We start from the raw sequence: 115,343 nt of genomic DNA on the forward strand, positions 1-115,343 counted from the left end.
ATGTCCTTAACGGTTACCCCCGACCCCAGAAGAGAAGAAAAAGGCTCGCGCATGACTCACGCCCCAGATCCCGCGGATCCCACAAAATTCGCCACCATCTGGCACGGCCTCGTCGACGCGTGGATCGAGGGCGACGGCACCCAGTTCCCGCCGCTTTCCGCCTCCTCCCGCAGCGTGCTCCGTCAGATCCAGCCCGTCCTCTTCATCAACGGGATCGCCGTGATGACCACGCCAAATGAATGGTCCAAGGGGGTCGTGGAGGGCGCACTCGCCGAGCCGATCGAACGGGTTCTCGGGGACATCCTGCAATCCCCAGTCACCCTCAGCCTCTCCATCCGGGAAGCCGAGCCGGAGGACACAGCCCAGCCGACCAACACCAACACCGTCCCGGGCGCAGCCGAACAACAGGCCCCCGCCGGCCATTCCGCGGTCCACACGCCAGCACGATCCACCCCAGCTGCTCATTCGACAACAGCGCCCGCGCCGGCAACCCCCACAGCAGCAGAGGCGCGAGCACCACAATCCACGGCGCCATCCCAGCCCTCTGCACCCGCGGAATCCCCACAGCACGACCCGAAGCAGGACGAGCACACCCGCATCCTCGCCGCCGAGCGCCTAGCCCAGCAGCACCAGGGCGTCAACCAGCCAGAATCCCGCAACGAGGCCTTCGTGCCGGCCGAGGCGTCGTCGTCCCCAACCGCGGACACGGACGAGGGCGACCGGGACTCGGACACCTTGCTGAATAAGAAGTACACCTTCGAAAGCTTCGTCATCGGCGGCTCCAACCAGTTCGCGCACGCCGCCTGCCGCGCCGTCGCCGAAGCCCCAGCTCGCGCTTATAATCCGCTGTTCATCTGGGGCGAATCCGGGCTCGGCAAAACCCACCTGCTGCACGCCATCGGCCACTATGCCAAGGAGCTGCAGCCGGACATGCGCGTGCGCTACGTCTCCAGTGAAGAACTAACCAATGACTTCATTAACTCCATCGCCAACGACCGCCGCGAGGAGTTCAAGCGCGAATACCGCAACCTGGACATGCTGATCGTGGACGATATCCAGTTCCTGCAGGGCAAGGAATCCACGCAGGAGGAGTTCTTCCACACCTTCAACGCACTGCACCAGGCGAATAAGCAGATCGTGCTCTCCTCCGACCGTCCGCCGCGGCAGCTGACCACGCTGGAGGACCGCCTGCGCACGCGTTTCGAGGGCGGGTTGATTACGGACGTCCAAACCCCGGACCTGGAAACCCGCATGGCGATTCTGTCCCGGAAGGCGGCCGCGGAGGGCACCACGCTGCCGGAGGATGTGCTCGAGCTGATCGCGAGCCGGTACGAGACCTCCATCCGCGAGCTGGAGGGCGCGCTGATCCGCGTGACGGCATATTGCTCCCTGGGTAAGGAGCCAATCACGAAGCAGGCTGCGGAGATCGCGCTGCGGGACATCATGCCGGTCGACGATGTGCAGATGACCCCGCAGGTCATCATCGATGTGGTGTCCTCTTATTTCGACCTGACCGTCGATGAGCTGGTGGGGAAGGGGCGCACGAAGCGTTTCGTGCAGGCGCGCCAGATCGCGATGTATCTGTGCCGTGAGCTGACAGATCTTTCGCTGCCGAAGCTGGGGCAAGCCTTTGGCGGCCGCGACCACACGACGGTCATGCACGCGGAGCGGCGCATTCGGGAGCAGTTGACGGAGGATCGCGTCACCTTTAACGAGGTCCAGGAGCTGACGCAGCGCGCGAAGGCCGCGGCGCGGGGTTAGTCCTTCTTTCTCGAGCTTTCTTCGGGGAGTTCCGCAGGTTTCGGGACGTCAACGCGTTCGTTGGGGTTTCTGCGGGCGTTTTGTGGGGCGGTTCCCGCGGCAGGGGCTTGAAGTTAAGGACGTCCGCGCGCGGCGACGGCGCCCGGTTTTCTTGAAATTTGGGGCTTTCACACCGAATTGTGTTTGGGGGCGGAAACGCAAATTTTTGGGGGTGACGGTGAGAGCTCGGGGGATCGTCGTCCACAGTTGTGCACAGTTATCCACAGCGTTCGGTGGATAACTCACCCGGAATGTGGATAAAAATAGGTCTGTGACCATGATTTTCCGGAGTTATCCACATGTCCACAGGGTTTTCCACAAGCGTAATTACAAGTTTGTGTTTTCGGGTGGATCAAGTTGGGGTTCAAGGTTGAAGCTCGTGACCTGGGGTTTCTGTGGATAACTACCCAGATCTTGGGAAACCGCAGGTGGATGGGCTGTGGATAACTCGCGAATGACAAAAGTTATCCACAATTGGGCACAGTTATCCACAGAGTCGTCCACCCGAACCCCACACCCCGATTCGGCCCCCGGCGTGGGTAAATGACATGTTTTCCACAGTTTTCACACCCCCTACTAACACTGCTGAACTTCCCAATTGGCAAAGAGAGAAGAAATTGGTGGTGTGCATAGTCCCGGTCTGCCCGGCGAAGCCGTGCCAAGCCGCGAAGGGGAGCGAATAACAAGCAAGCGCACTTTCTTCGGCCGTGTCCGGTGCGTCGGCTAGTCTTGAGACTCGAAGAAAAAGACAAAGTTTTGAAGCACGTTCAAGGCGATGAACGTTGACCGGAGGGACAGCTCAGCATGGAGCAAGAAAATGTGAGTTTCTCGGTTGCGAAGGATGATTTCGCATCTGCACTGGCATGGGTCGCCCGTGCGCTGCCCACGAAGCCAACCCAGCCGATCCTGCGTGGCGTGATGATCCTCGCGGATGACGATGGCCTGGAGCTGTCGGGCTTCGACCGGGAAGTCTCCACCCGCGTGCGCGTGAATGCCAATGTTGACGAACCAGGCCGCATCCTCGTGGCCGGTAAGTTGGCATCCGACATCGTCGGCGCACTTCCGGGTAAGGAAATCACCATGGAGTACTCCGGCTCCACGGTCCTGGTTCGCAGCAGCAGCTCCCGCTTCGAACTTCCCGCGATGACCATCGAGGATTACCCAGTCCTGCCGGACATGCCGGCCGTGACCGGCACCATCGACCCGAATCTCTTCACCGAGGCCATCAGCCAGGTAGCGATCGCAGCGGGTAAGGACGACACCCTCCCGATGCTCACCGGTATCCGCATGGAGATCGAGGGCGAAAATGTGGTTCTCGCAGCAACCGACCGCTTCCGCCTGGCTGTTCGTAGCTTCCAGTGGAACCCGGCGTCCGCCGACGCTAAGGCTGAGCTGCTGATCCCGGCCCGCACGCTGGCGGACACCGCCCGCACCCTGGATCACAGCCTCAACGATCCGATCGAGATCGCCATCGGTTCAGGGGAGGACATCGGTGCGGACGGCCTGCTCGGCATCGTCACCGATGCCCGCCGCACGACCACCCGCCTGCTGGATGCGGACTTCCCGAAGTTCCGCCCGCTGCTGCCGGCCCGCCACAACGCGATGGCCTCCGTGGAGATCGCACCGCTGCTGGACGCGATCCGCCGTGTCTCCCTGGTCGCGGAGCGTAATTCCCAGATCCGGATGCACTTCGAGGAGTCCACGCTGACCCTTTCCGCCGGCGGCTCCGATGTTGGTCAGGCCGAGGAAGTCCTGAACTGCGCCTACCACGGCGAGCCGCTGACCATCGCCTTCAACCCGGCGTACCTCAAGGACGGCCTGAGCGCGATCCACACCGAGCGCGTGGTCTTCGGATTCACCCAGCCTTCCCGCCCCGCGATCCTCATTCCTGCCCCGGCCGAGCTGCCGGAGGCCGAGGAGGACGGCACCTTCCCGGACCCGGAGACCAACTTCAAGTACCTGCTCATGCCGGTGCGCCTGCCGGGCTAAAGCCCGCGCGAACCCTCGGCATAGAGTGGAAACATGTTTGTCCGCAGCCTAGAACTCCACGACTTCCGGTCGTGGCGGGAACTCTCGCTGCAGCTGGACCCGGGTGTCACGGTGTTCTCCGGGCCCAACGGGCACGGCAAGACCAACATCGTCGAGGCCCTGGGCTACCTGGCCCACCTGGGCTCCCACCGGGTCAACACCGATTCCGCGCTGGTCCGGGAAGGCCAACAGATCGCCCGGGTCTCTGCCACGGCGGTGAACCACAACCGGGAGCTCACAGCTCATATCGCGATCCGTGGCCACGGATCCAACCGTGCCCACATCAACCGCACGCAGCTGGCCACCACCAGCGAGCTGCTGGGCATCGTCCGCACCACCCTGTTCTCCCCGGAGGACCTCGCCCTGGTGCGCGGCGAACCGGAGCAGCGCCGCAAGTTCCTCGACGAGATCATGGTCGCCCGCTACCCGCGGCTGGCGGCGGTGAAGGCGGATTACGATAAGTCCCTGCGCCAGCGCAACGCTCTGCTGCGCAATAACGCCTACGCCCTGCGTATCGCCCCCGAAAACGACGCGGAACGCCTTTCTGCCCTCGCCACCCTGGACGTCTGGGATGCCCAGCTGGCCGCGTTGGGCGGGCAGATCATGTCCGCGCGGGTGCAGATCGCCCATGACCTCGCACCACACGTTGCGCAGACCTACGCCCGGCTCGCCCCGGAGTCCCGGCCCGCGCACATGGCGTACACCTCGACCGTGGACGCGGACCTGGCCCAGGTTGGTGTGCTGTTGGGGGAGGCGGAGCTCGAGCGCGACCCAGCAGCCGAGCTGGCGTTGCTCTCTCCGGAGGTCGCGGAGGCCACGTTGCTGCAGGCCTACGCCCGCAAGCGCACCCAGGAGGTGGACCGCGGCACCACGCTGATCGGCCCGCACCGCGACGACCTCGTGCTCATGCTGGGCACCCAGCCCGCCAAGGGTTTTGCCTCTCACGGGGAATCCTGGTCCTTCGCCCTGGCGCTGAGGCTCGGCGCGTTCTTCATGCAGCGCGAGGATGGCGTGGAACCGGTGGTCATCTTGGATGACGTTTTCGCGGAGCTGGATTCCTCCCGACGTCAACAGCTCGTCGGGCTGCTCACCGAAGCCGAGCAGGTGCTCATCACCGCGGCCGTGGGTGAAGATATTCCCGCTGAGCTGCGGGATATCGCCACGTTCCATGATGTTCGCGCGGTGCATGTCACCGAGGAAGGCCAGCAGCGGCGGATCTCCGTGATCGACGAGACCATCCCCCGCGATAGCGTCCCGGAGCAGGCCGAGGAGCACGCCGCTGAACCCAGCGAAGCGAAGCGAGCCGTCGGAGAGCCAGGTGAGACGGGGGAAAACTTCGAGCACTTCGAGCCGGCCGCCGATGAGGGTGAGGGCCCGGGGTCGGCGGCCTCCACCGGCGGTGAGCAGGCGTGACGGAACACCAGCCACGCGAGCAGCAGTCGCGTGAGAATTCCAACCGCGAGGAGCAGTTCCTCGACCCCGTCGCCCAAGCACTGGAAGCCATCAAAAAAAGCCGGCGGCAAGCCCGCGACCGGCAAAAACGCCGATCTTCCCCGCATGGCTCGCAGGAACGGCTGGAACCGGGGCCGCCGGGGCACGCTCGCGGAACCCGCCACAGACTCCGGCAGCACCGGCAACACAGCGCGCACCAGCTCTGGCGTCCAGCGCATCAAAACCCGCATGGACGGCCGCGCCGACCGCAGCTACCGCGACCCCGGCAGCTTCTCCGCCCTGCTCAGCCGCGAAATCCGGCGCCAGGGTTGGGAGGAAAACGTCGGTGTGCGCCGCCTCATGCAGGACTGGGAGCACCTCGTCGGCCCCACGATCGCCGCACACACCCGGCCGGTGAAATTCGACGAGAAAAACAAGTTCCTCCACGTCCAGAGCGACTCCACACCCTGGGCGACCCAACTTCGCCTTATCCAGGCGACCATCCTGTCGAAAATCGCCCAGGAGTTGGGGCCGGACGTCGTCGTCGAACTCAAGATTCACAACCCGGACTACGGGCCGCGACAGACCGGCCGCCTCCGCGTCCAAGGGCGGGGCAAACGCGATGATTACGGCTGAGTGCCACGGCGTGACCCGCAGCTCGCCCAGGCTGCCGGAAACTGTATTTTCGCAGGAAAAGCCGGTAGACTGGTGGAGTTAATTAGTGGCACACGAAGGAGTTTTACCCACCGTGGGTGCACCAGAACCGCAGAACACGCCAGCTCCGCACGAGCACAAGCCGGGTGACTACGACGCATCGTCGATCACCATCCTCGAGGGCCTCGAGGCAGTCCGGAAGCGCCCGGGCATGTACATCGGCTCCACGGGAGAGCGTGGCCTCCACCACCTCATCTGGGAGGTCGTGGACAACTCCGTGGACGAGGCGATGGCGGGCTACGCCAAGAAGGTCTCCGTCACGCTGAAGGAGGACGGCTCCGTCGAGGTTTCCGACGACGGCCGTGGCATCCCGGTGGAGATGCACCCTTCCGGCGCCCCGACCGTACAGGTCGTCATGACGCAGCTGCACGCCGGCGGTAAGTTCGACTCCGATTCTTACGCAGTCTCCGGTGGTCTGCACGGTGTTGGTATTTCCGTGGTCAACGCCCTGTCCACCCGCGTGGAAACCCGCATCGTTCGCGATGGCTTCGAGTGGTACCAGGAGTTCGTCAACGCGGTGCCGCAGGAGCTCGTGCAGGGCAAGAAGAAGCGCGGTTCCGGCACCACCCAGCGGTTCTGGCCGGACCCGGAGATCTTCGAGACCGTGGAGTTCAACTTCGACACGGTCGCCAAGCGCCTGCAGGAAATGGCATTCCTGAATAAGGGCCTGACCATCACCCTCACCGACGAGCGCCCGGAGGCCATCGAGGCCGAGGACCCGGAGGAGCAGCTCGAGGACCTCACCGAGCAGGCTGAGGCGCCGAAGTCCGCTGAGGAGCGCCAGGCGGAGGAAGAGGCCAAGAAGAAGAAGGGCCCGCGCACCAAGACGTACCACTACCCGGAGGGTCTGAAGGACTACGTCGCGTTCATCAACCGCAAGAAGCAGCCGATCCACCCGACGATCGTCAGCTTCGACGCCAAGGGCGAGGACCACGAGGTCGAGGTCGCGCTGCAGTGGAACGACGGCTACCAGCAGTCCGTCCATACCTTCGCGAACACGATCAACACCTTCGAGGGCGGTACCCACGAGGAGGGCTTCCGCGCCGCGATGACCTCCCTGATCAACCGTTACGCGCGTGATCAGAAGCTGCTGAAGGAGAAGGACTCCAACCTCACCGGCGACGACGTCCGTGAGGGTCTGGCTGCCGTCATTTCCGTCCGCGTCGGTGACCCGCAGTTCGAGGGCCAGACGAAGACGAAGCTGGGCAACACCGAGATCCGCGGTTTCGTGCAGCGCGCGATCAATGAACACCTTTCCGACTGGCTGGATGCCAACCCGGCTGAGGCTAAGGTCATCGTGCAGAAGGCTGTGGCCTCCGCGCACGCTCGCCAGGCGGCTCGTAAGGCGCGTGACCTGGTGCGCCGCAAGTCTGCCTCCGATATGGGCGGGCTGCCAGGCAAGCTGGCCGACTGCCGTTCCAAGGATCCGATCAAGTCCGAGCTTTACGTGGTGGAGGGTGACTCCGCAGGTGGCTCCGCGAAGTCCGGCCGCGATTCGATGTACCAGGCCATCCTGCCCCTGCGCGGCAAGATCCTGAACGTCGAGAAGGCCCGCATGGACCGCGTTCTGAAGAACGCCGAGGTGCAGGCAATCATCACCGCGCTGGGCACCGGCATTCACGATGAGTTCGACATCAACAAGCTGCGCTATCACAAGATCGTGCTGATGGCCGACGCCGACGTGGACGGCCAGCACATCGCAACGCTGCTGCTCACTCTGCTGTTCCGCCTGATGCGTCCGCTCGTCGAGGGCGGCTATGTGTACCTCGCCCAGCCGCCGCTGTACAAGCTGAAGTGGGGCAAGGGCGAGCCGGGTTACGCGTTCTCAGACCGGGAGCGCGATGAGCAGCTGAAAAAGGGCCTGGAAGAGGGCCGCAAGATCGACACGGATGATGGCATCCAGCGCTACAAGGGTCTCGGCGAGATGAACCCGAAGGAGCTGTGGGAGACCACGATGGATCCCACCACCCGCACGCTGCGCCAGGTGTCCCTGGAGGACGCGGAGGCTGCTGACGAGCTGTTCAGCATCCTGATGGGTGACGACGTTGTCGCCCGCCGTAGCTTCATCACCCGCAACGCGCGCGACGTCCGTTTCCTGGACGTCTAGGGTTCGGGTTTAAGGCTGGGGGAGGTCGACGTCGACGTCAGCGTTGGCGCCCGCGTGGGGTGGTCGGTGAGGGGCGGTGCTGGGTGAGGGGGCCAGCGCCGACCGGTGACCCAAGATTAGGCCCCTAATCTTGGGTCCAGTGGGGGTGAATCCAAGATTATTGGGTGAAACTTGGGTCTTAGCGCTATCGAAAGCCCTTTTTAAAGCTCTTTGCTAGGCGAGGGGCGCTTCTAAAGAGCTCGCGGCCTCAGCCCAAAGCATTATCTTGATATAGCCAAATGTGTTCGTGGGCACACATATCATGTGACGGGTGAGTGAAAATAACGTAGTTTCCGTCGAGGATGTGCACCGTCAGTGGGTTCACGTGCAGATGGCGGACGGCAGCACCACGGCCGTGCGCATCTTCACCCCACCGCTAGCCGGCGGCGAAGGCCCAGCTAGCCCGGCTCCGGCAGCAGCCCAGGCAGGCGCCGAGAACGGCACCGCAGCCGAACCCCGCACCGCTGCGGAGAGCGGCCATGATGGGAAGAAACCCCTGGTCATCCTGTGGCCGGGCTTCGGTGTCGGCGCCCGCTATTACGAGCCGATCGCCAAGGAGCTCGCCACCCGCGGCTGGATCGTCGCCATCGGCGAGTTGCACGGCCAGGGCGAATCCACCGCCGCCGCTAGCCGCACCCAGGACTGGGGCTATCACGATCTGGCGAGCTCCGATTTCCCGCGCACCATCCGCGCGGTCAAGCGCCGCTTGGAGCTGGGGGAGAAGTACCCGACCATCATGCTGACCCACTCGATGGGTGGGCAGATGGCTGCAGTGTTCCTGGCGCGCCCGGAGGCTAAGGAGCTCAACGTCCTGGGCTACATGGGGGTTGGTACCGGCACCCCGTATTACCGGGGTTTCACCGGACGCACCCGCATCGAGCTCAGGCTCGGCTCCCTGTTGATGAGCGCGATTGTGCTGGCCCGCGGCTACCAGCCGGAGGGCCTGTTGGATATCGCAAATTACGGCCGGCAGGCGCGCAACCACATCCTGGAATGGACCAAGCTCGCGCAGCGCAATAGCTTTAAAAACCTGCACGGCCAGGACATGGACTATGTCGCGGCGATGGCGGAGACGCAGACGAATATCCTGCTCACCCGCTTCTCCAATGACGATGACTGCCCCCTCGACTCCGCGAAGAACCTCGCCCTGCTCTTCCCGCAGGGCTGCGTTGCGGTGGAGGAGTATCCCGCGGAGGTGGAGCAGCTCGGCCACAATCGCTGGGCGCGCCAGCCGCAGGTCGTGGCCGACCGGTTCGAGCGCTGGGCCGCCACGGTCGAGGCCTAGGCCTTCAGGGCGGCGTTATGTGTGGGGCGCTGCCCTAACTGAGCCCATGAGCCCGGGCCCTTAGGCCTCAAAGTTTGTGGCGGGGCCTTAGGACTCACCGCCCGTTTCGGGGCCTTAGCCCTCCTCCGGTGTGGACACCGCCGGGTTCGCGAGCGTGGCGTTGTGCCCCATCAGCACGGCCGGGCCCTCCAGCACCACGCCTGGTCGCATGTGCTTCTTCAGCTCCTCGGTTGCCGGCAGGCAGGCCGTGAGCGCGAAGCCACGGGCATTCGGCGTGTCCTGCACGACGAAGAACTGCTTGCCAGTGAGCTCATTGGTCGCGCCCCGAATCCCAGCGACGGTGATCCGCACGTGGTTCCACGGGTTAATCGCGTCGGTGTCACCGTCGAAGAAGGCCTGGGCAGCTGGGGAGATCAGCCGCGGCTTCGTGATGACACCGTCCTCGCGCACATGCTCCGGATGGGCCTGCCGCCAGGCTGCCTCGCTGGGGTAGAGGTGCATCTTGCCGCCACCCAGCGCTGCGGTGAGGCAGAAGTTCACCAGCGGGATCATGCCGTCCTCGTCGGCGTTCGTGGCGACCTTGCCTTCCTTGACGACCTCTGGCCCGGAGACCTTCGAATAGGAGAAGAAATCATCAACGGCACAGGTCACGCGGGCGGCGATCTCCCCTTCGGTGTTGACTACGTCCACGAGCGCGACCGTCGGGGTGATCAGACCCACCCGCGCGGCCGTGGTATCGGGGTGCATGAGGGAGACCGCGACGGTGGAGTTGTTCTCCCCCATGAAACGGATCATTCGCGCACCGGAGGGATCGATGTACGGGGAGATCATCTTGAAGCCGTGCGCATTCGCAAGCCCCTGGTTCTGCTCCTCGAAGGACCGGTGGATCATCTGGTCCAGTGGCTCCCCATAGAAGCCGAGGGCTGCGAATTCCGCCTGTGGGGTTGGGAGAATGTTCTGAGCCATGCTGTTCGCCTGCACTTTGCCTTTCCTGTTCTGGCTGGGCTTTTTAAGCCGGCGCTTTCTTCTCCCTCCATTCTGGCAGAGGCTGGGGCGGATTGTTTCACGTGAAACATTCGGGTGGCCGACGGGGCGACGTCCTCGACAAGAATGCCCCTCACGGATGTCGAGTTCGATAGGGACGACGTCCGTCCCGGTTACGGTCGCCCGAGAACCGACCTACCCGATGCGGTAGCGCTGGACGTCGACGAACTCCCGCTTCGCCTCCCCGGAAATTCCGCCCTCGGCGATGATCCGGCTTAAAAATTCGGCGCTGAGCTTCGGTGTGCGGGTCTGCGTGGCGTAGTCGTTGTGGACAAGGCCGAAGCGTTGCGCCTCGCCGTCCGCCCACTCCCAGTTATCCACGAAGCACCAGTGGTAATAGCGCTCAAACGGCAGGTCAGATGCGCTAATTGCGGCCAGATGGTCGTAGATGAAGCGGCAGCGGAAGTTCTCCAGACTCGTCGGGCTGCCGTTATCGCAGGTGCCGTTCTCCGTGACCCAGATTGGCGCGGGGTAGCGCTCGTGCATCCAGCCGGCGCACTCGATGAGGCCCTGCGGGTAGATCTCCCAACCGAGGTCATTGACCGGCTTGCCGGGCAGCGTGCCGTCCTCGAAGCCCGCGGACGCCGTGCGCGAGTAGTAATTCAGCCCCAGGTAGTCGTAGTACTTGCCCGGCGAGATATCGGAAGGCTGGCGGCCCAGCACGCCCCGGAACTTCCCGCCCAGCATCGCGTGGCTCAGCTCGTCCTGGAAGAGGAAGGCGCTGGACCGAGAGGCCAGCCGGTGCAACGGATTACGCTCCTGAGCAGGCACGAAGGAGCGCATGTGGTGCGCGAAGCCGACCCGCGCGCCCGACTGAATCCCATGGATCAGGCGGTATGCCCGGCAGTGCGCGATCGCCATGTTCCGCATCACCTTCAGCGCCAGCCGGTAGGACTTCTTCGCCGGCGGTGCCTCGTGGAAGAGGAAGCCGGAGGTGGCGTACACATTCGGCTCGTTAATGGTGACCCAGTCCGTGACCAGGTCGGATAGCCCCTTGACCACGTGGCCCACGAAGCGCAGCCAGTGGGCGATATTCTCCGGCTTCTCCCATTCGCCGAGCCGCTGGAACCACAGCGGATTATTGAAGTGGTGCAGGGTCACCAGCGGTACCATCCCGCGCTCCTTGACCAGCGCGATTTCCTCCCGGTAGCGGTCCATCGCGGCGGTGTCCCACTGCCCGGGCGCGGGCTCGATGCGGGACCATTCGATGCCCATCCGGTAGGTCTTGAGCCCCAGGGAACCCATGAGCTCGGTGTCCTCCCGCCACCGGTTCCAGTGGTCGTTGGCGCGCAGCGGGCTGGTGCCGTCGGCGATGGTGCCGGGGTATTGAGCCCACTCGTACCAGTTGTTGTTCCGGTCGCCGCCCTCGATCTGTAGGGAGGACGTCGCCGTCCCGATCATCAGCTTGCCCAGCGGTAGGAAGGTGGTGGGGGAGGAAGGCATCGTTTTCTCCTTCGGTTGTGGGTTGTTTTGTTCAGCGGTCGCGCGGAAAGTTTTGCGCTTAGCGGGTGGATTGGATCTTTAGGACGAGGACGCCTCCGGCCAGGCACATCGCACCTGCCAGGAGATAGAGCCCCGTGTAGCCCCCGAGCAGGCTGAGAGCGATCGCTGCGATGGAAGGGGCCAGCGTGTTCGGCAGCAGGACGGCGAGGTTCATCAGGCCCATGTGGGTAGCGCGCTCCTGCTCGGTGGGGAGCACGGCGTTGACGAGGGCCTGGTCGATAGCTTGGTACACACCCCAGCTGAGCCCCAGGATCACGGCACCGACCACGACCACGGTGAAGGAGCTGGTGAAGGCCAGCACCGCGCAGGCGCCGGCCACCCCGGCGGCGGAGAAGAGGATGAAGGGCTTGCGGGCGCCGAGCTTGTCGGAGAACCAGCCAGACCACAGGGCGGTGGCGACCACGCAGCCGGCGAACACAGCCGTGAGTATCAGCACACCGAGCTCGGGGTCGTGGAAGCCGATGCGGTCGCGCAGGTAGTAGAGCAGGAAGAATAGCGCGATGGCCTGGGCCAGCATCAGCAGTAGGCGGGTGATGAACATCCAGTAGAAGTCCGGGGCGTCCTTCGGGTTGGGGACGACGCGCCGGGCGCCCGTGAGGCCCGTGGGTGCCGTTTCTGTGGCACCGGCTTTCGGCTGTTCAGATGCGTGTTCAGCGCCGTGTGCGGGGCTGGCCGCCGGGCTTGTGTCCGGGCCCGCTACCGGGTCGGCGGAGCCCGCCAGCCAGGGGAGTGGTTCCCGGTCGCGGATGAGGAAGGGCACCGCCGTCGCTAGCAGCACGGCGATGACCGCGGCATAGGCCCAGGGGCGGGGGAGCGCGACGGAGAGTGCCGTACCGAGCACGATGCCCAGGGTGTAGGTCATACCCATCACGCCGGAGACGGTGCCGAACTGCCGCTCGGTGACCTGGTCGGGGACGATGGACTGCGTTGGCGTCACCGCGAGAGCGATGGCGAATTGGAAGACCATCCACGCCGCCAACAACAGGCCGTAACCCAGGCTGCGGGAATCCCCCGGAAGCGTTGCGGTCCATCCCGCGACACCGAGTGCTACCGAGGCGATCGTGATGCCCGCGATGATCCACGGGGTGCGGCGGCCCAGCGAGGAGCGCGTCCGGTCGGAGAAAATCCCCGCGAGCGGGGAGGCGAGCAGGCTGACAAGCCCGCCGGCCGTCATTAGTAGCGCGAGCTGGCGTTCCTTATCGTCCGGGAACCACACGAGGATCTGGGCGGAGAGCAGAAGATTCGTCGGGGCTGCCCATGCGATGTTCTGGCCGAGGTACATCAGGCCAAAGCGTGAGATCCATCCCCGGGAGACTTCTTGCTTGGGGCTTTGCACAACAGTCACGGGGAAAATCATAGTTTTCTCGGCAAACGTTTTTGGGTTTTTAAGAATCCCCGCCACTGGTCCGTGCGCTCAAAAACTGTGCGCTGACGTGGTAGAATGGTTGGGTCTATTCCAAGTAGAAAGGTTCACCAACTCCAGTGAGCGACGATACTAACGGTGGAGATAACCTGTTCGACCGCATCGAACCGATCGACTTGCAGAAGGAGATGCAGAACAGCTACATCGATTACGCCATGAGCGTGATCGTGGGCCGTGCCCTCCCGGAGGTTCGGGACGGCATGAAGCCGGTTCACCGGCGCATTCTCTACGCCATGTTCGACAACGGCCACCGGCCGGAACGCGGATACGTCAAGTCCGCGAAGCCAGTGGCAGAGACCATGGGTAACTACCACCCACACGGTGACTCCGCGATCTACGACACCCTCGTGCGCATGGCTCAGCCGTGGTCGATGCGCTACCCGCTCGTCGACGGGCAGGGTAACTTCGGCTCCCGCGGTAACGACGGTGCTGCAGCAATGCGTTACACCGAGTGCCGCCTTACCCCGCTGGCGATGGAGATGGTCCGCGACATCCGCGAGGACACTGTCGTCTTCCAGCCGAACTACGACGGCAAGACCTCCGAGCCGACCGTCCTGCCCTCCCGCGTCCCGAACCTGCTGATGAACGGTTCCGGCGGCATCGCCGTCGGCATGGCGACCAATATCCCGCCGCACAACCTCAACGAGCTCGCGGACGCCATCTACTGGCTCCTGGAGAACCCGGAGGCCGAGGAAGCAGAGGCCCTCGAGGCCTGCATGGGCTTCGTGAAGGGCCCGGACTTCCCGACCGCCGGCCTCATCGTCGGCGAGAAGGGCATCGACGACGCCTACCGCACCGGCCGCGGCTCCATCCGCATGCGCGGCAAGGCCGAGATCGAGGAAGAGGGCTCCCGTCAGGTCATCGTCATCACCGAGCTGCCGTACCAGGTCAACCCCGATAACCTGGTCAGCTCCATCGCCGAGCAGGTCCGCGACGGCAAGCTCAAGGGCATCTCCAAGATCGACGACGAATCCTCCGACCGCGTCGGCCTGCGCATCGTCGTCACCCTGAAGCGCGATGCCGTGCCGCGCGTGGTGCTGAACAACCTCTACAAGCACTCGCAGCTGCAGACCAGCTTCGGTGCGAACATGCTGTCCATCGTCGACGGCGTGCCACGCACCCTCCGCCTGGACCAGATGCTCTCGCTGTACGTCAAGCACCAGATCGACGTCATCGTCCGACGTACCCAGTTCCGCCTCCGCAAGGCCGAGGAAGACGCTCACATCCTGCGCGGCCTGGTTAAGGCACTGGACGCATTGGACGAGGTCATCGCCCTGATCCGCAACTCCGCGACCGTGGATATCGCGCGCGAGGGCCTGATGGACCTGCTGACCGTCGACGAGATCCAGGCCAACGCCATCCTCGCGATGCAGCTGCGCCGCCTGGCAGCCCTCGAGCGCCAGAAGATCATCGACCAGCTGGCCGAGCTCGAGCGCATCATCGCCGACCTCGAGGACATCCTCGCCAAGCCGGAGCGCCAGCGCGCCATCGTCCGCGACGAGCTCGCCGAGATCGTCGAGAAGTACGGCGACGAGCGCCGCACCCAGATCGTCTCCGCCACCGGCGACGTCTCCGAAGAGGACCTCATCGCCCGCGAGAACGTCGTCGTGACCATCACCTCGACCGGCTACGCGAAGCGCACGAAGGTGGACAGCTACCGCAACCAGCGACGCGGCGGCAAGGGTGTGCGCGGTGCCGAGCTGCGACAGGACGACGTCGTCCGTCACTTCTTCGTCTGCTCCACGCACGACACCGTCCTGTTCTTCACGAACATGGGCCGGATGTACCGCCTGAAGACCTACGAGCTGCCGGAAGCGACCCGCACCGCACGCGGCCAGCACGTCGCCAACCTGCTGGAATTCCAGCCGGGCGAGCAGATCGCACAGGTCATCCAGATCCAGTCCTTCGAGGACGCCCCGTACCTGGTGCTCGCCACCGCGCAGGGCCGTGTGAAGAAGTCCCGCCTCACGGACTACGCCACCACCCGTTCCTCCGGCCTGATCGCCATCAACCTCAACGAGGGCGACAAGCTGATCGGCGCGCAGCTGTGCTCCGCCGAGGACGACCTGCTGCTGGTCTCCGAGGAAGGCCAGGCCATGCGCTTCACCGCCGACGACGAGACGCTGCGCCCAATGGGCCGTGCCACCGCCGGCGTGTACGGCATGCGCTTCCGCGGTGAGGACCAGCTGCTGGCCATGACGGTCGTGCAGGAGGACTCCGCGCTGTTCGTCGCCACCTCCGGTGGTTACGGCAAGCGCACCCCGATGGAGGAGTACCCGGCGAAGGGCCGTGGCGGCCTGGGCGTTGTGGCCTTCAAGTACCAGAAGTCCCGCGGCAAGCTGATCGGCGCGCTGACGGTCACCGAGGATGACGAGATCCTCGCGATGACCAGCGCCGGTGGCGTGATCCGCACCGAGGTCAACCAGATCCGCGAGACCGGCCGCTCCACCATGGGCGTGCGCCTGGTCGACCTGGATAAGGGCGTTGAGCTCGTCGCCGTCGACCGCAACGTCGAGGAAGAGGCGGAAGAAGAGGTCGCCCAGGTCGAGTCGAAGCCGAAGGACGCTAAGAAGTGACCCCCGAGGGCACTGAGAAAGTGACCTCGGAGGCTAGCGACCAGGCGGCTGACGCGGTCGAGAAGGAGACGGCACCGGCCAAGGGCGCCGCCGGGGCCGAGAAGACGGCAACCGAGGCTTCGGTGACCGGAAAGGCGGCGTCTGAGAAGGCGACGTCCTGGAAGGCGCGGGCGCCGCGCGGACGGGAGCTGACGCTGACGGCCATCGACGTGCGCTCCGCCGGTCGGCTCGGCCTGGCGGCGGGCTGCGTCACCTTCGCGGTGTGGGTGCTGGCCTGGATGCTCCTGTGGCTCGTGCTGGCGGTAGCCGGCGTGTGGGGCCGCATGAACTCCCTGCTGGCGGACATCGCGGGCTTCGGCGGGATCTCCGGCTGGGGCGTGCTGGGCGCGGTGGCGCTCGTCGGCATCCTGGAGTTTTTCGTCGTCTGGGGCATCGTGCCGCTGGCTGCGCTGGTGTACAACGCGGCGGCGGATGTCCTCGGCGGGCTGAAGGTGCGCGTCGCGGATCCGGAGGACGCGGCGACGGAGATGCCGGACAACGTGGCCGCGCCGGAGACGTCGACAACGTCGGAAGAGGCCTAGCTCAAGGCCCTGCATTCTGGCGGAAGAAAACTTAATAAAACAGGGGCTGACCAGGCGATTTGGTTTATATCGCATCGCATGGATACACTAGTCCCTGTTCGAAGGGCCTATAGCTCAGGCGGTTAGAGCGCATCGCTGATAACGATGAGGTCGGTGGTTCGAGTCCACCTAGGCCCACCATTCGAACACACTTCGAATGAAGTTCGGGGCATTAGCTCAATTGGTAGAGCATCTGCTTTGCAAGCAGAAGGTCAGGAGTTCGATTCTCCTATGCTCCACGAAACAGCAGGTCAGAGGGTGTTTTCACCCCCTGGCCTGTTTTCGTTTTTGGTGTTTGTCCTGCTCAAGGACAGATTCCTTATGGCACGACACCCCCGCCCGTCGTGACTGTCCGACGGCGGACAGGGGTAGTTATGGCACGGTTATGGCACGGAATTCTTGGGGATCCACCCGGAAACTGCCCAGCGGACGGATCCAGGCTCGATACCTTGGACCAGACGGAAAGACCTACAAGGCACCCAACACGTTCCCAGACGAGCTCTCTGCTCTGGCATGGCTTGGGGATGTGCGTAAGACCATCGATCTTGGCTCCTGGGAGCCGCCGCAACTGAAGAAGATGAAGGTCGCTGTTCCCACGGTTGGCGAAGCGGTAGAACACTGGTTGTCAATGATGAAGGCCGGCGTGCGTGACTCCACGTACGCCACGTACTCAGCGATTGTCACCAACCGCGTGTTGAACGATGAAGCCCTATGCGCGGTCCCCGTGGACCGGCTCACGGTTGCAATGGTGGGGGAGTGGTGGGAGCGCACCGTCACCCGGTGGCCGGACACAGCACCCCGGAACCGCTCTGCGTACCAGAAGCTTGGCGCTGCGATAGCGCTGGCGGTGGAGTACGGCCACATTGACCACAACGTTGTTAACCTTCGGGCTGCGCGCCGGCAGGTGAAGCCGAAGGCCAAAGAATTGCCGGCCACCGCTGACATGCTCTCGATCCTGAACACGGTCCCGCACCGGTTCAGGTTGGTCACGGTGCTGTGCCTGTTCCACGGTCTGCGTCTCGGAGAAGCCCTGGGGATCCGGGGAGCGAACATCTCCCCGGATTGTGACACGATCACGGTGGAGGGCAACCTAGTCCGCGTCCAGGACGAAGACGGACGTTCCACGATGGTCCACCATGAGCCGAAGACACAGGCCGGCTACAGGACGGTCCCCGTGCTCACCGAGTTCATCCACGTCGTCCGGGAACACGTGGACACCTACAGGCCCGGTGCGGGCTGTTACGCCACCACAACGGCCACTGGGGAGCCTGTGATGGATACGGAGTACCGAAACGTCTTCCACGCGGCTCAGGACCGCGCAGGGATCACTGCGCGGATTACTCCCCACTACGGGCGTAACTGGTTGATTACCCGGCTCGCAGAAGCCGGGGCTACCCCGAAGGAGATTGGTCGCGTCCTCGGTCAAGAGGACGTTTCCACCATCGTTGGCGTCTACATGCGGGTGCGGGAGTCCCGCCCCGCTGAGCTCATGAACAGGATCTCGACTACGAAGCCCACCGGTCCATCGTCCGGTGGTGCTGTGAAGTAATCGCCGTAGGCGGATTCATGACGTGGATAGGCGCGCCGGGTTATCGCCGGCGCTCCTGATTCACTACAGGCATCACTAGGGTGCCGTGTCGCTGCCTCTCCGGCCAGCTCCACACAGTAGTTCTGGCAGGTTCGACGGAACCGTGCTTAGGCCGGTTCCACCACTTTCAGACCGACCACCGATAAGAGTGGTCGGGCTTGGTGCCCTCCCGCTTCCTGTTCGATCCCCAGGGCCCGTAAGAGGCCCCTGGGTATCTCACAACCGCCGAAGATGATCGTCCCCCGTGGACCATGAAGGCCACGGGGAACTCTCTGCTGTCTCTGTTCGGATCACGGGGCACAGACGGTGCCCCTAATCCTCACTGAGCCGAAGGGAGGGGGACGAAGTCCCCCGATGAAGAAGGTTGTAATTTTGGGGTGAATTACGATAGTAAGAGGGGGTACATTGCAACAATACACCCCATCTGACCTGGGGAAACGTCCTGGTTTGTAATGCTTGTATCGCTGTTGCGTTACAAAACTCTCACGTACTTCCCCTTATCCCGGTCCCACCCGATGTCCTTCATGCGGTTGAGCTTGGTGCGCACTGTGCCATGGGCCAGGTCCACACCCGGTTGTTGTGCAATCCACTGGCACGCCTCGACCTGAGTCTTGCGACCCGGCGCGGATAGTGCGGCCTCGACCAACGCCTTGTTCTGGTTAGTGGTCTTGGTGGATCGCTGACGCTGTTTCTCGTCGGCCTCTTCGTCCAACTCGATGTAACCGTCTTCACCTCGGCGGCACTGGATGGGGTCCACGCAGGCGTTGTTGGAATCCAGTTCAAGCACGCGCTTGGGATTGCGGATGTCACCGGGGGCGAACAAGTGGACCCTCGCGCGCGGCAACTGGGTGGCGGCTGCGTTGCCCATTGGCCTCTTGATCTTCCTGCCCTCAAACCTTGAATCCGTGCCGTGTCCGACGAGGATACGAGCCACTCCGGGCCCGAACCTGCCCAATCGTCCCCACAGGTCAACCCATGGTTCTCGACGGTTGGAATCCCCGTCTAGTTCCGCCGTGGCATGATCCAGAATAACCGCGTCGATACCTTCTAGTTTGACGTATTCGTACAGATCTTCCCAATCAGCGGCGGAAAGTTTGCCCAACTTTTGCATGATGAACACGTTGTCCGTGTTCGTCTTGAGCTTGGCGACACGCTCTTGGTACTCAAGTCCTCCGTCCGAATCGTTGGCGATCAGCAACACCTTCAAACCGCTGGTGTACGGCTTGATCCCCAGCACATCGCGGCCATCGACAAGGCTGGCTGTTATCTGCGATATCAGGAATGACTTACCCGCCATGGACTCGCCGTATACAAACGTATCGGTGGTTGAGACCATCCCGGGGATCAACCACTTATCTTCTTCCTGAACCGGCCCGCGCTCTTCCAGTGTGGTCACAGATTCGATCCCCAGTTCCCACATGAGGAAAGACTGTTCTTCCTCTGGAGTGAGGGTGTATTCTCCAACTTCCTGTGTCACTGGCTCACCTCCGTGTCCTGGCGGACGTACACAATCAGCTCTCCACGGTCGCTGTCCGACCACTCTGTGATCGCCGGTGCCAGCGGGTTGCCTTGCGCGTCCACTCCTGCGTGACCATGAGCCAGACCGACGTAGTTTTTCACGGGTTGAAGCTCTTCCGGTGCGTTCAGGTATACGTTAACCGCGCGCCGGGTGTTCTTGTATCGGTTCCACTCGTGGGAGCATGGGACGATGTTTTTCATGACGTGACCGGCTGAACCCTTGAGTGACAGTGGCTCGATGTGGTCGATCTCCCTGCTGTTTGGGTGCCCCGGCTCTCTCAGCAGGGGTGTGCCGGTGTAGAAGCACGTCCACGGGTCGATGCCGTTCTTCTTCCAGTGCTTGAGTTGCTTCTCCGGCTTAATGTTGAAGGCGCGGCGACCAGCCGCCCGAGCTCTCTTCAGACCGTTGTCCAAAGGCCCCTGAAGACCATCGTGCTTGTGATACCACGCCCGGGAACTGAGTCGGTGGCAGTCTCGGCAGTGGCCGGCCTTCCCTTCTGCACCGTTGCTGTCGTTGCCGAAGTCTGTGGATAGCGTCTTGATTTCGTCGCACCGGTTGCACCGGCGCTTGTCTACCAGCGCGAGACGGGCGCGCTCTTCTCGGAATTCCTTGTCTACCTGGGCCATTCGGCCTCCTTCTCTCTCGATCTTGTGTTTTTCTCCTTGGTGGTGCTACAGTGGCGTTTAACTCATTTCTGCACATCCTTCCTTTGTTGTGCCTCGAATCGGGTACACGTCTCCTGCGGCGAGTCTGGACAGTCCACTGTTCAGTTTTCAAACAACGCCGGCCAGTAGACCGCTTTGTCTAGTGCTTAGTTGTCAGGCCAAGCCTTTTCAGAGTACCAGATTTTTCCTCGTTGTCAACAGCGGGGAACTTTCGTACCCCCAAAAGGGGGTGTTTTGTGTTTCTGGGCCAAGAATGACGAACGGCCCAGGGAATCCTCCTGAGCCGGCAAGGGGACGGAGCCCTCGTCTACTTCTTGTACGTCATGCGCGCGTATGACTCGAAGAGGAGTTCCTGGCGCTGGCGCTCGGTGGTCAGCTTGCGGGGAGCGCCGAAGGCGCGATCCACCTCACGGTCAAGAGCATCGTGTGCCCTTAGCAAGACGGGATCCATTGCTAGCGGGTTGTAATGGTCTGCGAGAGAGCGTTCTGGGTGAAGGGCTCGGGCGTCTAGAACGCGTTGACCCGCCTTGATAATCGTCTCTCGCTGTCTCTCGGTCAGCTCGGGAACCGGGAAGGTGTTCCAAACGAGGGTGTTAGAGAAAATCAAATCCGACTTGAGGCGTCCTCCGACTGCTCTCAACCAGGTAATGAACATGGACGAAGAGACAAGTCCGAAGAATAATCCCTGCGGGTCAACCGCCGTATAGACCTTCTCTCGGGCGATTACCTCTGGCTCTAGATGTTGAACAGCGAAGTATCGGCGGCTCTCGGAGACTACACGGGGTATTCCAATGTATGGATCAGTTGGGCGCGGTACGGGCTGATCTTCATCAAGTGGGGAGTTGTTCGGCGCTTGTATGCGTCACCGCTTTGAGTGGAGTTCTCCCGGAACTTCCGACACGCTTCTATGCGCTCAGTCAGCACTGGAGACTTCGAGAGGTCTGCCGGATGGAGATCCTCAAGCCACAAGCACCAGCGATAAAGTCCCCTGACCAGCTCTCGACCCATACGGAACGGTTGAACATACTTGGCGGCAACTGGGTCTGCCATTACCGTCTCGTACTCGTCCACCTCAATAATTAGGTTGCCCCCGTCAGCTGGCTTCGACCCTTGGGCAGCAAGAGGGAGCTCCGCTGAAATCGGCTTCATGGACTTGGAGACCAGGATATTTGGGCCGTCGATCAAGTATGCGTTGATTCCCTTGACGACCTCTTGGGGAACAGGATCGCTGTTTGGGGTCGGGTAATCCCATAGCCGCTGTTTTGCTGCACGATCCTTCGTGAACCCAACGATGACGCAGTGAACGGCAGCCTTTCCAGGTGCTTCCGAGTCCCACGCGAAGGTCCGGTGGGCAAACTTGATCCGCCAGCCTTCGCGCTGGATTGGCCTAAATAGGGCGGGAACGGGCTGTCCCTGGGTGATCGAATTGGGGGTAACGAAAGCAAACTCTCCGGCTCGGTCGGAGAGCACCCGCAACGTCATGGCGTGCCAAGCGGTCAGGTAGTCGAGATAGCCGTCGTAGTCTGCGCCCCACGCCCGCCGCATGTCGGCGGTCTGCTCCTTCGTCTTGGAGTACTGACCAATGAATGGAGGGTTACCGAAGATGAAGGTCTGACCCTTCGTTGCGGGTAATTCCTCGGACCAGTCCAGGGCTAGGGCGTTGTCATGGACGATGTGAGCCGTAATTTCAATCGGAAGACGGTCGGGCGCTGCTCCGATAGCGTCTGCAAGTTCGAGGTTGGCTTGGTGATCGACAAGGAACATGGCCGTCTCTGCGATCTTCGCCGGCCCCCAGTTCAGCTCGAACCCGTAGAACTGTCCGATGCTGAGCTTCTGTTCCCACGACACGTCCAGAGACATTCCTGCTTCGCCTTCGCGTTCACGGATTGCCACGATCACAGCGGTTTCGATCTTCCGGAGCTCTCGGTAAGCGACAACAAGGAAGTTGCCGCAGCCACAGGCGGGATCGCAGAAGACCATATCCGCCAGTGAGCCCCGGAATTCCCGGGGTTTTTCCCCCGGCGTTGACTTCGCCTGAATCAGGCGTTTGGCTTCGTCCCGCAGTTCGTCCAGGAACAGCGGCTCGAGAGTCTTTAGAATGTTCTTCTCTGACGTGTAGTGCTCACCGTCTGCTCGGCGGGCTTCCTTGGACTTCACCAGCTGGAACATGGAGCCGAAGACAGCCGGAGAGATACGTGACCAGTGGAAGCGGCACGCGTCTAGGAGGGCTTCGCGCATGTCGTGGTCGAAGAACTCAAGAGGAAGTGAGTCAGCGAAGATGGATCCGTTCACGTACGGGAACTTCGCGAAGTGGTCTGGCACCCTTCGGCGGTGATTCTCCGGGGTGTTCAACACCTCGAACAGTGAGTTGAGCTGGGATCCAAGGTTGTCGGCGTTAGTGTGGTTGAGCACGAATCGGTAGAACAGATCCTCTTCCCACAGGCCAGCATCGTCACCGTAGAGAAGGAAGAGTAGGCGGGTCAGGTACATAGAGGACCGCTGAGTTGCTTCGTCCTCATCCTCTGGATCCGTGGGGGCTTCGTCGCCGGTGGCTTCGTCCACATCGTCACCGGCCATCGCCGTGAACAACTTTGCCATGAGACGGGAAGCTTCAATCGATGCTTCCCGTTCTTCCTGTTTGGTGATCGTCTCGTAGCCTGCTAGGAACCTGAATTGATCAAGATAGTGCCGATTTCATCGATCGTGAAGGTCTCAGCCCAACCTTCGTCCCCAAGCCGGGTGAGGCGGATATTCTCGAAGTCGGACACGATCACATACTTCGGCCACTCGTGCTGGCCGATGGATCCACCGGCGAGGTAGTCCAAGGCTTGTTTGTGGGCTACGTCCAAGTTGCGGCCAAGGGATTTGGCTTCGCCCAGGACGACACCGGACCAGAACAGATCAATCCAGCCGGACCGTCCGGTGGATGCTCGAACAGCGTCACGCTCGAAGAGGTCGATACGCTCCGGGATGATCCCGAAGCAGCGGAACAGATCGGACCAGAACTGCTGGGCTGCTGACTTCTCAGTTGCCTCCTTAGCACTTTCTTTCCAACCGTCGATTCTCTTGCGCCACGCGTGAGAGAAGTCGTCTAGGTTCGCTTTGATGGTTGAGCGCGCGATCGGCGCGGAAACGATGGACACCGGTGGACCCCTTTTTCTTGACAGACATTTTCAATCGTATCCAGCACACCGGATAAGCGAGGACTATGTCCGCGTGTTCGTTCTCATCGACCTTGAAACCTGTACAAAAGATGGCACCCGTAATCACGATCGATGTGGTACGCGGGGGTGGGGGTATACCCCCTGGGGTAGGTCTCACCTTCCAACTGAGTGTCGTTTGTCAGGATAGGATTGCTACCGGTGGTTAGCTGGTCTGATCTGTTTGGAAAACAAACGAAATGGAACAGTCACCTCATGGCGCGCCGGGTAGCTAGCTGCCTGCCCGACATTGCTCTGTGCCGTGACGGTACCCTGAATTCCTTTTGCGCTGTGCTCCTGCTGGCCCTAGCAGGGGTAGGTTAGGTGGAGTGGGAAGCTCTCAAGATGGTGGGCCAATCTCAGAACGGAACGGAATCTTCCTCGTGAAACTTGTCTAGGACGTAGTGACACCACAGAAGCGCCGTTGACAAAGCTAGTTGCGCCTGCCCATCGCTGGCGAAACGGGTACCTGGCATACCGTGGCCCTCGTCGGTATCCTCTCGGCGCATCTCAGATGCACCGTCCACGAGCTTGTTCAATGCTTTGCGTACTAGGGCAAGGCCTTCGGCGATCTTTCCGGAACCGTTATCGGTAGTGATGCCCACGATTGCCATGGCCCGACTACACCGAGTTGTCGCGTTCATCCTCCTGACTTCATTCTCGGAGAGACCACGTTCCTTGAGGATAGCGCCGGCTGTGGCTTCCATAAGATCTTTGGAAAAGCCGATAACCTCTAGATTGTCCTTGTCGTTTGTGAGAGCCCGGTTGATCTTCTTGATCTTTGCGTAGATGCCGTCGGTGGTAGACAATCCCTCAAGGTTCAGTTCATCTAGCGGGATAGCATTGGTTTGGGAGATGGTCCGAGGGTCGTCTTGGAACTCGAAGCCGTCTTCTTTGCAGGCAACGCGAATGTCATCCAAGATCTGGTCGAAGTCGTGCGCATCGTCGAATCGGTCGCATGTGGCTGATCTGACAAATTGCGATAGAGCACGAAGTCCCCACGATGCTTGTTCTTGGTTTGACCAATCCACGCTCCGCGACAGGGTGGAGCAAATATCCCAAGAACTGTACAGATTTGGGTTGTCCCGAATCGGCGCGGGGTCTGGGTATTCCGGATGGACGAACCCGAACCGTGCCCAGCTCATGTACGCATCAATCGGGGCGACGTAGGAAGCCATGCCAAGCACGGCCCCACGGACGTTTCGACTCACCAAGTCCATTTTCTTGTTTGTTCCCATCCTGTTCACTTTTTCACCTTGCAGCAGTCTAACGCTCATCCCAGGACAATCGGTGCAGAGAAATGTCATTATGGGGTACACCCAGTGCGACAGATGTGTCGCAAAAATGGCGAGACCGAGCCTATTGGCAACAGCAAACTACTGCGCCGTAACTGTCCCGCTGGGGTGCCCCTGTATGGCACTGACTCGACGAGGCCGCGAACGAGCAGCCTCTTGAGAAGGCGAAAGGCAGCGGCAGCGAACCTGGATCGGTTCAGATCTGCGAGATGGATGCGCTCATCGGTTCGCCGCGTTGCTCGAGGTTCCGGCTGCGTCCGCAACGGAGTGGGCGAGGTGCTCTGCCAGCGCGGCGCGCAGTTCGGGCGGAAGGGGGGCGGCTCCGACGGATTCGCTAAGCCAGAGTCCGTCGGCGGCAAGGTACGCGACCATCTTCTGCAGCGCCCGAGGGTCAGTCGGGTCAATCTCGGCAGGGTCGGGTATCCATCGGGAGATGACCCTTCTCCACGGCTTGTTGAGCTCGCTGTCGGTGCTCGCCTCGAGCATGAGCAGCAGCTCGGGGCCAGTGGCGCTGCGAGCGCTCACGCGGGCGTAGGCGGCGACGCGCTCGTCCTGCGTTGCCTCGTCTGGGTCCTTGCCCAGGACGTTGATCATCTCGTGGTCCCAGCGCTCGGCAAGATGCTCGTGCAGCGCGAGCACCAGGGCGTCCTTCGAGGGGAAGTGGTAGAGCAGCCCACCTTTGGTGAGTCCGGAGGCGGCGGCCACCGATTCGTACGTGACGGCCGTGACGCCGTCGGTTTCGACAACGTGGAGGGCGGCTTGGAGGATGGAGTCTCGTTTGCTGGTCCGCATGAGCGGTCCTTTCGTGGTCAGTGCTCGGAGTGCAGCTGCGACTGCGTGCCAGGCAGGTACCGACGCAGCAGCACTCCCGTGATGACAGCGGCCGCTGTCAGGACGCCGGCAACGACTAGCATCACGACGAGGTACGCGGAGTCGAAGGCCGTGGAGGCCGCCTGAATGATGGCGGCGTCTCCCTGCGCCGCCTCCAGTGCCTCAGCGATACCGTCACCAGCCGCCGCCGGTGCGCCGTTGGGGAGGACAACACTGGCGGTATAGATGGCCGTGAGCAGGCTTCCGAGCACGGACACGGCGATGAGGCTGCCGAACTCGTAGGAGACCTCTTCGAGGGAAGCGGCCATGCCTGCACGGCGCACCGGCACGTTCCCGATGATGGCGGTGGAGGCGACCGACATGGCAGCTCCGAGACCGGCACCCGTCACCAGAAGGCCGAGAACCAGCACGCCGAAGGATGATTGGAACCCGACTACCGTCACCACGACGCCGCCGGTGGCGACGGCGAGACCACCGGTGATCAGCGCGAGCAGCCCGACACGGTGCAAGAAGGCACCACCCAGGAGCGCTGTCGGCAACGAGCCCACGGCAATCACGGCAACCAAAAGCCCAGCCTCCAGCGGACTGAAGCCGACGACCTGCTGGAACCGTTGCGTGGTGACAAGCTGGATGCCACCGATGGCGAACATCGCGAACGCCGCGGCGAGCACGCCAGCACTGAACGCCGGGTTGAGGAAGATGGAGAACTCCAGCAGCGGATTCTCCAGGCGCCGCTGACGGCGCACGAAGAGCCAGAACCCGATGGCAGCAACGAGCAGCGCAACAACAATGGTCGCGACAGACGGGGGCGCGTGGCCGATCTCCTTGATGGCCACCACCGTTCCGACGAGCCCGATCATCACCAGTATCGAAGACACGGCATCCCAGCGCTTCGAAGGATCCGAGTCATTGGCCGGGCGGATCAACCAGGTAGCAACCAGCGCCAGCGCCACTACGGGCACGTTCACCAGGAACACCGAGCCCCACCAGAAGAACTCGAGCAGCGTGCCGCCGAGAATCGGACCGAGAGCGAACCCGACGACCGACAGGCTGCCCCAGATCGCGATCGCAAAATTCCGCTCGCGCTCGACCGTGAAGTACGTGCGGATCAGTGCCAGGGTTGCCGGCATCATCGCTGCCGCACCGACAGCGAGCACAGCGCGTGCACCGATCAGCACCTCGGGCGACGGCGCCAACGCTGCGAGCAGGGACGCCAACCCGAAGATCACCAGGCCGACGACGAACATCTGCGTGTGGCCGATGCGATCACCGAGGGTCCCGCTACCGAGCAGCAGGCCCGCCATCACCAGGGGATAGGCGTTGATGATCCACAGGCTCTGGGTGCTTGATGCCTCAAGGTCCTCGGTCAGTGTCGGCAATGCCGTGTACAGGATCGAGTTGTCGAGGGTGATCAGTAGGACCCCCGCTCCGACAGTCACCAGCAGCGACCAGCGTCGCCGTTTCGTCATCGTGGACATGCGCGTCTCCTTAATCGTGAACAACGTAAGTGTACCGGATGGATGGTGTAGTTATGTCTACTGCGAGAGAGATCCGCGTCACTCCCTGTTCACGGCGCCTAAGGCCAGTGACTACGAGCGTGGCGCTCATTTGGGTACACCCTAGGTGGACACTCCTGCACGCCTCCGAAGCATGTCCAAATAGGGTGCTCAGGGCCATTGTCGGACAAGTGTCTACTAGGGTCATAGAATCTATTTAGACATTTGCCAACCAGTGGACAGGACAAACGCCATGCGCTTCGGATACCAGCGAGTCAGCACCATCGACCAAAACACTGAACGACAGCTCGACGGTGTGGCCGTCGATCGTATGTACACCGACAAGGCCAGTGGCAAGGATGCTAATCGTCCTGAACTTGTACGTTTGCTCGATAACGTGCGTGAGGGGGACACCATCGTTGTTCACTCGATGGATCGCCTGGCGAGAAATCTTGAGGATCTGCGCCGGGTGGTTCGTGAGCTTACGGCCAAGGGCGTTGCCGTGGAGTTTCACAAGGAAAATCTGAAGTTCACGGGTGAAGATTCTCCGATGAACACGCTCTTGCTCTCGATGCTTGGTGCCGTGGCTGAGTTTGAGCGCTCCATGATCCTTGAACGTCAAAGGGAGGGGATCGCGATTGCCAAGGCCAAGGGCAAGTACAAGGGCCGTAAGGCGGCGCTGTCCGGCGAGCAGGCCACTGAGCTCAAGGCAATGCGTCAGGCCGGCAAATCCGTTACCGCCATTGCCAAGCATTTCGGCATCAGTCGACAGACGGTTTACAACTACAGCTAGCTCGCTGTCTCGGTGTACCTGTCTTTGAGGTAGATCTTGTGCCCGGAAGGGGCTGGTAAAATGCGTTTCGGGGCGAAATGAGCTTCGTCCTCTTGGCGGGCCGGTACCGCCGGTTTTCAGCGTTACGACAGAACCAAGAAGGGATTCGCAATGAGCACCGAATGGCACAGGGTTGAGGGAATCGGCTGGCTCACCTTGGGTGACTACGGAAGAATCAACCCGCGAGAGTGGGGCTCGGGGATTGACCGACATGTGTTCACCGCAGAGCATCCCCGGGGCGGCCTTTACCTAGTTGAAGGCGAATCCACCCCTGGAACCTTCACCTTCGAGTTTGACGAGCGGTACGTCCTGCTCGGAGGTCCGGAAGGCCCGAATCTGGAAATCGAGATTAGTGCGCTAGAGCGCGGACAGTACGGGGTTCGGTACCGCGAGTACGAGACGCCCGCGAGAAACACCGCGTGGTCAGGCGAGTAGCACGAAAACGAGGAACAAGACCTTCGCCCTTATCGGGCGGGGGTCTTTTCGTTGCTAGCGCGGGTGGGCATCTATGGCACGTATATGGCACGCGGAGAGTGTACAGTGTCGTCGCATGAGCTCGATGCTCACCAGATGACGTCTCTACCTGCGTGGATGCTCCATCTGCTTTGCAAGCAGAAGGTCAGGAGTTCGATTCTCCTATGCTCCACAACACGAACCCCAGGTCGCAAGGCCTGGGGTTCCTTTGCGTCTGGGAAATGTGGGGCCTTGCTGTCACACTAACTGGCTGATTTCTTTGGGGAGTCCGCCCGCTTCGGCTTTTCCGGACATATTATGAGCGCATGGTTAGGGCAACGAAAGTTCTTCTCGATGGATACGGCGTCCCCGAGTCACTCCGTTGGCACCAGGGGGCCCTCTATTTCGTGGACATGGCAACCGGCACTCTTCACCGCTGGACTAAATCAGGTGGGGAAGAAGTCTTGGGCGAAATCCCCGGTCGCGCGGGCGGCCTGGGCTTTCTGCCCAACGGTGACATGCTCATCGTCTCCATGGACCAGCACGTCATCTGGCGGCGCAGCACCGACGGCGAGCTGACACAACACGCAGATATCAGTGCTTACTGCGGTGGCCACGCCAACGACATGATGGTCACGCCCGATGGATACGCCTACGTGGGCAACTTCGGTTTTGATTACCACGCCTTCCACCGGGAGAACGCGAACTCCCACCTGTACAAACCACCGGGACCGCCCTCGACGCGAGTGGTGTGCATCGCCCCGGACGGCACGATTGCAGGAACCGGCCCGGACATGCTCTTCCCCAATGGAACGGTGCAACTGCCTGGCGGCTCCGTCGTTGTCGCCGAGACCCTGCGCTTGCAGTTGACCGAATGCGATGTTGACGATGGCGGCGTGCTGGTCAACCCGCGGCCGTACGCCAAGCTCATGCCCGAATTCCTGTGGAAGCAGCTCAACTCCGGTTCACCGCTGGGCACCATCGTCCGCACGGCCGCCGGCGTGCTGGAAAACCCGCACATCGCCAACGCCCTGCCCATCTCGCTGGCCCCCGATGGGATTGCGTTGGATAGTGACGGTCGGTCAATCTGGATTGCCAATGCCACGCGTGCGGAGGTTGTGCTCGTAAAGCCCGGCGGGCATGTCGTGGAGCGCATCCGCACCGGCAACAAGACGCTCGACGTGGAGCTGGGCGGCGATAACGGACGCACATTGTTCTGCGCCACCACGATTAACGATGACCCTACGATCGGTGGCCCCGCGCGCAAAGGTTGCATCGAGATCATCGACCTAGAGGGGGCATAAGCATGAGTGTCGTCCTGATCACCGGCGCCGGCCGCGGCATCGGCGCAGCAACCGCTCGCGCAGCAGCCCAGGCTGGCTACGACGTCGCCGTCACGGACATCAACGGCGACGCCGCCCGCTCCGTTGCTGAAGAACTACCCAGGAACGTCCGCGCCATCGGTGTGGACCACGACGTCCGCGACGAAGAAGCGTGGTCCACGGTCTTCCGGGAGGTGGAACGCCAGCTCGGCCCGGTGGACATCCTGGTGAACAACGCCGGGATGATCCACACCGGCTGGGCACGTGACCTCACAAATGATCAACACCGGCAGATGGTGGACGTAAATTTCTTTGGCCCCATGTACGGCACGCTGAAAGCTATGCGGTACATGAAGGACCGCGGCGGGCACATCGTGACTGTGTGCTCCATGACGAGCTTCCTTCCCTTGCCCGGCTACTCCTCCTATGGCGCGACCAAGCATGCGTTGCGCGCATTCATCAACACCGTCGCCATCGAGGAGCGCGCGAGCCGCGTGGCGTTCACGCTCGTGCACCCGCCCGGAGTGCGGACTGAGATGCTGGAACAGGAGAAGCGTGACCCTTCGGCGGTCGCGGCTTTCGCCGAGAAGTCCGTGGGCCCGGAAGTGATCGCCGAGACCATCGTCCGGTCCTTCAAGAAGCGCCCGCTGTTCGGCAGGCCAGCGGAGATCGTGTTCCCCGCGCTCGGCGGTCGCTTCCAGCGCTGGGTGGGGGCGCAGGCCGGCCTCATGCGCCTGGCGATGCCCTTTGTTCTCGCCAGTGGGCGGCGGGCGCTGCGGAAAGGGTGAGGGAAAAGGACGGTGACGCGGCACCGTAGCGGCATCATCAGGGAATTATCAGGGGATTTGGATACGCGCAGGTGAGAGGCCTGCATGGGTAACAGCGGGCAGGGTGAAAAGCCAAATTTCCGCGAATTCGCTTGACGGGCGGGGGTGCGTCGTCGGTACGTTGGCGAACTCGTAACCACATCATTACCGAAAGACGAAGGAGCGAATACTTTATGCGCAAGTCCGTCAAGACCAACCTGACCCGCCTCGCAATGGCAGCCGGCGTGATCGCAGCACCGGCACTGGTTGCACCGACGGCAAACGCAGCATCTGTCGACCAGTGGGATCAGGTCGCAGCATGTGAGTCCGGCGGCGATTGGCACATCAACACGGGCAACGGCTACTACGGTGGCCTGCAGTTCTCGGCCCAGACCTGGGCGGGCTTCGGTGGCACGCAGTACGCACCGACCGCTGACCAGGCCACGAAGGAGCAGCAGATCGAGATTGCTGAGAAGGTTCTGGCCGGCCAGGGCGCTGGCGCATGGCCGAACTGCGGCGGCCCGGTTGCCTAAGGGGGCTCCGCGCGCCCCGCGGGAATTAGCTCCCGCGGATCCGGCAATAGCGGTCCGGCAATAGTACGGCCGGGGTTTTGCTGTACCTGCCTGTACCGGCCGGAGGGCGCGTTAAAAACAAGGTCTAACCCCTCCAGTGAGCAGGATTACAGCCTGGAAAATCAAGAAATTTCCGGTGCTTGACCTGCGAATTCGCTGGTGACGTGAAACTAAAACTCGCATTGACTTTTAAAATCTTTTCCAAACCGTTATTATCGTTTGTGCCGGGTTGATGTCTGCCCAACCGCATATCCTCCAACCCCCCTGATGAGGATGGTTGGGATGTGACTCCCCGGAAGTAAAGCCATCGAGCACCCCCCCCCCGCTCGATGGTTTTGCGCTTTCTACCTCAATTTTTCAGGCCAGCGGTGAGGGGTTAAGTAAAGAAAAGTGTGTCTTTTCCGGGCGTGTTGCGGTTATTTGATCCAGCCTTTTTGGATGCCGAGGTTGTGTTGGTAGCTGGTGTCGATGGCGGTGTCGTATTCTGCTGGTGCACCGATGTCATTGGTAGTGGCTGTGGTGTTGTGGGTGATCAGGTCTGTTGCTGTGGAAAGTGCGTCTTGACCCCATCGTTGGTCCCTGGCGATCTTGACCGGATCGTCAGGGACTTCTGTATGTAGATACAGCCACCAATCCATCACTGTGCGTTGATGCGGTAGTGATAGTCCGCGGTGTCTGCGGGCTAGTTCTTTTATGGGGGCGTTGATGCCACCTTCGAGGCTGTTTGTTGTTGCTGCAAGGTTGTCGGGGTCGATGGTTGTTGGTGGGGGTTGCAGGTAGGTAAACAGCAGGTCTCTGCGGTGCAGAGATAGCAATGATTGATAGGCCGCTCGGACGCGTTGGTGGGTGTAGACCTTGGTGTAGGCGCCGGTAACGGGGTCTTTGATGGTGGTTTTCTCGTTCATCCATTCCCGGTAGGTGTGGTCGAATTCGTGCAGGTGGGCGACCCATGTGGATGCTTGGTCAAGGTCGGTGATGCGAGTGAGTTTCAGGGCTAGGCGGTAGAGGGTTTTGCCGGCATCGGTGCGGGGGTTGCTGGTGGTGTGGCGGCGGACTGTTCGTTGGGCGTGGACGAGGCAGCGTTGGATGCGTGTTGTTGGCCAGCAGTGGTGGATGGCTGATTGGGCACCTTGTCCGCCGTCTGTGACTGCGATTAGTGGTGCGGCAATGGGGCGTAGGAGTTCGGTGTAGGCGGCGGTGGTTTCGTGTCTGGCCCAGGTCCAGTTGATGACGTGGGTTTTACTGGCTGCGATCAGGAGGCATCCGGACTTTAGATAGGTCGCGTCGAGGAAGATTTGGTCATGGATGCGGAATGAGTCGATGGTGGGTGTGGGGATGATCCACCAGCACCATCGGAATCGGTGGTGCATGGTTTGCCTGGTTACGCCATGGTGTGCGGCGAAGGTGGTTAGAGATTGGGTGCCGGTGGCCCATTGGATGAACAAAGCCATGGTGGCGGTGTTTTTGTTGTGGGTTTGGATGTTGCGGGTAAAGGAGTGTCCGCAGTGGGTGCAGCGCCAACGGGTGGTTGATTTGCTGGTGGTGCCGTTTTTCTTTGTGTTGTTGCCGCATAGTGGGCAGCTGGGGCGGTTGGTGGTCATCCTTTAATCCAACCGGTGTGCGGTTAGCACAAATGTGGCCGGAGGTGCGGGATGGTGTGGGTAATAGCTTTCGGGGAGCTATTCTTTGGTGATTTGTGGTGTGTGGTCTGGGGTTATGGTGGCATGCGGACACACTTTTCTTTACTTAACCCGCGGTGAGCCACGCCCACAGCGCCATCTAGCATGGATGGCACAAGAGTTGAGAAAACTTTCGGCACCACCCTTAAGCCAGGAAGTGAAAGATTGTCCGCTGCACTGATCACCGCCCATGTCCTTGCCATCCTCGTTGGCATCACCATTGGGCTCTTCGGCGGCGGCGGGGCAATCCTCATGGTGCCGATCCTCAGCTATATCGCAGGCTGGCCCACCCAGGACTCCATCACCGGCTCCCTGTTCATCGTCGGGCTCACCAGCCTGTTCTCAACGTTCCTGCACGCCCGGCCGACCAAGGAACAGCGGGAACGGGGACATAAAAAAGGAAACGTCCGGTGGGGGACGGGCGTCGTCTTCGGTGGGCTGGCGATGCTGGGCGCCTTCGCGGGTGGGCAACTGACCGCCTTGCTACCCGGCATCGTCGTCATGACGATCTTCGCGATCGTGATGATCGCCTCCGGCATCGGCATGGTCCGCGGCAGGAAGCCATCCGCACCCGCGCCGCCGAGCGCCACGGACGGGAAAGCGACCCCAAGCAGCGTAGGAACCGCAGCGAGCCTGCCACTAACCCGGGCGCAGAAGGTGAAGATCGTCCTCGCCGCCCTCGGCATCGGCGTGATCTCCGGGCTGGTCGGAGCGGGCGGCGGCTTCCTCGTCGTCCCGGCACTCGCCTTGCTCGTGGGCTTTACGATGCCTGCCGCGGTGGGTACCTCGCTGTTGGTTGTGGCGATGCAGTCGGCCTCGGGGTTCCTCTCCCACATCCTTCACGTGGACGTCGACTGGCAGGCGCTCGGCAGCCTCACCGGGCTCGCGATGGCCGGTACGATCCTTGGCACGCTGCTGGGCTCCCACATCCCTGCGGCGAAGTTGAAGCGCGCCTTCGGGGTCTTTGTGCTGCTGATGGCGGCAGTGGTGCTCGCGCAGGAGTACCTGCTCGCCTAGGCTCACGCCTCCTGGTTGGGGCGTTTCGGGCGTTGACTAAGCTGTTTGGGGCTGCCGGCAGGCGCTGGTGAGAACCAGCCACCGGCCACCAACCCCGAGACGAGCGAAGGAGAGCCACGCGAGATGACCGAACCCACTGGCGCACCCGCAGGGCGTGCACAGCGCGCCGCCCGCCCCAGCATGTTGATCGCCCTGCTGGGGATCTTCTTTGTCGGGCTGAATCTGCGCCCGGCGATCATTTCCGTGGCCTTCGTGATCCCCGATATCCGTAGTGATCTCGCGCTCGGAGCCACCGCGGCGGGTCTGTTGACGACCGTTCCGCTGCTCGCGTTCGTCCTTCTTTCCATGCGCGCCCCAGGGTGGGGACGTCGGTTCGGGCTGGCCCGCACCATCCTGGCGGCCCTTGTGATCCTGATGGTGGGGTTCGCGATCCGCCTGGTGCCTAGCGCTACTGCGCTTTTCATCGGCATGGCCGTGGTGGGCGTGGCGATCACGATCGGCAATGTGCTGTTGCCGGCGTTTATTAAGGAGCGCTACCCGGATAAGGGCGGCATCCTCATGGGCGTGTACACCGTGAGCTTGTACGCGGGTCCGGCCTTGGCCAGTGGGCTGACGCTGCCGATCGCCCGGGCCACGGGCTCTTGGCGGATCGCGTTGCTGAGCTGGGGGATCCTCGCGGTGATTGCGCTGCCGCTGTGGCTGCCGCAGGTTGGTCGCGTGAAGCTGCGTCCGGGCACCCCGGCGGCGACGGTGCAGCTCACGGAGAATGGCGGGGCGTCCGGCGCTGCGGAGGGTGCCAGCGCAGGGGAGGAGCCTGCCGATGCCTCCAATGCAGCCTCCGGCGTGGCATCTAGTGCGAAGGCGGCCCCACCGGCGATCGCGATGAGCAGCATGCTGCGCTCCCCGTTGGCGTGGGCGGTGAGCGTGTACTTCGCGGTGCTCTCCGTGCTCTTCTACACGGTTAACGCGTGGCTGCCGACGATGTTCCTGGAGCAGGGACGCGGGGAGAATGCGGGCGGCGAGATGCTCACCGTCGTGAACCTCGTGGCCATCCCGTGCGCCCTGGCGGTGAGCATTTTTGTGCACCGCACCCGCAGCCAGGTGTGGGCGACCTCCATCGGCTCGGTGGGCCTGGGCGTGGGCCTGGCGGGCATGTACTTCGCGCCAGCGCACCTGGGCATGGCTTTCGCGGTGCTCTTCGGTATCGGGCACGGCACTGCCACGGGTATCGCGTTCTCCCTGGCGATGCTGCGCACCCGCACGGTGGCGGGCACGGCGGGGCTGGGCGCGCTCAGCCAGACCGCGGGCTACACCTGCTCCGCGATCGGCCCGGTTGGCGCGGGCGCGTTGCACGACGTGCTCTCCGGCGGGGGAGTGGCCCAGCCGTGGTCCATCGTCATGGCTGGCCTGGTGGCCCTGGTGGTGCTGCAGTTCCTCGCCGGCCTGTGGGCAGGCCGCGACCGGTACCTGGAGGATGCGCTAGACAACTAGCGCGCCGGGCAGCTGGCGCGCCGGGCTAGCTTTCCTTCGGCCCGAGCACTTCCTCCAGTACCTCCTGCACGACCTTCATCGCGCTCAGTGCCGCCGGTGCCCCGCAGTACCCAGCGGTGTGCAGCACGGCCTCGGTGATCTCCTCGCGGGTCAACCCATTGCGCAGGCCGCCCCGGACGTGCCCGCGCAGCTCACCGGTGGCCCGCAGTGCGACGAGCATGCCGATATTCAGCAGGCTGCGATCCCGCTTCTCCAGGCCGGGCCGGTTCCAGATGGAGCCCCAGACGGTCGCGGAGATGTGCTTCTGCAGCTCCTCGCCGTCCTTCCCCGCGTTGCGCTCCAGCGCGGCGTCCACGAAATCATCGCCCATCACCGCGCGGCGCATCTCGATGCCGGCGTCGTAAGCGGTGTCCATTGCCTCCGCCAGGGACTCGTTTTTCTTCGTCTCTTCCGTCATGCTCTCGCCTTCCGTGTGGTGTTGTGGTTGTGGTGCTGTGGTTTTTAGCGACGCCGCCCGCCTCAAGCAGGCGCTAACCCCAGCTTAGAACCCGGTGCAGACACTCCCCGCGCAACGGCACGATGATCGTCTCGACGTGCTTGGTGATCACCTGCGTGATCGTGTCCTGCTCGTCGGTGACGGGTCAGTCCATCTGCAGAACGGTGCGCAGCTCTGCGAACAGTTCCGGGCGGACCTGGTGGGTGACCGTCCGACCAACTCGCACCTTCTCTAGCAAGCCGGCTTCAGTCAATCGTTTGAGGTGGTGAGACACAGTTGGCTGACTCAGCCCAGACCTCTCTGTTAGTTCCCCGACACTGACCGGTCCACACCCCTCGGCCGCCAACCTCGACAGCAGCCGCAGGCGGGCAGGGTCGGCCAGCACCTTGAACAAGGTGGCATAACGCTCGGCCTGTTGCTCGGTCAGGGGGCCAGAACCGAGTGAGCAACAGGAGGCAAGATCAGTGAGTGGAAGGATCTGCGGGAGGGTCATAATAGCCATCCTATATTGACGGTCATCTATATGAAGATTACTTTTAGTATCGATGACCATCAATATGTAAAAGGGGTCGTATGACTGTTTCCCATCGCCCGCGCATGTCCTTTTTAGACCGCTTCCTGCCGGTGTGGATCCTTCTGGCCATGGCTGTTGGGCTACTCCTGGGCCGGACGTTCCCCGGTATTAGTGACGCTCTGGGCGCCCTGGAGGTCGGCGGGATATCCCTGCCGATCGCCCTTGGTTTGCTGGTGATGATGTACCCGCCGCTAGCGAAAGTCCGTTACGACAAGACCCGGGAGATCGTCGCCGATAAACGCCTGATGGGCGTTTCCCTCGTCCTTAATTGGCTGGTCGGGCCAGCTTTCATGTTTACTCTGGCCTGGATTTTCCTGCCGGATCAGCCGGAGTTGCGCACGGGGCTGATCATTGTCGGCCTGGCTCGGTGCATCGCGATGGTGCTCGTCTGGTCGGACCTGTCGTGTGGTGATCGGGAGGCCACGGCCGTGCTGGTGGCCATCAACTCGGTGTTCCAGGTTATTATGTTCAGCGTTCTTGGTTGGTTCTACCTCCAGATCCTGCCCTCCTGGCTGGGGCTGGCGACCACCTCGGCTGAGTTTTCCTTCTGGTCCATCGCCACCTCCGTGCTCGTCTTCCTCGGCATCCCGCTGTTGGCCGGAGTGCTCTCTCGACTCATCGGTGAGAAGACCAAGGGGCGTGCCTGGTACGAGGACACCTTCTTGCCTGCAATATCCCCGCTGGCGTTGCTCGGGCTGCTGTATACCATCGTTCTCCTGTTTTCCCTGCAAGGCGAGCAAATCACCTCCCAACCGTGGACCGTGGCTCGTCTAGCGGTGCCACTGCTGATCTACTTCGTGGGCATGTTCGCCCTCGCGCTGGCTGTCACGAAGATGTCGGGGATGAACTACGCGCAGTCGGCGTCGGTGTCGTTCACGGCCGCAGGAAATAACTTCGAGCTGGCCATCGCCGTGGCCGTCGGTACCTTCGGGGCGAACTCCGCACAGGCGCTGGCCGGCACCATCGGGCCGCTGATCGAGGTCCCGGTGCTCGTCGGCCTGGTCTACGTCATGCTGTGGTTGGGGCCGAAACTCTTCCCCCAGGATCCGACTCTGCCCGCATCCCCCACATCGTCTTCACAGACTGCTGTATCCGAGAAGGAGAATGCCATCTCATGAGTACCCGTCCGAGAGTTCTGTTTGTCTGCGTCAGCAACGGCGGCAAGTCCCAGATGGCCGCAGCCCTGGCCGCTCAGCACGCTGGCGACCGGGTCGAGATCCACTCTGCCGGCACGACACCGGGCACAGAACTCAACGCCCAGTCCGTGGAGGCGATTAGTGAGATCGGGGCCGACATGTCCGGCGGAACCCCGAAGGGGATCGACCCGCAGCTACTGCGGGAGGTCGACCGCACCGTCATTCTCGGCGAGGATGCCCAGTTGGAGCTACCTGAGGATGCTCACGGTACGTGCGAGCGGTGGGGGATCGACGAGCCGTCCCAGCGGGGCATCGAGGGCATCGAGCGGATGCGCCTGATCCGCGATGATATCGACGCTCGGGTACGCAAGCTTCTCGATGAGTTGCTCGAGAATTAACTGCCCACCTCATAGCGGTTGAGATGCCGTGGTTTTTTAATGACGTCAGCCGGCCCAGGCAGGCGCTGAGCCCAGCTTAGAATCCGGTGCAGACACGCCCCGGACGGGCGCAGGACATCGTGCGGGCCAGCGCCGGGAGAGTGTGTCGTTGGTGCAGGACTGTTCGAATAGGCGGCCCGTGTCTGGTGCGTTGTCTATGGTGAGAGCGTGACTTCTCCAACTGCACTTCGCCTGGACCGGGCGACCATGCGTCAGAACCTCGACCGCTTCAAGCTGCGATGGCGGGAACGCCTCGACGGCTGGGGCAACGACGACGAGGGCGGACTTGAGCGCAAGTACGCGCAGAGCTACTGGACCGAGCTTTTCGAATGCTTCGGCGTGACCGCCTCCCGCATGGACCTGTTCGAGCAGGACGCCCGGCGAGCGAGCACCGGCAAGGCCGGCTATATTGACCTGTTTTGGCCGGGTGTGGTGATCGGGGAGGCGAAGAAGCCGGGGGTCGATCTCCAGGTCGCGGTGGATCAGGCACGCGACTACCTGCTCGGCGGCACGATTACGCCGTCCGAGCAGCCCCGTTACATCCTCGCCAGCGACTTCGAGCGCCACCGTTTGGTGCGGCTCGGCTCGGCAGAGCAGCGCTTCGACATTGAGTTCCCGCTCGCGGAGGTCACCGAGCACGTCGATGAGCTGAAGTTCCTCGCCGGTTACGAGGAGACCCTCACGCGGGAGGAGCAGCAGGAGGCCTCGATCCAGGCATCACGCCTGATGGCCGACCTGTTCACCGCAATGGTCGGCGACGAGGTCGACGAGGAAGTCGGCGATGAGGCCCCGACCAACCCTGAGGACGAAGACGCCGCCGTCCAGGTGACGTCGATGTATCTGACCCGTCTGCTGTTCCTGCTGTTCGCCGAGGACTCCGGGGTCATTGAGCAGGATCTCTTCTATCGCTTCGTTCTGGAGCACACCACCAGCGAGAACTTGGGAAGCCAGCTTGGTGCGTTGTTTGAGGTGCTGAATACCCCGGAGGCTCAGCGCCGCCGGGTGCCGGATTCCATGGCGCGTTTTCCGTACATCAACGGGGCGATCTTCGCGGAGACGATGCCCACGCAGTTCTTCACCCCCGAGATGCGCGATGCGCTGCTGAATGCGTGCCGGTTCCGGTGGACGAACATCAGCCCTGCCTTGTTCGGGTCGATGTTCCAGCTGGTGAAGTCGAAGGAGGCTCGCCGGGATGACGGTGAGCACTACACCTCCGAGAAGAACATCCTGAAGACCATTGGTCCGCTGTTTTTGGACGAGCTGCGCGCTGAAGCCGACCGGCTGATCGCGGCGAAGTCCACGCCGGTGGCGAAGTTGCGGGCGTTCCGCGACAGTTTAGCCGACATGGTGTTCTGCGACCCGGCCTGCGGTAGTGGCAACTTCCTCATCGTGGCTTATCGCGAGCTGCGCAAGATCGAGACGGACGTGATTGTCGCCATCCGTGAGCGCGAGGGCACGACGGATCTGGCGCTCGATATTTCTTGGGAGCAGAAGCTATCCATCGGGCAGTTCTATGGCATTGAGTTGAACTGGTGGCCGGCCCGTATTGCGGAGACCGCGATGTTCCTGGTTGATCACCAGGCCAACCGGGAGCTGGCCGACCGGGTGGGGCTGGCACCGGATCGCCTGCCGATCTCGATTACAGCGCACATTGAGCATGCGAACGCACTGGCCGTGGACTGGCTGGAGATCCTCCCCGAGGCCGCCGGGATGACCTATATCTTCGGCAACCCACCGTTTATCGGCCAGTACACGAAGACCAGCGAGCAGACCGAGGACATGCGCCGTGTGTGGGGCAATGACTACGACGGCTACTTGGACTACGTCACCGGCTGGCACGCCCAGGCCAAAAACTTGCTGGCCGAGCGCCGGGGCGAATTCGCCTATGTGACCACGAACTCGATCACCCAGGGTCAGCCGGTACCCGCGCTGTTTGGCCCACTGCAGCGCGAGGGTTGGCGGATCAAGTTCGCTCACCGCACCTTCGCCTGGGACTCCGAAGCCCCAGGCAAGGCGGCCGTGCACTGTGTGATCGTTGGATTCACCAAGAACCGCGCCGTTAAGCAGCGGCTGTGGGACTACCCTGAAATCCGCGGGGGGGGGGGGTAGAGCAAAGAATCGAGAAGGGGATCAATGCCTACCTCATCGATGGTGCAAATGTGCTCGTGAAGAAGCGATCGAAACCACTTGCCGATATTCCACCTGCTCGGTTTGGCACCAAGCCAGCGGATGGTGGAAATCTCATCGTGGAAGTCGATGAATACGCAGAGGTAGCAGCCGATCCGGTCGCAGCGAAATACCTGCGCCCTTTTCGTGGTTCGAGAGAACTTGTGCGAGGTCTTGACCGCTGGTGTCTCTGGATGGGTGACGAAGATTTTGACCCCTCTGATATCACTAGGTCACATGTCTTGAAGCAACGCGTCACCGACTGCAAGAGGTTTCGCGAGCAAAGTTCTCCTAGCGGTGACGCTTTCAAACTAAAAGGCATCCCACATCTCATGCGGTCCAACAAAGACCGTCCGGTAGTAGATCACTTGCTGATCCCCTCAGTAGTAAGCGAAACTCGTCCGTACTTCACTGCACAGCAGGTCACCGGGAGGGTGTCAGGAAGTTTGTGTGTGAGGCTCTGATCGAGAAGGAGTGTCACCGATAATGACTACTGTGTCACCGAAGAAAGGCCATGACCCGGCGAGGGTCAACGAGATCAGCGAGAAGCTGATGGAAAATCCTGAGCTGGCTAGCCTGATCAGCGAGCTGTCGACCTCCGCTGATGATGCCAGCGAGCTGGTCAAAGGCCTGCTGCAGGCATCAATCAACGCTGGTCTGCAGGCGGAGATGGATGCGCATTTGGGCTATAGCCACTCCGACCGCAAGTCCAAAGCCCAGGTTGAACCCGTGCACGGCGGCAATCACCGCAACGGGTCGTACACCAAGACCGTCAATTCTGGCTACGGCGCGGTGGAAGTGACCGTGCCCAGGGATCGTGCCGGCACGTTTACTCCGAAGATGGTGCCCAAGGGCGCACGGCGGCTCACAGAGCTCGACGACATGATCGTCTCGCTATACGCCGGTGGGATGACAGTGCGCGATATTCAGCATCACCTCGCGACCACGCTCGGGGTGGATATGAGCCCGGATACGATCAGCACGATCACCGATGCGGTGTTAGACGAGGTCATGATCTGGCAAAACCGCCAGCTCGACGAGTTTTACCCGGTGATCTTCCTCGACGCGCTACGCGTGAAAATCCGTGACGGTCACCGCGTGGTCAATAAGGCCTGCTACATGGCGGTTGGTGTCGACATGGACGGCATCAAGCACATCCTGGGATTGTGGATTGCCGATAATGAAGGCGCTGCATTCTGGGCATCGGTGTGCGCGGATCTGGCCAACCGTGGCGTCCAGGACGTGTTCATCGTGTGCTGCGACGGGCTGAAAGGCTTGCCGGAAGCTGTCGAGGCAACCTGGCCGAATTCCATGGTGCAAACCTGCATTGTGCACCTGATTCGGGCTTCGAACCGGTGGGTGTCGCATCAGGACCGCAAATCTGTCTCCCGTGCGCTACGTGAGGTCTACACGGCCGCCAACGAGGACACCGCACGTGCCAGCCTGGACGCGTTCCAGGCCAGTGAACTGGGCCAGAGATACCCGCAATCGGTCAAAGTCTGGCGCGACGCCTGGGACCGGTTCGTGCCGTTTTTACAGTTCCCGCCAGCGGCCCGCCGGGTGCTCTACACCACGAATTCGATCGAATCGCTCAACGCTGAACTGCGTAAAGCTACCCGTAACCGCGGGCAATTCCCGAACGACACCGCGGCGCTGAAAACGCTGTGGCTGATGATCTGCAACATCGAAGACAAGCGCGCTGCCCAGCGAGCGAAAAAAGCGAAGCGCGACATCGAATGCAATGGCTATATTGAAGGGGCGAAAGCCACCGGGTGGAAACAAGCCATCAACCAACTAGCTGTGGCATACCCCGACCGATTCGCGGACTACTTGTAAACCAAGCCCCCGCACACAAACAATCGGACACTCTCGTCACCGGTGACGTAATCGCGAGCAATCTTGCGTTTACAGTGAGCGATCCATCGGGTCTTTCTTTCGCGTTAATTTCTTCCTCAATGTTCATCACGTGGCAACGCACTGTAGGTGGGCGCATGAAGTCTGATCTTCGGTTTGCGAACACGCTGACGTGGAACACCTTCCCCGTTCCGGAGCTTGATGCGAAGGCGCGACAGCGCATCGTCGACGCGGGCAAGAAGGTTCTGGAAGCACGGGCGCTGTACCCAGAGCGTTCCTTGGCGGAGCACTATAACCCGCTGGCGATGGCACCCGAGCTGCTAAACGCCCACGATGATCTTGACCGTGAGGTCGATAAAGCATTCGGGGCGCCACGGAAACTCACGACAGAGCGCCAGCGTCAAGAGCTACTGTTCGCAAACTACGACGCTCTCACGGATAAGCCCTAGGAAAGCACGGTTTTTTGGTGTCTGACCGAGGGTAAATCTGGGGTTAAGGGTCAAAAAGTGTGTCCGGAATCGCGGATTTTCACGGATTGACCTGTAGGTTTCCGGAAAGTATATGCTCCGGAAGCATATATCTAGCCCCCGACGGGAAATCCTCGGTGTGGCAGCCGTGATGTGCTATGCGCGGCGTGGTGTGGTGTCGCAATGTCGAAGAACCAACCACGCTGCCACTGCGGCGGTGAAATGAAACGCAACGGCACCACCAGCAAAGGCACCACCAGATGGCGCTGCAAACAATGCGGCGCCTCCAGCGTCAAACGTCGAAACGACATCACCAACGCGGCAGTGTTCACCCAGTTCATCGAGCATTGCACCACCGCAATATCACTCGACGACCTAGCCAAACGAAACGGTGTTAGCCGCGCCACCATGAAGCGGCGCTTCAAGTGGTGCTGGCTCGTTGATGTGCCTGACCCCACCGCCGGCCACCACAAGCGGATCTACGACCAGGTATTTCTCGATGGCACCTACACCGCCGGTGGCTGCCTGATCGTCGCGGCGACCATCGACCACGTGATCGCCTGGCACTGGTGCAAACACGAAACCACCCGCGACTACCAACTGCTGCTTGAACGCATCGAAGCCCCACTCATCGCCGTCATCGACGGCGGCCAAGGCGCATACAGCGCAATCAAAAAGTGCTGGCCGACTACGAAAATTCAACGCTGCCTCGTCCACGCCCAACGCGTGGTCCGCCGCTACACCACCACCAACCCACGCACCGATGCCGGGCGCACCATCTACCGACTTGCGCTGAAACTGACCCGGATCACCACACTGGATGAAGCCGCCGCGTGGGGTGTGCAACTGCACGAGTTTTCAACGATCTACCGGGAATGGATGAACGAGAAAACCATGATCAAAGACCCCAAAACAGGTGCATGGACCCGCGTGTGGACCCACCACAACGTGCGCAAGGCCTACAACAGCCTCAACCATCTTTGGCGGTCCGAGATGCTGTTTGTCTACCTCAACCCGCCAGCAGGAGTCCTTGCGCCCGAGCGGATCAAATCCACCACCAACAGCTTAGAAGGCGGCATCAACGCCCAGCTCAAACTGCTCGCCAGAACCCACCGCGGCAGATCAGGCGAACGACAACGCCGCATGCTGGATTGGTGGCTCTACTTAAAAACGGAACTGCCTGACGATCCAGTACGAATCGCCAGGCAGTCCGACTGGGGCCAGGGCCAACTCGCCAAAGTATCCACCCTGACCCAACACGAGAACCAAGCCGACCACGAAACAGGACGCCCAGCCCTCTACGACAACGCTATCGACACCGACTACACCCACTCAATCGGCATTCAAAAAGGCCAAATCTAACCCCCGCGACACGCCGAGCCAGACACACATTTTGACCCTTAACCCTAAATCTGCGCACGGTGGTGTCTGACCGAGGGTAAATCTGCGCACGACCGATGGTGAATATGCGCAGACTGAACAGGAAAACCCGAACTTTTCGCGAGAGCGTCTTTTTCGGGCATACACTGCCGTTATGCTCCTTAATATCCCCCATAAAATTCAGTAACCCCGGCGATATGCGTCTAAAACGCAGGGATCTCTCCAGGGCTTTCATACACAACCGTAGCATTTGTTCCCATGGATTCCAACAACAATCTAACGAGCGATCTCGACAAGTGGTTCTCGCCTGCGCGGATGAGCACCTATGCCCACCACCCGGACCCTGAAGCTCTCTATCTCTGGAATACTCATGTCACCAAGGCTTTCCTGGAGGACCTCCAGCATGTCGAGGTGCTGCTACGAAACTGCGTAGACACCGCAGTCGCTCCGCGCTACGGGGCCAGGTGGTACACCAACCCGGCCATCCCGTTCGTAACACCGGCCAAGAGGGCCATCAGGAAAGCAGAACAACGTGCACGTACACGAAGAGAACCAACCCCACCGCCGGGGCGGGTCATCGCCGAACTCAGCTTCGATTTTTGGGCCTACCTGTTCACCAAGACCTACGCCTCGACCCTCTGGCCGCTGGTTCGTAAAGCTTTGATCGGCACACCGACACCTATTACTGACGGAAGCAAGCCTGGTGTCTTCGTCCCCAATCTCAACGAATTCAGATGTGAAGTCGATGTGGTCTACAAACTGCGTAATCGGTGTGCCCATCATGAGCCGATCATCAGACAGAACCGGCAGGACGAAAACGAAGATTTCGATCGAGCACAGCTAGCCATAGAGAAGTTGTCTACCTGGATTGACCCCTCTGCGGCGCAATGGATAGCCACCAACTCCAGACTCCCCGAATTACGGACTAGCAGGCCGTAGCTCAAGGTATGGGTTCACCATCGCGGGGAATGAGGCTGTGTTCGTAGGTTTGTGTCTGAACCCTGGTCCGACTCTGTCAGACCATGTGCAGGGCGCAGACCCGCAGGCCTGCGCTCAGAGAGCCTCGAATCCTTAAGGCAGGGACTCGACGAACTCCGGCAGCCAGTCAGTGATCATGCGGCCGGTGAGGAACGGAGTCTCCTCGGAGACGTACTTGCGGGCCTCGGTGTAACGCATCGTGCGCATCAGATCCACGACCTCAGCAACATCCGGCGCCTCGAAGGCGAGCATCCACTCGTAGTCGCCCAGGCCGAAAGACGATCACTGCGAACCAGAGCTTCCGTCAATGCGAGACCGTTTGACGATGGCGAGCCGCCTGCGCCGCTACGTCCTTGCAGCAAGGACCGAACCAGTACAGGAACGCCTCTCGGAGGTGATGGCAGTGCTACAGCTCACGAACGCTAAGCGCTGGCAACCATGGGGCGCAGAGTTGGAGAAAAGGCCTCGCAACGCTGTCAAGATCGCAAAAGTGACTATGCCAATACGGGGTTATCCAAACTTAAAAAGCAAACGGAAGCGTTCAGCGCAAAGAAGGTCTGTGGCCTACCAAAATTCGGCGTATTTCGACGAAGCCTACTCCCCGACAGATACTTACCCACACTGTCCGGGAAGACGCGTAGGAGCTTAATGTGTCCGGCAGGACAGCCCAGAGAACTGACTAAGGCAGGAATTCAGCCCCTACAGGGCAACGCTGGAAAAGAGTGACAGGACGTAAGCCATATACGGTTCCTCTTCCCCTTGTGGACGGCAATTCCCATCTTCCCCGATATCTACCCGCCATGGAACTCCTGGTTGGGGTTGCTCGAAAAAAGAGAAACGCCATAAGCAATAGGCGATGAGGTCGGATTTGCCTGGGCCAGGCCATCAATTCCCGGCTGTAGACGGAGACCCCGATTTTTGGGTTGAGGTCTTCCATAGCGCGTTTTGCCACGAGCAGTATGCCGCCGGTGCCGGCGGCCGGAGAGTAGACGGTGCGGGCCGGGACCTGGCCGTAGAAGCCGTGGCCGTCGCAGGAGAGCAAAACATCGACCATGAGACGACTGGTATCACGCGGAATGTCGAACCCAACGGCGACCTGCCAGTTTTCCGAAGATGAGCGGTACATCAGGTCCTCGGACAGATGCGCCAAGGCGTGGTGTCTCTTTCGGCGCTCAAGTATTAGCTAGCAGGGGCTCTGGGCGGGCTAGGCGCAGCAGGTTTAGCTATCCCGAACCGCCTTTGCCCTCTATTTTGCTTAACGTGCAGGACATGGGGTGGCAGGTTTCGAACTAAACGACGATCACGGGTGGAGAGGGAAAGTGTTCCCGAATTGCCGTAAAATATTCATAATTGGAATTACGGTGAAATTAACCCTTGGCTAACAGGTTTCAACCATCCCGACAGGATGTAGACCCTGCGCTAAAGGAGGGCGTTGATTTTCTCCCACAGGATCTTTTCGAGCTCACCCTCAATAGCAACGAGCTCTTTGTGGAGTTCTTTGAGGGAATCGCCTCTCCAGGTAAGAACCTTAAAATCGTCGGCGCCCTTCTTGGGATTCCTTTTTATGGTAATGGGGTCGTCGAACTGGATGGTATCCACAGGCAGCCCAAGTAGTTCATATGTTTCCGTATCCGTTGTCTCGCTCTGGAAACCGTGCGCTATCTCGTTGCGGAGATCAATTGCGGTTTTCAACCTCTCTAAGAGGGGCTCGGGAACATGGGGCTTGAGGGCTTCCTGCAGTTGAGTTCCTGAGCGTGTCCATGCTTTATCGATTGGTGGATCGAATGGACCAGATTCTGAGACTGCAACGATCTGTCCCGCAGCGTGTTCTGCCGCGGCTGCCTGAGAGATAACCAGGCCAATTTGGCGTAGATGCTCGTCACTCAGTATCTCCGAGCTGCCCCGGAATTTCACTAAACCCGTTTGGCGAACGATTTTCTCGGATATCGCTTTTAGCACGCAGTGCGCCTGCTCGCGCTTGTTTAGAGGATCACCGAGCTGGTCAGCGTATGAGTAGAAAAGGACTTTTAGTGTGTCTGGATCATCAGGAAGGTTTTGGGAAAATTTATCTCGGGTCATGGAATGTGTCCCCTGGCATTAGCGATGGAAAAAATTTCAAAAACTAGTCTGGGTGGTCAATACAACTTTTCGGTTTTTCGCGATGAAATTGGCTTACCCAGCCCTTAACCGAATTCAACATGTTTAACGAGCGGCGCAGAGAGTAGCCGTTCCGTGGGCGCTAGTATATCCTAAAGAATATACGAAATGAGGCACTCCGGGTTTACAGGAAAAGCTGTTGCTCTAGGGCTGGATTATGGTCAAAGGGACAGGTCTGTCGCTACCGCTTGATCTCAATGCACACCAGCACGTTGTCACGGCTTCGTAGAGTTCGTTTCGCGAGCGCATCTAGCATAAAGCTCGGTTAGAACATACCGATCTAAGGAACAAGGCTAGGTTCAGTAACCTGACTGCTAAGCATGGATAACCAGTATCGTTACTGGGCAGCGTTCCCGGTGTAATCGCTAAGAGTATTAGGCACTCGGGGTCTCGCGCTCATCAGGAAGAAAGAATGACGTAACGAGCGCGATGGTTTGGAAACCTATAAAGAAGAATATTGCCCACGCTCCATCCTTCAGTCCTTCATCGAAGATGAGGGGAAGTACGGCTAAAGCGAGTGTAGCCACGATGGATAGTCTCAAAAAGTTCTTTGGCGAGATGCGCTTACCGCCGCGGCTAAACCTGACGAGGGCATAGTTGATTGCTATGAGCACAAAAGAAAAATGAATCCGAGCACAATCCCGGGAAAAGCTGTCATTGTTGTCCAACCTCAAATTTCAATCTAAGCCCTGCTGCGTCCACTAACGCCGGTTATGGATTTCTAGAAACACCAACGCCCCCACAACTCCACGTGGAAGGTATGGGGGCGATTCGCTTGCGCAGGCCAAAGGCCTGCGCTCAGAGAGCCTCGAATCCTTAAGGCAGGGACTCGACGAACTCCGGCAGCCAGTCAGTGATCATGCGGCCAGTGAGGAACGGGGTCTCCTCAGAGACGTACTTGCGGGCCTCGGTGTAACGCATCGTGCGCATCAGGTCCACGACCTCAGCAACGTCCGGCGCCTCAAAGGCGAGCATCCACTCGTAATCGCCCAGACCGAAGGACGGAATCGTGTTCGCGCGGACGCGGTTGTACTTGCGGGCCTCCACACCGTGGTCGACCAGCATCTTGCGGCGCGGGGCGTCGTCCATGAGGTACCACTCCGGGGTACGGACGAAGGGGTACAGGCAGATCCACTCCTTCGGCTCCGGGTCCACCATGAAGTCCGGGACGTGGGACTTGTTGAACTCCGCTGGGCGGTGCAGTGCAGCGTTCGTGCGATAAGGGACAGCCGCCTTACCCAGCAGCGTCTCGCGGCGGAAGGCGCGGTAGAAGGCCTGCAGATCCTCCAGCTTCTCGCCGTGGATCCAGAACATGATGTCCGCCTCCGGGCGCATGCCGGTGAGGTCATACACGCCACGCACGGTCACGCTGGAATCCTTGTACGAATCCAGGAACTTCTGGAAGTCCTCAGCAACCGCCGCGCGATCCTCGCCGAGCACGCCGGCCTTGATCTCAAACGCCGACCACATGGCGTACTGGATCGTGTTGTTCAGCTTCTCGAAATCGATCTTCTTCGACATATCCGAGGCTGCCACCTTTCTCATCGTCACTTAATCCGCAGGTCATTCTACCTGCACGAAGTGCCGAGAACCACGACGGCAGCCTGTGCAACAACTGGAGAACAACTGCCGTCAGGCTGCCACCGTGGCCCATCACGCGCGCCGGGGTGACCCCGGCCACAGTCAGTGTTTAGGCGTTCACCTGCTTGGCCTGCGCCTGCACCGTGTTGATGCGCGCACCCAGGCGCACCATCAGCAGCACCAGGGATACGGCCAGCAGGATGTGGCCGATACCCGCCATGCCGGAGATCCCAGCATCCATGCCCTTGCTCAGTTCCGGGGTCTCCTCCAGCGGGCTACCGGCCAAGACCTGCAGCCAGCCGCGGACAGTCATCATCACCAGGGTGATCACCAGGCCGATGTTGTAGAGGTAGAAGAACCACGTGAACTGCTTCGACCCAGCCAGCGTGTAGAGCTTATCCAGGGCCAGCACCACCAGCGGGACGATGAAGCCCAGCACCAGCAGGTGCGTGTGCAGCGTGCTCAGCTGCGTGGCGTTATCGACCGGGAACTCCTTGAATTTGGTGACCTCCCGGTAGAACACGCCGCTGAGCATGCCGATCACGAGGTAAATGAAAGCGGTCGTAAACAGGGTCTTCTGCGCGTTCTTCATTGCGCTCATCCTTTTCTTTTCTGGTTTCTTGTTCTTCTTGTGGTGTCGTTTTTTAGTTATGGACGTCGCCCCGGCTGGCCTTGGAGACCATGAAGGCCGCCAGGAAGCCGATGACCAAGGCCGCGATCGCGGAGACCAAGGCCCAGCGTGTGCCGCTGGCAAAGGCCGCAACCACGGGGTCCAGCACCTGCCCCGGTACGCCCTGGCCACGCATGGCGGGGATCGCGGAGCCCGCCGAGGAGCGGGCGGCATCCGCCAGCTGGGCGGTGGTTCCGGTCAGGTCCCGGGAGTGGAACGCCATCCCGGCAGAGAGCATCGCGCCCGCCATCGCCGCGCCCAACGCCGATCCGAGCTGGCGGACCGTGGACTGGGTGGCCGAGCCCTGGCCGGACTGCTCCACCGGAACGTCCTTCAACACCAGGCTCGTCAGCTGCGCGGATGCCAGGCCCAGGCCCACCCCGTAGATCACGAGGGCAACGACGATCAGCCACAGTGGGCGGTCCGGGGCCTGCTCCGCGGTCAGCTGCAGAACACCGAAGACCTCCAGGCCCAGGCCCAGCAGCACGGTGCCGCTCGCGCCGATCCACGCCGCGAGGTGCCGGGCCAGCGCCCCGCTGAGGAAAGCGCCCGCCGCCATCGCCGCGAGCACCAGCCCATCTTCGGACCCTGAATGATCGCAAAGACCAGCAGACCGAAACCGATCGCGGAGAGCAGGAAACCGGCGACGTCGTGCCCCGCATCCGACCGGCCCTTCGTGTTCGGCACCAGCTTCAACGCCAACACGAAAAGCAGCACGCCGATCGGCACGTTGACCCAGAAGATCCACCGCCAGCCCGCGTACTCAGTCAGCAGGCCACCAGCCAACGGGCCCACCGCCGCGGCACCGGCCATGACCGCACCCCACACACCGAAGGCCGCCGCCCGGTCATCCCCCTGGAACAGGGAATTCACGCTGGACAGGGTGGACGGCAGAATCGCCGCCCCACCCACGCCCTGGACCACGCGGGCCACGATCAGCACCCCGGCCGAACCCGCCAGACCGGCGATCACCGAACCGAGAACGAACAGCGCCACACCGGCCAGGAACAACGTCCGCCGCCCCTTGGCATCCCCCAACTTGCCCGCGGTGAGCAGCAAGGCGGCGAAAACCACCGAATACAGGCTCGTCACCCACTGGGCACCCGCCAGATCCAGGTCCAGGGCCCCGATGATCGCCGGCATGGACACCCCGACGATCGTCCCGTCCAGCACGATCAGCGCCAGACCACACGCCAAAACCCCCAGCGCAGCCCACTTTTTCGGAGCATGCGATTGCGCCGAACCAGCTGCCGCCAGTGCGCTCTGCGTGCTTACTGCTCCACGGTTTTCCCTCATACTTAGAAAGCCTATGAACCCGCCCCGAAAAGCACATCAGCCGAAAGGTTGAACTTTCAATCAGCTGAAACACAAAACAGGTGCCGGTTGAGTGAAAGAAACTCGCTACTCTGGAAAACATGAATCTCCCACTAGACAACGTTGACCCCAAGGGGCTCGTCGAATACTCCGTCGTGTTCTCCGACCGCTCCCTGAACCACATGTCCGCGAAGTTCGTGGACGCCATGCAGGACATGCTCGGCATCCTGCGCGGCACCTACAACGCCCACTCCGCGGCCATCATCCCAGGTGGCGGCTCCTTCGCCATGGAGTCCGTGGCCCGCCAATTCGCGAATGGCGCCAAGACCCTCGTCCTGCGCAACGGCTTCTTCAGCTACCGCTGGACCCAGATCATCGAAACCGGCAAGATCACCGACCAGCACAAGGTCCTCAAGGCCAAGCAGGTCTCCACCGAGGCAGGCGCGCCCACCTTCGAGCCGATGGATATTAAGGACGCCACCGCCGCCATCGCCGAATACGAACCAGACGTGGTCTTTGCTCCCCACGTGGAGACCGCCTCCGGCATCCTCATCAGCGATGACTACATCACGCAGCTCGCCGAAGCGACGCACAAGGTCGGCGGCGTCTTCGTCCTCGACTGCGTGGCCAGCGGCACCCTGTGGGTGGACATGAAGAAGACGGGCGTGGACGTCCTGATTTCCGCGCCGCAGAAGGGCTGGTCCGGTAGCCCGGCAGCCGGCTACGTGATGTTCAGCGAGAACGGCCGCAAGGCGATGGAAAACACCCAGACCAGCAGCTTCGCGATGGATCTGAAGAAGTGGACCGCCATCGCCGACGGCTACGTGGATGGCGGCGCCGGCTACCACGCCACCATGGCCACCGACACCCTGCTGCACAACCTGGAGCTCATGAAGGAAGCCCAGGAGGTCGGCCTGGAGACCCTGCGCGCCAAGCAGGAAGAGCTGGGTGGCAAGGTCCGCGAGCTCTTCGCCGAGCGCGGCTACGCCTCGGTCGCCGCGCCGGACTGCGAGGCACCGTCCGTCGTGGTGGTCCACGCCAAGGACCCGCAGAAGAACTACGTCGCGGCCTTCAAGGAGGCCGGTCTGCAGATCGCGGGTGGGGTGCCGCTGATGATCGACGAGCCAGAGGGCCTGGCTACCTTCCGCATTGGCCTGTTCGGCCTCGACAAGTGGGCGGACGTCGACGCTGCGGTGCAGCGCCTGGCCGACGCGCTGGATAAGATCGAGTAAGAGAGCAACGTTAGTGCCCGAAGGGACCGTACCGCGCGCCGACGCAGATGCACCGGCCGTGGGGCGCGAGGTGGCCGTGGCCACCGCCCTTGGGCCTGGATGAACGTGGAGTAGACATGACGCACGCTGATGACAAGAGCGAGCACCCCGGCACCCCAGAGGACATTCTGCAGCTCGTCGAGGACTGGGGGCAGTCCTTCAAGATCCTTTCGGATCCGACGCGCTTTCGCCTGCTGCTGACCCTGCACTACCAGGGCCCGGCCCAGATGACGATGACGGAGCTGGCCAACGAGTGCGAACTCCGGCCCGCCACCGCCTCCGCAGCGTTGCGCTACATGTCCAACGCCGGCATCCTCACGGTGGAACGCGACGGCCGGCAGATGCTGTACTCCCTGGTCGACGACCGGATCCACCAGCTGCTGCACTACGTGGGCCGCAATAAGGATATGCACCGCCACGACTAGGCGGTGCTGGGGGTGCGTGGCTGCTACTGGGGTGATCTGGGCAGTGAGGGGGACCGGGAGCGCTATGCGCTTTCGGTGATCCGGGCGCCTAGCGCCTCCAGCAGGGCGCTGGCTTTGACCAGGATTTCCTGCCACTCCGCCTCGGGGTCGGAGTCCGCGACGATCGCCCCGCCCACCCCGAAGCTGGATTCGCGGCCATCGTCGATGAGCGTGCGAATCGTGATGGACAGATCCGCCTCGCCAGTGGGGGAGAGCCACCCAATCGCACCGGAGTACAGCCCGCGTGCAGTACCTTCCAGATCCTCGAGCAGCTCCATCGAGCGGACCTTCGGAGCACCCGTCATCGACCCGCCCGGGAAGCACGCCGCGAGGCAATCCACAGCATCCGCTCCAGTACCGCCATCCAGCTCGCCGGTGATCGTGCTGACCAGCTGGTGGACGTGGCTATAGCTCTCGACCGCGAACAGCTCCGGCACCCGCACGCTGCCCGGCCGACAGATCTTCGCCAGGTCGTTGCGGAGCAGGTCGACGATCATGAGGTTCTCCGCCCGGTCCTTCTCACTGTTCTGCAGTTCACGACGGTGCCGTTCGTCCTCAGTACCGGTGCCGCGCGGCCGGGTGCCCTTGATGGGCTTGGCCTCGACGAAGAGCGGGCCGGGGGCGGAGCCGGTGGGCGCGTTCGTGGGTGTACTGGTGCTCGTCGCTGCGCTGGTGGGTGTGCCTGGAGAGGACACAGCGGCTCGGCGGATACGCAGGAAGCGCTCCGGGGACGCCGAAAGCACATGGAGACCCGGTGCGCCAGCCTGCGTGGCGACGGTGCGCGACCTGGGGTTGACCGCAACAGGCGAGGGGGAGGCTGTGCCAGGATCCGTTGCCGGCGCAGCGCCGAGGCCGGGGAACTGCAGATAAGCGCCGTAGGGGACGGGGCTCGTGTTGCGCAACTGCTGATACGCGCCCCACGGGTCGGCCAGCGCTGGGCCGCGGGCGGTCGTGGTCAGGCATAGCTCGTAGCTATCCCCGGCCGCGATGTGCTCCTGGCAGGCCAGCACATTGGCCAGATACTGCTCGTGGCCGTGATCCAGCCGGTACTCGGTGGGTGCGCTGGCCGCTCGGTTCGTCACGATCGGCGCTGCGTCCGGGGCGTTGGAATCCTCGGCGTCCGCGGGGAAAAGCTCCCGCAGACCAGTGCCGAAACGGTCTTCGAGCTGCCGGAACCACGCCTCAGCCGGGCTGGCGTCCGGCGTGGGGCTCGTGACGGGGGTGGGAGACGTGAGAGGTTCGTCCCCTGGTGCGCCGCCGGGCCCGCCCGATGCCCCCGTTGGTTCCAGGGCCAGTGCGATCACCGCGCCATCGTGCGGGGAGAAGACCAGCCCCCGGTCCGCGAACAGAAGGGCGGCGTCCGGGTGACTGCGGTGGCGCAGAGGTGCGGCCCCGCCGTTCCCGGCACCGAGCTCAGCCACTGCCCCCTGCGCGGGTACAGCCGCATGCTTGGCGCCGAGCCCTGCCCCGCGCCGGGTGGCGCTGGCGAGCACGTCGGGGGAGAGGTTCTTCAACTCATAGCCGAAGGCGCCCACCCAGCCGAGCGCGAAGCCGCCCGTGAGTTGCGCCGGGAAGTCCTCCGGCACGTGGATGCGCCGCAATTGCCCTCGCAGCGCGTCATAGAAGGCGGCAGCATCCCCGGCGTCCGCACCTGCGGCCCCTACACCCGCAGCAGCGTCGCCGGCATCGGCGCAGGCGCTGCGCCCCGGGACGCGGTAAGCCACCGCGAAACCGGGACCAGCGGCCGCGCTGGCGTCGTCCCCAACCTCGGGAACTGGGCTGTGAACGGTGCCGTCAACAGCTCCGCGAACAGCGGCGCGGGCGGAAGAGAAAGCGAGAAAAGACCGCGCCGTATCGCCCTGAAACGCCGAACCAGAATCCAGAAAAACGGCATCCGCAGCCTCCCCGCCCTGGTGGCGGAGCGCGGCGAATGCCGTATTCGCGGCCCGGCGGAAAGCCCCCTGGCACGCGGAAACGCCGCGACCAGCGGAAATCGGGAAGATCCGCCAGCGCAGCGTCAGAGATCCGGGTTGCACGCCCGCGGCGCCCGCATCAGGGGTGGTACCGGCAGCGTGGCTGACCCACGGGTAGTGCAAGTTATTCCTTAGAGGCGGTGGCGGCCGCCCTCGTCATCCTTGGAATCCTTCTTGGCGTTATCGGCCTTCTTCGGAGCAGCCGGTGCACCCGGTGCCTTCGGGGCAGCTGGCGCGCCCGGAGCCTTCGGGGCCCCAGCCTTGGAACCGGAATCCTTCTTGGACTCCTCGTTCTTCTTCTGCTCAGCCTGAGCCTTCTTCTGCTCGGCCTTGGCCTTCTCCTCGCGAGCCTTAGCCTCAGCCTTGTCCTTCGCGTCGGAAGCCTGCTCCTTGACCTCCTCGGCCTTGTCCTCAGCCTTCGCCTTGGCCTCGGCAGCAGCGGAAGCGGCGGCGTCCTTAGCATCAGCAGCAGCGGCCTTCGCCTTCGCGGCAGCCTCCTCAGCCTTCGGCTTCGCGGCGGAACCCGTGGCCTTGCCAGAGAAATCAGAAGCCTTCGGGGCGGACTTCGCCGGGGCCTGCTTCTTCTCGCGCAGGGCAGCGACAGCCGCGCCAGCGGCAGCCAGCAGCAGAACCAGCAGGATGTTACGGCCGAACTTACCCTTGCCGTTGCGCTTACGCTCCAGCTTGGCGGCCTTCTTCTGGGCCTTCTTGTTGATCTTGTCGACCTTCTTCTGGCCGCGCTTGCTCAGTGCCTTGACGTTCTGCTCGGCAGCCTTGCGACGCTTCTTCGCGTCCTTCTTTGCCTGCTTATTAGCCTTCGCAGCATCCTTCTTGGTCTGCTTCAGCTGATCAGCGCCCTGCTCCTGCAGGTTCGCGAACTGGGAACGAGCCTGTTCCAGGCCGCCCTGCACGCGGGACTCCAGCTGATCGCGGGTCTGCTGGGCCTGCTTACCAGCCTGCTGCGCCTTCTTCGCCGCACGCTTCTGAGCCTTCTTCAGACGCTTATTCGCGCTGCGGGTCTCCTGCTTGCGGGCCTTTGCGCCCTCCTTCTGGGCAGCCTCGCGAGCGGACTCCGCTGCGTGGGTTGCGCCATCCCACAGCTCATCAGCGGCCGCGCGGGCACCGGCGCGACCAGCGGCGAAAGCGCCAGCCACGGAGCTGGCGAGCTCGCGCTGCTTCTTCTTATCGCCCAGGTCCTCGACGAGGTTGCGGGCGTCGCCAGCGACGTTCTGCAGGTTGGAACGCAGGTCCTTGCTGTTCTTCTTGGCAGCCTTGCGGGCCTTCTTGCCGTCCTTCTTCGCCTGCTTAGCCAGCTTCTTTTGCTTCTTCTTGCCGTCCTTGAACAGCTCCTCGGCGCGGTCGCCGAGCTGGTTGAACGCGTCGGTCGCGTTAGCCATGCCCTTCTCCTTCAATTCATTTTTTTCGTTCTTTAGATCAGAGATACCCTGGCTCGTCCTGCCTCGCAGCGAATTGCGCTTGGCGGCCTTCCGAGCCTTCTTCGCGGACTTGGCCAGCGGGTTATCAAACTGCGTAGCGGGGGAGTTACCCTCCGCTAGCGCGGTGCTCTCCTCGTGGGCTGCGTGCAGCGCACGAGCCTTCGCAAGAGCCTCGGCTGCGCCGTCCTGCTTCCGCATTTCCTCCGCAACAGCACGGATGTGAGCAGGCGAATCAGCCAGCACAGCCTGCTGCTGCTCGTCCGACAAGGTCACATTTCGCTGATCGCGAAGCGCATCGAACTCCGCGAGCTGCCTACGCTGCGCACGGTTCTTCTGCGACTTCCGTAGCTGCTGGGCAATAGTCAGCGCCAGCTTGAGGGTATTGGGATTCATCTAGGAATCTCCTCTTGCGTTGAAATTTCACCAACACTCCCATGATAGGCAAAGCCCAGATATCCTGCCGTGGGGTTTGCCCAAAACATGTTGCAGCAACCCTGATGGCTAGCCCCGGCCCGCCCGCTGCGGAAGCCCAACCACCCTGCCCCAGCGACTGCCGATTGAAGTACACTGGGGCGCGTGACTAACAAGACTGAAACCGCAATTCTGCACACCAACTACGGGGACATCTCCATCGACCTCTTCGGCAACCACGCGCCGAAGACCGTCGAGAACTTCGTCGGCCTGGCCAACGGCACCAAGGAGTACTCCCAGCCGAACGCTCAGGGCAGCAACGAAGGCCCGTTCTACGACGGTGCGATCTTCCACCGCATCATCGACGGCTTCATGATCCAGGGCGGCGACCCGACCGGCACCGGCCGTGGCGGCCCGGGCTACCAGTTCGAGGACGAGTTCCACCCTGAGCTGCAGTTCGACCGCCCATTCCTGCTGGCCATGGCCAACGCCGGCCCGGGCACCAACGGCTCCCAGTTCTTCATCACGGTGACGGCCACCCCGCACCTGAACAACCGCCACACCATCTTCGGTGAGGTCACCGACAAGGAGTCCCAGAAGGTCGTTGCGAAGATCTCCCGTGTGGCAACCGACCGCATGGATCGTCCGAACGACGACGTGGTGATCGAGTCTGTCGAGATCACTCAGTAAAACCCCTGTGATCGCGATTTTCATCGCGATCAACGTGACCGTCTATGCAGCCATGGCGCTGCAGGCGGTCTTTCACGTATTTCAGCAGGGTTTCTCCGGCCGCGGGGTCGTTTACGCGCTCGAAAGCCCGCTCAGCGACTCCCGAAACTTCGGTTGGGAACTACTCCTCTCCGCGGAGAAAATGGCGGAGCACGGCCAATGGTGGCGCGCCGCCACCGCCTCGATCGTGCACCTCGATGCCGCCCACATCGCCTTCAACATGCTGGCCATCTACTTCATCGGCCAAGCTGTGGAGCAACGCTTCGGGCACCGCATCACCGCCGGAATGATCCTCGCCTCCGCAGGCGGCGGAGCACTCGCCTGCCTCACCCTGCAACCAGAAGCCACCATGGGAGGGGCCTCAACCGTCGGCTACGGGCTGCTGGCCATGCTGCTCGGCATGAAACTCGCGCAGCGTGAACAGATGACCTCGGCCATCGTCATGGTGCTGATCTACTTCGCGTGGACGATCTACACCCCCGGGGTGTCGCTCTGGGGCCACGTTGGTGGCTTCCTCGGCGGCGGGGCCAGTTATCTTGCCGTTCGCGGGCTGCTCGGTCCAACAGCAGGTCCGGCACAACTCCGCCGGGCCGAAACCGGCGCGCTTATCATCGGTACGGCAGCGCTCATCGTAGCCGGCGCGGTTGGCGTCCTGAATTAAAAAACCCGCCCTGGCAACCAGGGCGGGCAGAAAAGAAGAAGGGGTTACTTCCAGCCCATCGTCATCAACAGACCAACGATGAACAGGCCGAACCCGATCAGGTAATTCCACGGGCCGAGGGTGACCATCAGCGGGATGGCCGGGCCGGCGATGTAGTTCACGACCAGCCACGCCAGACCCAGCAGCATCAGACCCAGCATGATCACGATGTACCACCGTGGCGTGCCCGAGGCGTTCAGCTTCACCGGGGTACGGCGATCCACCCCAGCGGCGGCGCTGGAATCGAAGTTCTCCTCCGGGGAATTGATCTTTGACTTAGGCATAATTCGCTTCCATTACAGGGCAGTGCTTCCAGCTGCCAAGGCAGCTTCCAATACAACGGCCAATATTAGCAGCTACACCCGACAATTCCGCACCACACGGGGCATGGCGGCACAGGTGCAACATGACAGCGATAGAATCAGCCCATGCGCATCTTGGTCGTCGATAACTTCGACAGTTTCGTTTATAACCTCGTCCAGTACCTCGGGCAGCTCGGCTACCACGAGCAGAACTGCGTGGTGTGGCGCAATAACGCACCCGAGCTCGGCGGTGAGGCAGGTTTCGACGACGCCGACCTCGCCGATGTGCTTGGTCAGTTCGATGCCGTCCTGCTGTCCCCGGGGCCGGGCGAACCCACCGCCGCCGGGCACCTCATGCAGGTCATCCGCGTGGCCGTGGATCAGGGCATTCCACTGTTCGGCGTGTGCCTCGGCCACCAGGCCATCGGCCTGCACTTTGGGGGCCAAGTCGTGCGCGCAGACGAGCTCTACCACGGCAAAACCTCGCCCGTGACCCACGACGGCACCGGCGTGCTGCAGGGCATCCCGAGTCCATTCACCGTCACCCGCTACCACTCGCTGACCGTCGACCCGGGCTCCGTGCCCGAGGAGCTGGCGGTCACCGGGCGGGTGGATTCCGGAATGATCATGGCGATGCGGCACACCAGCCTGCCGGTGCACTCCGTGCAGTTCCACCCGGAGTCCGTGATGACCCAATACGGCCACCGCATGCTCGCGAACTGGCTGATCGAAGCCGGTTTCCCCATCGATGAGGACCTGCTCGGCCGCATCGAGGAAGAGCAGCTTGCCGTGACCGGTGCGCTGAGCAAGTAGGGCGCCGACAGTCCCCGCCGACGGCGGAAACTACGGGATCAGGCGGAAGATGAAGACATCCACCGTGACCGTGGCGTTCTTGTCCAGGGTGGCACCCTCGGACGGCTTCTGACGCGCCACCCGGTCCACCCGGCCCAGGTCGTTCGTCGGAACATCCACGCGGCGCAGCTTATCCGGGGAGCCTTCCCAACCCGCGGCACGCAGGGTCTCGTAGACCTGGCCGAACTCCTTGCCCGAGACATTCGGCACGCGGAACTGGTTCCCGCGGGAGACCGTCAAGGTGACCTCGGAGCCCTCGCGCAGTCGGGAGCCCTCGTCGCTGACGCTCAGGACCTTGCCCTCCGGCTCCGTGGAATCGACCTCAATGACGAGCACCGTGAAGCCCGAGGCCTCCAGGTTGGAGCGCGCACCCTCGACATCCTGGCCCGTGACCACCGGGACACGAACTTCCTGCGGACCCGTGGACACCGTGATGGTGATCTTCGTGCCCTTCGAGACCTGCGAACCCTGCGCCGGGGACTGCTCAGTGATCTGGCCCTCCGGCACGGAATCGCTGGGCTCCTCCTTCACCCGGTTATTCAGGCTCAGGCCGGCTTCCTTCAACAGCTGCGCTGCCTCGGAGGTGTTCTTACCCGTCAGATCCGGAACCTCGGTGATCTCCTTACCGGAGGACACCACCAGCGAGATCTCCGTGCCCTTCGGCACCGAGCTATTCGGACCCGGCTCCGTGCGGATCACACGGCCGCGCTCGATATCGGCGTGCGGACGCTCCTTCACGCGCAGCTCCAGGCCCAGGTCGTGGAGCTTGCGCTCGGCCTCGTCTTGGGTGAGGTTCTTGACGTCTGGGACGTTGACCGTTTCCGCCGTCGCGGCCGACCGGTCCGAGGCGATGTACGCCCAGGTCCCGGCGCCCAGCAGGAACAGCACCGCGAGGATCGCCACGACCGGGATCCACCAGCGCCGTTTCGGTTCCTCGTCAATCAGCGGGGTTTGTGTGTCGGGGTAGGTGCCGTGGTCCGGGTAGGACGTCGGCAGCTCGCCTCCTGCACCACCCGCGCCGGCGGCCGCCGGGTACGCCCCCGCAGCCCCACCGCCGTTGGCACCAGCGCCCTGGTCCGAGGCGTGCTCGCCGTTCTGGGCGAAGTTCTGGCCGCCGAGGTTGTGTTCCGCCGTGCGCTCCGTGGCGCCCGCAGCACCCGCGGCGCCCAGGCCGGCAGCGCCGAGACCTGCGGCGGCGGCCGTGCCCGCACCCGAGGACTCATCCGCGCGGTGCCGACCCCCGCCCATATCCGAGGAGCCAGCAGCACCCGCAGGACCCGTGGCGCCCGGCAGCTTCGCCACCAGTGGCACCTGATCCTCGCTCAACCGGCGCAGGTCCAGCGCCATTTCCTTGGCGTCCGCGTGCCGGTCGTCGGGGTTTTTCGCCATCGCGGTGAGCACGATGGCGTCCAAACTATCCGCCTCACGGTGGGAAAGATGCATGCCCTCGACCGTCGACGGTGCCGGCGGGGCGTCCTGGACATGCTGGAAAGCCACCGAAAACGGCGACTCTCCGGAAAACGGCGGCTGACCTGTCGCCAACTCGTAGAACACGCAGCCAGCAGCGTAAATATCGGAGCGGGAATCCGCCGACTTACCCCGCGCCTGCTCCGGGGAGAGGTACTGGGCGGTACCGATGACCGCGGCCGTCTGCGTCATCGCAGAAGAGGAATCAGACAGGGCACGGGCGATACCGAAATCCATCACCTTCACCGCGCCGGTGTTGGTGATCATGATGTTCGCCGGCTTGATATCCCGGTGGATGATGCCCGCCTCGTGGCTGAAGTGCAGCGCCTCCAGGACCTGGGACATGATGGCGGCGGCATCCGTGAGCCGCATCTTGCCGTACTCCTGGATGATGTCGCGCAGCGTTTCGCCCTGCACGCGCTCCATCACGATATAGGGCACGGAGCCATCTTCCGGCGGGGTCTGGCCGGTGTCGTACACCGCCACGATTGCCGGGTGGTTCAGCTTCGCAGCGTTCTGCGCCTCGCGGCGGAAGCGCTCCAGGAAGTTCTCGTCGCGGGCGAGGTCCGGCCGCATCATCTTGACGGCGACCTCGCGGCCGAGGAGCTCATCGACGGCGGCATAAACGTCCGACATGCCACCAGTGCCGATCTTGGCACCTAGGTGGTATCGGCCTCCGAGGATCGCCCCGTCACGGTCCACGACCGACCTCCTCTGATCTTCCAACTCACTGTGTACTGCCGCGGTACGGCTCGGGCGGGTGCCCGCCCGGAATCTGCTTCAAAGCCGGTAACTTTACCGCGCCACAGTTCCCATTACTACTTTAGTGTTTTCTTCGCCTCGGAAAGCCCGGTCGCGCAACTGGGCAACGGGCTGCGGCTAGATCGCCCGCAGCCCCAGCGCCCCGACCTTGCCATCGGCGGGGTTGGAGGTACCCGTGCCGGTTGGGCCCTCCGCGTTAGTCCCCGGGTTGGGCTGCTCGCCGCCCGGGTCCGGAGCCGGCGGGACGGGGTCGTCCTCCGTCGGGGCCGTTGGCTGGGACGGCTGCGAGGGCGGGCGTGAGGAGCTCGGCGTGGGCTGCGTCCTCGTCGGCCTACCCGGCCGTGTCGACGACTGCGTGGGACGTTCCGGTCGGGTCGAGCTGGTCTCCCCGTCATCTGACCCATTGTCCTCGCTCGGCTGGGTCTTCTCCGGGCGGGGATCCACCGGCTGCTGCGGGACGTACTCCTCCTGGGTGGGGGAGGTCGTGACCTCGCTGGTCACGGTCTTCGTCTCCTGCTCCTGGGTCGAGGAGTTCGAATCGCTGAGCAGGAGGTAGCCGATCACACCCAGGCCGAGGGCTACAACCACCCCGAGCACGATCCACGGGGTCGCAGAGCCGCGCTGCCCGCCGCGACGACCCGCCGAGCGGGAGGACGCCGCCCCCGCAGCACCCGCGGCGCTGGCCTTGCGCGGCCCTTGGGCGGGACCCTGCCGCGGCGGGACAGCCGTACCCGGGCCCGACACGACCTGGCTGAGCTCCGCGTCGGAATCCTCAGGAGCAGCACCCCGGGCACCACCGTGAGCAGCGAAGACGTCCGTATGGGCGGCGGCGTCGGCAGCGGACAGGGCCGCCGGGCGAGGGGCCGGAGCCCCGGAAAGGACAGCGGCGGTGGCCTCCGCGAGCTCCTGGCCATCGGCGTAGCGGGCACGCGGGCTCTTGCGCAGGCAGGTGTTCACCAGCTCGCGCAGCGGGGCGCTGAGCTCCTCGGGCAGGGGCTCCGGCTGTTCGGAAATATGCTTGATCGCCACCGAGACGGAGGAGTCCCCGCGGAATGGCCGGTGGCCAGCCAGCACCTCGTAGGCCACCACGCCGAGGGAGTAGACATCGGAAGCGGCGGTGACCTCCCGGCCCTGCGCCTGCTCGGGGGAGACGTACTGGGCCGTGCCCACCACCATGCCGGTCTGGGTCAGCGGCACGGCCTGCGCGGCCTTCGCGATACCGAAGTCCGTGATCTTCACCGTGCCATCGGCGGTGAGCAGCAGGTTGGCGGGCTTGATATCCCGGTGCACCGTACCGGTGGCGTGGATCGCCGCCAGGCCCATCGCGGTCTGCCGGATCAGGTCCAAGGCCAGGGGCTCCGGCAGCTGGCGCTCGCGGCGCAGCACATCCGCCAGGCTCTCGCCGCGCACGTACTCCATCACGATGTAGCAGAACACCGCACGGGTCTCGTTCGTGGGCTGGGAGCCGTCCGCGGAAATCTCCCCGTAGTCATAGGTGGCGACCACATTCGGGGAATCGAAGTGCTCCGCGGCCTCCGCCTCGTTGCGGAAGCGCTCGCGGAACTCCGGGCTCTCCGTGTATTCGGGTTTCAGGATCTTGATGGCCACGTCCCGCTGCGCCACGGTGTCGCGGGCGAGCCACACCGTGGACATCCCGCCTCGGCCGACGATCCAGCTCAGCTGGTAGCGCTCACCCAATAGCCGCTGGGTGTACTCGATATCCGTGCGGTCCGGCTGGTTCTGCTCTGGGTGCTCAGTCATTCTTAGCGCTGCTCCTGCTCCGCGGCTGCGATGACGGCACGGCCGATCGGGCTGGCCACGGCGTTACCCGTGGCGCCCTGGCCCATGCCGCCACCGTTTTCCACCAGGACGGCGACGGCCACGTCCGCCTCAGTGGAAAACGCGATGTACCACGTGTGCGGGGCGGCCGCGCCGCGAACCTCGCCGTGCTCGGCGGTACCGGTCTTCGACGCGATGGTGGCCGAGCCGCCGCCACCGCGCTCGGAGCCCTGCATGAGCTCCTTGAGCTGCTCTGCCGTCTCCTTCGGAATCGCCCGGTTCAGCCGCTTTGGCTTCGTCTCCTTCAGGGTCTTCAGATCCGGGCCCGTGATCTTGGAGACCAGGTGCGGCTCCATGCGCACGCCACCATTGGCGATCGTCGCCGCGATCACGGCGTTCTGCAGCGGGGTCAGGGAGACATCGCGCTGGCCGATCGCGGACTGGCCCAGGGCCGCCTTGTCCGGCAGGTCACCCAGCGTCGAGCGCTGCATGCCCAGCCCCAGGCCCTCGTAGCTATCACCCACGCCGAAGGCCTCCGCGGTCTTACGGAAAAGATCATCGCCGTGCTTGACGCTCAGTTCGACGAAGGGCACGTTGCAGGACTTCTCGAAGGCCACTCGCAGCGTGGTGGTCTCCCCGCCCGCGCAGCGCTGGCCGTCGTAGTTCTCTAGGGTCGTGACCGTGTCCGGCAGCGTGGTCTGGCTGGCGGCGCTGACCGGAGTATCCGCATTATCGCCGGCCTGTAGTGCGGCGGCGGTGGTGATCACCTTGAAGGTCGAGCCCGGGGGTTGGGTCACCTGGGTCGAGCGGTTCAGCAGCGGGGAACCTGCGTCCTGTCTGAGGGCCTCGAAGTTCGCGGCCGCTGCCTCCGGGGACTGATCCGTGATCGCGCTCGGGTTATAGGAGGGCGTGCTGGCCATCGCCAGCACCGCGCCCGTCGAGGGGCGCAGGGCCACGACAGAGCCGGAGTAACCCTTGCTAGCCAGCTCGTTGTAGGCCACCTGCTGCACCTGCGGGCTTAAGGTGAGCTCCACATTCGCGCCGCGGACCTCCTTGCCGGAGATCTGGTCCCACATACGACGAGCGAAGAGGCTGTCGTCCTCACCCGAGAGAATGGCATTCTGGCTGGCCTCGATACCGGAGGCACCGAAGCGGTCGGAGAAGTAACCCTCCACCGAGCCGAAGGCCTCTGGGGCGTAGACGTAGCGGCGGTTGTAGTAGCCGTTATCGTCCCGCACGGACTCGGCCAGTACCTGCCCGCCAGCGGAGATCTGCCCGCGCTGGCGCTGCTTCATGTCATAGAACTGGCGCGCGTTCAGCGGGTTCTCCGCCAGCTCCTTGGTCTGGAAGGCCTGAATATAGGTCAGGTTGATCAGCAGAATGACCGTCAAGATCATGCTGAAGATGGCTACGGCTTTAATCGGTCGATTCACGCGAGCTCACCTTCCGCGTTGTTCTGCGCAGCCCCCTGCTTCTCCTCGGACTTGGCATCTGTCCCGCCGGACTTGCTGCCCTCGTCCTGCACCGCGCGCCGGGCGCGGGCAGAGTCAGAGATCCGCAGCAGGATCGCCAGCAGGATGTAGTTCGCCAACAGCGAGGAGCCACCGTGGGCAAGGAATGGGGTCGTCAGGCCGGTCATCGGCATGAGCTTGGAAATACCCGCCACGACAACGAAGACCTGCACCGCGACCGTCAGGGACAGGCCAGCGGCGACGAGTTTGCCGAAGGAATCGCTGGCGTGCATGCTCACCGTGAAGCCGCGGAGCACGAAGATTGCGTACAGAAGCAGGATCGCGGATAGGCCGATCAGGCCGAGCTCCTCGCCGAAGGCGGAGAGGATGAAGTCCGACTGCACCACCGGGATCAGCTCCGGATAGCCCTCGCCGAGCCCCTTGCCGGTGATCCCGCCGTAGGAGAGGCCAAACAGGGACTGCGCGAGCTGCAGACCCCGGTTGTGGAAGTCCGCGAACGGGTCCACGAAGTTCGCCACACGGGTCTGGATCTTGTCGGACACCTGGTACACCGCGACCGCGCCGACCGAGGCCAGCCCCACGCCGAGCACCACCCAGGAGGCGCGCTCCGTCACGATGTACAGCATCCCCAGCACGGTGGCGAAGAGAAGCAGGGCCGGGCCGAAGTCGTTCTGCGCGGCGGAAATGACCATCGCCAGTCCCCACACGAGGAACAGCGGTCCCATGTCGCGCATGCGGGGGAACTGTAGCCCCAGCAGGCTCTTACCCGTCACGGAGAACAGGCGTCGCTTGCTGACCAGGAGTGCGGCGAAGAACAGCAGCAGCAGGATCTTCGCGAACTCGCCCGGCTGGATGGAGAAAGGCCCGATAGAGATCCACACGTTGGCGTCCGCATTGAGGCTGGTCGGCCACACGATTGGCAGCGCGAGCAACACCAGCCCCACCAGGCCCATCAGATAGGCGTAGTCCTGCAGCGAGCGGTGGTCTTTCAGGAACACCAGCACCGCCACCAGCAGGCCCACGCCGATAACCATCCACATGATCTGCGACTTTGCCAGGGACATGCCCGTGGCCAGGTCAATGCGGTAAATCATCACCAGACCCAGCCCGTTGAGGAGAGCTGCGACGGGCAGTATCACCTGATCCGCGTCGGGGGCCACCCAGTTCATCACCAGGTGCGCGACCAGGAAGATGAGGAAGAACCCACCGACCAGCAGGAAGATGCTGGAGCTGAGCTCATTGCCCTGCGCCAGCTCCAGCGATACGACCGCCGTCAGGGTGACCACTGCGGTGAGCAGCAGCAGCCAGGCTTCGGTCATTCTCTTAAAAAAGCCCTTGGTCAATTCACTTCACCTCCCGGCAGGACACGCCGGGGGTCGTCAGGTCCTCAGCGCCCTTCCTGGCGGTGCTCGTGGCTCGGTCTGCGCCGGGGCGCTTCCCATTGTCCTTCTTCTCGCGGGTGACACACACCGGCAGGGTTTCCTCTGCCAGTCGATTCACCTGCTCGACGACGGCCTGGTAGCTGTCCTCCGGCATGCTCTCGACGGTGCTTCGCGCCGAGGGGGTCAGGTCGGAGGTCAGGAAGAGGTGGCAGTCCTCGGGGGAGCCATTATCTGCGCCGATGAGTCGCACGGAGGCAGATTCATCGAGGCAGATCCGCTGGTGCGTGGAGTTCAGGGAGAGGCCCAGCAGGGAGCCGGGCACCCCGTTCTTCACGACGATCTGCTTGCCCTCCACGGCGACGAAGTAGGTCTCGCCGATCTTCTGGTAACCGAAGAATCCGGCGATTCCGAGCCCAACGACGAGGATGCATGCGACGACCAGGGCGATCCAGCCCCGTCCCCGTTTCTTTTTAGGGACGTCGGTTCCGTCTGCGCTGGTGGGTTCCGCCGCGCCGGATGCGGGCGCAGCAGCCGGCTCCGAACCAGGGTCGCCAAGGGTGGCTACCCCAGCCGGCTCCGAAACCTCCTCGGGATCCTTCGGGGGCCGAGGCGCCCGCGAGCTCGTCACGCTGGCGCCACTGGCAGCGGCGCGGGCCGCGGGCGTATCGAAGCTGCGGCTCTCCTGCATAGTGGGGGAGGCAGCACCAGCGAGCACTGGGGTCTCCGGCAGCGGGCCGCGACCAGCAGAACCTGCCGCGTTACCCTCGCCTGACGCGTCGTCCTCGACATCGGCGAGGTCCACAACATCCGCGACGACGACGGTGACGTTATCTGGTCCACCGCCGCGCAGCGCCATCTCGACGAGGCGATCGGCTGCGGTGGCAGGGTCGTAGGCGTTCAGAATGTCCCGCATCGTGTCGAGGCTCACCGGATCGGAGAGGCCATCGGAACACAGCATGTAGCGGTCGCCCGGCAGCACCTCAAACTCCGTGAAGGTTGGCTCCACGGGCCGGCCGGTAAGCGCCTTGAGGATCAGGGAGCGCTGGGGGTGGGAGCTGGCGTCCGTGGCGTCGAGCTTGCCCTCGTCCACGAGGGTCTGGACGAAAGTATCGTCCTTCGTGATCTGCGTGAGCTCCCCGTCGCGTAGCCGGTAGGCGCGGGAGTCGCCGACGTGGCACATCGCGGCCTTAGCGTTGCTGAATAGGATCGCGGTGAGGGTGCAGCCCATGCCCTCCAGCTGTGGGTTCTCATCCACGTGGGAGGCGATGCGCTCATTGCCCTCATCCACCGCGCGCTCCAGCACGGAGGTGAGGCGGCGGCGCTCATCCGGCTCGTCCAGGAGCGGAGAGTCCAGCGTCCGCAGGGTGTCCACCAAGAAGCGGCTGGCGACCTCGCCGGCCGCGTGGCCACCCATGCCATCGGCGAGAGCCAGCAGGCGCGGGCCCGCGTAGGCTGAGTCCTCATTATTCGTGCGCACCAAACCGCGGTCGGAGGATGCGGCGAAATCTAAAGCCAAGCGCTGATCCGTCATTGCTCCATCCTCACCTGGGTCTGCCCGATCCGGACTTCCATTCCCTCGGCGAGCCGTTCCGGCTGGTCAATGCGTTGGCCGTTCAGCCACGTGCCGTTGCGGGAATCCTGATCCTCGATGAACCAGTCCCGACCCCGGCGGATGAGCCGGGCATGGGTGCCCGACGCGAAATCATCCTCCAGCTGCAGTGTGGACACCGAGGAACGGCCGATCGTGATCTCGTCGTAGCCCTGGAAGTTCAGTGTGGTCCCGGTCAGCGGGCCACTGGTGATGATCAGGGACTTCGGCGGATTCGTGCGGTGACGCGTGCCCCGGAAACCGCTGCTAGACGTGCCACCAGCCAGGCCAACATGGGGGGCGGCGTAGCCCATCGGCGCGCCACCACCAGCGGCAGCCCCGGGGTTCGCCGCGTAGTTCAGATCCTTGCGAAGCGCGCGGAGTGTCATCCAAATGAAGAACCACAGCAGCACGAGCAGGCCGATCTTGACCACTAGTAACAGCGTGGTGTGCACGGTCTTCACTCCTTATATATCGGGCATACGTGAGCAGACGGGCCGCAGGGGCGGCCGAAGTTGTCCGGGTTTTAACTCTAGTTTAGTGAGCAGACACGCGTATAGGGGGTGGAGTGAATAGCCAAGCCCTCACGAAGCCCCCGCAAAACCCCCGAGGCAATAAACGGTAGGGGGTTGGAACGCCCTAGTGGTGGAAGCGGACCTCGATCTCGGAGTGGCCCACGGCGATGACGTCCCCGTCGGCGAGCAGCCAGTTCTCGATCGGAGTGCCGTTGACGGACGTACCGTTCGTGGACTGCAGATCGGTGAGGACGGCGTCGTAACCATCCCAGGTGATCTCCGCGTGCTGACGGGACACGCCCGTGTCCGGGATGCGCAGGTCGACGGTCTTCCCGCGGCCGATGAGGTTGCTGCCTTCGACCAGGTCGTAGCGGCGGTCGCTGCCGTCCCGCAGGGTGAGGGTGACGGTCAATTGCTCGGCTTCCGGCCGGGGTTCGCCCGTCCCACCGCGGACGGGGGCCTCCTCATTCGCTGCGTGGGTGATCACCGTGGTTCCGGGGTAGCTGTGCTCCGGGTCGACGGCTCCGTCCTGGTCCTCGCCGGCCGGTGCGGCCGCGTCCTCCTGGACGGCCGGTCCGTCCTGCTCAGCGGCGGAATAGCTAGCGTCCTCGGTGCCCGTATCCTGCCCACCGTCGACGGACTGGGCGGGGGACTGGGCAGTGCCGGGGTGGCTCGAATCGGAGTGCTCGGCGCCGTAGCCCGTGCCCGGGCTGGGGCGGACGACCGAACCCAGGCCCGCGCCCGCGGCCCCCGTCTGCGCGGGGAAGGAATCGCTATCAGCGTCATAAGCCTGGGCCTCGACCTCGCGCACCTGGCTGGGGTCCTCCGGCCACTCCCGCTCACCGGGGGCGACGTCCTCGTCCGGGCGGGAGGAAGAACCAGCGGAGCTGGAAGATTCAGCAGAGCTTTGAGAACCAGCAGAGCTGGCGTCGGCGTCGGCGCCTGCATTCTCGTCCTCGGCGGGGGAGTAGCTCTCGGGGATCTTGAAACGGGAGTCGGCCTTCAGCTGGCCCGTGTGCAGGTCCTCCTCGACCCGAAGATCAACCGTGACCTGGTTATTCGTTGTCCATCCCTCGTTGCGGATGAAACGGCCCAGGCGGGCGGAAAGGTCGCGGACCAGCGTGGGGTGGCTCTCCTTCAGGGAGTCGTAATCACGCTGGGAAATCGAGACGATGAAGAAGCTTGGGGCAAGCCGGTTGCCCTCGCTATCCACCATCACGGAGTCCTCGGCCTGCTGCTTCAGCATCTCGTCGATCTCGGTCGGGACAACTTCGCCACCGAATACCCGCGCGAAGCTGTTATCCAGGCCCCGCTGTAGTGCGCTATCCAGTTTGCGAAATTTTCCGAAAAGATCCATCGATATTTTCCTTCCTTGGACGTCTAGGCCGTCTAACCAGAAAGGCCGCGATCGGTGAATCGCTTTAGCCTCGTGGTGCTTCGCTCGTGGTGAAGGGCAGGTCGCGCTGTGCAACGCGCCGCCGCAACGGGGTAGACGTACACATGTTGAACGGCCATTATACGGGGATAACTAGGTGGGGCCGGGTTAGTGCAGGTCACGCGGTAATTTTGTTGTGGTCTATAGCTCGTGATACGCTTCTTCCTGTTGCAAACGCACCCGGCGTTAAGCCCACGCTTTGCACCCATGCGTACCAAGCCTCATCGTTTGGAGCGGATGAAGCCACGGGCGAGTGGCGGAATTGGCAGACGCGCTGGCTTCAGGTGCCAGTGTCCTTTACGGACGTGGGGGTTCAAGTCCCCCTTCGCCCACAATAGCGGCCCCAGGTCGCAGGAACCGGTGGTTCACCTTCAACAGGTGGCCACCGGTTTTTCTTTGTGCCCGGCTGAGCCCGCCGGTGGGGGCTCCTAAGATGTGGTGCATGAGTTCTGACCCACGCACCGCGAGCACCGACCCGCTCCTTCAAGCCCCGCACGGTTTCCGCCTCCGCCGGGTGAGCCCAGCCGACATCCCCCAGATCCTGGAGCTCATCCAGGACCTCGCGGAGTATGAAAAGGAACCGGACGCCGTCCACGCCACCGAGGAAGCCCTCCACGAGCACCTCTTCGGCGAGAACCCGGCTGTGTTCGGGCACGTCGTCGAGGTGCTCGACGGAGATATCGAGGACCGGGACATCAAGGACGGGGGCGTCGCGGACAGCAGCGGCGCCGAGAACGGAGACGTCGCGCCGGGCGAGCGCCCCCGCCTGGCCGGCATGGCGCTGTGGTTCCTCAACTTCTCCACCTGGGAGTGCACCCACGGCATCTACCTGGAGGACCTCTACGTCCGCCCCGAATACCGGAAGAACGGGCTCGGGAAGCTGCTGCTCCAGCAGCTCGCGCACCTGTGCGTGGCTCGCGGCTATCAGCGCATGGAGTGGTCCGTGCTGAAGTGGAATGAACCGAGCATTCAGTTCTATAAGTCCTTCGGCGCCTACTCGATGTCCGGCTGGGACACCTACCGGCTGGACGGTGACGCGCTGCAGGGCTTCGGCGCTTAATTTTGCGCAGCGCAGCTCGGATCGCCGTGGTGCGCTGCCATATCAGCGGGGGTGCGTGACCATGATGATGGTCCGCTCGACGCGCGCCCCCGGCAGTTCGCCACGGGGAGCAGCCCAGGATTCGGCGCTGATTTCCACCGCGTTCTCCGGCTTTATCTCTTCCGACCAGGCTCCTTCGGGCACAATCTCCTCCGAGCCAGCGGCGTGAGCATCCGCGTCCTCCTGGAAACCAAGCAGGCGCAACACTTCCGTGGAGCCCGCGTCATCGAGGTGTTCCGTCGGCTCGTCCAGCAGAAGGATAGGCGCGTCGGTGAGCAGCGCGCGGGCCAGAATCACCCGACGGCGCTGACCCCCAGAGAGGTCCTCCGCGCCCCGCGCCAGCACCGTATCTAGCCCCCGCGGGAGGCCCCGAACCCACACGCCCAAGCCCAGCTGATCCAGCACCTCCCACATCGCTTCCTCGCTGGCGTTCGGTGCCCCCACCGCGAGGTTGTCCCGCACGGTCGTGGCGAAGATGTGCTCGTCCTCGGCGATGAAGCGCGCACCGGGCGCCGAATACGTCCCACCGCGGGCGGGCAGCAGCCCTGCCAGCGTCATCAGCAGGGTCGTTTTCCCAGTTCCCGACGCCGCGACGACGACGCCACGCCCACCAGCGGGGACGTCCAGGTTGTAGGTGCCGAGGTCGCTACCCCAGCCCACCGTCAGGCGGTCGACGCGTACCGCCGAGGGAGTGGGGAAGGATCCATCCGCAGCCTCGGCATCAGCTGCCGCGGGCTCGTCCTGGGCCTTGGTCTCCGCCTCCTCGGCCCCCGGGATGGCGTACAGGCGTGACAGGGAATGCTCGGCCCGGACCCGAGTGCGGGCAGCCTCCGGGAGGGTGGATACCGCCTCGAAGGCGGCGAGTGGGAAGAGTGCGACGACGACCAGCCACTGCGGCGAATGCGCCGCCGCGCCGGAACCAGCCCAACCCGTGTACTCCAGAGCGGCGAGTGCTGAGATGGCCGCCGTGGTTAGCGCGCTGGTGAGACTCAGCAGGCCGGAAGCCCCGGCTGCCCAACCCAGGCCGCGGCGCCGCTGGGACCGAAGCTCGGCTTCGGCGCTCTCAGCCGTGGCCAGGGCGCCCGCGAGCTGGCCACGCACCCGCAGCGTCGGAGCAGAAGACAACGCATGGTCCACTGCCGCGACATAGTCCTCATTAGCCTCCGCGACGAGGGAGGACCGTTCCGCGCGCGCTGCCAAGCGGGGCACGAGCACCCCCGCCACCAGCAGGCCCATGACCAGGATGAATGCCGCGAGCGGGGTGAGGATGGCCAGGAACACAACGGCGACGAGGCTCGTGATGACCGCGACCCACCGCGGAATCGTGGTGCGGACGATGCGCTCGGTCAGGGCATCGACGTCCTCCCCGATACGGGCGAGCAAAGCTCCGCGACCAAGGCCCATGACCTGCACAGATGGTGCTGCAGCGAGGCGGGCGTAGACGTCCACGCGCACCGCGGCGGCTCGGTCCAACGCAACATCATGGCTGGCCAGACGGTCGAGATAACGGAAGAGGGCGCGGGAAATTCCGAGCGCGCGCACCGCCGTGATCGCCACGGTCAGATCCATCACGCTCGGCTGCTGCCAGGCGCGCGCGATCAACCACGCGGAGACCACCGAGAGGGCGATGGCGGACAACAGTGTGCTGACTCCAGCGATAATGGCGCGGGTCATCGGCCGTTCCCCCTTCGTTTACCTCGGTGGATGGTGCGGACGCGGCGCTCGTCCCGCGCACCTCGATGACCCGGTCCGCCGCCGCGATCAGCAGCGGATCGTGGGAGGCGGCCAGGACTGTCGCGCCGCCTTCTGCCGCGGCACGCAGCTTGCCAATCATGAGGCCCGCGTTCGCCGAGTCCAGGTGGGCGGTCGGCTCATCGAGAATCAGCAGGTCCTTGCCGGGCACCTGCTCAGCGAAGGCGCGGCGCTGGCGCTGGCCCAGCGAGAGTTGCGACGTATCGCCGATTGCGGCCTCGTCCAGCACCGGGCGCTGCGGCAGGTAGGCGGTGCGTTGCCACAAAGTATGGCCTGCCCATACAGCAGGCTCGACGTTGCGGCCGTCACTGCGATCCTTGCCACTGCTGCTCGACTCGTGGGCATCCTGTGGGGCACCCGTGGCAGCCGGGGTGGCAGCAACTTCTTCGACGCGGGCACTGCCCGTTCCGGCGGTGAGTCCCAACGCCGCGAGCAGGGCGGTGGACTTCCCCGCACCGTTGTCGCCCCGCAGCACTGTGATCTTGCCGGGCTCTGCTTGGCCACTAAGCCCCGCCGGCCGGGCTCCATCTCGCCCAGGTGCCGAGTAGTCCTCGAAGACCACCCGCAGCCCCAGGGATGCCGTGTCTGGGAGAGTTTGCGTCGCGCTCACATCCTCTGCAGCTGGCGGAGTGTCCGTATCTGCCGGGACGGCCGGGCCGTCGAGGACACCCAGCACCGCGTTCGCAGCAGCCGCTCCGTCCTGCGCATCATGGAAGCGAGACCCAACCTCACGGATCGGGGCGTAGACCTCCGGGACGATGATGAGCACCGCCAGTCCCGCAGCCAGACTCATATCCCCGCCCAGCAGCCGGAAACCGATATTCACCGCCACCAGCGCCACGGAGAGCGTGGCCAGGAACTCCAGCACCATGCCGGAAAGAAAAGCGATGCGCAGCACTCCCATCGTCGAGCGCTGGTGGGAACGCGCGAGGCGTTCCACCTCAGAGGTCGGGGCCAGCTGCTGACCATGGGCGGTGAGCGTGGGCAGCCCCGCCGACAGATCCAAGAGCTGATCGCTCAGCAGCGCCATGTCCGCCAGCTTGCGCTCCGTGCGGCCCGCCGTGAGCAGGCCCACCAGCCACATGAAAAATGGGATTAGGGGAATCGTGACTGCCGCGATGAGCGCAGAGGAACGGTCCTGGAACCAGATGGCGGCCAGCGCGATAGGCGTCGATAAGAAGGTGGCGACCGCCGCGGGCAGGAAACCCGTCAGATATGGGCGGAAGGCGTCTAGGCCAGTGGTGAGCAGGCTGCGGAATTGGGCGACATCCACGGTGCGCGGGTCCCGGTGGGTCAACGCGGTCAGACCACGGCGCCGCAGCTCCGCGACCACCGTATCCGCCGCGGAATCCCCCAGCCGGGATTGCGCCCACGCCACGAGAGCCCGCAACACTGCCACCGCGACCAGCCAGGCCAAGAGCGCCAGGTCCAGGCGCTGGGCGTACTGCCCAATACCGCCAGGCTGAGCCTCGCCTGCTGCCGGTGCCAACTGGCCCAGTGGCGCCTCCCCGCCCAGCACTCCGGCAACCAGGTGGCCGAGCAGCAAGCCAGCGGCGATGCTCAAGCTCACCCCTGCCACAGAAAGCGCCGCACTCAGCAGCACCCAGCGACGCGCCGGGGTTGAGACCCGCAAGAGCTGCATTAGAGATGCACCGGCTCCGCCACGATCCGACGTCGGAAAATCCAGTAGGTGTACCCCTGATAGAGCAGCACAAACGGGGTCACGATCACCCCGGCCCAGGTCATGATCTTCAGGGTGTAGGGGTTGGACGCGGCCTGCCAAATATCCAGGTCAGTCCACAGCATCGGGAACATCGCCCCGAAGGCCAGCACAACCACGGACACGATCGCCAGGGCGGTGGCGGTGAAGGCCCAACCATCCCGCTGCGCGACCGTCGCGGCCACCGAGCCGAGCAGTCCCACGACCGCCAGCACCAGCGGCACCCAGGTCCACGCCTTGCCGTAGCCCAGTTGGGTCCACAGTGCGAACACGCCGCCGAACACAATCGAGCCGATCGCCAGCGGGGTGATGAAGCGCTGCGCCTCCTTCCGCAGCACACCTGCGGTCTTGAGGCGGATGAAGGTCAGCCCGTGTAGCGCGAAGACGCACACCAGCGCAGCCGCACCCACCAGCGCATAAGGGTGGAATAGCGGGTAGACGTGGGCGGCGTTCTCCGGGATGCCGCTCACCAGGTTGGCCACCGCCACACCCCACACGATCGGGGAGATCCAGGAGCCGGTGATGATCCCGGCATCACACCAGGCACGCCACTTCGCGGAGTTCACCTTCGTGCGCCACTCCAGGCCCACGATGCGCACAATCAGCCCCAGAAGGATGAGGAATAGCGGCAGGTAAAAGCCACTAAACATGTCCGCATACCAGGCGGGGAACGCCGCGAAGAGCGCACCACCGGCGGTGATGAGCCAAACCTCGTTGCCGTCCCAGACGGGCCCGATCGTGCGGATCATGGCGCTACGGCGGGCCTCGTCGCGTCCCAGGAAGGGCAGGAGCAGCCCCACGCCGAAGCCGAAGCCTTCCAGCATGAAGTAGCCGGCGAAGAGGAAGACGATGAGGCCAAACCACAGGGTAGGCAGATCGATGCTCATGATTCCTTCCCTTCTGCGTCGCGCGCGAAGCTCACTGTTCCCGCAGGCTGCAGCTGCTTTTCTTCGTCATCTTCCGTGCTTTCGGACGCCACCGCCTCCGGGCCGGATTCGGCCGGCGGACCGTCGAGAACCACGCGGCGGATCAGCCAGAACCACACCACCGCGAGGATGCCGTAGATCAGGGTGAAGCCCACCAGGGTCACGATGACCACCCACGGCTCGTGCCCAGAGCCCCCGTGGTCGACCAGCATGCGGATCGATTCGGTGCGCGGATCACCCACCGATTCCGGATTCGGGTGGATCACCCACGGCTGGCGACCCATCTCGGTGAAGATCCAGCCCGAGGAGTTCGCGAGGAAGGGGAAGGGGATCGCCGCCAGGCAGCCCCAGGAGAAGATGGTCGCCCACTTGCCCTTCGGCAGGCGCCCCTTGCGGGTAAATAGCCAGGCGAAGAAGGCCAGGGCGAGGGAGCCCACCATCAGCCCGATCATGGCGCGGAAGGACCAGTAGGTGACGAAGAGGTTTGGGGAGTAGTTCCCCGGCCCGTACAGTGCCTCCGCCTTTTCCTGCAGATCCATCACGCCCTGCAGGGTCACGCCCGAGAACTTGCCCTCCGCGAGGAAAGGCAGCACGAACGGCGCCTTGAGCACGTGGATGACCGATTCGCAGTTATTGTGCGTACCGATCGTGAGGATGGAGAAGGATGGGTCGGTTTCCGTGTGGCACAGGGACTCGGCCGAGGCCATCTTCATCGGCTGCTGAACAAACATCAGCTTGGCCTGAATATCGCCGGTGATGAACACCCCGATCGAGGACAGGATGGTGGTCCACAGGCCCACCTTCATCGCCGGACGGTGCATGCTGTGCCGGTCGTCGTCACTGGTTGCAGCTGTATTTTCGGACGACGGCGCCGTTGCCTTGGACGGTGCGGTGTCCGTCGCCGCCGTGTTGGTTCCCGACGCCGACGCCTCGGCTGCCGGGGCGTTGTCCAGGGCCAGGCCATCCTGGGTTGTGGTGGCCGTCTTCGCCTTGGCCCGGGCGTCCTTAATCAACCACCAACCAGACACGCCGAGGACGAACGTGCCCGCGGTGAGGAAGGAACCAGCCACGGCGTGCGGGAAGGCCGCCAGCGCGGTGGGGTTGGTCAGCAGCGCGACGATGTCGGTGAGTTCCGCGCGTCCGGTCTCGGGGTTGAACTCCGCGCCCACCGGGTGCTGCATGAAGGAGTTCGCGACGATAATGAAGTACGCCGAGAGGTTGACCGCTAGTGCCACCGCCCAGATGGAGAGCGTGTGCAGCCAGGTGGGGATCCGGCCCCAACCGAAGATCCAGATCCCCAGGAAGACGGACTCCATGAAGAAGGCGACCAGGCCTTCGAGGGCGAGCGGGCCGCCGAAGACGTCCCCGACCATCCGCGAGTATTCCGACCAGTTCATCCCGAACTGGAACTCCTGGACGATGCCGGTGGCTACGCCCATCGCGAAGTTCACGAGCAGAACCACACCGAAGAAGCGGGTGGCGCGGTACCAATGAGGCTTCTTCGTGACAGCCCAGAACGTCTGCATGAGCGCCACTAATGGCGCCAGCCCAATGGTCAGCGGGACAAAAATAAAGTGATAAACCGTGGTGATGCCGAATTGCCAGCGGGACAAGGCAACGGTGTCTAAACCACCGGCCGCATCCACGCCGGCGGCAAGGAGAGAAAACTCCATTTACGCCTCCGACGTATTTCCGGCACCCTTCGGCGCCGGCCTAGGTGAGTGGTGTAGCCGGTGGTGGGGCCGCATTGGGCCCACAGACGGCTGTATGTGAGTGGTCGGAGGGGTGGGCGGAAAAGTTCCCGGGAGGATAATGAGGACTTCCTGCCAAACCGGTGCCCGGCTGATGGAGAGGAGCCCAGCCGGTAAAGTTGGGCACCGCACAATATAAGGACAAAGGATTGATGGCATGACCTACCCCAATAACAACGAAGGCCAGTACAACCAGGGCTATGGCCAGCAAGGCTACGGCCAGGGTTATGGCCAGCAGGGTTATGGCGAGGGCTACGGCCAGGAGCAGTACAACCAGGGCTACTACGAGGCCCAGCCTTCCCAGGAGGGCCTGATCGCCGGCCGTTTCCAGACGAAGAAGGTCATCAGCAACCTGGTGCTGCTCGCGTTGCTCGGCGCGGTCGTGACCTTCGCCGTCGTCTTCCTCGTCGACCTGCTGGTCTCCCAGATCGCGGGTTACGGCGCCGGCGGCGTGTCCTCCGCTGTGCTTGCGGCGGTCGTTGCCGGCCTGATCGGCATCGGCGCGGGCCTGCTGTACATCCCGGTTTCCGGCACGGGCAATGAGCACCTCTTCGGCATTGCCGTGATTGCCTTGGCGGTGGTCGCTGCGGTGCTGTGGGTGATTCTCGGCGGTCTGCTCGATGGCGACTGGACGACGCTGGTCACGCTCGCGGGCATCGTCTGCACCGCCACGATCGCCTACGCCACGCCGAGCCGCATCGAGTCCGCCGCCATCTACTAAACGGCGAAAAGCGGTGAGGCCGCTCAGAATGGAATAGCTAGCGCGAAAGCCGCCGACCACAGTTTTCACCGTGGTCGGCGGCTTTTTATTCTCGACGCGAGGGCGGTTCCCCGCCCAGTGGTGGCTGGTTCGCCGGGTCTAGTCCAGGAACTTCTCCGCCACGCCCAGCTCCAGCAGCTCCTCGCGGGTCGCGGCCTCGCGGTCCAGCACCTCGCGGACCACCATGCGCATCTGCTCAGCCGGGTCAGGGATGCGACGCTGGCGGCTCATCAAGGAGGTCAGCACACTCGGCTGCTGCTTGAAGCAGTGCCACAGCACCGCGTTGGCCAGGGACTCCAGCACCAGGCCGCGGGCCTCGGTGGCGTGCTTCGGCTCCGGTGCACGCTTGAGGTGGGCAAGCTTGCCCGTACGGCGCGGACGGACGTGCAGATCCTGTTGGCCGATGCCGGCCACGGAGCCGTCCTTGTTGTAGATCACCGAGGTATAAGGGACGTTGCAGTAACCGTCCTCGGCGACGACCTCCTTCATCCAGGCGAGCAGCTCGTCGGTGACCTCGACGTCGAGGTAGGCGCCGCGACGTCCCGGGGAGAGGTACTGGAAGGTGCCGGTGCGGGTCCAGGCCTCATAGTCCGAACCCAGGCGGCCCATGACCAGCGTGCCGAAGAGCACGTCCGTCATGGAAAACAGCGTGCCGCCGAAGCCCGCGCCGTGCATATTGCGGTTCCACCAGCGCAGGTTCAGCTCCAGGCGGCCGGCGGACCAGTCATCCGCGACGTGCGTGATGCGCACCCCGGAGCCCAGCAGCGGGGGCCACAGATTGAACAGTCGCCGTGCCAGGCTGGGGTTCTCGAAGCCTTCGCGCAGCACCTTCTGCGGCAGCTTGAGCTTCTGAAAGGGCTTGCCCACGGCGCCCGTGATCGTCTTGACTGCTGAATTCATAAAATTCATGTTCCCATAAGCGGGAGGGGCTTGCTGACACACCGGGGGTTTTGCTCCGGCTGCTAAGGTTTTTCGCATGTCAAAACCAGATTTCGTCCGAGCGCAACGCCTGCTCGGACCCGTTGTGCTGGCCGTGGGGCTGATCGTCGGCGCGATTGGTATCACCGTGGCTGTCCAGCACGCCCTGTCCGCGTACCTGCTGGACGTCGGCGTGTTCCGCGATGCCGGGCAAGCCTTTATCGACGGCGAGAACCTCTACGTGGACTTCGACACCCGTTCGGGATTCCGCTTTATCTACCCGCCCTTCGCCGCCCTGCTCTTCGCCCCGCTGACCTGGGTGGGGGAGCAGACCATGGAGGTCTTGTGGACGCTAGCCAGCGTTGCAGCCCTCTTCGGCATTATCGCGATGGCGGTGCGGTGGCTGCAGCGCACCGGACTCGGCCTGCCGGGGCCGATGGATAGTCGCTACTTCTGGGCCTGGTCGATTGGGCTGACCGGCCTTGCCACCTGCTTCGAGCCGGTGCGGGCCCACCTGAACTACGGCCAGATCAACGTCTTCCTGATCCTGCTGGTCGCTGCGGACGTCTTCGGCTTCACACCGCGCCGGATCCGGGGACTGGGGATCGGTATCGCCGCGGGCATCAAGATCACCCCGGCGGCCTATGCGCTGATCTTCCTGGTGCGCAAGGACTTCGCCTCTGTTGCCCGCTCCGCCGGGTTTTTTCTGCTCACCGCGGTCATCGGGTGGCTCCTGCGCCCCGAGGCCTCCCTCTACTTCTGGACCACCGAGTTCGTCAACGAGGAGCGGGGCGGTGCGCCGCCGTATCCGCCGAACCAGTCGCTGACCGGGCTGATCGCCCGCCTGGGCGTCGACAGCGACACGGCGCTGGCGATCATGAAGCCGGGCTTCATCGTCATCGCAGCCTTGAGCCTGTGGGGCGCCTGGCGCTTCGAACGCACCGGCCGCCGCGTGCACGCTTTGACCCTGGTGATTCTCGGGGTGTGCCTGGCCGGGCCGCTGGCCGTCACGCACCACTGGATCGGCATCGTGCTGGTCTTCCCACTGGTGTTCTGCACCCGCTCGCGGGCAGTGCGCATCGCCGCATTACTGGTGATTGTGGCCAACTACCTGGGGATGCACGGCCTGTACCCGGATCAGGAGAGCTATGCCTTCGAACCGGGCTTGTGGCTGCTGGGTAATTCCCAAGGCTGGACCGGCCTGATTCTATTCTGTGTTCTATTAATTCACGCTTGGAAAGCCAAGCCTGTCGGGGGCGTGGGCTATGCTGCCAGCCATGAAGAAAATAAGCCCTCACCAGCGGTGGAAGAGGTCCGCTAGGGCGCTCCGCCCAGCACTGGCGGTCCTCGGCGCCGCCAGCCTGACTTTCGCCACTGCGTGCGATCTCGAACCCGAAGAGCCAGCCGGCGAGAGCTCGGCCGTCACGAGTGCGGCGAGCGAAACGGCCGAAACCTCCCCACCACCACAGGAGAAAGCCGCCGCCGACGCTGAGGCATCCCCGACCTCGGAGGAGAAGAAGCCGGAGGACACGGACGTGGTGCGGATCGTCCGTGGCAAGCTCGACGAGCTGGCGGTCAAGGGGCGCGCGCCGAAGACCGGTTACGAACGTTCCCAGTTCGGCCAGCGGTGGAAGGACATCGACCGCAACGGCTGCGACCAGCGCAATGACGTCCTGGCACGGGACATGACGATGGTCTCGGCCCCGAAGGGCTGCAAGGTGCTCGCCGGGCAACTCAAGGAGCCGTATACCGGGCAGGTCATGAACTTCCAGCGCGGACCGCAGACCTCCAATGAGGTGCACATCGACCACGTCGTGGCGCTCTCGGATGCCTGGCAGAAGGGCGCCCAGCAGCTCAGCCCGGAGCGCCGTGAGGCCTTCGCCAATGACCACCGCAACCTATTGGCCGTTCAGGGGAAGGCGAATACCCAGAAGGGGGACGGCGACGCCGCGACCTGGCTGCCGAAAAACAAGGGCTTCCGCTGCCAGTACGTCGCCATCCAGGTGAACGTGAAGCACGCCTACCAGCTGTGGGTCACCGCCGCGGAGAAGGAGGCCATCAACCGCGTTCTCGACGGCTGTGGCCCGGGTTCCATCAACCTCGCCGGGGACGGTACCGGCACCGGCCCGAACGCCATCGATGGCTTGCTGCGACCTGGCGCCGCCCAGCTCCCGCCACCGCAGCCAGCCCAGCCGGCGCCGCCGAAGCCGCGACCATCCCCGGCCCAGCCAGCTCCGGCACCGCTTGCGCCAGCGCCGGTGGCGCCCGCGCAGTCGGGTGGCGCGGTGTACTACAAGAACTGCGCCGCGGCCCGGGCGGCCGGTGCTGCCCCTATTTACGCTGGTCAGCCCGGTTACCGGCCGGGTCTGGACGGCGACCGCGACGGCGTGGCCTGCGAATAGGCAGGGCTATAGCGAGCGGGCGGCGCGCCACGGCGGCCGGGGCGCCCGGGAGGGGCGAGGTTCACGCTGCCTGGCCTGCCTCGTGCCGGCTACCGCTGAGTGGCCCGCTGCCTCAGGCTGTTCTAGTGCCCGAAGCGGGCGAAGCCCTCGCGCAGCTGCTCGGAATCAGCCCCCGCTGCCAGCAGGACGTGCGCCAACAGACGGGCCTTCCGGGCCGTGAGCGAACCGGCGAGGATGAAGCCGCGCTCCAGCAGATCGGCCTCGGAGCCCGGGTAGCCATAGGTGTGGGTCAGGGTCCGCCCCGCCCCTGTGCGGGAGGCCACGATCACCGGGGTGCCCTCCTCGAGCACCTTTTCCAGAGCATCGGCGGCCGGCACTGCCAGGTGCCCCACACCCGGGCCACTGGCCACGATTGCCCGCGGATTCATCTGCGCCAACGCCGCGACCCACTCGCCGTCCTCGGCCACCGCGCTCTCCACGATCGGGATGCGCACCGGCTCGTCCGCCGGCGCGGGCTGGGCGGCCTCGCGCCGGGCGGGCCGGAACTGCAGGTGCAGCTCGCGCTCAAAGATCCGGCCCAGCGGGCCCCAGCCAGGGGACTGGAAGGTGGACAGTGCGGTCGCGTCCGTCTTCACGACGGTGCGGGCGGCGTGGACGGTGTCGTCCAGAACAACGAGGACGCCGAGGCCACGGGCGTCCGGGCTGGCGGCGGTGATGACGGCGGACATGAGATTCGCCGGGCCGTCGGAACTTAACAGGTTCGGTGACCGCATCGCGCCGGTGAGCACGATCGGCTCCTCCCGGCCCCACATCAGGTCGAGTAGGAAGGCGGTCTCTTCCAGGGTGTCGGTGCCGTGGGTGAGGACGACGCCCGCGGCGCCGGCGTCCACCGCCTCTTCCGCGTAGCGGAGGGCGGCGAGGATATCCGACATCGTGATCGCCGGGGAGGCGACGTTGTTGATGGTCTTCGCGCTGATCCGGGCGACGTCCTGCAGGTCGGGGACGGCGGCGATCAGGTCCTCGGCCCCGAGCTGGGGGTTGACGGGGGTGCTCGCGCTCTGGGAGCTCATTGCGATGGTGCCGCCGAGTGCGCCGACGGAAATCTGGGGAAGCATGCTCTCACTTTAAGCATTCCGGGTGGCGGGTGAACAGTGCGCCCGCGGTGGATCGCTCGTGCGCGTGCAGGGCGGGTGGCGAGGGAGGGCCAGTAAGCGCCCGAGTGCCCGCGGGATGAGCGGCTGAACGGCGTGCGGGGGCGTGGTTGCACGCCCCGGTAGCATCTGGCGCATGGAGAATAAGCCTGTGGCAGCGCGCCTCGCCATCATCCTGGTCCCGGCCGTGTTGGGGGCCGCGAGCCTGTTTTGGGTATCTTCCTCGCCCGCGGGTTCGGCCAGCTTCTACCTGGCCACCGCCGTGGCCTTCCTGGTGTGGCTTGCCGCGTGGCTGGGTTTCGGCGACCGCCGTTGCTTTAGCCCGCGCGCCGGCTCGACGGCCGCCCGTGAGCTCGGGGTCGGTGTGGGGCTGGGTGTGGTGCTGCTCGGGATCTTCCTGCTGGGGGCCTTGGTAACCCGCAATATTCTGGTGCTGGCGGAGCCGGTTGCGGGGCTGATGGACAACATGCGGGTGGACGCGCTGTGGGCCACGGTGCTCACCCTGGTGCTCAACGGGGTGGGGGAGGAGCTCTTCTTCCGCGACGTCGCCCGCCGCGCCCTGGATTCCCTCGCTAGCCCGGCGGCGTCCCTTGGCCTGCAGGTGGCGCTTTATGTGCTGGTCACGGTGGCGATGGGGGTCCCGCTGCTGCTGGTTGGTTCGCTGTGCATCGGCTTGTTTACCGCGCTGCTCGCCCGCCGGTATGGCACTATCCTCGGCGCGACGGCGCTGCACCTTTCCTGGAGCACCGGCATGGCCTTCCTGCTGCCGTTGTTCTTCTAGCTTCTCGTTCTACCTGCCCGTGGCGGTGTGGCCGCCAAACTGGACCGTCCGCGGAGCTTCCGGCCACTGACGATGTTCCGAGCTCGCTGCGATGGGCGCGGCTGCCATATGGGCGCGTTCGGCCATTCGCCTTGACCGGGGGTGAGCTGCGCCATATTCTTACTTAGTGTCAATATGACATTAAGTAGTGAGGAGGCCCGGCATGAGGCGCTGGACCGGCCTAAACGTCGCCGAAAGGCGGCAACTCGGCCCCACGGTGGCGGTGTCCACGGTGGCTTTCGCCATCGATCCACCGCACGTGGATGGGGCGAGCCCCGCGCTGTGGGTGCCACTCGTGCGCCGCATCCGGCCACCCTTCGAGGGCGCCTGGGCGCTGCCCGGCGGGCCCACCGAATGGAATAAAACCCTCACCGAAACCGCCCTGGAGAACCTCGTCGCCGCCGCCCAGGCGGAGCCGAACTACCTGGAACAGCTCTACGCCTTCGGATCGGTGGAACGCTCCGCCGAGGCGCAGCGCACCGTGACCATCGCCTACTGGGCACAGTTCCGGGACAGCGACTTCCAGCAGCGGCAACGTCAGGAACAAGAAAACATCGCCTGGTTCCGCACCGATGACCTCCCGCCCCTGGCCTTCGACCACGCAGAGATCATCGACGCGGGCATCGACCGGTTGCGCAGAAGGACCGAAAAGGCCCTCGTCGCACACCGTTTCCTGGAGGATTCCTTCACCATCGCCGAACTACGCCACGTCCAGGAGGTCATTCTCGGCAAGAAGCTCGACCCGGCCAACTTCCGCCGCCAGGTCCTCGCCAGCGGGGACGTCGAAGAAACCGGGGAATACCAGGAAGGAACCAAACACCGACCCGCGAAGTACTACCGCTTCGTCCCCGAATCCGACCGGGCAGAACTGTAGAAACTGACCACTGGCGACACGACCAACCCGACGCGAAAACCCACCACTGAACCCACCTGCCTTAAAGGGGCAGCCACAACAGAAAGCACAAGACTATGAGCTCCGTAACCAACCTCATCCTCAAGGCCGCCGACGCCGAGTCCAGCACCTGTGACTCCCAGCTGCCCGCCGAGCCCTGGGAGGTCGACCAGAATTCCTCCTACGGGCCGGGCGCTTCCCACGGCGATGACTTCCCGACCGTGGCACCCCGCCAGGGCGTGCTGCCGGAGCGCTACACCAGCGCCACCCCAGACGAGCTGGATGCCATGATCATCGCCGCCCGGGAGACCCTCGGCGACCGGGTGAAAATCCTGGGCCACTTCTACCAGCGCGATGAGATCGTGAAGTTCGCGGACTTCGTGGGTGACTCCTTCAACCTCGCCCAGGCGGCGAAGGCCCACCCGGAGGCCGAGGCCTTCGTCTTCTGCGGCGTGCACTTCATGGCGGAAACCGCGGACATCCTCTCCCAGGACAACCAGGCCGTGATCCTGCCGAACCTCTCTGCGGGCTGCTCCATGGCCGATATGGCGAACATCAGCCAGGTCGAGGCCTGCTGGGAGGAACTCAGCGAGGTGCTGGGAACAAACAGCGACGGGGACGTCGCTGCCAAGGCACCGCTGATCCCGGTGACCTACATGAACTCCGCCGCGGACATCAAGGCCTTCTGCGGCCGCAACGGCGGGATCGTCTGCACCTCCTCGAACGCCCGCACCGTCCTGGACTGGGTCTTCGAACGCGGCGAGCGGGTCGTCTTTCTGCCGGACCAGCACCTGGGCCGCAACACTGCTCGCGCGATGGGCATCCCGGACGAGCAGATCATCATGTGGCACCCGCACCTGCCGCTGGGCGGCAACACCGCCGAGGAGATCCGGGCTGCGAAGGTGATCCTGTGGAACGGCTTCTGCTCCGTGCACAAGCGCTTCACCGTCGCCCAGATCGAAAAGGCGCGCGCTGAGTTCCCGGGCGTGCGCGTTGTCGTCCACCCTGAGTGCCCGGCCCCGGTCGTCGACGCCGCGGACGTCTCCGGCTCCACCGAAGTCATCCGCCGCGAGGTGGAGGCCTCGAAGCCGGGGGACGTCATCGCCATCGGCACCGAGATCAACATGGTCAACCGCCTGGCCCAGCAGTACCCGGACCGCACCATCTTCTGCCTGGACCCGGTGGTCTGCCCGTGCTCCACGATGTACCGCATCCACCCGGCGTACCTGGCCTATGCGCTGGAGTCCCTGGTGGACGGCAAGGTGGTCAACCAGATCACCGTGGACGAGTCCGTCGCCGAGCACGCCGAGGTTGCCCTCGAGCGCATGCTGGCTGCGAAGCCTCACTGATGCCGCAGGTCAACGTCCTAGGCTCCGGGGTAGCCGGCATGGTCGCCGCCCTCACCGCGGCCGCTGCCGGCGCCGAGATAGCCCTGATCTATCCGGGTGACAGCATCGCCGCCAGCCGGGGTGCCACGCAGCTCGCGCAGGGCGGGATCGCCGCCGCGATCGACCCGACCGATAGCGTGGCCGCGCACGTGGCGGACACACTGGCCGCGGGGGCGGGGCTGGTTCCCTCGAATTCCGAGGAGACCCGGGCGGTCGAGTTCCTGGCCGCCGAGGGCGCGGTGGCGGTGCGCCGCCTGCTCGCGGCCGGTTTCCCCGCCGACCTGCTCCCGAATGGCACGCCCGCGCTCGCGCTGGAAGCGGCGCATAGCGCGGAGCGGATCGTCCACGCGTGGGGGGATCGCACCGGCGCGGCCCTGCACGCCTTCCTCGCAGAGAAGATTGAGGCGAGCACGGGCGAGCACAGCGGTGGTTCACAGGCTGGCGCGATCACCCAACACCCCGGCTGCGAGCTGGCCGAACTGCTTCTCACCGAAGGCGTGGTCACCGGCGCCCGGGTGCGCCGCGCGGGTGAAACACTAGACCTCAGCGCGGATGCAACCATCGTCGCCACCGGCGGATATAGCGGCATCTTCCCCCGCTCCACCAGCGGTGGGGTGTGCACGGGTGCCGGGATCCTCGCAGCGGCCCGAGCCGGGGCGGTGTTGGCGGATATGGAGTTCGTCCAGTTCCACCCCACCGTCCTGGCGGGCACCAACTTTCTCATCTCCGAGGCGGTGCGCGGGGCTGGGGGAGTGCTGCTCGACGATGCGGGACAGCGCTTTCTTAAGAACGTCGACCCGCGCGCGGAGCTCGCGCCCCGCGACGTCGTCGCCACCGGGGTGTGCCGCGCCCTGCACGAACACACCGAGAACGTGTGGCTGGACGCCCGCCACATCCCGCAGCTGACCGAGGAGTTCCCGGGCATCACCGCGATGCTCGCCTCGCAGGGCATCGACTGGCGCCACGAGCTCGTTCCGGTTGCCCCGGCCGCGCACTACTGCATGGGCGGAATCGCCACTGACCTGCACGGACGCGCCAGCGTGCCAGGCCTCTACGCCGCGGGCGAGGCCGCCCGGACCGGCGTGCACGGGGCGAACCGTCTGGCGTCGAACTCCCTGCTCGAGGCGCTGGTCTTCGCCGCTGCCGCTGGCAAGGACGCCGCCGCGCAGGTCTCCGGCGACCAGGGACAACAACCCACGGGGCTGGCAACCGCGACCGCCGAAGGCCGCGTGCTGGACGTCGAGCTGACGCTGCCGGAAGGCACCGCGCCGGGCGTGACGTCTCCGGCAGACGTCGAGGACTCGAACGGCGCTGCGCAATACGATTCTGCGGCACAGGACGAGGCCACTGCGCGGGACGCCGTGGGTGAGGGGCTGGACGTCGAAAGAACCGGCGAGGGCATCCGGCAGGCCCAAGAGAGACTCGCGGAGATCCCGGGCGCCATTGCTACCGTCGGGCGGCTCGTGGCCATCGCGGCGGAGGCCCGGACCGAATCCCGGGGAGCGCACCGCCGCCGCGACTATCCCCGCACAGACCCGGCCCAGGCCAGCTCCCGCTTCCTGCGGCTCCTCCCCGCCGGAACGTGATGCCCAGATACACCCCACCCAGCGAAAACCAGCCAATCAGAACCACCCGAAAGGCCCCATGCTCACCCAAGACACCATCACCACCGCCGTCCGCGCCGCACTCGCCGAGGATGCCCCCTGGGGAGACATCACCTCCGAGGCGACCATCCCCGCCGACGCCCGCCTCCGCACCGCGCTGACCGCCCGCGAGGACGGGGTCTTCGCCGGCGGGCAGGTCGTCCGGGCCGCCTTCGAGCTCACCGACCCGGCGATCACCGTGACCGAGCTGGCCGCCGAAGGCACCCGCTTCACCGCGGGCCAGCAGCTCGCGGTCATCGAGGGCCCGGCCCGCGGCGTGCTCACCGCCGAGCGCATTGCCCTGAACTTCGCGCAGCGCATGTGCGCGATCGCCACCCTGACCGCCCGCTACGTCGACGCCATCGCTGGAACGAATGCCCGCATTGTCGACACCCGGAAAACCACCCCTGGCCTGCGCGCCTTCGAGAAGCACTCCGTGCGCGTCGGCGGCGGACACAACCACCGCTACGGGCTCTCGGACGCCGTGATGGTCAAGGACAATCACCTCGCAGCACTCACCGCGAGCCTCGGGGAGGGCTCGATCACCGAGGCGCTGCGCGTCGTCCGCAGCCGGGTCGGCCACACCACCCACATCGAGGTGGAGGTCGACCGCATGGACCAGATCGAGCCTGTGCTCGCCGCCGGGGTGGACAGCATCATGCTGGATAATTTCGGCCCCACCGAGCTCGCCCGTGCCGTCGCCCTGATCGACGGCCGTGCGGCCACCGAGGCCAGCGGCAACGTCAGCCTGGAGACGGTCGCGGCGCTCGCGGCCACCGGCGTGGACGTCATCTCCGTCGGTAAGCTCACTCACTCCGCGGGCTCCCTTGACCTGGGGCTCGACGCACTGGAGCCGGCAGCGCAGAGCACGCAGGACCAGGCAGCACAGGACCAGGCCTAATGTCCCGCTACCTCGACGCCGCCGCCACCGCACCACTGCACCCGGCCGCCCGGGAAGCGATGAACCGGGTGTGGGACGCAGGTCCGGGTAATGCCGCCAGCGTGCACAGCGCCGGGCACCGCGCGGACCGGGAACTCGACCACGCCCGCACCACGGTGGCGCGGGCTTTCGGCGTCCCCACAGACGGCGTGATCTTCACCGCCGGTGGGACGGAGGCGAATAACCTCGGCATCATCGGCCGCGCCCTGGCCAATCCGCGCGGGCGGAGGGTCGTGACCACCAAGGCCGAGCACTCCTCCGTGCTAGCCAGCGTGGACTACCTGCAACGCATCCACGGCTTTACCGTGGACTACCTGCCCGTCGACGCATCGGGACGCGTCCTCGACAGCGCCGCCGCTGAGTTTCTCACCGCGGACACCACGCTGGTCGCCGTGGGCCTGGCCAACTCGGAGGTCGGCAGCGTCAGTAGCGTCGAGAACCTCAGCACCACCGCCCTCGAGCTGGGGATTTCCCTGCACATCGACGCCGTCCAGGCCGCCGCTGGCCTGCCAGTCAGCTTCGCGGACGGTGGCTGGCCCGGTACTGGAATAACCAGCGCGGCGGTGGCCTCCCATAAATTCGGCGGACCGCAGGGCATGGGCGCGCTGCTCCTGCCCAGGGATATCGCCCTGGAGCCCGTCATCCACGGCGGGGAGCAGGAAAACGGTCGACGCGCGGGCACTAGCAATATCGCCGGGGCCGCGGGCTTCGCCGCCGCCGTCGCGGCCACCCGTGCCTCGATCGGCACCCGAGCCGTGGAGCTCATGGCCTCCCGTGACGCCCTGATCGAGGCCGTGCTCGCCGGCGTGCCGGGCGCGGCGCTGACCGGGCACCCCACCGAGCGGCTGCCCAACCACGCCTCCTTCGTTGTCGAAGGGATCAGCGGTGAGTCCCTGCTGGTGGCGTTGGATACTGCGGGATTCGCGGTGAGCTCTGGGTCGGCGTGCCGCGCGGGCCAATCCGAACCCTCCCCGGTGCTGCTGGCTATGGGTTATAGCCCGGAGGTGGCGCAATCCGCCCTCCGCTTCACCTTGCCTTCACCCCTGAAGGAGGCAGAGATCGAACAGATTATTCGAATCTTAAGGGCTGAAATTCTTTCTGTCCGCCCCAATGGCTAGGTTTATTCCCAGTTCAATGGATACGTAGCTTCACGCCCCTGACCGGCGAGGCTACGCAGAATTTAAGGATTATTGATGGATCTGCGCCAACTCATCGATAACACCCGGATGTCCGGCTATCAGTGGCTCATCATCGCGGTCGCCGCCTTCGTCAACGCCCTGGACGGTTACGACCTGGTCGCGATGGCCTTCTCGGCGAATGCGGTCACGAAGGAATTTGATCTCAGTGGATCCACCCTCGGCTGGCTGCTGGCCTCCGCGCTGATCGGCGTGGGGGTGGGTGCGGTGGCGCTGGCCCCGCTGGCCGACCGCTTCGGCCGCAAGCGCCTGATCGTGATTTCCCTGCTGATCACCCTGGCCGGCCTGATTGCCACCGGGTTCAGCAGCAGCGTGCCCGAGCTCTTCGTGTACCGCGTGATCACCGGCATCGGGGTGGGCGGCGTGCTCGCCTGCGTGACCGTGCTGACCTCCGAGTTCTCCAATCTGCGTTTCCGCGGCCTGGCGATGGCGATCTATGCCGCGGGCTACGGCCTGGGTGCCTCCCTGTGCGGCACGATTGCCTCCACCTTCATCCCGGATCATGGCTGGCGCATCGTGTTCTTCGCTGGCGCAGTGCTGACGACGGTCGCGCTGCTCGCCGTGTTTTTCTTCATTCCGGAGACTCCGGAGACCCTCGCCGCTCGCGGGGACGACGCCGCCCTCCAGCGTCTGGCCCGGCGCATGGGCAAGGTGTCGGCTGGCGCGAACGAGCAGCAGCGGGTGACCGTCGCGGTCCCCTCGGCTGCAGAGCGCGGCCGTTTCCGCGACCTGCTGGGCCCGGAGCTGCTGCGCAACACCCTGCTGCTGTGGCTGGGCTTCGCGCTGGTGAACTTCGGTTTCAACTTTGCGAACCAGTGGACCCCGAAGCTGCTCACCGAGGTGGGGCTGAGCGAGCAGCTCAGCGCGCTGGGCGGGATCATGCTCGCCCTGGGCGGAACCGTGGGCTCCGTGCTCTTCGGCGTGCTGACCACCCGACTGAGCACCCGCACAACACTGGTGATCTTCTCCCTCATGGCGGGCTGGGTCCTGGTTGCTTTCATCCTCAGCACAGACTTCCCGGTGCTCATGCTGGCGTTGGGCGTGGCCGTGGGCATGCTGCTCAACGGCTGCGTGACCGGCATGTACACGATCACCCCGCAGTCCTACCCCTTCCACCTGCGCAGCACCGGTGTCGGCATCGCGCTGGGTGTGGGGCGCATCGGTGCGATCATGGGCCCTCTCGTGGTCGGCTATCTGGTGGACTCGGGATGGGCGCCGCTGGCGCTCTACGTTGGGGCCGCCGTGGTCATGCTGGTCGTGGCCGTGGCCATCGGCGCCGTGCAAGGCCCGGCCACGGTGGTCGCGGGGCGGCCGGGGACCGTAAGCGGCGACCGGAACTAGGGCCCCGTCGGCGAATCGGCGCGCTTGTCCGAGGCGCCGACTAGCCTGAGGGGCATGACTAACACCACAGAAAATACCCGCACCGCCGTCGTCACCGGGGCCTCCGCAGGCATCGGGGCAGCCGCCGCAGAAGCACTCGCCGCCGATGGCTGGCACGTTGTCCTCACCGCCCGCCGCGAGGACCGCCTCCGGGAGGTACAGGCTCGGATTCAGGACGCCGGCGGCCGGGCCACCGTTATTGTCCTCGACGTTACGGACCAGGACTCCATCGACGCGGTAGCCGAACAGCTCGCCGCGGAATTCGGGAGCGTCGATTTGCTGGTCAACAACGCTGGTGGGGCGCGCGGCCTGGAGCCCATCGTGGAGACCGACCCGGCGGACTGGCGCTGGATGTTCGAGGCCAATGTGATGGGAACCCTGCAGGTCACCCGCGCTTTGTACGAGCAGCTGAAGGCCGGGCAGGCGCCACAGGTGATCAACGTGGTCTCTATGGCCGGGCGTGGCGCGTACCGGAACGGGGCGGGCTATAACGCCGCGAAGTTCGGGGAGACCGCGCTGACGGACGTGATGCGCATGGAGTTCGCCGAGGACGGCATCCGCGTCTGCCAGCTGGACCCGGGCCGCGTCGCCACCGACTTCTCGCTGAACCGCTTCAAAGGGGACCAAGCCCGCGCGGATGAGGTCTACGAGGGCGTGCAGAACCTGGTGGCGGAGGACATCGGCGAGACGGTGCGCTGGATCGCGGGCCGACCGGCGCACATGGACGTCGAGACGATCATGATCAAGCCGATCGACCAGGTCTAAACCAGGGTGCTGGGATAAAAGTTAAAAGGGTACTCTTGAGCCGAAGAGTTACCCTTTAACGCTTAAGGTATAAACCTTGAGCCGAAGGTGTAGCCCTTAATCACTAAAGGATAAGTCTTGGCTTGCCGCCCAGGGCGTGAGCCGTAGCCCGGCTACCAAGAAAGAGGCGTGTATGGGGCACTACGTTGATCAGCATTGGCACCCAATCGATGCACCAGGGGTGCCGAAACGCGATAAGGCTGGTGGACACTTCCGCGCGTTTGTCCCAGATTTTTTGATGCAGGGTCGGCGTGGTGCACCGCTACTTGTCGACGACGACGTGTCGCACAAAGCGGCCGTTGTGGAGCGGAAGATTTTGCAGCTTGGGCGGCTACAAGGCGCTACGCAGTTGGAGAGCATCGCCCGATGGCTGATGCGTTCGGAGGCAGTTGCTTCTTCCAAGATCGAGGGGATTGCGCCGAGGGTAGACAAGATTGCTCTTGCAGAACTCGCGCAGAGTGAGGATGTCCGGGGATTCAAACCGAATGCTGCAGCGGTGGCTCGCAACCTCACCGTGCTCCGTAGCGTGGAGGAACAATTCGAAGCACTGGGTCCAATCACGGTCGACATGCTGGAGCGTCTGCAGGAGCAGCTCATCGGTGACGAGCGGGGGATCCCTGTAGGCGTACGTGAGCAACAAAACTGGATCGGTGGCGGGGACTTCACTCCAATTGGAGCAGAGTTCGTTCCGCCCCCGCCAGAATACGTTCCGGAACTTATGAAAGACCTCGTTGAATACCTGAATAGTGCAACCCACGGTGCGCTTCTCCAGGCCGGGATTGTCCACGCACAATTCGAGACGATTCACCCGTTCGCAGATGGGAACGGCCGGGTCGGTCGAGCACTCATTCATGGGGTCCTTCAACGCCGTGGCCTCGCGCCGAAAACCCTCCTGCCCATCAGCCTCGTTCTGGGAACATGGTCGCAGCGTTACGTCGAGGGATTGACCAAGTTCCGGAAGGGGGACCTTTCCGGGTGGCTCGACCTATTCGTTGAAGCGGCCGATGTGGCAGGGGGCCAGGCAGAAGAGCTTTCGAATGAATTGAGCGCTATGGAACAGCAGTGGGCGGAGCGAGTCGATGCTGCGAGGAAGGCTAGCGGGAAGGTGCGAGAACTGCGTCGGGACTCCCTGGTGATACGCCTCTTGGAGGCTTTGCCGGAACACCCAGTGGTCACGGTGGCTACGGTCAACCGCATCTATGGGAAGGCTCCTGCGAGTGCCCGTCAAGCACTGGATTTTTTGGAGGAGGCCGGAATCTTGCGGTCAAAGTCTGTGGGTCCGCAAGGACAACGTGGCTACTATGCGGACGACGTGCTCGATCTCATCACCTACGCTGACCGGAAACTCGCTAGTAGCCAATTCGATACGCGGCTCGCAGAACCCCAGGGTCGAGGTGCACCAGCCCGGCCGGAGTAGTGGAACTCGCAGAGTGCAGCTTGCTTTCCTGCTGCTGAGCTGGGCGCCGGGCTGGTGCCGGGCAGGAGGGGCGAGCAGCGCCTTGGGCAACCCGAACCCGGCACGACCAGCCACGGGCTAGCCTTGGGTCATGAGCACGAACTCTGGTGTTTTCACGCTGAACGACGGCCTACCGCAAGAACTGATCGACGTCCTGACGGGCGCGCGTAACGTCGTCGTCTTCACCGGCGCGGGCATGAGCAAGGACTCCGGGCTGGACACCTTCCGCGATGCGCAGACTGGCATTTGGGAGCGCATCAACCCGCAGGACATGGCCTCCCTGGGCTCCTGGGCGAAGGACCCTGACCCCATGTACGCCTGGTATCTCTGGCGCGGGCATGTGTGCCAGCAGGCAGCCCCCAACGCCGGGCACGTGGCCATCGCGGAGTGGGAGAACTCCTCCTGGGCCAGCGAGCGGGGCATCAACCTGCACGTGGTGACCCAAAACGTCGACGACCTGCACGAACGGGCGGGCAGTAGGCGGATTTCGCACCTGCACGGCAGCCTATTCAGCTACCGCTGCGCCATCTGCCACAAGCCCGCCCGCACCCCTGAGTTCCCTGATCAGCAGCTGGAGCGCGCCACCCCGCCGAATTGTTCCCTGTGCGGCAACCCCGTCCGCCCGGGCGTGGTGTGGTTCGGTGAGCCACTGCCGCACCGCGAGTGGGATGCCTCCGAGGCCGCGATGCGGGAGGCCGACTTGGTGGTCATCATCGGAACCTCGGGCGTGGTCTACCCGGCCGCAGGCCTGCCGCAGGTGGCGAAGGCCGCAGGCGCCCGCATCCTGGAGATCTCCCCGGAGCGCACCGACCTCACGCGGCTGGCGGACTGGTCGCTGCGCGCAACCGCGGCGGAGGGCGCCCCGGCGATCGTTGCAGCGGCCAGGGGCTAGCTAGCGATAACGCACGTCTGAGGCGGTGACTGAATGGTAGCCACATTCAGGTCGCGTCGGAGCCAGGCATAGAAAAAGGGAGGCGGGCAGCGTCTGCTGCGACTCGCCTCCCTCGGCACCCTGGATCAGCGGACTCGTTGATCCAGGATGCTAGAGATCCTAGAAGTTATCCTTCAGATCTTCGATGTCCTCATCGAAGGGGCTGTCATCAGACCTCAGGAAATCGACACCGATCTTGCCGTCATCAAACTCGATGACTCCAACGCGCCAGCGGGAATCCTTGCCGTTCTTATCTCCGATGAGGGAGAAGTAGATCTTCTTGATGCCTTCCTTCTTATACGCATCCTTGATGCGATCCTCGTCGAAGGTATATTCCATAAGCCCTGCGTCCCTCACATCGACCGAGCGGAGAACCTTGGGTTCCTCGGTATCGAGGAAGCGGTCCATACCGCGATAGTCATCGTCAATGTCGATCCGGTCGCGGAGGTTATCCTGGAAATCGAACTGGACGTTGTCCTGAATCCACTTCTCGGTCTTGTCCTTATCCCGCAGCTCGATCAGCTGAGTGACCTTCTTCGAGTGCCCCACGTCAGATGGGCCGGAGTTGCCCGTGAAGAGGTTGAACAGCGTGAACAGCAGCAGCATCACGACGGCCGTGGCGATCGCGGTGATGAGGATAGCCATCTTGGAGGAGCGGCCGAATTCCTTCTTAGTCTTCTCCATTGCGGGAGCGACCTGCTGCTGGGTCTTCGCGCCGGCTTCCTTGAAGCGCTCGCCCAGCGACGGGCCCTGCTTCTCCGGCGAGTGCTGGGCACCTGCTGCGCCAGCCATGCCTGCTGCACCAGCGGCGCCTGCTGGTGCTGCGCCCGCTGCGGGATCGCCCGCTGGAGCTGTGCCGGCGGAGAAGTCCGCGGCGGCCAGCTGGCGGAGAGCGTTCACGTCCACCTCAGGTGCGTTCGGATCATCCAGGCGGGAATCGTAGGCGGTGCGCTTCTGTGGATCACCCAGGATGGCGCGGGCGATCTCTACTTCCTCGCGACCACCGATATTGTCCAGCTCATTGTTCTCCAGACGATTCGAGAGCTCGGCGCTGATTTCCTCTGGAGTCTTCGAACGGTCGAGATTGAGCGCCTGATAGAGGTCGTAGTGGGCCATGTGCTTCCTTCCGGCCAGCAGCGACGGGTTTTTCTAAGAGGAACTTATCAGATTGTTATGCCTGGATGTCTCGCTAAGTAAAGTCCGAAGGAATCCCCGACCCGCACATGTTCGGTATGGGCCCAAGAGTTTTCTGATTAAAAGGCTTTGAAGCGCAGCTACTCTGGCGAATTCGAGGACGCGAAGGGCCTCGGTTACCGCCGCGGTCATCCACCCAGTGCCCCAGGCAGCAGTTTCGCGAGCCGGGGGCATCGCGCTTTCTTGAGCTGTAGAACCAGTGTCGCGATGTCTGCTGCGCCCTCCTCTCCCGGGGCTTTCTTACCCATGCGCGCGGCGACGACCTGCGCCAACGCGCCGGGGTGGGTGGTACCGAGTTCGTGGAGGAAGTCGTCGGGGTTAGTGACCCGGTAGCTTTCTCGGGCGGGCTTTTTCGTGAAGTCCGAGGGGCGGTTGAAGCTCAGCAGCGTCGTCGCCCCGCAAGCGGTTGCCGCGGCGTGCACGTGGTAGTCGCCGGGGTCCTTCCCGCTGAAGGCGAGACCCTCGGGGTAGCGGGGGAGGACCTCGTCCATCTCCCGGCGCAGCTCCGCCATCCGCTGGTCCCGCTGCGCGCCCGTGGATTGCGGTACGCGCCAGTTCATCGTGGCGCCGGTCTCCGACAGGGTTTTTAAGGACGTCACGAGCCGCAGTTCGCACCCCTCACCGACCAGTGCTGCGCGCAGGTCGAAAAGCCACCGCAGAACGGTGGTGCTGGTCAACACGTTGGCGTCGAGAAAAACGATGTGTGGCATGGGGAGTGGGGAATTCGCTGTGGTGATGGTCGGGACCAGTGTATTCCGCGTTGACCGCTTCATCGCTACTGGGGCGCCGTCCAGCAGATTGGTGGAGCGCTATTGTCTGGGTGGCTTGTTAGGGTTATCCCAAGTACCGCACATTATGGAGGCCAAGGTGAAGAAGAAAATTGTGGTCGTTGGCGCCGTTCTCGTCGAAGACGGCAAAATCCTCGCTGCACAACGGGGGGAAGATATGGCCTTGGCGGGGTATTGGGAGTTCCCAGGCGGAAAGATCGAAGAGGGCGAAACTCCCGAAGAGGCACTTCAGCGGGAGCTGAAGGAGGAACTCCTCTGTGATGCCACTATCGGTGAGTACCTCGACACCACCGCTTATGAATACGATTTTGGAATCGTCGAGCTGACAACCTTCTTCGCCTCCTTGCACGGTAAGGAGCCAGAGCTCACGGAGCATGCCCAGATTCGATGGCTGAAGCCGGAAGCACTGGACACGGTCCAGTGGGCTCCAGCAGATGTGCCCGCGGTAGAGAAAATCAAGGAAAAATTTAGCGCATGACCCGCGATGCCCAGCGCATTGTCGCTGATACACACTTTGGCTTCCTCGATAAGAGCGTGCAAGCCCCGGAGGCGTTCAACCCGGTCCTCATCGCCAACGATGACGAGAACACGATGCTGCGCGCAATTAAGCATGAGTTGCGGCGAGCCAAAAAGTTCAAGATCTCCGTTGCCTTCATCACGGAAGACGGCCTGGCCAAGATCAAGCAGGATCTCCTTGATTTCTCGGGCGAGGGGACGATCATCACCTCCGACTACCTCGGGTTTAACGAACCGCGGGTATTTCGGGAGCTACTGAATCTCCCTCCGAACATCACAACGATCATTCACGATGTGCCGGACCGCGGCTTCCATCCCAAGGGCTATATTTTCGAGCTCGAGGCAGCTCGGACCGCGATCATCGGCAGCTCCAACCTGACCCGTGGTGCACTGCTCGCAAACCAAGAGTGGAATTTGCGATTTTCGGCCCTGCCAGAAGGCCACATCGTTGAGCAGCTCGATCAGGCTATTGAGCGCCAGATTGCTGCGGGCCGAGCACTAGACGAAGACTGGATTGCCGCCTATACGCAACGGCGTCAAGTGCCGAGAGATTCGGTTTACGTACCCAAGCACGGGGCTGTCCCAGCGGGGAACGTCATTGAGCCGAACGCTATGCAGGTTGAAGCGCTGGAAAACATCAATCGCTTGCGGTCGCAGGGCGAACAGCGAGCGCTGGTCATTTCTGCAACAGGAACAGGCAAGACAATCCTCGGAGCGTTGGCTGTTCGGAGTGCAAATCCGAAGAAATTCCTCTTCTTGGTCCATACCGAGCAAATCCTCGACAGGGCCATGCTGGATTTCCAGAAGGTGCTGGGGGCAGGTCCAGAGGAGTTTGGAAAATTTGCAGGTTCTTCGAGGGAGCTCGGGAAACGGTACACTTTCGCCACCATCGCCTCACTCTCTCGACCCGAGAATCTGTACAAGCTGAGCCAGGATTATTTCGACTTTATTATCGTCGACGAGGTTCATCGCGCAGAAGCGGCTACATACGTCCGGATCATCGAGCACCTCAAACCAGATTTTCTACTCGGTCTGACAGCAACACCTGAGCGCACGGACGGTAAGAGCATCTTCGAACGCTTTCACCACAACGTGGCGTATGAGATTCGTTTGCAAAAAGCGCTCGAAGAAAAAATGCTGGTGCCGTTTAACTACTACGGTGTCACGGACTATACGGACAACGAAGGCAACGTCGTCGACGATGAGTTCAGTAGCTTGGCCCGGTTATGCGCTCCAGAGCGTGTTAAGCACATCGTCAACATGCTGAACACCTATGGTTTTGCCGGTGATGTCAAGGGGCTCATCTTTTGCTCGAGGGTGGAAGAAGCAGAGGAGCTTTCACGACTTCTCAACAAGGAAAAGGTTTACGGCCGTACGCTCAGGACCCTGGCGCTATCTTCGCAGTATTTCACGGTGGCGGAACGTCAAAAAGCTGTGGAACGGCTAGAAAACGGGGAGTTAGACTACCTCCTGACCGTCGATATTTTTAATGAAGGTATTGACATTCGGTCAGTCAATCAGATTGTGATGCTCCGTCCCACAGAATCCAGCATCATTTTCACCCAACAGATCGGGCGCGGTCTGCGCAAATGCGAAGGTAAAGATCACCTGCGGGTCATTGACTTCATTGGGAACTATAAGAAAAACTTCCTCATCCCCATCGCGTTATTCGGTGAGCGGTCGCGTCGGAAAGATAAGATCCGCCGTAAGATGACGGACGCCGCCACCCAGGGTGCTATTGCGGGGCTTTCGAGCGTCAATTTTGACCAGATTTCTCGGGAACGCATCTTCGAGTCCCTTGCCCAAACACGGCTGGACAGAGTCGAAGATCTTAAGCTAGAGGTATCGAAACTATCTGATCAGCTGGGGAGGCCCCCAACACGCGAGGACGTTGCTCGCTACGACACGGTCGACGTGACTGTTCTCGCGGAAAAAGAGAAAGACTACTGGACCTTCCTCGCTAAATATCGTTACCTCGAGGCTGCACCTAGCGAGGAGCTGCTGCCGTATCTGCAGTTTCTCGACCGGGAAATCCTCCCGAGCAAGCGGTCCGCAGAGATCCTCACCCTTGAGCTTCTGCTCAACCAAGAAAAAGTGAGCAAGCAGGAGATCGCCCAGCACCTCAGTCAGCTGGGCGTCAACCATGACCCGAGTGACGTGGATACCGCAGTGCGCGTGTTGACGCTTGAATTCTTCCCTAATGGGGAACGCGCAAAATACAAGAACATTTCTCTCTTGCAAGAGGCGTCTGAGGGGGTGAGCCTGGACGCTACCTTCAAACAGCTTCTCCAGCAGGACGCCGATTTCGAGCAGAACGTCTGGGACGTCGTCAAAGCCACGAAGTACCTGGTGCGACACCAACACTCCTGGAGCGGAGCACTCGTGCCGTCCGCGACATATACACGGGGTGAAGTGTGCAGGATGTTGAATTTCCAGAAACTCATCATTCCGCAAAACATTGGAGGCTACTACTTGGAGAGGGACCAGATGGATATTCCACGCATCTGCCCGATCTTCATTACGTACCACAAGGACGAAGACATCAGCGCGACGGTGAAATACGAGGACAGTTTTATCGACTCGACGACCCTGCGCTGGTTCACTAAGAACCGCAGAACCCTGAACAGCCCGACGGAACGCTACATCATCGATAACCTTGTGCCGCTCCCGGTCTTTATGAAGAAGGACGACACTGAAGGGCGGGACTTCTACTTTTTGGGCTATGCGACCGCGCATGATGCAGAACAAGCCACCATGCCATCCGGAAACGGGACATCAGAGGTGGACGTCGTCCACATGAAACTAAAGCTTGATTGGGACAACATCCAGCTCTACGACTACTTCGTCGAAGGAGTGCAAACCTCTTAAAACCTTAGGAGCCAGGCTTCTAGACCAGCCGCCCCAAAAAACGAAAGAACCCCAGCGGTGGGCCGCTGGGGTTCTTCAGTTAGATCTGCAATCCCCGGAGCCTAGCTAGTAAAAGTCGCCGGCCGGCGCAGCGGGTTGGGGAACGGGAGGGGCCTGCACCGGCGGGTGCTGCCCAATCTCATCCGGGCTTGGGGCGTCCAATCCAGCGCCAGGCTGACCGGCGTCCGGTTGACCAGCGCCCGGCTCCTCCACACCCGGCTGCCCCGGAGTATTCTCGCCCGGAGCGCCCGGCTGGCCAGCGGTGGCATCCGGCGCCTTGCGGGCCTTATCCTCCGAGCCCTCCGCACCACGCGGCTTCTTGTACATCTGGTACTCGATCGCGTTCGCGAAGCGGGAGGCGAAGATGTTCGTGAAGTGGTGCTGATCGCGGTAGGCCACCAGGTTGCCGATGATCGCCGGGCACCAACCGTCCTTACAAAAGCCGTCGGTGACGTCCAGCAGCGTCACGTCCAGGCCTGCATAGGCCTGGTACTGCGGATCCTCCGGCAGCAGGGAATCATCCTGTGCGGTGCCACACTCCGCGTTGATCTCCTCGATCTCCTCCGGGGTCGGGCGCCAACGGTCCCTTACACCGGGGAAGTTCCGGGCGCGCTCGGTGGTGGTGCGGGTACCGTCCACCATCTCGCCCACGCACTCGCGCAGGTCGAATGGCACCGGTGCGCCCGTCTCTGCTGGCTGGGTGTGCCAGGCGTTATCGCGCATCAGGTAGCTGTGGATGCCGTTATCGGTGAACAGCTTCACCAGATCCACGTACTCCGGCGGCACCTGCTCCGGCCCATTACCCGCGATATCCGACGGGCGGGTACCGGTCATCCACACACCCTCAGTCGGCGGGTTGGCCAGGATGTGGTCCACGACCTTCTTCGACCAGGAACGGCAGGACGGGAAGTCCGAGCCATCCCACTTGGTGATATTCGCGTTGACTGGGCAGCCCATCTTCAGGATCGGCATGAACTTCACACCCTGGCGGCGGCCCACCTCGTCCAACGCTGGGATGAAGTGCTCGGAATGGGAACCACCAATCACGTACACCGTGCGCTCGGAGTTCAAATCACCGTAGGCGCAGTCCTCCTCGGAGCGGTTGAAGTTCCGCTTCAGGATCAGGTGATCCTCCTCGAAGCCGATCTGGCAACCATCCGGCTGCGTCGGCGGCAGCAGCGGGCCCATCTCTTCGAACGGTGGGGCCAGGGGCTGACGGGGTGGGACGAAGGCGTCGTTGCTGAAGGCCAGCGGGCCAGGGTAGTTCTCGACGTTCGACGCCAGGCGCCAGAGTTCCTCGCCCTCCTCGACCTGGTTCTTCGCCACCACCGGGGCCGCCGCGACCACGCCACCGGCGATCAGGATGATCACCATCGCGTAGGCCGTCTTCGGCCACACGCGGATGGCTTCCCACCAGTAGCTCGGGGTCCACAGCACGTGCGCGCGGCGTGGGCGGCCGGTCTGGCGCAGCGGGCGCTCGATCAGGCGATTAGACAGCCATGCCATGACCACCGAGGCTGCGATGATGGCCACGCCGAACAATGGCTGCTCCTGGGCGTTGTAGCCCGTGTAGGAGACCAGGATGATCAGCAGCGGCCAGTGCCACAGGTACAGGGCGTAGGAAATCCGGCCCAGGAACTGCATGAAGCGGCTCTCCAGGATGCGGGTAACACCCACCGGCTTACCGTTTTGCCCAGCCAGGATCACCATCACTGCACCCACCAGCGGGAACAGCGTGCCCGGGCCCGGGAAGGTCTGGGCACCATCCATGATCAGGCCGGTGGAGGCGATCATGATCAGGCCCAGCCAACCGAAGAGCTGACGCACCCACGTGTTCAGCGGCGGCACGATCGGCGCCGGCGGCTTCTCGCCGTGGTCGGAACGCGGCATGATCAGCATGCCCAGCAGGCCACCCAGCCCGATCTCCCAGAAGCGGGAGAAGGAGTGGTAGTAGTTCACGGCCTGGTCCTGGCCGTGCTGATAGGTCGCGAAGGCGAAGGAAAGCACCGTGACCGCCGTGAGAATGACAGCCAAGGCCTTACGGGAAAAACGTCGGAAAATGAGCGCGATCAGGGTGACCGCAATCAGGGATGCGACGTAGATCTGCAGCTGCGCGGACATGCTCCACAGGTGCTGGAACGGCGAGACCGTGGAGCTGGCGGTGTTGTAATCACGGCCGGAAAACGCCAGCTGCCAGTTCGTGATGTACGCCAGCGCGCCGACCGCGTCCTTGGCCAGCTGCAGGTGCTGGATCCGCGGCATGAGCAGCAGCCCAGCCGCCAACGTCGCGCCGACGACTACCGCGAGCAGCGGGAAGAGGCGTCGGATGATGCGCACGAGCGACTGAACGAACGTCAGCCCCTTCGGGTTGCGCGCATTCGCGAGCTGGGAGCCAAAGAAAAACACACCTCCCAGCAGAAGGAAGACATCCACGCCCGAGGACACCTTGCCCACGAAGACGTGGAAAATCACCACGAGGGCGATCGCGAAACCGCGCAAGCCCTCGATATCGTTACGGAATCTTTTCCCACCTGTGCTGGCCATAGCCCCTTCATGCTATCGGGTGCCGGGCCGAACTCAGAAGAAGGCTCGCTGGTGGGGTGTGAGGAAGTGTCCTGCCCAAGCCCTGCAACGTCGGTGGCAGCGGCCGGAAAATGAGTGGGAGCAAGCGGATGCGAGGGGAGTGGACGGACGCGGGGTGGTGAGCGACAGCTGGGGTAGCTAGCGGAAACGCACCTCGGCGAGCTCGATCGCCTCCGACGGATCCGGCTGCCCCTTCGCGATCTCGACGTAGCGGCCCGCGTGCTCGACCAGTCCCTGCTGTGCCTGCTCGCTCATCTCACGACGCACCTTCGCCGGTACCCCCGCCGCCAGCGACGCCGCCGGGATCTCCTGGTTTTCTAGGACGACGCCACCAGCCGCGATGAGGCTTCCGGAACCAACACGGGCACCGGAGAGGATCGTCGCTGACATGCCGACCAGAACGCCGTCCCCGATCTCGCAGCCGTGGACGAGGGCCTTGTGCCCGACGGTGACGTCCGAACCGAGGACGCAGGGGGAGTCGTGGTTCGCGTGCAGGACGGAGTTGTCCTGGATATTTGTCCTTTCCCCGATGCGGATCGGTCCGACGTCTCCGCGCAGGACGCAGCCGTAGAAGACGGAGGAATCGGCGCCGATCTCGACGTCCCCGATGATGGTCGCGCCGGGGGCGATATAGGCGGATTCGTGGATGCGTGGGCGAACGCCCTGGAAGGGAAGGATCAGTGGTGCGGTGCTCATGGTTCCCATCTTGCCCACTTCCGGGCCCGCGGGTGACCATAATGGGGGCATGGCTAGCAACACTCGAACTCTGCTGATCGTGCACCACAGCCCGACGGATACGGTGCGGCCGATTGCCCGGCGGGTGATTGAGAAGTGCCAGGAGGCTGCCACGCAGGCCGCCGAGGCGCTGGGAGATGGCGCGCCGCGCATCGAGGTGGTTGAGCGCCAGGCCTTGGAACCGGATAAGGCGGAACTCCTGGCAGCGGACGCGGTGATCTTCGGAACAACCGCGAACTTCGGCTATATCTCCGGGGCGCTGAAGCACTACTTCGACACCCTGTTTTACCAGGTCAACGAGGAAAAGCAAGGCACCCCGGTCTCCTGGTGGATCCGGGGTGGATTCGATACCACTGGAGCGGAGAAAGCGATGGATTCCATCATCACCGGCCTGCAGTGGGAGGTGGCGGCCGAGCCCGTGGCCTTCACCGGGGACCCGGCGGAGCAGCAGGATGGGCTCGACACCATGGCGGAGGCCATGGTGGGCGCGCTCCTTAGCTAAGGGCTGGGTGGGCTTACTTCGCGTCAGAGAGGAAGTGAGCCGCACCTGCGGATGCTGCGGTGACCGCGAGGACAGCCGGCCAGGCGCCGATCTTCTTCGCCAGCGGGTGGGAGAGGCCAAAGGCCCCGACGTAACCGGCGGTGAGCCCAGCGGCGGTGGGCGCGCCAACCTTGGCGTTCCAGGAGCGGGCGGCGTAACCGCCGGCAGCAGCGAGAATCACGCCACCGAGCGGGCGGATCTCGGTCTCGCGGGCGGTGAGCCAGCCACCGATGAGCCCGGTGGCGATGACAGCGGCAGTGTTGACGTCCTTGGCCTTCTTCAGATTCATAGACATGCCCTCAGGTTACCCGCGGACGTAGCGTGGTGGGAGGACATGAAATAAGGAAGGAGCAAGCAAGCGGATGGAACTGGCACGGGTGTATGACGTCGTGAACAACGGTGGCTCGAAGGGGAGTGACCAGGGAAAGGGCAGTGGCGGCGAGGCGGGCGCCTGGTTCCTGGTCGACCGCCTGTGGCCACGGGGAGTGTCCAAGGAGAAGCTGCCGCTGACGGGCTGGCCCAAAGAGCTGACGCCCTCCTCTGAGCTGCGCAAGGAGTTCCACTCGGGCGAGCTGAGCTTTGAGAACTTTGCCAACCGTTACCGCACGGAGCTGGATGACGCTCTCGATGACGGGGACCTTGAGGGCGCGCTGCGGGAACTCGAGGAGGCCGGCGCCAAGCCACCCCGTTCGGATGCGAAAACCGAACAGACCGCGAAAGACGGGGTGCTGCTGCTCTATGGCGCGAAAGACACCGAACAGAACCACGCGATCGTACTACTGGAGTGGCTCAACGCCACGCTCCGAGAGCGGCGCGACCAGTAGGTTATTTCCAGCGAAAAATAAAACTTCTGGCAGGATCCTACGACAGCTGGCAAACTGGAGGACATGGATACATTGATTCTCGCAGCACAAGCAACCCCGGCCCTCGGATTCATCGGCTGGATCATTATCGGCGGCCTGGCAGGTTGGATCGGTTCGAAGATTATGGGCACCGACGCGCAGATGGGCGTTATCGCCAACATCGTCGTCGGTATCGTCGGTGGCTTCATCGGCGGTTGGGTCCTCACCCTGTTCAACGTCAACTCCGGCGGCATGTTCTGGAGCTTCCTGACCTGCCTGCTCGGCGCGGTGATCCTCCTGTGGATCCTCAAGATGGTTCTGCCGAAGCGTTAAACCGCCTCCGGCATTGCCCAAACCAAGGAGCCCTTCGGGGCTCCTTTTTCTATGCCGGATTCAGCTGTTTCTGCGTTCCATCCAGCGGGAGAGCGACCGTCGGTTCGTCTGCTGGGTCTTGCGCAGAATGTTCGACACGTGGGTCTCCACGGTCTTTACGGAAATGAACAGCCGCTCGGCCATCTCCTTATACGTATAGCCACGCGCCAACAGCCGTAGCACCTCGTGCTCCCGGGGCGTCAGCTCGTCGAGATTCGGCTGGTTCCCGCCCGCCGATCCGGCCGACTCGGTACTTTCGGCCCCATCTTTCAGGACGCCGCCGCGCTGGCGTCCCAAATCTTGGGAGGGCGCCTGAACCTCGGGGGAGGGGGCGACGGAGGAGAACGCGTCGAGCACGTAGCCGGCCAACCGCGGCGAGAAGACCGCGTCACCGGAGTGGACCCGCGAGATGAAGCTGACGAGCTCGGGCCCGGAGGTGTTTTTCGTGACGTAGCCACGGGCGCCGGCGCGGATGAGCGTGATGACGTCCTCGGGGGAGTCTGACACACTCAACACGAGGAAGCGGGCGTCGGTGTCCAGGGTGTTCAGCAGGACTTCGAGCCCGCCGCCGTCGGGCATGTGGACGTCCAGAAGCACCACGGCGGGACTGGTTTCGTGGATTTTGGTTATGGCCTGGGGGACGGTCTCGGCCTCGCCGACGATGGTGATGGTCTCCCCGGCAGCGGTGGTGGCGCCCGTGAGTTCGGTGCGTACACCCGCACGGAACATGGAGTGGTCGTCCACCAAAAAGACGCGGATGTCGGTCATTACTTGGGGGTTTCCTCCTGATCGCTGTTGTTGGCGGGTCCGGCGTGGCCAATAGAGCCGGTGTGTCCGCTGGGATCGGCTTCGCTGCCACTGTGGCTCGGGTGATTGTTCGGGTCCAGTGGCAGCGTGAGGATAACTTCCGTGCCGCCGGTGGTGTCGAATTCCACGCTACCGCCAGCCTTAGCCATCCTCTCGATGATGGAGCCCCGCACACCATGGCGGTCGGTTGGAACCTGATCGAGGTCGAAGCCGGGTCCCCGGTCGCGCACGAAGATCTCGATGCGGGTGGTGCCGAGCTCCGCATAGACGCTGATCTCGGAGCATCCGGAGTGTTTCGCGGCGTTGACCATCGCCTCGCGGGCGGCGAGCACCAGGTCGATGGATTCCGGGGTGCTGGGGATGTCCTCGCCCACGAGGACGGGGCGGATCTGCACTCCGTAGGCGTCCTCCACCTCGCCGCAGGCCACGCGCAGCGCGCCCATGACGGTGGTGGTTTCCACGGATTCGCCCTCGCCGAACAGCCACTGGCGCAGCTGGCGCTCCTGGCTGCGAGCTGCTGCCACGGTGTGGGGTTCGGAGGAGTTTTTCTGAATCAACGCCAAGGTTTGGAGCACACTGTCGTGAATCCGGGAGCTGATGCGCTGCCGTTCGGCTTCGGCGGCTTTTTGCTGCATATTCTCAGATGCCATGCGCCAGAGGCGCAGCCAGAGCGGGACCAGCAGCACACCGAAGCCCACGACTAGCGCCAAGGCGGCGACCACAGCCCACAGGAGGACCTGAGGCGTAGTCGAATTATTCTCGGCGAGAAGCTGCCACACCAGCAGCACGACTCCGCCGAGCGTCAGCAGCGTGCCACCGATCAGAGATACCCACTGCACCCATGAAGGGCCGGCCATTTTAGGGGTGTCACCTGGTGCGTTTGCCGTGTCCCCGTCAGCCTCGGGGCGGTACGTCCGCCACACCAACACCGCACCAAGGATCGCGACCAGGGCTGGGAGCGTGATTCCGCCATCTGCGTCGAAGGAAACACTGGCGGTAACCAGGACCGCCGCAGCCAGGAGCAGTAGCCAGCGGTGGGAACGAGCGCGCACAGCCTTGGTCCCCCGTGTGGCGTCGGTGAGCGCCCAGGTTCCGCAGTACAACCCCAGGGCTACCGGGGGAATCACACAGAGCACAACCGCGATGAGCCGAATAAGCAGGGTGGATAACCCCAGGTGCTCCGCCAACCCCGAGCACACGCCAGCGAGGACCCGGTCCGCCGAATTACGGCGGTACGTGGGGTAGGGGTGCGGCAGCTCACTGCGTGGCTGGTTGGGCGTATCGGTCATAGGATTCAGTATTTCACGTCCCCCGGAGCCCCACATCAGGGTAAAACCCCGATATTGTGCCAGGGGAGGGGAGGGAACTGTGGCTCGCCCGTGGGAACCCTGAGCCGATAAAATCAGGGTTTCTCCCCGATGTGTGTTTGGGCTGGATCAGCAGAGTTAGAAGCATGAGGAATTTCACCAACAGCAACCAATCCGGCGGTGAGCATCCAGCTGCCGGTTCCCAACAACCCACGTCGGTGTCCTTCTCTCAAACGGTCAGCGAGATGTGGCGCACCCGCCCGTACCGTCTGCCGAAGAAGGACGGCTCCCGCGCCTGGATCAGCGGTGTCTGCGAAGGCATCGCGGTCCGCTACCAAGTTGACCCGCTGCTCATCCGAATCCTGTTCGTGGCTCTTGCTCTCGCGGGCGGCTTCGGTGTTGCCCTCTATGCGGCCGCTGTGCTTGCACTGCCCCGTCGCGGTGTGGAGCAGCCGGCTGTAGAACGCCTCCTGAACTGGAAGATTCCCGAGGACTCTGCCCCGGGCGGCAAGGAACGGCAGGCCACGTTGAAGGCCGAGCGCCGCACCGCAGTATGCGCCACCATCGTGCTCGCCCTGTGTTTCATGGTGAGCGCCACGATCCTGCAGGTGGGTAGCTTGTTGCTGCTCCTGGTCTGTGCCGCGGGGGTCTGGTTCCTCCACAAGAGGATGCCAATCCCGCCGCAGGTGATGGAAAATTTTAAATACCCCGCCGGTTTTGAGGCAACTGTTGCCGGTGCGCCCGGCGGGCCGGCGTCCACCGACGTCGCTGGTCCGGTGACGCCACCGAGCTGGAACTCCCTGGGCCCCACGGCCTTCGCCTGGGCTGAACATGAGGGTGCGGAGGACCCGGCGGGTGATACCGCGCATCAGGCTTCTGAACCGAGCGACGGGGATCAGCCCCGGGCCTAGCACTCGCAGGTAACCGCTTGCGCTGCAGTACAAGGAGCCCTTTGGGGCTCCTTTTTCTTGTGCCCTAACCCGCCGCCGGGTCCTGGGGCCAGGCGTGCTTCGGGTAGCGGCCCCGCATATCTTTGCGCACCCCCTGATAAGGCCCGGCCCAGAAACTCCCCAGGTCATCGGTCACCGCCACCGGCCGTTGCGCCGGGGAGAGCAGGTGGAACTGCACCCGCCGGCCCGCAATGCGCGGGGACTCCGTGAGGCCGAACGCGTCCTGCAGCTTCGTCGCCAACACCACGGGCTCGGCGTGGGGTTCCGCGGCTGGCGCTGCCTGCCCCTCGCCGGAGCTCCCCGGGACGACGTCGCCTGGGGCAACGCTGGCAGCATCACTCACAGCGCCAGCCGCGGAGCTTCCGATCAGCACCTCCGGGTAGGTCAGTCGCCTCGTCCGCCCGCTCGGCAGCTCCAGGGACTCCGGCGCAAGCTCGTCGATCGGCTGATCCCACGGGATCAGCCCGCGCAGCAGGCTCGCCACATCCGGCCGCCGACCGGCAGCAATATCCGCCGCGATAAAGCTCAGCAGCTCCGCCGGCAGCCCCGCCCGCAGATCCGGGTAGCCCGACGCACGTTCGAACCCGGCTACTGCGGCGTCGTGCAAGTACTGCATGCGTTTCACCAGCTCGCGGGCGTTGCTGCTGAGCTGCAGCATTTCCTCCAACTGCTCCGGGGACGCCTGCGCAATCGCAGCGGAGACCGCCTGTTCCGCCTCCGCCGCGCTGGGCTTGGCCGGGGCGCTGCTCAACTCGATCGCCCCCACGATTGTCCGCTCCCGTGCCTGCACCCGCTTCTTCTCCAGGCTGTAGCTCGCGGTCCTTTCCTTTTGGACGCCACCGGCTGCAGCCAGGGCCAGCTCCTCGGAGATCGGCATGGCCGAGCGCAGGATCGAACCCGTCCCGGACTTCCGCGCGGACGCCGATTCGCTGCGCCCGATATCCGCCACCGCGAACCACTGCTCATTGTGCGGCGCATCCACCCCGGGCATGCTCTTTGGGATCACTGCCCCGGTGCCGCCCACGGTCAGCACCCGTTCCGACCCAGGCTCAACGCGCCGGGCCAGCAAATCGGGCCGCGCGCACGCGATCGTGTAGGCGATGGCGTCCTCCCCGGTCAGCGGGTCGCTGAGCTCACGTGGGGCGTGCGGCTGCAACAAGCGGACGAGCCTGCGTACCGCCGGGTCCTTCGGCGAGATATCCCGGATCGCGCCGGCTGGGGCACGCTGGGAACTGGCGACGTCCAAAAACTGCAGCACACGGGCCACGAGTTCCACCGGGACGCGCCGGCTGGCGAGTAGGCCGCCGCGGGCGTGGCGCGGATCGAGGGGGAGCGTGACCAGCAGTTCCCCGAGTTCGGTGATGGTTCCGTCGGCGTCGAGCGCCCCCAACTGGCGGAGCGTGGCAGCGGCGGCAGCGGCGTTGTTCTGGGGCAAGGGGTCCGGCAGGGCCAGGCCCTCACCCATGGGTGCGCCCCAGGCGGCGACGTCCAGCAGCGCGCCGGTGAGGTCGCTGGTCTGGATCGCAGGGGCGGCAAACTCCGGCAGTCGGGCCCACTCATCCGCGCTGATTAGGCGGAACACCGTGCCCGGGCCCTCGCGGCCCGCACGACCCGCCCGCTGCACGCAGCTGGCCTGGGCGGCGGACTCCGTGACCAGGACGGACATGCCGCGGGAGGAATCGCGCCGGGAAACGCGGGAAAGGCAGGTATCCACGACGACGCGCACGCCCGGCACCGTGATCGAGGATTCGGCGACGTCCGTGGCGAAAATGACCCGGCGGGTGGGGTTGGCGCTGGTGGCCCCGCGCGGGTTGACGATCTCGGACTGCTGCTTCGGGCTGAGCTGGCCGTGCAGCGCGAAGGCGGCAAGCCCGGGTGAGTCGAATTGCTGGGCGAGCAGCTCGGTGCCGCGGATGGTCGGGACGAAGGCCAGGATGTCGCCCTCGGCGGTATCGGCGAGCGCGCGGCGCACCCCGGCGGCGATGAAGGCTTCGATGGAACCGGGCTGGCCAGGCCTGCTATCGCTGCGGCGGTGGGTGATGGAATCCGCGGCAGCGGCGTAGTGGATCTCCAATGGGTAGATCGGGGCTGGAACGTGCACCACCGCCTCCGGTACCCCGAGCAGATTCGCGAAACGCTGGGCGTCCACCGTCGCGGACATCGCCAGGATCAGCAGGTCATCGCGCAACTCCCGCAGCTGGGCGGCGATGGCGAAGACCAGGTCGGATTCGATGTGGCGCTCATGCACCTCATCCACGACGATCGCGCCCACCCCAGGCAGGTCGGGGTCCCGCAGCATGCGCCGGAGCAGCACGCCGGGGGTCACCATCTCGATCCGGGTCTGCTTGGATACGCGGGAGTCCCCGCGGACGGTATAGCCGACTTCTTGGCCCAGTTCGGTGCCTCGCAGCTCGGCGAGACGGGCAGCGGCGGAGCGGGCAGCCACGCGCCGGGGCTGGGTCACGATCACGCGCTGATCAGGGGCAACCAGATCAGCATCGGCGAGGAACTGCGGGGCCAGGGTGGTCTTGCCCGTGCCCGGCGGGGCGTGCACCACAGCCGCGCCGAACTCCGCGAGCGCGCTGAGCAGGGACGTGCGGCCAGCGGAAAAGGGCAGCTTAGGGGTGGGGTTGGTAGACATACTGCCTATCAAATTAGCCCACGGTGGTGCGCGATTGTGGCGGGCGCCGAGGTAGAGGAGTCACCGGGCAGAGCAGTGGAGTGCCTTGCCGTGGGCTTGCCGTGGCGGACCTAGCGGACGGAGGTCCGCAGCACGCTGAGCAGGCCGTCGGCGGGGCCGATGACGTCGTCGCCGAGGACGTAGAGCAGCAGCGCGACCAGAATCAGGGCGACGACCCCGACCACCAGGAGGGTCGACGTCACGGTGAGCCACAGTCGTGGGGTCGGGTCCTCGCCATCGTAGTAGAAGGGGAGCGTCGCGCGGGGCGCGGGTTGATCCTGCGGTGCGGGATCGATGGGTTGGCCATCGGAGGTGAGGAAGCCGCCGAGTGCGGGGAGGGTGGCCTTGAAGGTGCCGGTATCGCGGGGCTCGTCGTTCTCGGGGTGATCCTTCGCCGGGCGGGGGCGGTTCATCGACGGTGTGGTCATCGTGGCCCTCCTTTGCTTGCCTGGCGAACTGCTCGATCACGTTTTAAGGGATGCCTGCTGCGCTCTGCGTTGGCCACCGTAGGGCAGCGCGACCCAAGAAGAGGCACCCGGGATAGTGAGCTGATTTTAGCTATATGAATACCATTTCCGCAAGCATCGAAACGGGGGTAATTTTCCGGAGGTAGCGATAATGGGAAAACCCTGACCAGCAGGTTTGAGAATGATTTAACCCCGCGGCGGGGCTGAATTCTGCCTTAAGCAGAGGGCGATGTCTGCTGCGCCCGCTAGTGTGCACAGCGAAGTGCATGGCGAGCCGCGCGGGGCACAGGTCACGAGCGGCGAACCAATACTTCGCACAGCCTAAACTCGAGGGGGAATTATGGATAAGCACACATCTGACAACCATCGCCAGCCGGGCGCGACCGCGCGCGGCAACATCATCGGCGCCGACGGCGTGGTTCGCCCGCCCTGGGCCACGCGCTCCGAGCTGGAGCGGCAGTACTTCGACGAGGAATGGGGCCGACCCATCATCACGGAATCCGGCCTGCTCGAGCGGATCTGCCTCGAGGGCTTCCAGTCGGGGCTGTCGTGGGCGACGATTCTGCGCAAGCGTCGCGCTTTCAGGGATCACTTCTTCCTTTTCGACGCCACCCGCATCACGCAGATGAGCGCAGAGCAGCGCGAGGCGGCGCTCGCCGACCCTGCGCTGATCCGCAACCCGCGAAAGCACGCCGCGATCTACCGAAATGCCGAGGCCACGGTGGCCCTCCGGGAGGACCCGGAGCTGCAGGAGCTGCCGGAAGGGCACCCTGCGCGGGAGATCCTGGGCGGGGCGGCGCGTCGCCTGCCCGCGGGCCTGCCGGTGCTGATCTGGTCCTACGCCCCGGCCGAGCACCAGCCCCCAGCGCACATCGCAGAGATGCCCTCGGAGTCAGAGGAGTCGGTGGCGATGGCCGCAGAACTCAAACGCCGCGGCTTCACTTTTGTGGGCCCGACCACCTGCTATGCGCTGATGCAGGCCATCGGGATGGTCGACGACCGGGTGCCGGAGCCAGACGCCGAGTAGCCCTAGAGGCGGGCGGCGAGCTCCACTGCCTGCCGGATCGCACGCTTGGCGTCCAGCTCCGCGGCGACATCCGCGCCACCAACGATGTGGACCTTCTGCTCCGCGTCGTCGCTGGTGCCGTCGGCCTTGTCTGGGCGGACGGACTCCTGGCCGGTGCACAGCACAACGGTGTCGACCGGGATGACCAGCTCCTTGCGCTCCTCGCGGATGGCGGTCTCCAGGCGGGCGAGCTCCTCGGTATCCTTGGCCTTCTTCGCCTTGGCCAGAGCCTTCTGCAGCTCCTTGATGTCCTGGGCTGGCACCGTGATGTGCAGGCCCTCGGAGTCCAGCTTCTCGTAGGTCACGCCCACGATCTGCTCCACCCCGGCCATCGCCACTGCCGCGCGGTGCACCCAGCCGGTGGTCTTGCCCAGCCCACGGCCCATGCGGGTGATCTTGCGCTGCAGCATGGTGACCTTGCGCAGCGGCTGCGGCGGGTTCGGTCGGGTCAGGTTCGCACGTACCTCCGGGTCGGTGGTTACGCCCCAGTGCTCGTTCCACTCGCGGATGGACTGTGGCTGGCCGCCCCGGTCCTCCACCAGGAACTCAGTGACGTCGTAGCCGATGCCGCCCGCGCCGATGACGGCGACGTTCTTGCCGGCCTCCTTCTCACGGCTGAGCAGCTCCGCGTAGGTCATGGCGCTCACGCCATCGACCTCGCCGCGTAGTGCCTCCGCCAGGCCCGGGAACTCCGGGATGCGCGGGGTCACGCCGCTGGCCACCACGACCTCGTCGAAGCCGGCCTCCAGCAGCTCCTCTGGGGTGCGCGGGGAGCCCAGGTGGATCGGTACCTCGCGCTTAGCCAGGCGGGCCTGCACGTTCTTCAGCGCCTCGACGAACTCCTCCTTGCCAGGGATTCGCATGGCCAGCTGGAACTGGCCGCCGACCTTATCGCTGGCCTCGAAGATCTCCACGCGGTGGCCACGTTCCGCCAGGGCCTCGGCACCGAACAGACCAGCAACACCAGCGCCGATCACGCCCACCCACTTCGCGGTCCGGGTTGGCAGCAGCTTCAGCTCCGTCTCGTAACCCGCGCGTGGGTTGACCAGGCAGGTTGCCCGCTCATTGGTGAAGGTGTGGTCCAGGCAGGCCTGGTTACAAGCGATGCAGTGGTTGATCAGCTCTGCCTCGCCTGCCGCAGCCCGGTTGACGAATCCAGCATCCGCCAGCATCGGGCGGGCCAGGGAGACGAACTCGCCGAAGGGTTCGCCACCGGTGCGGGCCTCGCCACCCTCCGGGTTGAAGGAGCCGTCCAACAGCTGCTCGGCGACCTGCGGGGTGTTGATGCGGTTAGCGATGACCACCGGCACATCCACGACCTTGCGCAGCTCGGCGGTCGCCCAGGCGAAGGCGCCACGCGGCACGGAAGTGACGATCGTCGGAACCTGCGCCTCGTGCCAGCCGATACCCGAGCTGAACATGTCCACCCCGGCGTCCTGCAGCTGGCGGGCTAACTCGTGGATCTCCTCCTGAGTCTGGCCACCTTCGACCAGATCCAGCACGGAGATGCGGTAGTCGATGAGGAAGTCCTCAGGGACCGCGGCACGAACCGCCTTGACGATCTCGATGGGGAAGCGCATCCGCTTCTCCGCAGAACCACCCCAGTCATCGGTGCGCTGGTTCGTGCGCTCCGCGAGGAACTGGTTGATCAGGTAGCCCTCGGAACCCATGATCTGAACGCCGTCGTAGCCGGCGTCCTTGGCATACTTCGCCGCCTCGCCATAGGCCTTGATCGTCGCGCGGACCTCCTCGTCGGAGAGCTCACGCGCCGGGAACGGGGTGATCGGGGACTGGGTTGCGGAGGCGGACACCGCCATCGGGTGGTAGCCGTAACGGCCGGCATGCAGCAGCTGCAGGATGGCCAGCGCGCCACCAGCGTGGGTGGCCTCGGTGACCTGGCGGTGGGCGTCAGCGATCTCCTGGGAATTAAAGGGCTGGCCAAAAGGCGTCAGATTGCCCTCCAGCACGGGAGGGTAGCCACCAGTCACGATGGCTGCGACACCGCCCTCTGCGCGCTCGCGGAAGAACTCGGCGAGCTTCGGGGCGTCCTCGAGCTTGTCCTCCAGTCCGGTGTGCATCGAACCCATGATCACGCGGTTGCGGAAAGTCTTGCCGCCAACCTCGAGGGGCGAAAGCATCGTCGGGTACTGGGACTCTCCCGCCGCACCAGAATCGGCGGAAGAGCTGGAAGCGTTAGTGAATGCGGGGCTTGTCATGTCGTTGATTTTGCCCTAGCAGGCTGGCGAAGATGCGCAAATGCAATAAAAAGGAAAGCAAAAACGACTCGCCCAATCCGGCACCGTAGGATGGGCAGCATGCAGCAAGAATTACCTGTCGTGCCCATCCGTGACGCCGAGATCCGGCTGGGGCAGTTCCTGAAACTCGCCAACCTCGTGGAGACCGGAGGGATGGCAAAGGACGTCCTCGCCGAAGGGGCAGTGTCGGTTAACGGCGCAGCTGAAACCCGCCGCGGCAAGGCCCTGCGAGACGGCGACCAGGTGACAATCACCGACCCCGAGACCGGCGCCACCGTCGGCGCAGAGGTCGGAGCGAATGGCCGCGGTGCTGCCGATAGCGAAAACCTGGCTGAAGAGGACGACCTTGGGGAGTTCTTCGATGAAGCCACCGCTGATGACGACTTCGACCCCGAAAAGTGGAGGAATCTCTAATGCCCGCTATGCAGGCGCAACCAGGCATGCCGCTGTGGCTGGACCTGGCAACCACCGATATTGATGCCGCGAAGCGCTTTTACGCCGAGCTCGTGGGCTGGGAATACCGTGAGCACGGCCAAGGCTATGCCGTCGCGACGAAGAATGGCATGCCCGTCGCCGGAATCGGGGCCATCCCGGAGGAGAAGATCTCCATGTGGGGGCTGGCGCTCTACACGCCGAACGTCACGGTCGCGCACAACGCTGCCGTCAACGCTGGTGCCCGTTCCGTCTTGGAGCCGCGGGTGCTCGGGGCTCCGGAAGGGGAGGGCACTGATGGCGAGACCGACCGCGGCGAGATGGCCGTGGTCATCGACCCCAGCGGGGCGGCCATCGGCCTGAAGAATCCTGCGGATGAGCACGCACTCTTCGCCGCGGGTGAGCCGGGCACGCCCGTGTGGCACGAGCTCATGGTCGGCCAGGGCTGGGACGAGACCCTGGAGTTCTACCACGAGCTCGCCGGCTGGGATATCCGCGTCGATAAGAACTCCGACGGCAGCCGCTACGCGCTCGGCGAGTTTGAGGGCGCAGCGCTCGTCGGCCTCTGGGATACCCAGGAGATGCAGCTGCCCTCCATGTGGACGCTCTACCTGGGGGTCGCGGACATCGACGCCGCGGTGGATACCGCCCGTGGGCTGGGCGCCCAGATCATCCGGGAGCCCTTCGACTCCGAGTTCGGCCGGGTCGCCACCATCACCGATCCCACGGGCGCGCTGCTGAACCTCACCGAGGTCGAGGAGTACGTCCCGGACGAGACCGAGGACTTCGAGCCCGACCTCTTCGCCGACCTCTAGGCCGCGTAGCTACCAGATGGTCACGCGCTGGTCCTCGGCCAGCCACATGCCATCGGCCTCGGTGACCTCCCAGGCCTGGTAGAACTCCGGGGTATTCGACGCGACCACGTTGCAGCGGAACTCCGCCGGCGAGTGCGGGTCGATGGAGATGTACTGCGCGGACATCTGCGGGCGGATGGCCGTCTGCCAGACCCGCGCCCACTGCAGGAAGACGTGCTGCAGCGCCTCCCGGTACTCCGCGCTGGGGCCCTCGGGCGTCTCAACCTCCACGCCCTGGTCGCTCAGGTAGCGGCGCAGCGCGACGATGGCGATGCCCAGGCCGCCGAGGTCACCGATATTCTCGCCCAGGGTGAAGGAGCCGTTGACCTTGTGCGCGGTCTCCCCGCGCTGCTTCAGTCCGGTCGGTACGAGACCTTCGAACTGCGCGACGAGCTTGTCCGTGAGCTGCGTGAACGCCGCACGGTCCTCCTCGCTCCACCAGGAATGCAGGTTGCCGTCGCCGTCGAACTTCGACCCCTGGTCGTCGAAACCGTGCCCGATCTCGTGGCCGATGACCGCGCCGATCGCACCGAAGTTGCTGGCGGCGTCGGCGTCCATGCTGAAGAACGGCGGGCGCAGGATCGCGGCGGGGAAGGTGATGTCATTCATCACGGGGTTGTAGAAAGCGTTGACGGTCTGCGGGGTGGCGAACCAGGTCGCAGGATCCGTGGGCTTGCCCAGCTTGTTGATCTCGTAGTCGTGATTGAATCGGCTGGCCGCCCGCACGTTATCCAGCAGCTCGGCCCCGCCGGCTGCGAACTCCAGCCCATCGAACTGCCGCCACTTCTCCGGGTAACCGATCTTCGCGCGGAACTTACCCAGCTTCACCAGTGCCTTCTCGCGGGTGGCGGGAGTCATCCACTCCAGGGTGGAGATGCGCTCGCGGTAGGCCTCGATGAGGTAGTCCACCAGCTCGAGCATCTTCTCCTTATATTCCGGCGGGAAATGCTCGGCGACGAACTTCTTGCCGACTTCCTCGCCGATCGCGCCCTCGACCAGACCCAGGCCGCGCTTCCAACGGGCACGCTGCTCCG

General features: G+C 63.8%; 99 protein-coding genes, 3 tRNA genes and 2 pseudogenes (1 of these 104 running past the window's edge). 55 read left to right on the forward strand and 49 right to left on the reverse strand.

The genetic code is table 11. The features are described 5' to 3' along the window. The 6 genes from dnaA (at position 1) to CU_RS00030 (ending at position 9,404) form a co-directional block, all read left to right on the forward strand. Complete coding sequence (gene dnaA / locus CU_RS00005; RefSeq protein ID WP_012359267.1) at positions 1–1,761, forward strand: chromosomal replication initiator protein DnaA; 1,761 nt, start codon at positions 1–3, stop codon at positions 1,759–1,761. 843 nt (positions 1,762–2,604) lie between these two features. Continuing rightward, entirely contained in the window at positions 2,605–3,789 is a 1,185-nt protein-coding gene (gene dnaN / locus CU_RS00010; protein ID WP_012359268.1) for a DNA polymerase III subunit beta, read from the forward strand. 33 nt (positions 3,790–3,822) lie between these two features. Further along, on the forward strand, positions 3,823–5,241 hold the full coding sequence (gene recF / locus CU_RS00015; protein WP_012359269.1) for a DNA replication/repair protein RecF: 1,419 nt from the start codon (positions 3,823–3,825) through the stop codon (positions 5,239–5,241). 144 nt (positions 5,242–5,385) lie between these two features. Further along, positions 5,386–5,895: a DciA family protein gene (locus tag CU_RS00020; protein WP_012359270.1), complete on the forward strand. Its 510-nt coding sequence runs from the start codon at positions 5,386–5,388 to the stop codon at positions 5,893–5,895. 112 nt (positions 5,896–6,007) lie between these two features. Continuing rightward, positions 6,008–8,080 (forward strand): DNA topoisomerase (ATP-hydrolyzing) subunit B, encoded by a 2,073-nt coding sequence (gene gyrB, locus CU_RS00025; protein ID WP_050816640.1) that lies wholly within the window; start codon positions 6,008–6,010, stop codon positions 8,078–8,080. A 310-nt stretch (positions 8,081–8,390) separates the two neighbouring features. Further along, positions 8,391–9,404 (forward strand): alpha/beta fold hydrolase, encoded by a 1,014-nt coding sequence (locus tag CU_RS00030; RefSeq protein ID WP_012359272.1) that lies wholly within the window; start codon positions 8,391–8,393, stop codon positions 9,402–9,404. A gap of 114 nt (positions 9,405–9,518) precedes the next feature. Here CU_RS00030 and CU_RS00035 read toward each other — a convergent pair whose 3' ends face one another. From CU_RS00035 to CU_RS00045, 3 genes are all read right to left on the reverse strand, one after another. Further along, positions 9,519–10,370 (reverse strand): hypothetical protein, encoded by an 852-nt coding sequence (locus CU_RS00035; RefSeq protein ID WP_231837682.1) that lies wholly within the window; start codon positions 10,368–10,370, stop codon positions 9,519–9,521. Between the two features lie 213 nt (positions 10,371–10,583). Next, positions 10,584–11,891, reverse strand: a complete 1,308-nt coding sequence (locus CU_RS00040) for a glycoside hydrolase family 1 protein (protein ID WP_012359274.1) — start codon at positions 11,889–11,891, stop codon at positions 10,584–10,586. A gap of 58 nt (positions 11,892–11,949) precedes the next feature. Continuing rightward, the gene (locus CU_RS00045) at positions 11,950–13,296 is read right to left on the reverse strand and encodes an MFS transporter (protein WP_231837683.1); all 1,347 of its coding nucleotides are present in this window, start codon (positions 13,294–13,296) and stop codon (positions 11,950–11,952) included. Between the two features lie 137 nt (positions 13,297–13,433). Here CU_RS00045 and gyrA point away from each other — a divergent pair, with 137 nt between their 5' ends. The 5 genes from gyrA (at position 13,434) to CU_RS00070 (ending at position 18,119) form a co-directional block, all read left to right on the forward strand. Beyond that, positions 13,434–15,950 carry a DNA gyrase subunit A gene (gyrA, locus tag CU_RS00050; protein ID WP_012359276.1) on the forward strand — a complete coding sequence of 839 codons (2,517 nt, stop codon included), beginning with the start codon at positions 13,434–13,436 and terminating at the stop codon, positions 15,948–15,950. Continuing rightward, positions 15,947–16,531: a DUF3566 domain-containing protein gene (locus CU_RS00055; RefSeq protein WP_012359277.1), complete on the forward strand. Its 585-nt coding sequence runs from the start codon at positions 15,947–15,949 to the stop codon at positions 16,529–16,531. The genes gyrA and CU_RS00055 overlap by 4 nt, the downstream gene beginning before the upstream one ends. 103 nt (positions 16,532–16,634) lie before the next feature. Further along, positions 16,635–16,711: transfer RNA gene (locus CU_RS00060), tRNA-Ile, on the forward strand. Between the two features lie 25 nt (positions 16,712–16,736). Further along, positions 16,737–16,809, forward strand: a tRNA-Ala gene (locus CU_RS00065). A 146-nt stretch (positions 16,810–16,955) separates the two neighbouring features. Continuing rightward, the gene (locus tag CU_RS00070) at positions 16,956–18,119 is read left to right on the forward strand and encodes a tyrosine-type recombinase/integrase (RefSeq protein ID WP_081477605.1); all 1,164 of its coding nucleotides are present in this window, start codon (positions 16,956–16,958) and stop codon (positions 18,117–18,119) included. A 511-nt stretch (positions 18,120–18,630) separates the two neighbouring features. Here the strand turns inward: CU_RS00070 and CU_RS00075 are convergent. The 8 genes from CU_RS00075 to CU_RS00110 all read right to left on the reverse strand — a co-directional run bounded on the left by CU_RS00075 (position 18,631) and on the right by CU_RS00110 (position 27,146). Beyond that, positions 18,631–19,635, reverse strand: coding sequence for an AAA family ATPase (locus CU_RS00075; RefSeq protein WP_012359279.1), 1,005 nt, complete (start codon positions 19,633–19,635; stop codon positions 18,631–18,633). Further along, on the reverse strand, positions 19,632–20,303 hold the full coding sequence (locus CU_RS00080) for an HNH endonuclease domain-containing protein (RefSeq protein WP_012359280.1): 672 nt from the start codon (positions 20,301–20,303) through the stop codon (positions 19,632–19,634). The genes CU_RS00075 and CU_RS00080 overlap by 4 nt, the downstream gene beginning before the upstream one ends. A gap of 346 nt (positions 20,304–20,649) precedes the next feature. Then, complete coding sequence (locus CU_RS11070; RefSeq protein ID WP_311197126.1) at positions 20,650–21,201, reverse strand: type IIL restriction-modification enzyme MmeI; 552 nt, start codon at positions 21,199–21,201, stop codon at positions 20,650–20,652. Then, on the reverse strand, positions 21,117–22,940 hold the full coding sequence (locus CU_RS10830) for a DNA methyltransferase (protein WP_012359282.1): 1,824 nt from the start codon (positions 22,938–22,940) through the stop codon (positions 21,117–21,119). Before CU_RS10830 ends, CU_RS11070 begins: the two co-directional genes overlap by 85 nt. A gap of 62 nt (positions 22,941–23,002) precedes the next feature. Further along, positions 23,003–23,485, reverse strand: coding sequence for a type IIL restriction-modification enzyme MmeI (locus CU_RS10835; RefSeq protein ID WP_012359283.1), 483 nt, complete (start codon positions 23,483–23,485; stop codon positions 23,003–23,005). Between the two features lie 416 nt (positions 23,486–23,901). After that, positions 23,902–24,780 (reverse strand): hypothetical protein, encoded by an 879-nt coding sequence (locus tag CU_RS00100; RefSeq protein ID WP_231837684.1) that lies wholly within the window; start codon positions 24,778–24,780, stop codon positions 23,902–23,904. A gap of 276 nt (positions 24,781–25,056) precedes the next feature. Continuing rightward, complete coding sequence (locus CU_RS00105) at positions 25,057–25,629, reverse strand: TetR/AcrR family transcriptional regulator (RefSeq protein WP_012359285.1); 573 nt, start codon at positions 25,627–25,629, stop codon at positions 25,057–25,059. 17 nt (positions 25,630–25,646) lie between these two features. Further along, positions 25,647–27,146, reverse strand: coding sequence for an MFS transporter (locus tag CU_RS00110; protein ID WP_012359286.1), 1,500 nt, complete (start codon positions 27,144–27,146; stop codon positions 25,647–25,649). Positions 27,147–27,417: 271 nt separating this feature from the next. Between CU_RS00110 and CU_RS00115 the strand changes: the two genes are divergently transcribed. The 5 genes from CU_RS00115 to CU_RS00135 all read left to right on the forward strand — a co-directional run bounded on the left by CU_RS00115 (position 27,418) and on the right by CU_RS00135 (position 31,110). Then, entirely contained in the window at positions 27,418–27,957 is a 540-nt protein-coding gene (locus CU_RS00115; RefSeq protein ID WP_012359287.1) for a recombinase family protein, read from the forward strand. A 150-nt stretch (positions 27,958–28,107) separates the two neighbouring features. Beyond that, on the forward strand, positions 28,108–28,431 hold the full coding sequence (locus CU_RS00120; RefSeq protein ID WP_012359288.1) for a hypothetical protein: 324 nt from the start codon (positions 28,108–28,110) through the stop codon (positions 28,429–28,431). Positions 28,432–28,775: 344 nt separating this feature from the next. Continuing rightward, complete coding sequence (locus tag CU_RS00125) at positions 28,776–29,753, forward strand: SMP-30/gluconolactonase/LRE family protein (RefSeq protein ID WP_081477606.1); 978 nt, start codon at positions 28,776–28,778, stop codon at positions 29,751–29,753. 2 nt (positions 29,754–29,755) lie between these two features. Further along, positions 29,756–30,559, forward strand: coding sequence for an SDR family NAD(P)-dependent oxidoreductase (locus tag CU_RS00130; protein ID WP_012359290.1), 804 nt, complete (start codon positions 29,756–29,758; stop codon positions 30,557–30,559). Positions 30,560–30,771: 212 nt separating this feature from the next. Then, positions 30,772–31,110: a transglycosylase family protein gene (locus tag CU_RS00135; protein WP_012359291.1), complete on the forward strand. Its 339-nt coding sequence runs from the start codon at positions 30,772–30,774 to the stop codon at positions 31,108–31,110. 455 nt (positions 31,111–31,565) lie between these two features. On the opposite strand, the gene CU_RS00140 is transcribed toward CU_RS00135, so the two are convergent. Further along, entirely contained in the window at positions 31,566–32,750 is a 1,185-nt protein-coding gene (locus tag CU_RS00140) for an IS256-like element IS3503 family transposase (protein WP_012359292.1), read from the reverse strand. Between the two features lie 243 nt (positions 32,751–32,993). On the opposite strand from CU_RS00140, the gene CU_RS00145 reads away from it, so the two are divergent. Next, positions 32,994–33,845 (forward strand): sulfite exporter TauE/SafE family protein, encoded by an 852-nt coding sequence (locus CU_RS00145; RefSeq protein ID WP_231837686.1) that lies wholly within the window; start codon positions 32,994–32,996, stop codon positions 33,843–33,845. A 123-nt stretch (positions 33,846–33,968) separates the two neighbouring features. Beyond that, positions 33,969–35,336 (forward strand): MFS transporter, encoded by a 1,368-nt coding sequence (locus tag CU_RS00150; protein ID WP_012359294.1) that lies wholly within the window; start codon positions 33,969–33,971, stop codon positions 35,334–35,336. Positions 35,337–35,361: 25 nt separating this feature from the next. Here CU_RS00150 and CU_RS00155 read toward each other — a convergent pair whose 3' ends face one another. Both CU_RS00155 and CU_RS00160 read right to left on the reverse strand, forming a co-directional pair. Continuing rightward, positions 35,362–35,793 (reverse strand): carboxymuconolactone decarboxylase family protein, encoded by a 432-nt coding sequence (locus tag CU_RS00155; RefSeq protein WP_231837687.1) that lies wholly within the window; start codon positions 35,791–35,793, stop codon positions 35,362–35,364. A 184-nt stretch (positions 35,794–35,977) separates the two neighbouring features. After that, a complete protein-coding gene (locus tag CU_RS00160; RefSeq protein ID WP_012359296.1) occupies positions 35,978–36,325 on the reverse strand; it encodes an ArsR/SmtB family transcription factor in 348 nt (115 codons plus the stop codon). An 80-nt stretch (positions 36,326–36,405) separates the two neighbouring features. On the opposite strand from CU_RS00160, the gene arsB reads away from it, so the two are divergent. The 8 genes from arsB (at position 36,406) to CU_RS00195 (ending at position 44,785) form a co-directional block, all read left to right on the forward strand. Further along, positions 36,406–37,524 (forward strand): ACR3 family arsenite efflux transporter, encoded by a 1,119-nt coding sequence (gene arsB / locus CU_RS00165; protein ID WP_012359297.1) that lies wholly within the window; start codon positions 36,406–36,408, stop codon positions 37,522–37,524. Continuing rightward, a complete protein-coding gene (locus tag CU_RS00170; protein ID WP_012359298.1) occupies positions 37,521–37,940 on the forward strand; it encodes an arsenate-mycothiol transferase ArsC in 420 nt (139 codons plus the stop codon). The genes arsB and CU_RS00170 overlap by 4 nt, the downstream gene beginning before the upstream one ends. Before the next feature lie 207 nt (positions 37,941–38,147). After that, positions 38,148–40,088 carry a DNA methyltransferase gene (locus CU_RS00175; RefSeq protein ID WP_012359299.1) on the forward strand — a complete coding sequence of 647 codons (1,941 nt, stop codon included), beginning with the start codon at positions 38,148–38,150 and terminating at the stop codon, positions 40,086–40,088. A 56-nt stretch (positions 40,089–40,144) separates the two neighbouring features. Next, entirely contained in the window at positions 40,145–40,609 is a 465-nt protein-coding gene (locus CU_RS11075; RefSeq protein ID WP_331370640.1) for a type IIL restriction-modification enzyme MmeI, read from the forward strand. A gap of 22 nt (positions 40,610–40,631) precedes the next feature. Then, a complete protein-coding gene (locus CU_RS00180; RefSeq protein ID WP_012359300.1) occupies positions 40,632–41,981 on the forward strand; it encodes an IS256 family transposase in 1,350 nt (449 codons plus the stop codon). After that, on the forward strand, positions 41,918–42,448 hold the full coding sequence (locus CU_RS11080; RefSeq protein WP_331370641.1) for a type IIL restriction-modification enzyme MmeI: 531 nt from the start codon (positions 41,918–41,920) through the stop codon (positions 42,446–42,448). The genes CU_RS00180 and CU_RS11080 overlap by 64 nt, the downstream gene beginning before the upstream one ends. Before the next feature lie 201 nt (positions 42,449–42,649). Beyond that, a complete protein-coding gene (locus CU_RS00190; protein ID WP_012359302.1) occupies positions 42,650–43,828 on the forward strand; it encodes an IS256-like element IS1249 family transposase in 1,179 nt (392 codons plus the stop codon). 276 nt (positions 43,829–44,104) lie between these two features. After that, on the forward strand, positions 44,105–44,785 hold the full coding sequence (locus tag CU_RS00195; RefSeq protein ID WP_012359303.1) for an Abi family protein: 681 nt from the start codon (positions 44,105–44,107) through the stop codon (positions 44,783–44,785). A gap of 132 nt (positions 44,786–44,917) precedes the next feature. Here CU_RS00195 and CU_RS10230 read toward each other — a convergent pair. The 8 genes and pseudogenes from CU_RS10230 to CU_RS10850 all read right to left on the reverse strand — a co-directional run. Then, positions 44,918–45,103 (reverse strand): annotated as a pseudogene (locus CU_RS10230) (chlorite dismutase family protein); the annotation flags it as partial. Between the two features lie 400 nt (positions 45,104–45,503). Then, entirely contained in the window at positions 45,504–45,974 is a 471-nt protein-coding gene (locus CU_RS10840) for an N-6 DNA methylase family protein (protein ID WP_012359306.1), read from the reverse strand. A 269-nt stretch (positions 45,975–46,243) separates the two neighbouring features. Then, positions 46,244–46,903, reverse strand: a complete 660-nt coding sequence (locus CU_RS00205) for a hypothetical protein (RefSeq protein WP_012359307.1) — start codon at positions 46,901–46,903, stop codon at positions 46,244–46,246. A gap of 452 nt (positions 46,904–47,355) precedes the next feature. Next, on the reverse strand, positions 47,356–47,649 hold the full coding sequence (locus CU_RS00210; protein ID WP_041628436.1) for a hypothetical protein: 294 nt from the start codon (positions 47,647–47,649) through the stop codon (positions 47,356–47,358). Between the two features lie 148 nt (positions 47,650–47,797). Continuing rightward, positions 47,798–48,502 (reverse strand): hydrogen peroxide-dependent heme synthase, encoded by a 705-nt coding sequence (hemQ, locus tag CU_RS00215; protein ID WP_012359308.1) that lies wholly within the window; start codon positions 48,500–48,502, stop codon positions 47,798–47,800. Positions 48,503–48,671: 169 nt separating this feature from the next. Further along, the gene (locus CU_RS00220; protein WP_012359309.1) at positions 48,672–49,154 is read right to left on the reverse strand and encodes a DUF2871 domain-containing protein; all 483 of its coding nucleotides are present in this window, start codon (positions 49,152–49,154) and stop codon (positions 48,672–48,674) included. A gap of 52 nt (positions 49,155–49,206) precedes the next feature. Further along, a complete protein-coding gene (locus CU_RS10845; RefSeq protein ID WP_328701738.1) occupies positions 49,207–49,791 on the reverse strand; it encodes an MFS transporter in 585 nt (194 codons plus the stop codon). Beyond that, positions 49,674–50,528 (reverse strand): MFS transporter, encoded by an 855-nt coding sequence (locus tag CU_RS10850; protein WP_012359311.1) that lies wholly within the window; start codon positions 50,526–50,528, stop codon positions 49,674–49,676. The genes CU_RS10845 and CU_RS10850 overlap by 118 nt, the downstream gene beginning before the upstream one ends. Positions 50,529–50,647: 119 nt before the next feature. On the opposite strand from CU_RS10850, the gene CU_RS00235 reads away from it, so the two are divergent. Both CU_RS00235 and CU_RS00240 read left to right on the forward strand, forming a co-directional pair. Continuing rightward, positions 50,648–51,778 (forward strand): aminotransferase class V-fold PLP-dependent enzyme, encoded by a 1,131-nt coding sequence (locus CU_RS00235; RefSeq protein ID WP_012359312.1) that lies wholly within the window; start codon positions 50,648–50,650, stop codon positions 51,776–51,778. A gap of 116 nt (positions 51,779–51,894) precedes the next feature. Continuing rightward, on the forward strand, positions 51,895–52,242 hold the full coding sequence (locus CU_RS00240; protein ID WP_012359313.1) for an ArsR/SmtB family transcription factor: 348 nt from the start codon (positions 51,895–51,897) through the stop codon (positions 52,240–52,242). Positions 52,243–52,304: 62 nt separating this feature from the next. Here CU_RS00240 and CU_RS00245 read toward each other — a convergent pair whose 3' ends face one another. Together CU_RS00245 and CU_RS00250 are read right to left on the reverse strand one after the other, a co-directional pair. Then, entirely contained in the window at positions 52,305–54,377 is a 2,073-nt protein-coding gene (locus CU_RS00245) for an anthranilate synthase component I family protein (RefSeq protein WP_012359314.1), read from the reverse strand. Between the two features lie 8 nt (positions 54,378–54,385). Further along, entirely contained in the window at positions 54,386–56,083 is a 1,698-nt protein-coding gene (locus CU_RS00250) for a hypothetical protein (RefSeq protein WP_012359315.1), read from the reverse strand. Positions 56,084–56,266: 183 nt separating this feature from the next. On the opposite strand from CU_RS00250, the gene CU_RS00255 reads away from it, so the two are divergent. Together CU_RS00255 and CU_RS00260 are read left to right on the forward strand one after the other, a co-directional pair. Then, positions 56,267–56,791, forward strand: a complete 525-nt coding sequence (locus CU_RS00255) for a peptidylprolyl isomerase (protein WP_012359316.1) — start codon at positions 56,267–56,269, stop codon at positions 56,789–56,791. Between the two features lie 7 nt (positions 56,792–56,798). Continuing rightward, the gene (locus CU_RS00260) at positions 56,799–57,491 is read left to right on the forward strand and encodes a rhomboid family intramembrane serine protease (protein ID WP_012359317.1); all 693 of its coding nucleotides are present in this window, start codon (positions 56,799–56,801) and stop codon (positions 57,489–57,491) included. A 44-nt stretch (positions 57,492–57,535) separates the two neighbouring features. Here the strand turns inward: CU_RS00260 and crgA are convergent, their stop codons facing one another. Next, complete coding sequence (crgA, locus tag CU_RS00265; protein ID WP_012359318.1) at positions 57,536–57,814, reverse strand: cell division protein CrgA; 279 nt, start codon at positions 57,812–57,814, stop codon at positions 57,536–57,538. A 144-nt stretch (positions 57,815–57,958) separates the two neighbouring features. On the opposite strand from crgA, the gene CU_RS00270 reads away from it, so the two are divergent. Beyond that, positions 57,959–58,645, forward strand: coding sequence for a glutamine amidotransferase-related protein (locus CU_RS00270; RefSeq protein ID WP_012359319.1), 687 nt, complete (start codon positions 57,959–57,961; stop codon positions 58,643–58,645). A 30-nt stretch (positions 58,646–58,675) separates the two neighbouring features. Here CU_RS00270 and pknB read toward each other — a convergent pair whose 3' ends face one another. From pknB to CU_RS00305, 7 genes are all read right to left on the reverse strand, one after another. Next, entirely contained in the window at positions 58,676–60,853 is a 2,178-nt protein-coding gene (gene pknB, locus CU_RS00275) for a Stk1 family PASTA domain-containing Ser/Thr kinase (protein WP_012359320.1), read from the reverse strand. 177 nt (positions 60,854–61,030) lie between these two features. Further along, positions 61,031–62,674, reverse strand: coding sequence for a serine/threonine-protein kinase (locus tag CU_RS00280; protein ID WP_012359321.1), 1,644 nt, complete (start codon positions 62,672–62,674; stop codon positions 61,031–61,033). Between the two features lie 2 nt (positions 62,675–62,676). Then, positions 62,677–64,125: a penicillin-binding transpeptidase domain-containing protein gene (locus CU_RS00285; RefSeq protein WP_012359322.1), complete on the reverse strand. Its 1,449-nt coding sequence runs from the start codon at positions 64,123–64,125 to the stop codon at positions 62,677–62,679. After that, entirely contained in the window at positions 64,122–65,483 is a 1,362-nt protein-coding gene (locus CU_RS00290) for an FtsW/RodA/SpoVE family cell cycle protein (RefSeq protein WP_231837690.1), read from the reverse strand. The genes CU_RS00285 and CU_RS00290 overlap by 4 nt, the downstream gene beginning before the upstream one ends. A gap of 25 nt (positions 65,484–65,508) precedes the next feature. After that, entirely contained in the window at positions 65,509–67,077 is a 1,569-nt protein-coding gene (locus CU_RS00295; RefSeq protein ID WP_012359324.1) for a PP2C family protein-serine/threonine phosphatase, read from the reverse strand. Continuing rightward, the gene (locus CU_RS00300) at positions 67,074–67,589 is read right to left on the reverse strand and encodes an FHA domain-containing protein FhaB/FipA (RefSeq protein WP_012359325.1); all 516 of its coding nucleotides are present in this window, start codon (positions 67,587–67,589) and stop codon (positions 67,074–67,076) included. Before CU_RS00300 ends, CU_RS00295 begins: the two co-directional genes overlap by 4 nt. A 184-nt stretch (positions 67,590–67,773) precedes the next feature. Beyond that, a complete protein-coding gene (locus tag CU_RS00305; RefSeq protein WP_012359326.1) occupies positions 67,774–69,006 on the reverse strand; it encodes a DUF3662 and FHA domain-containing protein in 1,233 nt (410 codons plus the stop codon). Positions 69,007–69,331: 325 nt separating this feature from the next. Between CU_RS00305 and CU_RS00310 the strand changes: the two genes are divergently transcribed. Together CU_RS00310 and CU_RS00315 are read left to right on the forward strand one after the other, a co-directional pair. Continuing rightward, a tRNA-Leu gene (locus CU_RS00310) sits at positions 69,332–69,416 on the forward strand. A 101-nt stretch (positions 69,417–69,517) separates the two neighbouring features. Beyond that, positions 69,518–70,144 carry a GNAT family N-acetyltransferase gene (locus CU_RS00315; protein ID WP_012359327.1) on the forward strand — a complete coding sequence of 209 codons (627 nt, stop codon included), beginning with the start codon at positions 69,518–69,520 and terminating at the stop codon, positions 70,142–70,144. A gap of 42 nt (positions 70,145–70,186) precedes the next feature. On the opposite strand, the gene cydC is transcribed toward CU_RS00315, so the two are convergent. The 4 genes and pseudogenes from cydC to CU_RS00335 form a co-directional block, all read right to left on the reverse strand. Next, positions 70,187–71,857 carry a thiol reductant ABC exporter subunit CydC gene (gene cydC, locus CU_RS00320; RefSeq protein ID WP_012359328.1) on the reverse strand — a complete coding sequence of 557 codons (1,671 nt, stop codon included), beginning with the start codon at positions 71,855–71,857 and terminating at the stop codon, positions 70,187–70,189. Positions 71,858–72,056: 199 nt separating this feature from the next. Then, a pseudogene (locus tag CU_RS00325) lies at positions 72,057–73,577 on the reverse strand (ABC transporter transmembrane domain-containing protein); the annotation flags it as partial. Then, positions 73,577–74,542 carry a cytochrome d ubiquinol oxidase subunit II gene (gene cydB / locus CU_RS00330; protein WP_012359330.1) on the reverse strand — a complete coding sequence of 322 codons (966 nt, stop codon included), beginning with the start codon at positions 74,540–74,542 and terminating at the stop codon, positions 73,577–73,579. The gene cydB and the pseudogene CU_RS00325, both read right to left, overlap by 1 nt. After that, entirely contained in the window at positions 74,539–76,254 is a 1,716-nt protein-coding gene (locus CU_RS00335) for a cytochrome ubiquinol oxidase subunit I (RefSeq protein WP_012359331.1), read from the reverse strand. The genes cydB and CU_RS00335 overlap by 4 nt, the downstream gene beginning before the upstream one ends. Positions 76,255–76,489: 235 nt before the next feature. Here CU_RS00335 and CU_RS00340 point away from each other — a divergent pair, with 235 nt between their 5' ends. Next, positions 76,490–77,053: a hypothetical protein gene (locus CU_RS00340; RefSeq protein WP_012359332.1), complete on the forward strand. Its 564-nt coding sequence runs from the start codon at positions 76,490–76,492 to the stop codon at positions 77,051–77,053. Between the two features lie 138 nt (positions 77,054–77,191). On the opposite strand, the gene CU_RS00345 is transcribed toward CU_RS00340, so the two are convergent. After that, entirely contained in the window at positions 77,192–77,992 is an 801-nt protein-coding gene (locus tag CU_RS00345; protein WP_012359333.1) for a PaaI family thioesterase, read from the reverse strand. Positions 77,993–78,068: 76 nt separating this feature from the next. Here CU_RS00345 and CU_RS00350 point away from each other — a divergent pair, with 76 nt between their 5' ends. Continuing rightward, the gene (locus CU_RS00350) at positions 78,069–79,331 is read left to right on the forward strand and encodes a glycosyltransferase 87 family protein (protein WP_012359334.1); all 1,263 of its coding nucleotides are present in this window, start codon (positions 78,069–78,071) and stop codon (positions 79,329–79,331) included. Then, positions 79,276–80,412: a GmrSD restriction endonuclease domain-containing protein gene (locus tag CU_RS00355; RefSeq protein ID WP_012359335.1), complete on the forward strand. Its 1,137-nt coding sequence runs from the start codon at positions 79,276–79,278 to the stop codon at positions 80,410–80,412. Before CU_RS00350 ends, CU_RS00355 begins: the two co-directional genes overlap by 56 nt. 122 nt (positions 80,413–80,534) lie before the next feature. Here CU_RS00355 and CU_RS00360 read toward each other — a convergent pair whose 3' ends face one another. After that, positions 80,535–81,527, reverse strand: coding sequence for an asparaginase (locus CU_RS00360; protein ID WP_012359336.1), 993 nt, complete (start codon positions 81,525–81,527; stop codon positions 80,535–80,537). Between the two features lie 172 nt (positions 81,528–81,699). On the opposite strand from CU_RS00360, the gene CU_RS00365 reads away from it, so the two are divergent. The 10 genes from CU_RS00365 (at position 81,700) to CU_RS00410 (ending at position 92,974) form a co-directional block, all read left to right on the forward strand. Beyond that, positions 81,700–82,344 (forward strand): CPBP family intramembrane glutamic endopeptidase, encoded by a 645-nt coding sequence (locus CU_RS00365; RefSeq protein WP_231837691.1) that lies wholly within the window; start codon positions 81,700–81,702, stop codon positions 82,342–82,344. 202 nt (positions 82,345–82,546) lie between these two features. Further along, a complete protein-coding gene (locus tag CU_RS00370) occupies positions 82,547–83,257 on the forward strand; it encodes an NUDIX hydrolase (RefSeq protein WP_012359338.1) in 711 nt (236 codons plus the stop codon). Between the two features lie 95 nt (positions 83,258–83,352). After that, positions 83,353–84,624: a quinolinate synthase NadA gene (gene nadA, locus CU_RS00375; protein ID WP_012359339.1), complete on the forward strand. Its 1,272-nt coding sequence runs from the start codon at positions 83,353–83,355 to the stop codon at positions 84,622–84,624. Then, a complete protein-coding gene (locus tag CU_RS10245) occupies positions 84,624–86,249 on the forward strand; it encodes an L-aspartate oxidase (protein ID WP_012359340.1) in 1,626 nt (541 codons plus the stop codon). The genes nadA and CU_RS10245 overlap by 1 nt, the downstream gene beginning before the upstream one ends. Before the next feature lie 58 nt (positions 86,250–86,307). Further along, positions 86,308–87,207, forward strand: coding sequence for a carboxylating nicotinate-nucleotide diphosphorylase (gene nadC, locus CU_RS00385; protein ID WP_173362300.1), 900 nt, complete (start codon positions 86,308–86,310; stop codon positions 87,205–87,207). Next, on the forward strand, positions 87,207–88,364 hold the full coding sequence (locus CU_RS00390) for a cysteine desulfurase family protein (protein ID WP_012359342.1): 1,158 nt from the start codon (positions 87,207–87,209) through the stop codon (positions 88,362–88,364). The genes nadC and CU_RS00390 overlap by 1 nt, the downstream gene beginning before the upstream one ends. Positions 88,365–88,439: 75 nt before the next feature. After that, positions 88,440–89,783, forward strand: coding sequence for an MFS transporter (locus CU_RS00395; protein WP_012359343.1), 1,344 nt, complete (start codon positions 88,440–88,442; stop codon positions 89,781–89,783). Between the two features lie 54 nt (positions 89,784–89,837). Continuing rightward, positions 89,838–90,587 carry an SDR family oxidoreductase gene (locus CU_RS00400; RefSeq protein WP_012359344.1) on the forward strand — a complete coding sequence of 250 codons (750 nt, stop codon included), beginning with the start codon at positions 89,838–89,840 and terminating at the stop codon, positions 90,585–90,587. A gap of 172 nt (positions 90,588–90,759) precedes the next feature. After that, a complete protein-coding gene (locus CU_RS00405; RefSeq protein ID WP_012359345.1) occupies positions 90,760–92,043 on the forward strand; it encodes a Fic family protein in 1,284 nt (427 codons plus the stop codon). Between the two features lie 157 nt (positions 92,044–92,200). Further along, complete coding sequence (locus CU_RS00410; RefSeq protein ID WP_173362328.1) at positions 92,201–92,974, forward strand: NAD-dependent deacylase; 774 nt, start codon at positions 92,201–92,203, stop codon at positions 92,972–92,974. A 159-nt stretch (positions 92,975–93,133) separates the two neighbouring features. On the opposite strand, the gene CU_RS00415 is transcribed toward CU_RS00410, so the two are convergent. Next, positions 93,134–94,129 (reverse strand): hypothetical protein, encoded by a 996-nt coding sequence (locus CU_RS00415; RefSeq protein WP_012359347.1) that lies wholly within the window; start codon positions 94,127–94,129, stop codon positions 93,134–93,136. Between the two features lie 206 nt (positions 94,130–94,335). Continuing rightward, positions 94,336–94,917, reverse strand: a complete 582-nt coding sequence (locus tag CU_RS00420) for a hypothetical protein (RefSeq protein ID WP_231837692.1) — start codon at positions 94,915–94,917, stop codon at positions 94,336–94,338. A 157-nt stretch (positions 94,918–95,074) separates the two neighbouring features. Between CU_RS00420 and CU_RS00425 the strand changes: the two genes are divergently transcribed. Beyond that, positions 95,075–95,473, forward strand: coding sequence for a (deoxy)nucleoside triphosphate pyrophosphohydrolase (locus CU_RS00425; protein ID WP_012359349.1), 399 nt, complete (start codon positions 95,075–95,077; stop codon positions 95,471–95,473). 113 nt (positions 95,474–95,586) lie between these two features. Beyond that, positions 95,587–98,379 carry a DEAD/DEAH box helicase gene (locus CU_RS00430; protein WP_407919452.1) on the forward strand — a complete coding sequence of 931 codons (2,793 nt, stop codon included), beginning with the start codon at positions 95,587–95,589 and terminating at the stop codon, positions 98,377–98,379. Positions 98,380–98,484: 105 nt separating this feature from the next. On the opposite strand, the gene CU_RS00435 is transcribed toward CU_RS00430, so the two are convergent. Both CU_RS00435 and CU_RS00440 read right to left on the reverse strand, forming a co-directional pair. Next, positions 98,485–100,962 (reverse strand): acyltransferase family protein, encoded by a 2,478-nt coding sequence (locus CU_RS00435; RefSeq protein ID WP_012359351.1) that lies wholly within the window; start codon positions 100,960–100,962, stop codon positions 98,485–98,487. Between the two features lie 177 nt (positions 100,963–101,139). Then, the gene (locus tag CU_RS00440; RefSeq protein WP_012359352.1) at positions 101,140–101,697 is read right to left on the reverse strand and encodes a gamma carbonic anhydrase family protein; all 558 of its coding nucleotides are present in this window, start codon (positions 101,695–101,697) and stop codon (positions 101,140–101,142) included. Positions 101,698–101,746: 49 nt separating this feature from the next. On the opposite strand from CU_RS00440, the gene CU_RS00445 reads away from it, so the two are divergent. Next, positions 101,747–102,238 carry a hypothetical protein gene (locus tag CU_RS00445; RefSeq protein ID WP_012359353.1) on the forward strand — a complete coding sequence of 164 codons (492 nt, stop codon included), beginning with the start codon at positions 101,747–101,749 and terminating at the stop codon, positions 102,236–102,238. A gap of 13 nt (positions 102,239–102,251) precedes the next feature. Here CU_RS00445 and CU_RS00450 read toward each other — a convergent pair whose 3' ends face one another. After that, complete coding sequence (locus tag CU_RS00450) at positions 102,252–102,572, reverse strand: hypothetical protein (RefSeq protein ID WP_012359354.1); 321 nt, start codon at positions 102,570–102,572, stop codon at positions 102,252–102,254. Positions 102,573–102,639: 67 nt separating this feature from the next. Between CU_RS00450 and CU_RS00455 the strand changes: the two genes are divergently transcribed. Then, entirely contained in the window at positions 102,640–103,101 is a 462-nt protein-coding gene (locus tag CU_RS00455) for a DUF488 domain-containing protein (protein WP_012359355.1), read from the forward strand. Between the two features lie 63 nt (positions 103,102–103,164). Then, positions 103,165–103,452 carry a GlsB/YeaQ/YmgE family stress response membrane protein gene (locus CU_RS00460; RefSeq protein ID WP_012359356.1) on the forward strand — a complete coding sequence of 96 codons (288 nt, stop codon included), beginning with the start codon at positions 103,165–103,167 and terminating at the stop codon, positions 103,450–103,452. 60 nt (positions 103,453–103,512) lie between these two features. Here the strand turns inward: CU_RS00460 and CU_RS00465 are convergent, their stop codons facing one another. Both CU_RS00465 and CU_RS00470 read right to left on the reverse strand, forming a co-directional pair. Next, on the reverse strand, positions 103,513–104,259 hold the full coding sequence (locus CU_RS00465; protein WP_012359357.1) for a LuxR C-terminal-related transcriptional regulator: 747 nt from the start codon (positions 104,257–104,259) through the stop codon (positions 103,513–103,515). Continuing rightward, the gene (locus CU_RS00470) at positions 104,259–105,587 is read right to left on the reverse strand and encodes an ATP-binding protein (RefSeq protein WP_231837693.1); all 1,329 of its coding nucleotides are present in this window, start codon (positions 105,585–105,587) and stop codon (positions 104,259–104,261) included. The genes CU_RS00465 and CU_RS00470 overlap by 1 nt, the downstream gene beginning before the upstream one ends. 164 nt (positions 105,588–105,751) lie before the next feature. Between CU_RS00470 and CU_RS00475 the strand changes: the two genes are divergently transcribed. Further along, on the forward strand, positions 105,752–106,516 hold the full coding sequence (locus CU_RS00475) for a PspC domain-containing protein (RefSeq protein ID WP_148264189.1): 765 nt from the start codon (positions 105,752–105,754) through the stop codon (positions 106,514–106,516). Positions 106,517–106,580: 64 nt separating this feature from the next. Here the strand turns inward: CU_RS00475 and CU_RS00480 are convergent, their stop codons facing one another. Continuing rightward, on the reverse strand, positions 106,581–109,196 hold the full coding sequence (locus CU_RS00480; RefSeq protein WP_012359360.1) for an ATP-dependent helicase C-terminal domain-containing protein: 2,616 nt from the start codon (positions 109,194–109,196) through the stop codon (positions 106,581–106,583). A 110-nt stretch (positions 109,197–109,306) separates the two neighbouring features. After that, the gene (locus CU_RS00485) at positions 109,307–109,663 is read right to left on the reverse strand and encodes a hypothetical protein (RefSeq protein ID WP_012359361.1); all 357 of its coding nucleotides are present in this window, start codon (positions 109,661–109,663) and stop codon (positions 109,307–109,309) included. A gap of 379 nt (positions 109,664–110,042) precedes the next feature. Here CU_RS00485 and CU_RS00490 point away from each other — a divergent pair, with 379 nt between their 5' ends. Next, a complete protein-coding gene (locus CU_RS00490) occupies positions 110,043–110,729 on the forward strand; it encodes a DNA-3-methyladenine glycosylase I (RefSeq protein WP_012359362.1) in 687 nt (228 codons plus the stop codon). 2 nt (positions 110,730–110,731) lie between these two features. On the opposite strand, the gene CU_RS00495 is transcribed toward CU_RS00490, so the two are convergent. Beyond that, the gene (locus CU_RS00495) at positions 110,732–112,984 is read right to left on the reverse strand and encodes an NADPH-dependent 2,4-dienoyl-CoA reductase (protein WP_012359363.1); all 2,253 of its coding nucleotides are present in this window, start codon (positions 112,982–112,984) and stop codon (positions 110,732–110,734) included. 99 nt (positions 112,985–113,083) lie between these two features. Here CU_RS00495 and CU_RS00500 point away from each other — a divergent pair, with 99 nt between their 5' ends. Together CU_RS00500 and CU_RS00505 are read left to right on the forward strand one after the other, a co-directional pair. After that, entirely contained in the window at positions 113,084–113,437 is a 354-nt protein-coding gene (locus CU_RS00500) for an RNA-binding S4 domain-containing protein (protein WP_012359364.1), read from the forward strand. Then, complete coding sequence (locus CU_RS00505; RefSeq protein WP_012359365.1) at positions 113,437–114,270, forward strand: VOC family protein; 834 nt, start codon at positions 113,437–113,439, stop codon at positions 114,268–114,270. The genes CU_RS00500 and CU_RS00505 overlap by 1 nt, the downstream gene beginning before the upstream one ends. Before the next feature lie 9 nt (positions 114,271–114,279). Here the strand turns inward: CU_RS00505 and CU_RS00510 are convergent, their stop codons facing one another. After that, a protein-coding gene (locus CU_RS00510; protein WP_012359366.1) for a M13 family metallopeptidase crosses the window boundary here: on the reverse strand, positions 114,280–115,343 show its 3' portion. 973 nt of this gene lie beyond the right edge of the window; 1,064 of the gene's 2,037 nt are visible here — the last part of the coding sequence; its start codon lies beyond the right edge, outside the window; the stop codon is at positions 114,280–114,282.

The organism is Corynebacterium urealyticum DSM 7109, assembly GCF_000069945.1.
Classification (GTDB): domain Bacteria; phylum Actinomycetota; class Actinomycetes; order Mycobacteriales; family Mycobacteriaceae; genus Corynebacterium; species Corynebacterium urealyticum.

Coding starts and splice junctions, on each gene's coding strand:
- CU_RS00130 (WP_012359290.1), top strand. CDS start 29,756: ATGAGTGTCGTCCTGATCACCGGCGCCGGCCGCGGCATCGGCGCAGCA.
- CU_RS10245 (WP_012359340.1), top strand. CDS start 84,624: ATGCCGCAGGTCAACGTCCTAGGCTCCGGGGTAGCCGGCATGGTCGCC.
- nadC (WP_173362300.1), top strand. CDS start 86,308: ATGCTCACCCAAGACACCATCACCACCGCCGTCCGCGCCGCACTCGCC.
- cydB (WP_012359330.1), bottom strand. CDS start 74,542: ATGAGCATCGATCTGCCTACCCTGTGGTTTGGCCTCATCGTCTTCCTC.
- CU_RS00155 (WP_231837687.1), bottom strand. CDS start 35,793: ATGACGGAAGAGACGAAGAAAAACGAGTCCCTGGCGGAGGCAATGGAC.
- CU_RS00035 (WP_231837682.1), bottom strand. CDS start 10,370: ATGGCTCAGAACATTCTCCCAACCCCACAGGCGGAATTCGCAGCCCTC.
- CU_RS00430 (WP_407919452.1), top strand. CDS start 95,587: ATGCTGCGCGCAATTAAGCATGAGTTGCGGCGAGCCAAAAAGTTCAAG.
- CU_RS00455 (WP_012359355.1), top strand. CDS start 102,640: ATGGAACTGGCACGGGTGTATGACGTCGTGAACAACGGTGGCTCGAAG.
- CU_RS00115 (WP_012359287.1), top strand. CDS start 27,418: ATGCGCTTCGGATACCAGCGAGTCAGCACCATCGACCAAAACACTGAA.
- CU_RS00370 (WP_012359338.1), top strand. CDS start 82,547: ATGAGGCGCTGGACCGGCCTAAACGTCGCCGAAAGGCGGCAACTCGGC.
- CU_RS00040 (WP_012359274.1), bottom strand. CDS start 11,891: ATGCCTTCCTCCCCCACCACCTTCCTACCGCTGGGCAAGCTGATGATC.
- CU_RS00125 (WP_081477606.1), top strand. CDS start 28,776: ATGGTTAGGGCAACGAAAGTTCTTCTCGATGGATACGGCGTCCCCGAG.
- crgA (WP_012359318.1), bottom strand. CDS start 57,814: ATGCCTAAGTCAAAGATCAATTCCCCGGAGGAGAACTTCGATTCCAGC.
- CU_RS00350 (WP_012359334.1), top strand. CDS start 78,069: ATGTCAAAACCAGATTTCGTCCGAGCGCAACGCCTGCTCGGACCCGTT.
- CU_RS00020 (WP_012359270.1), top strand. CDS start 5,386: ATGGCTCGCAGGAACGGCTGGAACCGGGGCCGCCGGGGCACGCTCGCG.
- CU_RS00495 (WP_012359363.1), bottom strand. CDS start 112,984: ATGACAAGCCCCGCATTCACTAACGCTTCCAGCTCTTCCGCCGATTCT.
- CU_RS00240 (WP_012359313.1), top strand. CDS start 51,895: ATGACGCACGCTGATGACAAGAGCGAGCACCCCGGCACCCCAGAGGAC.
- CU_RS00450 (WP_012359354.1), bottom strand. CDS start 102,572: ATGTCTATGAATCTGAAGAAGGCCAAGGACGTCAACACTGCCGCTGTC.
- CU_RS00485 (WP_012359361.1), bottom strand. CDS start 109,663: ATGACCACACCGTCGATGAACCGCCCCCGCCCGGCGAAGGATCACCCC.
- CU_RS00360 (WP_012359336.1), bottom strand. CDS start 81,527: ATGCTTCCCCAGATTTCCGTCGGCGCACTCGGCGGCACCATCGCAATG.
- CU_RS00305 (WP_012359326.1), bottom strand. CDS start 69,006: ATGGATCTTTTCGGAAAATTTCGCAAACTGGATAGCGCACTACAGCGG.
- CU_RS00160 (WP_012359296.1), bottom strand. CDS start 36,325: ATGACCCTCCCGCAGATCCTTCCACTCACTGATCTTGCCTCCTGTTGC.
- CU_RS00105 (WP_012359285.1), bottom strand. CDS start 25,629: ATGCGGACCAGCAAACGAGACTCCATCCTCCAAGCCGCCCTCCACGTT.
- CU_RS00180 (WP_012359300.1), top strand. CDS start 40,632: ATGACTACTGTGTCACCGAAGAAAGGCCATGACCCGGCGAGGGTCAAC.
- CU_RS10830 (WP_012359282.1), bottom strand. CDS start 22,940: ATGGCAAAGTTGTTCACGGCGATGGCCGGTGACGATGTGGACGAAGCC.
- CU_RS00405 (WP_012359345.1), top strand. CDS start 90,760: ATGGGGCACTACGTTGATCAGCATTGGCACCCAATCGATGCACCAGGG.
- dnaN (WP_012359268.1), top strand. CDS start 2,605: ATGGAGCAAGAAAATGTGAGTTTCTCGGTTGCGAAGGATGATTTCGCA.
- CU_RS00445 (WP_012359353.1), top strand. CDS start 101,747: ATGGCTAGCAACACTCGAACTCTGCTGATCGTGCACCACAGCCCGACG.
- CU_RS00390 (WP_012359342.1), top strand. CDS start 87,207: ATGTCCCGCTACCTCGACGCCGCCGCCACCGCACCACTGCACCCGGCC.
- CU_RS00190 (WP_012359302.1), top strand. CDS start 42,650: ATGTCGAAGAACCAACCACGCTGCCACTGCGGCGGTGAAATGAAACGC.
- CU_RS00135 (WP_012359291.1), top strand. CDS start 30,772: ATGCGCAAGTCCGTCAAGACCAACCTGACCCGCCTCGCAATGGCAGCC.
- CU_RS00440 (WP_012359352.1), bottom strand. CDS start 101,697: ATGAGCACCGCACCACTGATCCTTCCCTTCCAGGGCGTTCGCCCACGC.
- CU_RS00470 (WP_231837693.1), bottom strand. CDS start 105,587: ATGACCGATACGCCCAACCAGCCACGCAGTGAGCTGCCGCACCCCTAC.
- arsB (WP_012359297.1), top strand. CDS start 36,406: ATGACTGTTTCCCATCGCCCGCGCATGTCCTTTTTAGACCGCTTCCTG.
- CU_RS00140 (WP_012359292.1), bottom strand. CDS start 32,750: ATGACCACCAACCGCCCCAGCTGCCCACTATGCGGCAACAACACAAAG.
- CU_RS00340 (WP_012359332.1), top strand. CDS start 76,490: ATGACCTACCCCAATAACAACGAAGGCCAGTACAACCAGGGCTATGGC.
- CU_RS00315 (WP_012359327.1), top strand. CDS start 69,518: ATGTGGTGCATGAGTTCTGACCCACGCACCGCGAGCACCGACCCGCTC.
- CU_RS00170 (WP_012359298.1), top strand. CDS start 37,521: ATGAGTACCCGTCCGAGAGTTCTGTTTGTCTGCGTCAGCAACGGCGGC.
- CU_RS00490 (WP_012359362.1), top strand. CDS start 110,043: ATGGATAAGCACACATCTGACAACCATCGCCAGCCGGGCGCGACCGCG.
- CU_RS00270 (WP_012359319.1), top strand. CDS start 57,959: ATGCGCATCTTGGTCGTCGATAACTTCGACAGTTTCGTTTATAACCTC.
- CU_RS00480 (WP_012359360.1), bottom strand. CDS start 109,196: ATGTCTACCAACCCCACCCCTAAGCTGCCCTTTTCCGCTGGCCGCACG.
- CU_RS00295 (WP_012359324.1), bottom strand. CDS start 67,077: ATGACGGATCAGCGCTTGGCTTTAGATTTCGCCGCATCCTCCGACCGC.
- CU_RS00475 (WP_148264189.1), top strand. CDS start 105,752: ATGAGGAATTTCACCAACAGCAACCAATCCGGCGGTGAGCATCCAGCT.
- dnaA (WP_012359267.1), top strand. CDS start 1: ATGTCCTTAACGGTTACCCCCGACCCCAGAAGAGAAGAAAAAGGCTCG.
- CU_RS00415 (WP_012359347.1), bottom strand. CDS start 94,129: ATGGCCCACTACGACCTCTATCAGGCGCTCAATCTCGACCGTTCGAAG.
- CU_RS00220 (WP_012359309.1), bottom strand. CDS start 49,154: ATGAAGAACGCGCAGAAGACCCTGTTTACGACCGCTTTCATTTACCTC.
- CU_RS00500 (WP_012359364.1), top strand. CDS start 113,084: ATGCAGCAAGAATTACCTGTCGTGCCCATCCGTGACGCCGAGATCCGG.
- CU_RS00290 (WP_231837690.1), bottom strand. CDS start 65,483: ATGACCGAAGCCTGGCTGCTGCTGCTCACCGCAGTGGTCACCCTGACG.
- hemQ (WP_012359308.1), bottom strand. CDS start 48,502: ATGTCGAAGAAGATCGATTTCGAGAAGCTGAACAACACGATCCAGTAC.
- CU_RS00250 (WP_012359315.1), bottom strand. CDS start 56,083: ATGAATCCCAATACCCTCAAGCTGGCGCTGACTATTGCCCAGCAGCTA.
- CU_RS00080 (WP_012359280.1), bottom strand. CDS start 20,303: ATGGCCCAGGTAGACAAGGAATTCCGAGAAGAGCGCGCCCGTCTCGCG.
- CU_RS00120 (WP_012359288.1), top strand. CDS start 28,108: ATGAGCACCGAATGGCACAGGGTTGAGGGAATCGGCTGGCTCACCTTG.
- CU_RS00110 (WP_012359286.1), bottom strand. CDS start 27,146: ATGTCCACGATGACGAAACGGCGACGCTGGTCGCTGCTGGTGACTGTC.
- CU_RS10850 (WP_012359311.1), bottom strand. CDS start 50,528: ATGAGGGAAAACCGTGGAGCAGTAAGCACGCAGAGCGCACTGGCGGCA.
- CU_RS00395 (WP_012359343.1), top strand. CDS start 88,440: ATGGATCTGCGCCAACTCATCGATAACACCCGGATGTCCGGCTATCAG.
- CU_RS00355 (WP_012359335.1), top strand. CDS start 79,276: ATGCTGCCAGCCATGAAGAAAATAAGCCCTCACCAGCGGTGGAAGAGG.
- CU_RS00400 (WP_012359344.1), top strand. CDS start 89,838: ATGACTAACACCACAGAAAATACCCGCACCGCCGTCGTCACCGGGGCC.
- cydC (WP_012359328.1), bottom strand. CDS start 71,857: ATGACCCGCGCCATTATCGCTGGAGTCAGCACACTGTTGTCCGCCATC.
- CU_RS00280 (WP_012359321.1), bottom strand. CDS start 62,674: ATGACTGAGCACCCAGAGCAGAACCAGCCGGACCGCACGGATATCGAG.
- nadA (WP_012359339.1), top strand. CDS start 83,353: ATGAGCTCCGTAACCAACCTCATCCTCAAGGCCGCCGACGCCGAGTCC.
- CU_RS00365 (WP_231837691.1), top strand. CDS start 81,700: ATGGAGAATAAGCCTGTGGCAGCGCGCCTCGCCATCATCCTGGTCCCG.
- CU_RS00335 (WP_012359331.1), bottom strand. CDS start 76,254: ATGGAGTTTTCTCTCCTTGCCGCCGGCGTGGATGCGGCCGGTGGTTTA.
- recF (WP_012359269.1), top strand. CDS start 3,823: ATGTTTGTCCGCAGCCTAGAACTCCACGACTTCCGGTCGTGGCGGGAA.
- CU_RS00465 (WP_012359357.1), bottom strand. CDS start 104,259: ATGACCGACATCCGCGTCTTTTTGGTGGACGACCACTCCATGTTCCGT.
- CU_RS00345 (WP_012359333.1), bottom strand. CDS start 77,992: ATGAATTCAGCAGTCAAGACGATCACGGGCGCCGTGGGCAAGCCCTTT.
- CU_RS00205 (WP_012359307.1), bottom strand. CDS start 46,903: ATGACCCGAGATAAATTTTCCCAAAACCTTCCTGATGATCCAGACACA.
- CU_RS00100 (WP_231837684.1), bottom strand. CDS start 24,780: ATGGGAACAAACAAGAAAATGGACTTGGTGAGTCGAAACGTCCGTGGG.
- CU_RS00420 (WP_231837692.1), bottom strand. CDS start 94,917: ATGCCACACATCGTTTTTCTCGACGCCAACGTGTTGACCAGCACCACC.
- CU_RS00150 (WP_012359294.1), top strand. CDS start 33,969: ATGACCGAACCCACTGGCGCACCCGCAGGGCGTGCACAGCGCGCCGCC.
- CU_RS00435 (WP_012359351.1), bottom strand. CDS start 100,962: ATGGCCAGCACAGGTGGGAAAAGATTCCGTAACGATATCGAGGGCTTG.
- CU_RS00195 (WP_012359303.1), top strand. CDS start 44,105: ATGGATTCCAACAACAATCTAACGAGCGATCTCGACAAGTGGTTCTCG.
- CU_RS00235 (WP_012359312.1), top strand. CDS start 50,648: ATGAATCTCCCACTAGACAACGTTGACCCCAAGGGGCTCGTCGAATAC.
- CU_RS00460 (WP_012359356.1), top strand. CDS start 103,165: ATGGATACATTGATTCTCGCAGCACAAGCAACCCCGGCCCTCGGATTC.
- CU_RS00505 (WP_012359365.1), top strand. CDS start 113,437: ATGCCCGCTATGCAGGCGCAACCAGGCATGCCGCTGTGGCTGGACCTG.
- CU_RS10845 (WP_328701738.1), bottom strand. CDS start 49,791: ATGGCGGCGGGCGCTTTCCTCAGCGGGGCGCTGGCCCGGCACCTCGCG.
- CU_RS00070 (WP_081477605.1), top strand. CDS start 16,956: ATGGCACGGAATTCTTGGGGATCCACCCGGAAACTGCCCAGCGGACGG.